Here is an 85,000-nt window from a genome sequence, read left to right as displayed (position 1 = left end):
CCGAGTTCTCACTGATATCCCCGTATCCGATGGCTACTTTAATCCGTTCCGCAACCTCGCGGCGTTTCACAGATTTCAGGTTTTCCAATTCTTCTTCCAGTCTCTTCAGACCGTCCTGGGTAAGAATAACTTCTTTATCGCTCATCTCAACCGATTCTCCTGTCATGGAAAAAATTTTCGCACGGTGCGTGCGGCACCCGAAAACCCTCCTGGAAAATGAACGCTTCCCTTTAGGAAAATGTTCCTTTGCCGTTCCACTGCCGCTTAGGTGCTTGGAAGCGCTCGCTTCCGGCAGCAATGGTCTCTAAATTCCCAACTCATTGTGTATATCATATGCATTATGTGATAAGGGTCAGACCATCCCTAGAGGAAAGCCTAACGCCCTGAGTCGAATTTATATTGTGAAATTATAGGTGAATGATTCTCAATTGTCAATGACACCCGAATTTACAAATGTAAACGTTTCATGACCTTCCCCTTCAACCTTAGGCGGATACCTCATCAGGTACGGCTACTGTCGAAATGCCCGCGACAAAACCCTCAAGAATGCGCACCATCTCGTCACGCCGAGTTTCTTCCATAATGAGATCCTTAATGGGCGCTGCGCCCTTTAGACCTTTCAAATACCAGGCCAAATGCTTGCGCATTTCGCGAACGGCCACATGCTCGCCTTTAAGAGCGGCCAAACGGTCCATGTGCAAGATCGCGATGCGAATCTTCTCCTCCGCATCCGGCTCCGGAAGCAATTCACCGGTCTTCAGGTACTCGACCGTCCGATAGAGCATCCAAGGGTTGCCGAGTGCCCCGCGTCCAATCATCACGCCGTCGCAGCCGGTCTCATCCAGCATCCGTCTGGCATCCTCCGGCGTCGCCACGTCGCCATTGCCGATCACGGGAATCGATACGGCTTCCTTCACCTGACGAATGTAACTCCAATCCGCCTGCCCGGTGTACAGCTGCTCGCGCGTCCGGCCATGCACGCTGACGGCTTTGCCACCGGCTTGTTCCACCGCTTTGGCGTTGTCCACAACGTAAATATGCTCTGCATCCCAGCCGATCCGCATTTTCACCGTTACCGGTTTACTCACCGCATCCACAACGGCCGAGACCATCTCGTAAATCTTATTCGGCTCGAGCAACCAACGTGCGCCGGCATCGCATTTCGTCACCTTCGGCACCGGACAACCCATATTAATATCAATGATGTCGGCATTCGTTTCCTGATCAACGACTTTGGCCGCCTCCACAAGCGATGCGCGGTCCCCACCGAAAATTTGCAGGCTAAGCGGCTTCTCCCGCTCGTCCACAAAAAGCATTTCTCGAGTACGCTTGTTGCCATGGATGATCGCTTTATCGCTCACCATCTCTGCGCAGACCAGCCCTGTTCCAAATTCTTTGGCAATCAAGCGAAAGGCCGGATTGCATACGCCTGCCATCGGAGCAAGCACGACTTGGTTTTTCATTTCAATATCGCCAATCTTCAGCAAGATGGTTCCCTCCATTTCGATAAGGTTAGGTTACAAGCGGCCTAGCTTATTTATCGGGCTTCAGCTCCGCTAAGGAGATGCCCAAACAATTTGCAATTTTAGTTAAAATTTGATCATCTGCCCGGCGGTTCCCCCGTTCCACCGCTCCTAATAAAGCTAGGGAAACGCCGGACTTCTCAGCCAGCTCTTGCTGGGTAAATCCTTTTAGTTTTCGGAAAGCGCGGATGCGCTGTGCCAGGTGCATGTTTTCCAAAACCGGACGCCTTCCTTTCCATCTAGGGTGTCCAAGGCACTCTGAATGCGCTCATACAGGCCGGAGAGCTCCCCTTCCGGCACAATGTCTGACAACGGGACAAGTACGAAAGCCCGCTCCATCATCCGTGGATGAGGCAATGTAAGAAGCGGCGTATTCACCACTCTGCCTCCAGTCCATAACAAATCAAGGTCCACCGTGCGCGGCCCGAAACGTATTTTGCGCTCTCGCCCTAATCGCAGCTCAATATCCAGCATAACTTCAAGCAGCGCCTCAGGATCCAGCGAGGTACGCAGCGCAACAGCCATATTCACGAAACACGGCTGATCCAGGTATCCTACCGGATCGGTTTCATATAAATTGGAGCAACGCAGGACTTCAATCGCTGGATGCTCCTGCAGCGCTGTGATCGCCTGCATGAGGGTGGCCTCGCGGTCTCCCAGATTGGCGCCTAAAGCAATATAAGCCTCTGAAAGCTCAGAGGGAGAAGTCAGGTTCATAAACGATTGGCTCACTTTCTGGAACGGTACATCTCCACCGTCACACCGTCGAAATGGATATCAAACGGAGGGTGCGGCTTGGTGACCCGAACCGTTAACGCATCTACCCTAGTATAAGTGTCCAATACCGCGGATGCAATATGCTCCGCCAACGCTTCGATCAATTGAAAGCTTTTTAGCTCGACAATATCCTTGACCAGCCCATGCAATTCGGCGTAATTTACCGTTTGAGTCAAGTCATCGTGGATTCCCGCCTGGCGCAGATCCATCTCCAGCTCCAAATCCACGTAGAAGCGCTGGCCCAGCTTGCGCTCCTCCTCGAACACGCCGTGGTACCCGTAATATTCCATGCGCCGCAGCACCATTTTGTCCATGATTTCGGCTCCTTTTCCAGCAATTTATAGAGTGTACACGACCGCATCGCACATTTGCACGGTCTGCTTGATCTCCTTCACGTCATGAACGCGGACAATCTGGCAGCCCTGCGCAACCCCTAGCGCCACAGTCGCCGCCGTACCGAACACTACTTCATCGACTGGAAGGTCTAACGCGGTACGGATAAATCGCTTGCGGGACGTCCCGAGCAGGAGCGGATAACCCAACGTTATCAAATCGTCCAGTGCACGCATGACACGGAGGTTCTCGGAATAATCCTTGGCAAAACCGATACCCGGGTCCAAAATAATATTCTCGTCCTTCACGCCAGCTTTACGAGCGATCTCCACGCATTCTCGCAAATCCGCCGCCACATCGGCAAGCAAGTCGCCGTAATTACGATCCTGACGGTTATGCATCAAAATCACCGGACAACCAAACTCCGCCGCCACTTCCGCCATCCGCGCCTCCGCCTTAAAGCCCCATACATCATTGATGATGTGGGCGCCCGCCTTCAGCGCTTCTCTCGCGACCTTTGCCTTGTACGTATCCACCGACAAGGGAACTTGCGGCAGCTCGCGTTGCATCGCCTCTACCACGGGAATGACCCGCTCCAGCTCCTCTTGTTCGCTTACAGGTTCATGACCCGGACGCGTTGATTCTCCGCCGACATCAATGATATCCGCTCCCTCCGCAATCATCTCCCGAGCGTGCTGTAAAGCGCGTTCCACGTTATTATAACGGCCTCCATCGGAAAAAGAGTCCGGTGTCACGTTCAGAATCCCCATCACCAGCGTGCGCTCACCGAGCGTAAAGGACGCCTCGCCCAGCCGGTAGCTGCGTTTATATATGATCGGCTGCATCGTCATTCCTCGCTTTCTCTCTATATTCCCCCAGCAGTCGTTCCGTAACCGGCCCGATATGGCCGGTCCCGACCTTGTGCCGCTGCATCTCCTGTCCGCCTTGTTTGCCAGACTCCGCCAATTCCGTCACAGGCACGAGCTCTTGGATCGAATTTGTCAAGAAGACCTCGTCGGCCGCCAACAGATCGTCCCAAGTGTAGCAGCCCTCCTCCGTCGGAATCCCCTTCTCGGCTGCCAGCTCCAGCACCATGGCGCGAGTAATGCCGGGGAGAATCCCCGTTTCCAGATTCGGCGTATAACATTTGCCATTCCGCACAAAAAATACATTGCTGACGATCCCCTCCGCCAACCATCCCTGGGCCGTCAGCTGCAAGCCTTCCGCAGGGACGGGAGCGACGGACTGCTGCGCCGCCGCGCGTTCCAGCCGCGCCAGCTCGCGTTTCGCCAGCACGCTATTCATGTAGTGCAGCGATTTGAAGCGCACCTCGCCCTCCGGCGTGTTCCGGAGCGTCTCCAGCCGCCACAGCGGCTTCCCGTCGGTATACAGCGTCACCCCTAGCTCCGGCAACGACTTCACGTAGATTACGACTCTCGGCTTATCGTAGTCACCGACCGGCAAGCCAAGCGGCCCCTCACCGGCCGTTACCGTATACCGGATGTAGCCTTCAGCCAATCCGTTTTGCACGAGCAACTCACTGATTTCCGACTCAACCCGGCCGGGATCGGCCTTGAAATCGATCCCTAACGCCCTGCAGCCTGCCATCAGCCGATCCAGATGCCGCTCCAGCAGAAACGGTCGACCTCCGTACGTACGGAACGTCTCAAACAAACCGATCCCGTACATAAAGCCGTGATCCATTACGGAGATCACGGCTTGATCGGTCGGGGTCGGAACTCCATCCACCCCGATGTATTTCATGCTTTGGCTTCCGCCTTCCGATTCAGGAAATTACGGAGGATCTGATGGCCATGCTGAGTAATAATCGATTCCGGATGGAACTGCACGCCTTCAACGGCATACTCTTTGTGGCGCAGTCCCATGATCTCCCCTTCCGCCGTCTCGGCGGTAATTTCCAGACAATCCGGCAGGCTCTCGCGCTCCACGATCAGAGAATGGTACCGCGTGGCCGTAAACGGCGACGGCAGGCCGGCAAACACCGATTCTCCCTGATGGTGGATCGGCGACGTCTTGCCGTGCATCAACCGCTCGGCACGAATCACGTTACCGCCAAAAGCTTGTCCGATCGCCTGATGCCCCAGGCAAACGCCGAAGATCGGGATCACCCCTTTAAAACGCTCGATCAAATCCAGCGTGATCCCAGCCTCATTTGGGGTACATGGACCGGGGGATATTAAAATATGATCCGGCTGCAAAGCCTCAATTCCCGCAAGATCAATCTCATCGTTGCGGCGGACAGTTACTTCCTCACCTAACTCACCTAAATACTGCACCAAATTGTACGTAAAAGAATCGTAGTTATCGATCACCAAAATCATCTCATCTCATCTCCTGTCCTAGACTTTGTCCAGCTGGCTCTGCTCACTCTGTTGGATCGCCAAAGCAACAGCCCTGGCCTTGTTAAAGCATTCCCTATACTCACGGTACGGGTCCGAATCAATCACGATGCCAGCCCCCGTCTGCAAGTAGCCGACGCCATCCTTCGCGACCAGCGTACGTATAATAATATTTAATTCCATATTCCCGGTATAGTCAATCCATCCCATTGCGCCGGTATAAGGTCCCCGCGTGATCGGCTCCAGCTCCTCGATGATTTCCATCGTTCGTACCTTAGGCGCCCCGGTAATCGTTCCTCCCGGAAAAACAGCAGCGATCGCATCGTACAACGTAAGATCCCCACCCAGCACCCCTTCGACCTCAGACACCAGATGCATAACGTGCGAATAGCGCTCCACAGTAAAAAGCTCGCTGACCCGTACCGTCCCATACTCCGCCACACGGCCGATGTCGTTGCGCAGAAGGTCGACCAGCATAATGTGCTCGGCCTGCTCCTTGTCGCTCGCGCGAAGCTCCGCCTCCATCTGCCGATCCTCCTCCGGTGTATGTCCCCGCCGCCGCGTTCCCGCAATCGGGCGGGTGCTGATCTTCCCTTGCTCCACCTTCACCAGCAGCTCCGGCGAAGCGGACACGAGTTGGAAATCGGGGAAGCGGAGCAAGCCCATATATGGCGACGGGTTCAACCGCCTGAGCTGCTCGTACACCTGTTCAGGTGACGCCACCAACGCAAAAGCCTGGCGCAGCGACAGGTTCACCTGAAATACGTCGCCGGCGGCGATATATTCCTGCACCCGGCGCACCGCCGCTTCGAACGCCTCCTGCGTCATCGAGATGGACAGACGGCGGCGCTCCAACTCCTCGTCGCCGAGCGGAGGAAGCGGAGTCGGGGTTTCCGCCGGGGCAGCAGCGGTCGCAGCGTAGAAGCCTGTCCAGCGCTCCGCCATGCGCAAAGCCCGCGCTTCGGCGCGACGGTAACCATCCCGCAGTTGTTCCAGAGACATCGAGGCGATCGGGACATGGACGACGCAATACACGTCGCCCTCCCCCTGATCGATAGCCCACATCTCCTCCAACCGCATCCAAACGTAGTCGTCGAGGCCAAGGTCGTCCTGCGCCAGGTTCGGCAGGCGCTCCAACGATCGCGCTACATCATAGGCGAGATAACCGACGGCTCCGCCGGTGAACTTGGGTAGCCCCGGCACCTCGGGCGACCGGAACGGAGCCATCCAGTCCCGCAACAACTCCAGCGGCTTGCCTCGGAGGACCGATGCCGTACCGGAAGCAGGATCTTGCACGATGGCTTCGCCACCCTTGCCGCGGATGACAGAAACCGGCTCTAAGCCTAGAAAGGTGTACCTTCCTCCCTTGCCACTCTCCAACACGCAAGCGTACGGTCCGGCTTCCTTCCAAGCCCGGAACCAATCCTCAGGCAAACCCGAAGCCGCCAACGGGCATTTGACCGCAAAGGGCAGCATCGTCCAGTCGCCTGTCCCCGCCCAATCTTTCCATTGCTCCCAGGTCGTCAACTTTTTCATGAACCGTGTTCGTCCTCCAAGCTTCATCTTATAGATGCACTTCTCTTATTGGAAGCTAGTATACTAGAAGTTCGCCTCATAATAAAAGACCCCGGACCGTTCGGTTAGAACGGCCGGGGGGCGTTATCGCTCTCCTAGGAGTGATTAAGCTTCGAAATTGTACAGCGGCGTGCTGAGGTAACGTTCGCCGTTGCTTGGAATGATGGCAACGACACGTTTGCCTTTGCCCAGCTCCTTAGCCACCTTCAAGGCAGCAAACACTGCAGCGCCAGAGGAAATACCGGACAGGATGCCTTCCTCTTTCGCGACCGTACGTGCTTGTTCGAACGCTTCATCGTTCTCCACATGAATGATTTCATCATAAATTTCACGATTCAAAATTTCCGGAATGAAGTTCGCGCCAAGGCCTTGGATTTTGTGCGGTCCAGGTTTGCCGCCAGACAGAATCGGCGATGCTGCCGGTTCAACCGCGTAAATCTTCAGATCCGGGAACCGTTTCTTCAATACCTCACCCGCACCGGAAATCGTACCGCCCGTACCGATCCCTGCAACGAATGCATCCAAACGGCCGTCCAGCGATTCAATCGCTTCAACGATTTCCGGTCCGGTCGTTTCGCGGTGAATTTTCACGTTCGCTTGCGTTCTGAATTGGTCTGCCAGGAAGTAATCCGGATTCGCTGCCAGCAGCTCCTCGGCTTTCTTCACCGCTCCGTTCATCCCTTCGGAACCCGGTGTCAAGACAAGCTCTGCCCCATAGGCGCGCAGTAAGTTGCGACGCTCCAAGCTCATCGTTTCCGGCATCACGATAACAGCTTTGTAGCCCTTCGCCGCAGCTACCATCGCCAAACCGATCCCCGTGTTACCGCTCGTCGCTTCGATAATCGTTCCGCCCGGCTTCAGCTTGCCCGCCTTCTCCGCTTCCTCTACGATACTGATCGCGATCCGGTCCTTTACGCTGGAGCCCGGGTTTTGGTATTCCAGCTTCACATAAATCTCCGCGCTATCCTCCGGCACGATCCGATTTAAACGGACCAGCGGCGTATCTCCGATCAAATCTGTTACACTGTTTACGACTTTTGCCATATTAAATATCCTCCCTTTGGATAAAAATTACCGTCGTCGATCTAGCTGCACAAAATGAAAGCTCAAGATATTAGGATATGCGATTTATCGGCTTTCATTTATTTCCGAGTAAATAAGTTGGTTTTCTGATTATTATCTTAACAACCCCGATCGGAGTTGTCAAGAAAAGTCACAAAAAATACTTTGCATCCGAGGTCTAAATAACCCGATCCGCAAAGTATCCTTGGTCTTATTCACTTATTTATCCGTTTGAGCTATCAACCGGTCAAGTTCCTCGGGGGTAAACAAGTACGGTTCGTTGCAGAAATCGCAAACGACCTCCGTCTCTTTGCCTTCGTCCCGCAGTTCCTCCAGCTCCTTCTTACCCAAGCTGATCAGCGTGCGCTCTACCCGCTCCCGTGAACAGTTGCAGGAGAACACGATGTCCATTTCCTCCAGCACCTGCACGTCCGGCACGATCCAGCGCAGCATTTCGTCCAGCTCCAACCCCTGATCGAGCAGCGCCGTCACCGGTGGAAGCTGACCCACCGCTTTTTCGATCGAGTCGATTTCGGAATCACTTAAGCCCGGCAGCAGCTGAATGATAAAACCGCCCGCTACGATCACCGAATTGTCCACGTCCACGAGCACGCCCAATCCAACGGCGGAAGGAGTTTGCTCCGACACGGCAAAATAATACGTAAAATCCTCGCCCAGCTCGCCGGAAATCAAAGGTACGCTGCCGCGATAAGGCTCCTTGAGCCCTAAATCCTTCGTGACGTGGATAAATCCTTCCGTTCCGACAACGCCGCGTACATCCAATTTCCCCTGACTGTTGCTCGGCAAATGGACATGCGGGTTCTTAACGTAGCCGCGCACTTCGCCCTTGGCGTTGGCATCTGCAATAATTTGTCCGATCGGCCCGTCGCCTTTAACCTGTACGGTCAGCTTCTCCTCGCCCTTGAGCATCGCGCCCATCATGGCGGCGGCGGTCAGCGTGCGCCCGAAGGCGGCTGTTGCGGTCGGGTACGTATCATGCCGGCGGCGCAGCTCCTCCACCAGCTGGGTCGTCCGCACGGCGAAAGCGCGCACTTTCCCGCCCATGGCAATCCCGCGGATCAACCGATCTTGCTTGCTGTTCTGGTCCATCATGCGAAGGACCTCCTTTCGCTTCTTACAAAGGTAGTTCAAAAAGTCATCTTTCCTGACTTTTTGAACTTGACTTGAGATTTCAACTTATCCCAGTATAACCATCGCCTGCTTTATTGATTGCGTTCGTAGATAATCCGCAGCCCTTCCAGGGTTAGCTGCGAGTTTACTTCTTCAATGGTTCGCGTTTCGCTGGCAATCAGCTCCGCAAGTCCTCCGGTCGCGATCACCTTCGGTTTCTCGCCCATCTCCTGAGCGATCCGTTCCACAATGCCATCAACCTGTCCAGCATAGCCAAAAATAATCCCGGCCTGCATCGCATTCACCGTATTGCGGCCAATAACCTTCTTCGGCTTCTCGAGTTCGATGCGCGGCAGCTTGGAAGCTCGCTGGTACAGCGCTTCCGTCGAAATCCCGATGCCCGGCACGATCGCGCCGCCAAGGTAATTGCATGCCGCATCGATGCAGTCAAACGTCGTGGCCGTGCCGAAGTCAACGACGACCAGCGGCCCTCCGTACTGCTCGATGGCGGCTACCGCGTTGACGATCCGGTCCGCTCCAACTTCGCGCGGATTTTCGTAACGCAGGTTCAGCCCGGTTTTGATCCCCGGGCCAACGACCAGCGGCTTGTGCCGCAAATATTTTTCGCTCAGCTCCTCAAGCACGTGCATTAACGGCGGTACTACCGAGGAAATGATGACGCCCTCCATCTCGGCTTCCCGGATCCCCACCATGTGGAACAGATTATGGATCAATACGCCGTACTCGTCCACCGTGGCCTGGCGATTCGTACTGATGCGGAAATGATGGAGCAACTCCTTGCCCCGGTAAATCCCCAGCACGATATTCGTATTGCCTACATCGACTACAAGGAACATGCGCTTGTTAGGCCTCCTTTTTGCCGTTCAAATCCAAACTGATATCCAGGCTTTCAAAAGAATACGTCAGACGTCCCACAGAAATGACGTCCACGCCGCTCTCGGCAATCCCACGGATCGTTTCCAGCGACACGTTGCCCGATGCTTCCACCGTCACATGCGGCGCCTTGGTCTTGATTCGGCGCACCGCTTCCTTCATCAGGTCGGGAGCCATGTTGTCGAGCATGATAATATTCGCGCCAGCTTGCAGGGCTTCCTCCACCTGTTCCAGGCTTTCCGTCTCCACTTCAATCGTCATCGTGTGCGGAATATGAGCACGAGCGCGGCTCACCGCCTGGGTGATGCCACCGGCCCCTTTAATATGATTATCCTTGATCATGACGGCGTCGTACAACCCGAAGCGGTGATTCGAACCTCCTCCGGTACGGACCGCATACTTCTCCAGCATCCGGTGGCCCGGCGTCGTCTTGCGTGTATCCACCAGCCGGGTCGGCAGCCCGCCCAATGCTTCCACAAACGTCTTCGTGCGCGTTGCGATACCAGACAAGCGTTGCAACAAGTTCAGGGCTAACCGCTCCCCGGTCAAAATGCTATGCGTGCTTCCTTCCACCTCGGCCAGAATCGCGCCTTTCTCGATACGTTCCCCGTCCTTCACGTGCGGCGTAAACGTCAGATTCGGATCCACGATCTCGAAGACAAGCTGAGCCACCGGCATTCCGGCAACAATCCCGCCCTGCTTGGCATGAATGATCCCTTTGGACTCATGACCCGCAGGGATCGTTACCGCGGTCGTCACGTCACCGGAGCCCACATCTTCCTTCAACCACCCGCGGATGGCCTCCACAAGTCCTTCATTATATCCATTAAACATCATCGCTAGTTTCCTCCAACATTCCTTTATCCCGCTGCCAAAGTAGATGCTTGCGCCACTTCTCGTCGCTGCGTTCCGGGAAGTCCTCGCGGTAATGCCCACCCCGGCTCTCCTCGCGCGCTAGCGCCGATTTGGCCAACAGCAGCGCGCAGGTCAGCATATTGGCGTATTCCCACTCTTCGCGGGTATGCAGCGCCTGGCTAAAAATCGCCTGATGCCGCTCTAGCTCCGCGATCCCCTTGGCCAATCCTTCCGCCGTTCGACGCAAACCGGCACGGCGGACCATCGTTTTCTGCAAGTCCAAGCGGCGTTCCACTAACGAAGACGGTGCCGGAGCCAGACGGCCGTCATGGTAAGCCACGGTCTCCCCGGTTCGGGTGCGCGGAGGCAGCTCCCCAATCCGCTGAATAATCCGGCGCCCGAACACGATCGCTTCTGACAACGAGTTGCTGGCCAGCCGGTTCGCGCCATGTACGCCGGTCGACGAAACTTCGCCGCAGGCGAACAACCGATGCACACTCGTCTCTCCGTGATGGCTGACACGGACGCCTCCCATCATATAATGCGCAGCCGGCGCAACGGGAATCCAGTCGGCCGTCAAATCAAGCCCATAGCCAAGGCAGGTTTCGTAAATCGTTGGGAATCGGGATCTGACTTTCTCCGGATCCTCGTGCGTGATATCGAGGTACACGATGCTTGCCCCCGTCGCTTCCATTTCGCTGACGATGGCCCGAGCCACGATATCCCGCGGCGCCAGCTCAAGCAGCTCATGGTATTTACTCATGAACCGCTCGCCTTTGATATTGCGCAACACGGCCCCTTCGCCGCGAACCGCCTCAGAGATCAGAAACCGCGGCGCGCCCGGATAACAGAGCGATGTAGGGTGAAATTGAATAAACTCCATGTCGCGAAGAATCGCTCCCGCCCGGTATGCGATAGCAACCCCATCGCCCGTGGCTACCTCGGGATTGGTCGTATAGCGGTACAACTGCCCAGCTCCGCCGGAGCACAGAATCGTCGCATTCCCGCGCAGAAACACGCGCTGCCCGTCTGGCCGCTGTACGAGCGCGCCTAGGCATTCATTCTCCTCGGTGATCAAATCGATCACATAATGATTGTCCCAAACTTCGATATTGGGATGGGCTCCCGCTTGCTCGGACAAGGCTCGCACGATCTCATATCCCGTCGCATCCCCATGGGCATGCAAGATCCGGCGATGGCTGTGCGCCCCCTCTTTCGTCAGAGCGAGCTCACCGTTCTCCAAATCGAAGGCGGTGCCTAACATCATCAGCTCTTTAACGCCTTCCGGCCCTTCGTTGACCAGGATATCCACCGCTTCAGAGGAGCATAAGCCCGCTCCGGCCAGCAGCGTATCCTGACGGTGATAAACCGGGGAATCCTCTTCGGAAATCACAGCGGCGATGCCGCCTTGAGCGTACCTGGTATTGCTTTCCAGCATCGATTTTTTCGTAATCAGGATCACGCGCTCTTTTTCACTTGCTTTGATAGCGGTAAAGAGCCCCGCAATCCCCGAACCGATCACGATGACATCCGTATCGACGACCGGCAGCTGTCCTGCCTCAAAATCAACCAAATATTGTGGAATCACCATCGTCACCTATCTTGGACAAGAGAGTAGCGCATGCTACTTAACTTGTAACATGCGCTCTAAGGATAATCTGGCTTTGTCGGCAACGACGGTCGGTACGTAGATTTGCGGCTGCATCGTTTCCAGGCATTTGACCAGTTTCTTCAAGTTATTGACTTTCATGTTCGGGCAAACCAGGAATTTGGTGGCAAAATGGAACGTTTTGTCCGGGCTGTCATTACGCAGCTGATACCCTGTTCCATCCTCCGTACCGACGATAAACTCCTTGGCGGAGGAATTTTTGCAATAATCCAAGATCGCCGTAGTGCTGCCCACGAAATCGCCCATCGCTACAACCTCCGGACGACACTCCGGATGCACGACGAACTCGGCGTTCGGGTATTTCGCTTTCATCTCAACGACGTCTTTGACCGTCAACATATCATGCGTGTTGCAGTACCCTTCCCAGATAATCAGCTTCTTGTCGGTATGCTGCTGCACGTAATGGCCAAGGTTCTTATCCGGCACCCAGATGATTTCGTCCGCATCGACAGAATTGATCACTTTCACCGCATTTGACGAGGTGCAGCAGATATCGGTCTCCGCCTTGATTTCTGCCGAGGAGTTGATGTACGTCACCACTTTGGCGTTTGGATGCTGGACCTTCAGCTTACGCAAGCCGTCGACATTCACCATGTCGGCCATCGGGCAACCCGCACGCTCATCAGGAATAAGCACCGTTTTGTTTGGCGCCAGAATCTTCGCACTTTCCCCCATAAAATGAACGCCGCAGAACACGATCGTTTCCGCATCGGTCGAAGCGGCCTTCTGAGCCAGCAAAAAAGAATCACCCCGGAAATCCGCCACCTCTTGGATCTCATCCCGCTGATAATAATGTGCCAGTATGATTGCGTTGCGTTCTTTCTTGAGCTGAACCAGCCTTTCCCGCAGTTCGCGGTTCATTTCGGCTTTACGTTCAAGCGCTAGAGCCTCCACTTGAATTCCTCCCCAATAAGCTCTTGTATCGTCTGTTGCTGTTTGGCCCCACCTAGCCTTCTATCTCTCTTCGCGTCGGTCGGGCTTCTCGCTGCTTTGTATGGCAATCCTGCGTGAAACGGCAAGAACGTATTAAATTTCACACGGTGTTTATCAACTAATTTACACAAGGTGAAAGGCACTGTCAATGCGCCGTCCGCTTGCGTATAGCGGCAATTGCCCATGATTTTGCAGGAAAAATCAGGATTAACGAGGGGATTCGAGCGTTCTTGATTATCTAAAATTTTTGGTAAAAAGAGCCGGGACTCGCTTCCCCCCATTGTAAGCGACACCTGGCGGGTACGGGGCAAACGCTCGAATTGTTCCTACACCCCTATAGAAGCGAATTATATTCGATTTTTCGCACAAAAAGTGTGACTCGTAGCATGAATCCCGGATTCTATTCGGTTTTTCATACAGATTCTAGCTCTTTCTCTTCCATTTGCGTAAACGTATGCGGAATTTCATATACATTCCGTAGAAATCGCCAAATCTAATGGTTTCTATTCGATTTTTCGCATACATTCACAAGCGGGCCCCCACATCTCAAACAAAAAATCCGGGAAACGTCACGTTTCCCGGATGAGGTCTTTGCTGATATGGTTTACACGGTTGGCGTGCTGCCACCGTTGTTTGGATCTTTGCCTTCGTCAGCCGAATCGGATTGACTCGGCGTGTCGCTGACAGTGCCTTGCGGTGCGTCGACGACCGGATCATTCGTCCGATCGCTGGCCGTGCCGCCCGGAACGTCATTTGGAATGTCCCCAACTGGGGCGGTAGGCGCCGGATCCTCGGTTTTGCCTTGGATGCGAACGCGAACATCACCAACGTTGTCGATGGTCGGTTCACCCGGTTCCGAAGAACCGTTGCCGTCGTCTTTGCCGTCCTTCTTCAAGCCGTCCAACGAGCCGGTTTCAATCAGAGACTTGATTTGCTCCAGCTCCAAAGTTTCCACTTCAAGCAGCGTTTCCGCGATGAGGTGGACTTCCTTGGCATGCTCGGTCAGCAACTGCTTGCAACGTTCATACGATTCGCTGATGAACCGGTGCATTTCCTGATCGATCTCGTAAGCGATTTGATCGCTGTAGTTCTGTTCGTGGCCGATATCGCGGCCCAGGAACACTTGGCCTTGCGACGTGCCGAACTGCATCGGTCCGAGCTTCTCGCTCATCCCGTATTCGATAATCATGCTGCGCACGATGTTGGTCGCTTGCTGGAAGTCGCTGTACGCGCCGGTCCCGATTTCGCCGATAAACAGCTCCTCGGATACGCGGCCGCCAAGTAACCCGGTTACCCGGTCCAGCAGCTCGTTCTTCGTGGCCAACATGCGGTCTTCCTTCGGCAGCATGATCACATACCCGCCGGCACGACCGCGTGGAATAATCGTTACTTTGTGTACCATATCGGCATGCTCCAAAAAGTAACCGACAATGGTATGCCCCGCTTCGTGGTAAGCTACGATCCGTTTCTCACGGTCGCTGATCACGCGGCTGCGTTTCTCAGTCCCGACAATAACGCGGTCGATCGCATCATCCACTTCCGGCATGGAGATATCTTTGCGGTTCCGACGTGCGGCGAGGAGCGCTGCTTCGTTCAGCAAGTTCTCCAGATCCGCACCGGTGAAACCGGTCGTTCTCTTCGCGATAACGTCTAGCTTGACATCCTTCGTCAGCGGCTTGTTGCGCGCATGCACTCTCAATACGGCTTCGCGCCCCTTCACATCCGGACGATCCACTGTGATTTGACGGTCAAAACGTCCCGGACGCAGCAAGGCCGGGTCCAGAATATCCGCACGGTTCGTTGCAGCGATGATGATAATGCCCTCGTTACCGCCGAAACCGTCCATTTCTACGAGCAATTGGTTCAGCGTTTGTTCGCGTTCGTCATGCCCGCCTCCAAGTCCGGCGCCGCGCTGACGGCCAACCGCGTCAATTTCGTCGATAAAGATGATACAAGGCGCGTTCTTCTTGGCATTCTCGAACAAATCCCGGACACGGGATGCCCCGACCCCAACGAACATTTCTACGAAGTCAGAACCGGAAATGCTGAAGAAAGGAACCCCCGCTTCGCCGGCTACCGCGCGAGCGAGCAAAGTTTTACCGGTACCCGGAGGGCCCACGAGCAATACGCCTTTCGGAATTCTCGCGCCAACAGCGGAGAATTTCCGCGGATCTTTCAGAAAATCAACCACTTCGACAAGCTCTTGCTTCTCTTCGTCGGCACCCGCCACGTCTTCGAACGTGACCTTCTTCTTCTCCTCATTATAGAGACGCGCTCGACTCTTGCCGAAGTTCATGACTTTGCCGCCGCCGCCCTGCGCTTGATTAAACAGGAAGAAGAACAAGATGAACATAATCGCAAGCGGAACGATCGAAGTCAGGAAGGTCAGCCAGATGCTTTCGCCCTGCATTTTCTTCCATTCCACGCTGAAACCGTTCTGGTCGCTATAAGCGATAATTTCCTTTACAACGTTCTCGTCAAAAGGAACATATAGAGAGAAATTCTTCGTCTTGTCGTTATTGACAGCTTCCTTATACTTACCGGTTACCAGATAAGCGTAACCGTCAAATTTAACGGTTAGATCAGCAACGTTATTATCCTTCAGTTCCTGACGTAAGTCCGAATACTTAGGGGTGACGGTTGCTTCTTGTCCGCCATTGAGGAATTGGACGATGCCCACCACGACTAAGAAAAGTATTAAATAAAAACCAGAATTCCGGATGAACCGATTCATCCCCAACCTCCTCTCAAGACCTTAAGTTATTTTACCATAGCCAATCTTGCCATTTCAAAATTGCGGCAAGGGTGGTCCTTCGTCCATGCGGACGACGAAATCAACTGGTGTAAATCTCCGGCTTCAGTACTCCGATGAATGGGAGGTTACGGTATTTCTCGGCATAATCCAGCCCGTATCCAACAACGAATTCGTCCGGCAGAACAAATCCCGACAAGTCGGCTTCCAATTTCACCGTACGCCGTGCGGGTTTGTCGAACAGCGTTACGACTTTTACGGATTTGACCTTGCGCCGCTCGAGAACGTCAATCAAATAGCTAAGCGTTAGCCCACTATCGATAATGTCCTCCACAATCAGAATGTCGCGACCCTCTACAGAAGTATCCAAGTCCTTGATGATCTTGACTTCCCCGGAAGAACGGGTACCCGCCCCATAACTGGAGACGGCCATGAAATCAAGCTCAATCGGTACAGTAATTTCCTTCACCAGGTCGGCCATGAAAATAAAAGCGCCTTTCAAGATACAAATCACGAGCGGATTGCGGCCTTCATATTCCGCGCTCAGTTGCTTGCCCAGCTCGACGACCTTCTCTTGAATTTGTTCCCGCGTAATCAAAATTTCCTGGATATCGTTTAGCAAAATAAGTGAACCTCCTACGTTATACTATGAATGCCGGTCTTTCGCTAATCCTCTAGGTGCGTACGGACCTCAGTCGGTACCAGAACCATATGCACGACAGAAGTCGTACGCGGGTTCACTGCGGCGACCGCGGAACGGCGAACGCCGGGAATCCATAGGATCCGGCCTGCGGCATCCGTTAGGATCGGGATGCGGGAGCGTAGGGAAGGAGGTATTTTCGCATCGATGAAAATATCTTTTACCTTTTTGCTGCCGTTTAATCCCATAACTTTCATGGCATCCCCCGGAATCCGAGAACGCACGGTAAGCGGATAAACCAGCTCATCCGCATCAAATATCGCTTCGTTATTGCCCTCTGCCTTCGCGAGAACGCCCTCCCTACCGGCACCCAGCCGCGTCATAAGCAAGCTCTGGTCCATGCCCTCGATCGGCACTTTCGCCGGAAATTGTTCCACCAAATATGTATTATGAGGAATCCGACTCTCTGCAGCCGGGGGGATAAAGCGGATCATGTCATACTCTCGTACGCATTTGACGCCGCCGCCCAGATCCAGGCTCCATGTCGTAGGCCGATCTTGAATCGTCCCTTGACGTATCGCCTCAATCTTGACAAAATCGCGATCCTCCGTGCTTAAAGGCAGATAATTTAATATTAGTTTAATCAACCTCCGTTGTAAAGCGACATGTAAAGTGGCGAAAAGCGGGATCGAAAACGAGAGAATCTCGCCTTCCTTCCGCACAAGAATATCATACGACTTTGACGCCTCGAGCTGCAGATAATCGTCCTCCGCCGCAGCCAGCTCCGCCAGCCGATTCAGCGATTCTGGCAACTGACCATTATATTGCCCCAAAAAAGGTAACACATCCAGCCGAATCGAATTTCGCGTAAACTCTTTATCTCGATTGCTGCTGTCTTCCACGAAGGGAATCCCCGACTCGCGGCACGCCAGGAGCAAATCCGTCTTGTATATACGAAGCAAGGGACGGATAAGTTCCACATTTTTTTCCCGGCGTTTGGGTCTCATTCCGGACAGCCCGGATGGGCCGCTCCCCCGCAACACCCGCATCATCACCGTCTCCGCCTGGTCATCGGCGTGATGCGCAAGCGCGATGGACGAGGCTCCGTAACGCTCAGCCACCTCATGCAAATATTCATAACGCTTCTCCCGAGCCGCCAGTTCCAGGCTTTTTCCCGTTTCCTTCATATAGCTGCGAACATCGACGTATCCCAGGTCAAAGGGAACGCCGAGACGTTCCGCCAGCCCCCGTACAAATTCCGCATCCCGGTCGGCCTCATCCCCGCGTAAACCGTGATGAAGATGAGCACAGATCAATTGCAGGCCCAATGTCTCGTCGGCAGCGATTTCCTTCATTATATGCAGAAGTACCGTCGAGTCGACCCCGCCGGACACCGCCACAACGATCCCATCCCCGGTCGACCATAACTGTTCTTGGCGGCCGATGCGCCGGACTTGCTCCGTCAAACGGTACAGTGCGGTTTCTTTCATCGGGGCATCCCCCTCCCCTAAAATCTAAAAGTCAGGTAAAGCGCGCAGGCGAGAAGCGTCACCGACACCGCAAATGCGCCTACGATCCAGCCTGGGGTGGAGGGCCGGGTCCGACGCCGCGGAGCGAAGCGGTCTGCCACCAGCTCCTTCCACAATCGGCAGGCCTCCGCCGTATCGCGGAACTCCCCGTTCAAGGCCCGCTTCAGCCAAGCGCGATATGGCGCGAGCGCCTCCAGCCCCTCGACGATAGCGAGAAGATCACTGCGGCTGCGCGTCTGCGGCAATTGAGTGGCCGCTTTCTTCAGCGGCGTCTCCGCGAGCAAGTGAATGCAGACGACGGCAAAAGAAAACCAGTCATAGGCCGGGTCCGCCGTCCGGCTTCCGGCACTCCAGAAGCCGCGGTCGTACCACTCCGTGAACTGCTTTACGCTGCGCCCTTCGCCGGTAACCCCGCCGTAGTCGATCAGTTCGACGTCACCATAGGATCCGGCGAGCACATTCTCCGGCTTGAGGTCGCCAAACACCCAGCCGGAGTTGTGCAGTCGTCCGAGTTGCTGAAGCAGTTGGAGGCCAACCACGTCCAGCCAACGAGGACCCCGCCGGGCCAAGAAGGCACGCAGCGGCTCCCCTTGTACATAGCGCATAACGTAGAAAGGAATCTCCCTCCCCTGGAAAGTGAAGTCGTCCACCTCCACCAGGTAATTGAGATCCCGTTCCGCCGCGCCCCGCCGCCTTCCTTGACGCTGCAACGCTTTTAGCACATTGATCTCCGATTGGATGTCCAGCGTATCAAAGCCCAGCTTCAGGGCGTATAATTTTCCGTTCTTCTCCCGTTTCACCAGGAATACGACGCCGTTAGCCCCTTGCCCCAGCAAGCGCTGGATGATATACCGTCCCCCGTTCCAGCGTCCGGTTATCCGCGTTCCCTGCGGCAGGTTGATTTTAGACGACGTAGTCGCCGAGGATTCCATCTTGTCCCTCCGTCTTCTCACGCCAAGACTTACCATGTTCATTCAGTGTACCATATCGCATAAAATCCATCACCTTCAAGAGCGCCGGTCCCGTTGGCGTTGCCCCTCTCATGACGAGACGCTGGAAGATCGAACGTGCAGATCCCAAATCGCCGGTCCAATCCACGTCCAGGACGGCATCCTCTCCGCTATGCGAGCCGGGAAAATGGAATACGGCCAACTGGCTCTCCCCTTTTCTCGACCCTAGGCTCAGCATCATGTCGCGGATCGCTTCTTCCACAGCCCGAAGCTTCGGCTTCATGCTGGCGCTGGCGTCAATCAGAAGCGCCACCTGCAGCGGGCTGCTCTCGCTCAGCTCGTCGATCACTTCCACGACCTGCGAACGCGTCTCCGGCGGCAAGTCCCCGACCTTCTGATCGCCAAGAATTTGCCGGATCTCCTTGTGAACCGCCTGTTGGATCGTCTGTACGACCGTTTTTCGCGTCAGCATCTGCATCGTTTGCGCCAGGTTCTCGGTTCCGGCAATTCGGCTCATGCCGCCGCCGGCTTTGGCGATTTCAGAGATTTCCAGACTCCCCAGTTCTCCGATCGTACCGTAATCCACGATACCCACCACATTCACGGTGATCCCTTCCTGTCTCGCCAGCGCCGCAGCCATCACCGGGCTTTCTCCGACATTGGAGCACCCGTCCGTAATCAACATGATCTGTTTCATCCCGTTACCCACCCTTCAATAGATAGAGTTCAACATTCTCGTATCTATCATTTCCAGCGAGGATTGAGTTCAAACCAGTTTTAGGGCAACCTCCCCTATAAAAAAAAGGAACCCAAGACGCGCGCCTTAAGTTCGATAGAATAGGATTAAGAATTAATCCCCATATTTATGCTCGATTCGCAGCTCCAGCAACCCGCGGTCCGAGTCCTTCTGATCGATCCGGATCTCCCAGTAATCAGGGGACAGCATTCGCAGGCTCCGATAGTCTGCTTCCTTCAGCTTCACGCCGGAGAAACCGTGATTATTCTCGTCATACACGTAATCCTGACCGGCCTGTAACCCAAATTTGATCTGCAGCAAGCTGCGCAAGCCTCCGATGGTCATGAATTTAAACCGGTAACCCTCAAGATAAGCCTGTTTAACCTCGTCAACATGCTCCCGGACATACTCGGCAAATCCGTCCCACTGCAGCTCCGGATTAATTCTCTCCTGCCATTCCGCCGCACTGTTCCGCTCCAGCAACTCCAAGGCCGCATTCTCTTCCATTCCCTTCGCCCGAATCGTCTCCAGGCGAAGCGCATAAGGCTGCGGTAAGCTGACGCTTGGTGCCGTCATCATTCCGAAGTCCTCCCTTCATGGCTCTACATTTATACGAAATGGCACGCGACGTAATGCCCTCCGCCAACGTCACGGAATTCCGGTACCCGCTGCTTGCACTCGGCCGTGGCGAACGGACATCGGGTATGAAACTTGCAGCCGGAAGGCGGATTGGCCGGGCTCGGAATGTCCCCTTTCAGAATAATCCGCTCCCGCTTCAGGCGAGGAATCGGCAGGGGCACAGCCGACAGCAATGCCTTGGTATAAGGATGAAGCGGATGTCCGAACAACTCGTCCCGCGAGGCCATTTCGACCATCCCGCCCAAATACATGACCCCAACCTGTGTGCAAAGATGCTCCACCACGCTCAAATCATGGGAGATAAACAGATACGTTAAACCACGTGTCTCCTGCAACTTGCGAAACAGGTTGATGATCTGCGCCTGAATGGACACATCCAATGCGGACACCGGTTCGTCAGCGATCATCAGCTCGGGATTCAGAATCAGCGCCCGCGCGATCCCAATCCGTTGGCGCTGCCCGCCGGAGAACTCGTGCGGGTAACGATCGATATGATAGGAGGATAACCCGCACGAAGCCAGCACCTCCAGCACCCGGTCACGAATCTCCCCCTTCGGCAGCAACCCATGATCAAGCAAAGCCTCGCCGATCGCGTCACCAACCCGAATCCGGGGATTCAAGGAACCATAAGGATCCTGAAAAATCATTTGCAGCTTCGGTCTCAAGCGGCGCAGTTCTTCCTCCGGTAACGTGTAAAGATCCGTACCTTTGAACAGGATGTCACCGTCCGTTTTCTCCGTCAAGCGGACGATGCTGCGGCCGACCGTACTCTTACCGCTGCCCGATTCCCCAACCAGGCCGAAGGTTTCCCCAGGCTGAATCGTGAGGCTGATGTCGTCTACCGCTTTCACCTGTCCCGTTGTCCGTTGCAAGAGCCCCGTCTTGACCGGAAAATATTTCTTCAAATGCCGTACTGTAAGCAGCGGCTCACCCATGGCGTTTCTCCTCCTCATACAACCAGCAAGCTGCTTTCTGACCGCCTCCTACCGACTTCAACGCCGGCTCATTCGTCCGGCAAATCTCCATACAATGCGCGCAGCGGTCCTGGAAATAACACGAAGGCTGCAATTCCAGCAGATTCGGCACTTGGCCCGGGATCGAGAACAATTCACCCTGACGCTGGCCCAGCACTGGCTTCGATTTCAACAAACCTTGCGTGTAAGGATGCTTCGGCGATTCGAACAACGCGGTCACTTCACCTTCTTCAACGACTTTACCGGCATACATCACCACGACGTAATCGGCCATTTCGGCGACGACGCCAAGATCATGGGTGATCAGCAGAATCGACATATCCGATTCCGCCTTGATTTGCCGCAGCATATCGAGGATCTGCGCCTGAATCGTTACGTCGAGCGCGGTGGTTGGTTCGTCCGCGATCAGCAGTTTCGGCTGGCAGGAGATCGCAATGGCGATCATAATCCGCTGCAGCATCCCGCCGCTTAGCTCGTGCGGATAACTCTTCATGATCTGCTCCGGCCGGGAGATCCCCACCTGCTCGATCAATTCTAAAGCGCGTTTGCGGGCCTCCTTCTTGCTCAACTTCAAGTGAAGCCCCATCGGCTCAATCAACTGTTCCCCGATCGTCAGCACCGGATTCAGCGAAGACATGGGTTCCTGAAAAATCATCGCGATTTCATGGCCGCGAATGGCGCGCAGATGGTTTTTATCTAAGGATAACAATTCGGTATCTCCAAATTGGATTTGCCCGCCGATCTCCACCCCAGGACCGCTTTGCAGCAATCCCATGATCGACATTGCGGTTACGCTTTTGCCGCAGCCCGACTCCCCAACGATACAAACCGTTTCCCCGGGCTTAATCCGCAGGCTCACTTCGTCAACCGCTTTGATCCGTCCCTCTTCTGTTTTGAAATGCGTGCTCAGCCGGTCTATCTCCAGCAAAGTCGACATCGTTTCTTCACCTACCTGTTCATTTTGGGGTCCAGCACGTCACGCAGGCCGTCGCCGAACAAGTTAATGGCGATAACGGTAGCGAAAATGGACAATCCCGGCGGAATCCATAACCAAGGATGCTCCTGAAAGTCGATCATATTGTTGGCGGCGTCAATCATATTGCCCCAGGTCGGCGTCGGCGGCATGACACCGAGTCCGAAGAAGCTGAGCACTGATTCACTTAAAATCGCCCCGCCAATATTCAAGGTGGCCATCACGATAATTAGAGGAACGAGGTTTGGCAGCAAGTGATGAACCAGTTTGCGCCGGTCGCGCAGTCCAAGTACCACAGCCGCCTGCATGAATTCTCGCTCCCGCAGGCTAAGCATCTGCCCGCGGATCATCCTCGCCAATCCCGGCCAGTTCACCAAGCTAAGCATGAGCATGACGATGTACATGCGGTAGTCGGTTGGTACCTTCCACTCCGACAGCAGAGCGCCGGAGATAAACAGCAGCGGCAGCCCGGGAATCGTTAATAGCAAATCGGCAAGCCGCATGATGACTTGGTCCACGATCCCACGGTAATATCCGGCGATTGCGCCAAGAAGTGTACCCAAGAAGACGGACAACACCATCGAGGCCAAGCCTACCGTCAACGAGATACGCCCCGCCTGTAGTACTCGGGTCAATACGTCACGTCCCAGCTTGTCGGTGCCTAGCCAATGCTGCCAGCTCGGCGGTTTGTTCATCAGTGACATTTGGATTTTGTTATCCGTATAGGGCGAGAACACCGGCCCCAAGAAGCAGGCAAGAAACATGAAGACCACTACTACAAATCCCAACATAGCAAGTTTATTGCGAAATAGCCGGCGCAACGACTGCCGCCAAAGCGACGGCTTCTTGGCTGCAGCCGAAGGTACGGCCGCTTGGCCCGGCTGCGACAGCTTCCCTGATATCGAAGAATTCATTTATTTCTGCCCCCTATTACAACCGGACGCGCGGGTCGGCGATTTGGTACAGCAAATCCGACAACAGCGTTCCAATCACGGTCAAGATCGCAATTAGCATCGTGAATCCCATCAACAACGGGTAATCTCGAACGGAAAAAGAGGACATATACAGCTGCCCAATCCCCGGCCAGTTGAAGATCTTCTCAATGATCAACGAACCGCCGAATAACGCGGGCAGCTCAAAGCCCACCAGCGTGATCGCCGGAAGCAACGCGTTTCGCAACGCATGGCGGTAGAGCACTTTACTCTCCTTCAGCCCCTTAGCGCGGGCCGTTCGAATATAATCCTGCTTGATCACGTCGATCATGTTGGTCCGGAAGTAACGGGTCAGCGAGCCAACGCCGAGAATGGTCATGACGATCACCGGCAAGGTCATATGGTGAATGACCTCCTTCACGTAGGCCAACCCGGTGGCGTTGCTCCCCGTTGTAATCATCCCGCCCGGCGGCAGCCATTTGAAATCAACAGCCAGGATCTTGATCAGGAACAAGCCGATGAAAAAGGACGGCAACGACATGGCAGCGAAGATCAGCACCAACACCAGCGTGTCGAACCAGGAATATTGCTTGTAGGCAGAAATTACGCCGATGATGACAGCGATAAACCAGGTGAGGAACGTCGATACCGCGGCCAGCAGGAACGAGTTCCAGATATAATCGTTGAACAAAGCTAACACCGGCTTCTGTTGAGCCAGCGAATAGCCAAAATCGCCGTGAAACGCATTTTTAATCCAAACGGCGTACCGTTCCAGCACCGGCTTATTTAAACCGTAGATCTCCCGCAGCTCGGCCTTGCGTTCCGGCGTCAGCTTGATGTTTCCACTGATGAAGTCGCCCGGCGTCAACGCGTACAAGCAGAAGATCAGGAGCGAGGCAGCTAGCAGGATCGCCGCCATATAGATCAATCGCTTGGTGATATAAGCACTCATCTCGTCGCACTCCTTAGACAAGCCGTCCCCCCGCATGCAGGGCACGCGAGGGGAACGGCTGATTTTTCGAAAATGAAGATTCTACTCTAGTGTCCAGTTCGGCAAACTGGAAGACAGGCCGGTGAACGGGCTGACTGACAGATTCTGGATGCGTCCGTTATAAGCATATACCGTCTTCTTGTAGTTGGTGAAGATGATCGGCAGTTCGTCGTTTAACAGTTGGAACAGCTCTTGATAGGTCGCCTTACGTTGTTCAATGTCGCTGGTGCTTAGCGCTTTTTCATATAGCTCCTTCACCTTCGGATTGTCGTAACCCTTGATTTCCCCGTCAACGAACTGCAATACGCCGTCCGAAGGGTCGGCCAACATCGGCGTGGAGAAGGAAGCCATATCGTAGTCGCCGCCCTCTACCTTGGAGACCAACGCGTTGAAGTCTGCGAACACCTCCGGCTGGAAGTCGACGCCGATTGCGGCGAAGTTCTCTGTGGCAACGGCGATAAAAACATCGATCTGTGCGTTTTTGGAGCCGAGGAAATGGATGGTCAACTTCTTGCCGTCCTTCTCGCGGATACCGTCCGAACCTTTAGCCCAACCGGCTTCGTCCAGTAGTTGATTGGCTTTGTCCGGATCATAGTCATATTTGTTGATTCCTACTTCCGTGTAGGCCCAGGAGATCGGCGAAGCCGGAATATTGGCGACCTCCCCGGCGCCCTGGTTCGCTTCGACATAGATGCTTTGGCGGTCCAGGCCATAAGTCAGCGCTTGGCGGACGCTCTTATCCTTAAGCGCTTCATGCTCCAAATTCAATTGCAGATAACCGTAGGTGCTTGGCGTGTAGGGCAGGATATTGACGAAGCCCATGCTTTTCAGCTTATCGATGTTCTCGGTCGTCGCGCTGAAGGAAGCGTAATCCACTTCGCCCGTCTCCAGGTACTGCCAGACGTCGCCTTCGGATGTTTTATAAATAAACTTCTCGGTTTTCGGTTTGCCTGCATAGTAATACGGATTGGCGACGTAACGCACCTCTTGCCCCGGAATGAATTTATCCAACACGTACGGTCCGTTGCCAACCGGCTTCTCGTGCAACTTCTTAATGTAGTCGAGTTGCCCGTACTTGTAATCCTTACCGTAGTATGCTTTAGACAAGACGTCACTGCCGAGCAGCACCAGCGCCGTCGCGTTCGGCCGCTCGAGCGTTACCGATACGGTCTGCGGATCTTTAACAGAGATGCCGGAGATACTGCTAGCCTTCCCTTCCTTATAAGCCTCGCCGCCAACAATATGTAGCGTTGGGATCTGAGAGTCCCCATCGTAAGCTTTGTCGTGGAGCAGCGTCCAGGTGAAAGCCACGTCGTCCGCGGTCATTGGCGAACCGTCGCTGAACTTCAAGTCCTTGCGCAAATGGTACGTATACGTCAGCTGATCCTCAGAAACCTCCCAGCTTTCGGCGAGGCCCGGCGTAGGCAACCCTTTGTCATCCACCGTCACTAGAGGGGTATACAGCAGCGACGATACGTTGCCATCATATCCACTCTGTTGGAAATAGGGCGTGAACGCGCCGCTCGGGTCGGTCAAGCCAACGATAATGGTATCCGTGCGTCCTTTAGCGACCGCTGGCAATTTAGACATATCACTGGCTGGAGTGAACTCCAGCACACTCCCTGCCGCCGAGTTGGTGTTGCTCCCCTCGGCTGTATTCTGGCCGTTCCCAGACTGTGCCGATGCCGATTCCCCTCCCTGCGAGGTGTTGTTGCCTCCGTTCCCGCCGCAGGCGGCCAATACCAAAGCCCCGGACAATAATAAAGTCATCAATGCGGTCATTCGATTTCTCTTCATTAGTTTCACTCTCTCCCTCCGATTTGCCTTTTTTTAGGCGAAACCTTACAATAGACGTTAATTCCGATGAGATAAGTTGTATTTAATGCTCCTATTATACGAAAGGGTGCCTGTTCTGTAAATAGAGAACTTATTAATCTTTCTTTAATCAGAGAATTAAATAATCATGACACCATAAAAAAAACGACCCCGCCGCCGTTCACACGGTGCGAAATCGTCTTTGCCAGACATCTCTGACGCTTATAAGTTTACGTTAACGATATAATCAACCAGTTTCCGATGCATCACGTCCAGCATTTCGGGTCGCAAGCTGTATTCGGACACCGTTTCCCCGTCGAAATGGGCTCTAAGGAAGCCCCCACTGCGGAGTTTAGACACATGATCATGTGTGATCCCCTTAGACAGCTTCAAATGACGGACGATTTCCGTGAACGTTCGGGGACCGCCGCTCAAATAACGCAGGATTTTTAACCGGCTCTGTTCAGCCAGCGCCCGGATCATACGGTATTCATGAGGAGGAAAATCCGTCTCGCCGCCCAGATAGATCCGAGCCGAATAATGGCATATCGTGATTTTACCAAAGTGATAAATGACGTTCATCGGTTGAAAATGGTATTGCGGGATCAGTAGCAGCTTCTCTAATCCCTCCTTTGGCATAAACGTCAACCCGTTCGTCGTTCGTTCAATGAATGACGCCGGTTCAACGATAGCCCGCTCGGCCTTCCGCTCCTCCGCTTCGGAACGCAAAGCGCCGATCACCCCCGGCTCTAGCTTACGGAAATACTGGTCGTGCCAGTCGGTTAACACCTTCAAAGTGCGGGAACGAAACTGCCCCATATCCTTCGGAAACTGTTGGGTGTACTCCGCAATCAACTCATACAGATCCCCCGGCGTCTTCGCTTCCAGCCAGGCCAGAAATTCCTCGGATGAAGACCCCTCCGGGGATAGATAGGAGAGCAAATATGTAGTTTTCCAATCGCCGTCAACTTCCATATCGCCAAGAACGGAGCCGAGATCTGGTGTGACCTGCTTTAGGGTGTCCTTCACCCAGGCCGGGGCCAGGTCGATCTTCTTATGCGATTTGCGGCATATCATCGTATGTAGACTACTGAGCAGCTCGTACCGGGGTTCAAATGCAATGTCCACGCGGTAATCCAAATTCTCACGCCCCTTTCTCTCCTCCTATTATAACGTGCTCCCCCCCGGTTCAGGCAAAACAAGAATTTTACGCAAAAAAAGAACCTGAGGCTCTCACCTCAAGTTCTCTACTAACTCACCGTTCGCGGTCGCTCCAGGCGGCTGATGCCGGGGATGTGCAGCGTGGACCACTCGGGACGCAGGTGGTCAACGTTGGCGACGACCACCGTCATATCGTCGTGGATGACGTTCTTCTGATACCGGATCACCGACTCCAGCAGGCAATCCGCGATTTCTTGCGGCTCCTCCGCCTGGATCTCCTGAATCAGACGCTTGATCCACAGTTCTTTGTTAACCGCGGGTCCCGGCGCATCATAAATGCCATCCGTCATCATGATGAGCGTATCCCCCGGATACAGTTGGACGGACACCAGATCAACCTCGATATCCTGGATGATGCCAATCGGCAAATTGCTGGCCGTGACCGGGATGACCTCCTGGCCTCGTTTGATGAAGCTTGGCGAAGAGCCGATCTTCATAAACGTCGTTCGCGCCGTATACTGATCGATCAGCGCCATGTCGACCGTTGCATACACCTCATCCGGCGAACGCAGCATCAATATCGAGTTAACCGATTTGATCGCAAGGGTCTCCTCCATGCCGGATTGCAGCAGTTGCTCAAGAATGTTCAGCGCCGTGCTGCTCTCGAGTCGCGCCCGCTCCCCGTTGCCCATGCCATCGCTGATCGCCACGGCAAACGTACCGTTGCCAAGCTCCTTGGCGCTGAAGCTGTCGCCCGAGAGCATGTCCCCGCCTTTGGCGGTGCCAGCGACCCCCGTCGTGATTTCAAACGCCTTGGCGGAGCCAAAGGATACGGTCGACAGGCCCTCTTTGCCGCCATGCAGCGTTTCGTTCATGACGGCGATATGCTCGCCCAAAATATCCGACAGAAGCGGGGCGATAATCTTCCGGCATTCGTCAAAACCTCGAGTGTACGCATGCACGATTTCAATCTCCACATTCCCGTGATCCAGATTGACGATGTCGATGCTATGGATGGACAAGCCCATTTTCTCTAATGCCTCGCGGATTTGTTCCTCCTGCTTGTACATGGCTTGACCTTCGCGCTGGATTTCCCGGGCCAGGTCCTCCATGACTTGCGAGACGCCTGATAGCTGTTCAGCCACCAACTGGCGGCTGTCGTAGATTTGCCGTTTCCAATGCATATCATGTTGATACAGATCGTATTCGTGCTTCATAATGTCCAGCACCTGGTCGGTTTTCGAGCATAGCTTGCCCCACCTTGCAGGGAACTCACTTACGGTGATGTCCGGCTTCTCCTCGATCGCCGTCATCATCTCCGTCATCAATTTGTACGTTTGATAGAATCGCCCATCCCAGCATGTGTTCTTACGGAAGCAGGTTGCGCAAGCGCCTTCAGTTACCGCGTTCATGAAATGGTCGATCTCCTCGCCGCGCTTAGCGATTTCCCCGGTGCTGGACACCTGTCCGAAGCTGCGCGCCAGTTGCTTGAAGACTTGGGAGAACTGCGCCACCCGACCGGCCGTAATGTCACGAACCCGTTTGGCATATTCATGTTGTGTCTTGGCATGCTCCTGCGTGCCGGGTACGTATTTGGCAATGACTTGGACCGTTTTTTTGGGAGTCAACAGAAAGAGTAGAACTGCAGCGCAGCTCTCCCAAGTGGAGGACATCACGTCCGCCGGACCCGCGATGTAGATCGACAGAATGGACGAGCCCAGCAGCATCCCGAAGCCCACTGCCCATTTGCGCCCTTCCCGAAGCATCCCGGCTAGCATCCCAGAGAACGCCAGCAAACTCATTTGGTAGAGGGCTGACGTGTCCGCCAGGCTGAGGATCAATCCGGTAATCACGCCAACCGATGCCCCCAATGGTGCACCGCCCGCTAAGGCAAACAGCAGGATCAGGTATCTCGACAGCACATGCTCAGCCGATAACCCTTGAATCTCCCACCCGACCGTTCCGGTCATAACCGAAGCCAGCAGGATAACCAGGCATAAAATTTCTTCACCGCGCAGCTGGTAATGCTTCTTCCGGTATGTAAACACCGGGACCGCTTGAATGAATACCAAGGTTAGGACAAAGCTCAGCAGCGCGTCCATGACGGTCATCGCCAACGCGTACCAAGTCAGCGAAGGGCCGATCACTGCCCCGAACATCCCAACGAAAAGCGTGCTCGTGAACACCATAATCGGAGCATAGGAGAGATCCGCCCGTTCAAACGTCTCCAGCCCCTTTTGCAGCAAATAGAAGATCAGCAGCTCCACGGCAATCTCCACGGCATGGAGATGCGCATCCGGCGTCAACATCGCTCCTGCCACCATCACCGCGCTTGCGATCCAGGCGATGTCTCGCCGCATAAACAGGATGACCGCGAAGAATGCGACCGCAAACGGGGCCAGCTCGTCCAATATTGTCGCACGCCCCAGCAGGAAGCTCATCACGAGGAGCAATCCGTTCCATTTGTTAACCGCGAACAGCCGCCCGGCCCGCCGGATGACCGGTTGGTCCAGCAATAGGCTCCGCCACGATCCCTTGTCCCATGACTTCGCCTTTCTCATCCCTGGAAACAGGGTGACATTCCACTTATTCAACATCCTGGCACCGCCTTTTCCAAATTAGTAAGGTATGTCCCATTATAGGAGGCTAGAACCGGAAAGTTTGTCAGATACCGGAGCAGGGGCCAAAGAAATTTCCGACAAATTGAGAGGGGACGCCGACAGGGCGCGAATGCATGCCCCCCATAGCGATGGGGCACGTTAGGGGTTTTTATGTTCGCATCGAAGATCACGGGCGTTGTTAGCGAAAGACGGCCGTACGGAGGCGCTCCTCGTAAAAAACCGTAAGAACCTGTCGGCAAAAAGCCCGGAGGCGACAAAAGATGCTTCAGAGAAAGTTCAAAAAGTCATCTTTTGAAGATTTCATTAACTTTTTCAGTCGCTAAACAAAACAAAAAACCGCAGGCGAGCGAACCGCCTACGGTGGGTTTGATTATTCATTTTCAGGGATTACATTCGTTTGGCTCCGCGTCCTCCGCGTTTGCCTTCCGTATTCTTCTTGAGCGAAGAAATGCGCTCCTCGCTATCCTTCAGGAAACGAGAAACTTTGTCCTCAAAAGAAGCTTTGTTGGCTGGGGGCTTGAAAGAACGTCCTCCCCGGTCTCGGTTAAATCCGCCGCCCGGACGGTCTCCGTCTCTTCCGCTTGGCCGGTCCGGTCTCGGTGCGCGAGGCGGTCTGGCTTCGGCCGGTTTGTCAACAGCCTGCTTGATGGAAAGTCCGATCTTGCCGTCCTTATCGACGTTAATTACCTTGACGGTAACCGTATCGCCGATCTTCAGATGATCGTTGACGTCTTTCACGTAATTGTCGGCGATCTCCGAAATGTGAACGAGACCCGTGACACCTCCTGACAGATCCACAAATGCTCCGAAATGCGTGATGCCTGTCACTTTTCCTTCTAACTTGGTGCCCACTTCAATTGCCATAAAATAAAATGATCCTCCCTTAAAAATATACAGCCAGGCCTCGAAATCATGACTGCGGTGATTTGATTATACCGAATGACTGATACAAGGTCAACAGACGGATGTCCCGTCAACCCGCATGGGGTCAGTCATTTCCGGCTTCAGACTCGGATACCCGGACCGGGATCTCGCCCGGTTTGTATAGACCATATTTCTTCATGGCAATTTGTCCGATGTACTCGGGGTCGTTCAGTCGGTTAATTTCATATTTGAGCTGGTTCAAGTTCTGCTCACTGGTCGTCTTGGCGGCTTGCCGTTCCGCCAGTTGCTGTGATTTGCCGCCAATGTCCCCAGCTTGGGAAATAAACGTGTACCCGGCCCAGCCTAAGAACAGGACCATGAATCCCATCCAGAGCCGCAGCCTGCGCTTCGCGAAAGCAGATCCGTTTCCGGAGGACTGACTTGGGTTCGATGTTTTCGGATTTGTGGACACTTCGCGCATCAGGGCACCTCCCAGCATTTATTCCTTGTTAAACCAGCGTAATAGACGCAAAACTCGCTCCCACCACACAGCAGCCCAGCGCCGGATCTTGTCCCATCCTTGCGGAATCCGAAGCCTTGTCCATATAGGTCTTAATGCCCATACAAACAACCTCCAAATCGGCAACAAGGTCACCCGGCCCATGAACAGCAGCACGATCCAAATGAATCCGAGCAAAATACGGACCACTTTGACCAGCCATCGTAACGGAGCGATGATAAAAATCCCGATCATACGTATGATAAAGCGATAAATAGAGTTAACTATCCTCATTAACATTAACACAAAACGCTCCGTGATAACACTGAGGAACAAAAAATAAATCCAAATGCCTAGAAACAGGCCTAAGAAAACATAGAACCGAAGTTCCCCATGGTTGCTGTGGTACAACGTGCGGAAAACGAACAAAGCAGCAGCCAACCAATAGAGCAAATCGAGGGTATGGACGCTCCAGCGGGGAAACCGGAGTTGTCCCGAGACGACACGATAGCTGTCAAAGGCGATGCCCATGATCCCCCCGGAGGCCAGCATCCAGAGCAGGGTCGCCCATTGCGTCTCCAAATTCATCGGAACAACTTGCCGAGCAGGCCCTTACCGGACGAATTCGATCCCGGATCCAAATACGAAAGCGAGTTCACTAAACCCTCAATGCTGACCAGCCCCTGCTCCAGGTTCAGGTTTTTGATATGTAAATTCTGCCCGCGTATCGTCAAATGCCCAAGCTCGGTCTGTAGCAAGAACTCCTCGCTGTCGAAACTTTCCACATTGAGAACTCCCGAAATGTCCAGCAGCTTGCGGTTTAACAGATGCAGCTCCTGATGCTTAGCTTTATTTGGTTCGACCATGGCATGTACCCCTCCTTCTTATCCCTAGCTTATGGACGAAAAATCGGCTTTAGAACAAGTTCCTTTCGGCCAATAACGTGATCTTCTTTACTGTTGTTCGGAACCGCTTTCAACTACGATGAAGTGGAAGAGATTTACATTCGTAGTTGGAGGCGAATTAGTATGAGTCCTGCATTTTCGAGAGGTCCCGATTCGCATGAAAAATTCCGCCGAGAGACCGATACGCTAGGGAGCAAGGATCTCCCGGCAGAGGTCTACTACGGCATTCATACGGCGCGGGCGATGGAGAATTTTCCGGTCAGTGGGCGTCCGACTCATCCCCGGCTGATCGAAGCGATCGCCGTAGTCAAGAAAGCCGCTGCGCGGGTCAACGGCAAGTTGGGCCTGATCCCGGCAGGGGTGGCAGGGGCGATTGGGTGGGCATGCGACGAGATTATCAGCGGCGCCTTGGCGGATCAGTTTGTCGTCGATGCCTTGCAGGGAGGTGCGGGGACTTCCACTCATATGAACGTCAACGAGGTGGTCGCCAACTTAGCGATCGAACGGCTTGGCGGGTCCAAGGGAGACTATCAGCTCGTCCATCCCCTAGACCACGTCAACCGCTGTCAATCGACCAACGACGTGTACCCCACTGCGCTGCGGATTGCGGCGATCCGGCTGCTGCGACCACTCAGCGAAGCGTATGCTTCCCTGCAGGAGGCGCTGCAGGAGAAGGAGCAGGAATTCGCTGACGTGATGAAGTTGGGGCGCACGCAGCTAATGGATGCCCTGCCGATGATGGCCGGGCAGGGGTTTGGCGCTTACGCCAAAGCGGTCGCCCGCGACCGTTGGCGGTTGTACAAAGCCGAGGAGCGGCTGCGTGAGATTCATCTCGGCGGCACAGCGATCGGCACCGGGTTGGACGCGCCCAAAGCCTACGTCTTCCAGGTGACCGACACGCTGCAGGAGTTGACCGGGCTCGGCCTGGCGCGCAGCGAATTTCCAATGGACGGGACGCAGAACATGGACGTCTTCGTCGAAGTCTCCGGGCTGCTGAAAGCGGCAGCCGTGACGCTGTTGAAGATCGCCGGCGACCTGCGGTTGCTGGCGTCCGGCCCCGCCGGGGGCATCGGCGAATACACGTTGCCCGCCGTCCAGGCCGGCTCGTCGATCATGCCGGGTAAAGTGAACCCGGTCATGGCGGAAATGGCCGGCCAGACGGCCATGCGGGTGATCGCGAACGACGCCGCGATCACTTGGGCCGCCGCCGGCGGCCAGCTCGAACTGAACGCGTTTGGCCCGCTGATCGCCGATTCCCTACTGGAATCGCTGGAGATCCTGGGGCGGGCCGTTCCGCTGTTCGAGCAACGCTGCATTCGCGGCATCGCCGTCAACGAGACGGCCTGCCGCGAGCATCTGCGGCGCTCCACCGTGCTGGCCACCGCGCTGGTTCCGCATCTCGGCTACGAGGCGGCCGCCGAGATTGCCGGGATTGCCCGGCGCGAGGGGCTGTCGGTGGAGCATGTCGCCGTCGACGGTGGCTGGCTCACCGCCGAGCGCGTCGCCGCCATCCTGAATCCGCTGCAAGTGACGAAGCCGGGCATCCCCGGCGAATAGAAGGGGGAACGCGAGATGAGCCTAAACGCAATGCCGCGCGGAGAGCGGACGCATATCGCCGTTTTCGGCCGGACGAATGTGGGGAAATCGAGCGTGGTCAACGCTTTGACCGGGCAGGAGATCGCCGTGGTCTCGCCGGTGCGGGGGACGACCACCGATCCAGTGTACAAAGCGATGGAGCTGCTACCTTTGGGGCCGGTGGTGCTGATCGACACCGCGGGTCTGGACGACGAAGGAACGCTGGGCGAGCTGCGGAAGCAAAAAACGCGGGAGCTGATCCACCGTACCGACCTAGGCTTGTTGGTGATCGACGCTATGACGGGGCCCGACGACTTTTACCGGGAGCTGCTGGCCGAGTTGAGGCAGCGGAACATCCCGGTTGTGGGCGTGCTGAACAAGGTCGATGCGCTCTTGGATGCAGACGCGGGGGCTGCGCTTGTTGATACGAAGGCGCAGCTGGGCCTGCCGGAATGCGTGGCGTTCAGCGCCCTGGACGGCCGCGGTATCCCCGAGCTGAAGCGGGCGATCGTGGCGGCCCTTCCGCACGAGGAGGAGCGCTTCCGGCTCGTCGGCGACCTTGTCGCGCCGGGCGATCTCGTCGTGCTGGTCGTGCCGATTGACAAAGCCGCGCCCAAGGGCCGGCTGATTCTGCCGCAGCAGCAGACGATCCGCGACCTGCTCGAGAGCGACGCCATCGCCGTCGTGACGAAGGAGCACGAGCTCAGGGCGACGCTGGAGCGGCTCGGAACGAGGCCGCGGCTCGTCGTCACTGACTCGCAGGTCTTCCTCAAGGTTGCCGCCGACACGCCGAGGGACGTGCCCCTGACCTCGTTCTCCATCCTGTTCGCCCGGCATAAAGGCGACTTAAATGAGCTGGTCCGGGGCGCACGGGCCATTGATCGGCTAAAGGACGGGGATCGTGTCCTGATCGCAGAGGCCTGTACGCACCATCAACAATCCGACGACATCGGCACTGTCAAAATCCCACGCTGGTTACGCCAGGCCACAGGCAAGCAGCTGCACATCGAGCATGTCTCCGGCTACTCCTACCCGCCGGACCTGGCCCGCTACGCAATGATCGTGCATTGCGGCGCCTGCATGCTCAACCGCCGCGCGATGCTGCATCGCCTAGGCGAAGCCCAAGCGGCCGGCGTCCCGATCGTCAACTACGGCGTGCTGATCGCCTACCTTCACGGCGTGTTCCCCCGTGCCATCGAGCTCTTCCCCTCCGCCATGATGGCGTGGGAGGAAGCGGCCCAGGAGGATCAGTGAGAGAACTCGGGGAAAGCAGCGAGCCGAAACTCTAACGCTTGTCAGCAACGCTATTTGTCCCAAAATAGGGGATTTCAGAATCTAGCGCTTATGAGAGAGCTTATTTGCCTGTTTCTCCTCTTAAAAGAGGCGATTCTACCCAAATAAGCTCGCTGGCAAGCGTTAGAAATGAAATCCCCTTCTTTTAGCCCTAATAAGCGTTCGGGTAAGCGTTAGCCTGCGGTTGTGGCTGTGAGTTGAATTCGATAGAGCGACAAGAATGATAGGAGAAGCAAAAGTAACGGGGTGGCTGAGGTAACAGAGAAACAAGAAGCAACAAGAGAACTTGGGTAGCAGAAATTCACAAGAGTAACTGGAGTGGTATAACAAGAGTAACATGAAGTGGCCGGATTAGCTGGAGCGGCAAGAGTAATAGTGTAATTGAGATGTTGAAGTAACCGGAGTAATTGGTGTTGTTAGAATGGTTGAAGTAACCGGAGTAATTAGAGTAATTAGAGTAATTGGTGTAGCTGGTATGCTGAACTAACTGGGTAACTAGGAGTAACATGTGCGACTGTATGAACAACAACGGCGATTCGAAACTCTAACGCTTGTCAGTAACGCTATTCGGTCCAAATCGTGGACTTTCAGAATGTAACGCTTATGAGAGAGCTTATTTGCCTAATTCTCCTCGGAAACAGGGTCATTTGGCACAAATAAGCTCGTTGGCAAGCGTTAGAAATGAAATCTCCCTTATTTAGCGCCAATAAGCGTTCTGGCAAGCGTTAGCCTGGGGTTGTGCGAATACGGTGAACTCCCCGTGCAATGGGCAAGTGGAAATGGGGTTGGCTAATGGATTAGGGTTGGCCAGCAGGCGGGATGGCAGTTGGGATGTTGGCGGGATGGCCAACGGGCGAGATGGGTTGGGATGCGGGCGAGATAGGGGTAGGATGTCAGACGACGGGTCATCCTATCGACGCCAAAAAAGCCTTCAACATCCGCCTCAATAGGCGGTGTTGAAGGCTTTTGTTATTCCATTCTGCCGATCGACTTAGAACCGCAAGTCCCGCTCGCCGTTCTGGATCCGCTGAAGGCGGTCGATCGTCACTTCGCGCGCGGAGGCTTTGGGGATGCGGCGGAGGTTGTTTTTGATCAGCGTCGCCCCCATTTCCCGGGCTTCGTCATCTCCGTAGTCCAGCAAATACTCCTGCAGGGTGAGCAAGGCGTTCGGGTGGCAGACGTTGTGGATCTGGCCCGATTTGGCCAGGCGCATAAAGCGGTCGCCCGTTCGGCCCTCGCGGTAACAAGCGGTACAATAGCTCGGAATATAGCCGTCCCGGCACAGCGACTTGATCATCTCCAGCGGTGAGCGGTGATCGCCAACCTCGAACTGCGCGGTATCGGCATGACTCTGAGCTCCGCTATCTCCGTACGCATCCATGTACCCGCCGACGCCGGTGCACGAGCCCGCGCTGATCTGGGAGATGCCCAGCTTGATCACCTCGTCGCGGAATTCCGAGTCTTCGCGGGTGGACAGGATCATGCCCGCATAAGGCACCGCCAACCGCAGCACGGCCACGATTTTCTTGAACTCGTGATCGCTCACTAGATACGGGAAGCTGTTCAGGTCGACGCCGTCCGCCGCCCGCAGGCGTGGGACGGAGACCGTGTGCGGCCCGCAGCCAAACGTTGCCTCCAGGTGCTCGGCATGCATCAGCATCGCAATCGTTTCGTATTTGTGATCATATAATCCGTACAATACCCCAACGCCGACGTCGTCAATGCCGGCCCGCATCGCCCGGTCCATCGCCGTCGTATGCCAGTCGTAATCGCGTTTTGGCCCTTTTTGGTGCATGCGGCTATAAGTGGGACGGTGGTACGTCTCCTGGAACAGGATGTACGTGCCGATCCCCACGTTCGCCAACTTGCGATAGTTCTCCACCGTCGTAGCGGCGATGTTGACGTTAATGCGGCGGATGCTCCCGTTATCGACCTTCACCGAATAGATGGTTTCGATGCATTCGAGAATGTAGTCGATCGGGCAATGCTCCGGATCCTCCCCGGCCTCCAGCGCCAGCCGCTTGTGCCCCATTTGCTGCAGCACCTCGACCTCCTGGATCAGCTCCTCCCGGTTCAAGCGCCGTCGCACCATGCTCTCGTTGGATTGTTTATAACCGCAGTACTCGCAGTTGTTCACGCAGAAGTTGCTAACGTATAAAGGGGCAAACAACACGATCCGATTCCCGTAAATCCGTTCCTTCACCTCGCGTGCCGCATGGTAAATCTCCTCCAGCAACACATCGTCCTCCACGTTCAACAGGACGGCGGCTTCCGCCGCGGTGATGCCTTTGGCGGTCCGGGCACGTTCCAGAATAGCCAGCACCTTCTTACGGTCGCGGGCCAGCTGCGACCCGTAAGCGAGCGCCGATACGATCGTTTCATCCCGGATGAAATCCGCCGGCTCCCATTGATCTGACCTGCTCATCCTAATCCCTCCCTGTAAGATGCGCCCTAATCCACTCATAAACCCCTTCGGGACTGTTTGGACAACCCCGCACACAACACCCAACGCTAACACCCTACGTTAACAACCAACGACTAACAATTAATAGCGGGAGCGCACCAAATAGTGCGTATGCAAGTATTGATGGCTCTTGTGGCTGTTCGGCTCCTCCAAAAACTCGCGATAGATCTGCTGGATATAAGGGTTCTTATGCGATTTGCGAATCGTAGAAGCCTCGTCCTCGTCGTAAATCGCCTTGGCTCGTTCCGCCTTCACATACAGCGTATCCCGCAGACTGGCACTTACAATCGGCTGCCCGCCGCCGCAAATGCAGCCGCCCGGGCAAGCCATGACCTCGATAAACTCGTATTGGCGCTGGCCGGACTGGATCATCGCCATCAGCTTCCGGGCGTTGCCGAGCCCGTGCACGACGGCGGTTCGGATCATGCGTCCGTCTGGCAGCTCAACTACCGTTTCTTTGATGCCGTCCATCCCCCGCACGGAGGTATATTCCACCGTATCCAGCTCTTCCCCGGCCACCAGCTCGAACACCGTTCGCAGCGCGGCCTCGGCCACACCGCCGGTCGCGCCGAAGATCACTCCGGCCCCCGACGCTTCCCCAAACGGATTGTCGAACGTCTCGCCGCGCAAACCGGCGAAGTCAATCCCCGCTTCCTTGATCATCCGGGCGATCTCCCGCGTCGTCAGCACGTAATCGACGTCTTGCAACGATTCGCTGGCCAGCTCCTCTCGCTGCCCCTCGAACTTCTTCGCCGTACACGGCATGATCGACACGACGACGATGTTCCCCGGATTGATCCCCATCGTTTGGGCGAAGTAGCTCTTAATCATCGCCCCCTCCATCTCGTGCGGCGACTTGCAGCTCGATAAATTCTCCAGCATATCCGGGAAGTTATGCTCCACAAACTTCACCCAACCCGGACAGCAAGACGTCATCAGCGGCAGGTTCTCCCCCGTCGCCAAGCGATGAATCAGCTCGGTACCTTCCTCCATGATCGTTAAGTCGGCGGCAAAATCAGTATCAAACACCTTATTGAAGCCAAGCCGTCGCAGCGCGGCAACCATCTTCCCCGTCACGCGCGTGCCGATCGGCATCCCGAATTCCTCGCCCAAGGCGACGCGCACCGCCGGTGCGGTTTGGACAACGACGAATTTATGCGGATCGGCGATCGCTTGCCAGACGTCGCTCACATTTTCCCGTTCCTGCAGCGCGCCAACCGGGCAAGCCATGATGCATTGCCCGCAATTGACACAGACCGATTCGCCGATCGGGCGCCCCAAGGCCGGCCCAATCACCGTGTCGAATCCCCGGTTCATAAACCCAATGGCCCCCACGGTCTGTACCTCGCTGCAGACGGCGACGCAGCGGCCGCACAACAGACATTTCGAGGTGTCGCGCACGATAGACGGTGACGAGAGGTCGACCGTCGACCGCGCTTTACTCCCTGAATAACGCACGTCGCGCACGCCAATCTGATTCGCCACCTCCTGAAGTTCGCAGGTTCCGCTGCGCAAGCAGGAGGTGCATTCCCGATTATGGTCCGACAGGATCAGCTCGACCGTTGTTTTGCGGGCTTTGCGCACCCGCGGCGAATTCGTCCGAATCCGCATCCCGTCCTCGGCCACCAGCGTACACGAAGCGATCAGGCGGGGGCCTGACTCCACCAGGCATACGCGGCAGCTGGACGGGTGGTTCATGCCCTGCAGATGGCAAAGGGTAGGAATGTGAATGCCTAATCCACGAGCCGCCTGAAGCACCGTCGTTCCCTTCGGTACTTCCGTTTCCATCTCATCTATCCATAGTTTCACGGTATCCAACATAGAGTTCTCCCCCCTTTAGCTCTTGTAAATCGCAGCGAATTTGCAGCTGTCAAAGCAGATTCCGCACTTGATGCAGACGAGCGGATCGATCGTATGCGGTTCCTTCACCTTGCCGGCAATCGCTCCCGTCGGGCATTTCCGTGCGCAGAGGCTGCAGCCTTTGCATTTCTCCGCATCGATCGTATACGTAATCAGCGAGCGGCAAACGCCGGACGGGCATTTCTTGTCGACCACATGGGCGATATACTCGTCGCGAAAATATTTCAGCGTGGACAACACCGGATTCGGCGCCGTTTGGCCGAGTCCGCAGAGCGAAGCCGCCTTGATCTGCTCGGACAACTCCTCCAGCACATCCAGGTCCTCCATCGTGCCCTTACCTTCCGTGATTTTCTCCAAAATCTCCAGCAGGCGCTTGGTACCAATTCGGCACGGCGCGCATTTGCCGCATGATTCATCGCGCGTAAAGTCGAGGTAATAGCGGGCCACGTCGACCATGCACGTCTCTTCGTCCATCACCAGCATACCGCCCGAGCCCATCATCGAACCCAAGCTCAGCAGCGTATCGTAATCGATCGGACGGTCGAGGTGCTCGCTCGTCAGGCAGCCGCCCGAAGGGCCGCCGGTCTGCACCGCTTTGAACGCCTTGCCCCCGGGAATCCCGCCGCCGATTTCGTAAATGACCTCGCGCAGCGTAATGCCCATCGGCACCTCCACCAGCCCGGTGTTGACCACCTTGCCGCCCAAGGCGAAAACCTTGGTGCCTTTGCTTTTTTCCGTCCCGATGCTCCCATACCACGAAGCGCCTTCCAGCAAAATGATCGGCACATTGGCGAGCGTCTCCACGTTATTGATCACCGTCGGCTGGCCCCATAACCCGCTGACGGCCGGGAACGGCGGTTTCGGATTCGGCATGCCGCGCTTGCCTTCGACGGAGTTCATCAGCGCTGTCTCTTCGCCGCAGACGAACGCCCCCGCTCCCAGGCGGACGCTGATGTCAAAGGAGAAACCGCTGCCGAACAAGTCCTCGCCCAGCAGCCCGTAATCGCGGGCCTGTTTAATCGCCGCCTGCACCCGTTTCACCGCGATCGGATATTCCGCCCGCAAGTAGATGAAGCCGTGGTTTGCCCCGATCGCATAGCCGGCGATCGCCATGCCTTCCAGCACGGAGTGCGGGTCGCCCTCCAAGATCGAGCGGTCCATGAACGCGCCTGGATCGCCTTCGTCGGCGTTGCAAATCATATATTTTTGCCCCGTCCGCTGCTTCGCCGCCGTCTCCCACTTGACCCCGGTCGGGAACCCGCCGCCGCCGCGCCCGCGGAGGCCTGCTTCCTTCACCTCGGCCACGACCTCCCCCGGATCCATGGTCGTCAGAACTTTATGAAGCGCCTTGTACCCATTCATGGCGATATATTCGTCGATTTCCTCCGCATCGATCGTGCCGCAGTTGCGCAAAGCGATCCGCTGCTGCTTGCGGAAGAAGTCGACTTCATGCAGCGGCTTGATTCGCCCATCCTCCAGCGACTGCTGATAGACGAGGTGTTCGACAATTTTGCCCTGAAGCAGGTGCTCATCGACGATCTCCGCCACGTCCTTCACCTTCACCCGGCTGTAGAACACCTCCTCCGGGTAAATGATCACGACCGGCCCCAGCTCGCATAACCCAAAGCAGCCGGTTCTTACGATATCGATCTTGTCCTGAATTCCTTGGCTGGTCACGGCTTGCTCAAACGCGTCCGCGATCAGCATGGAGTCCGAAGAGGTGCATCCCGTGCCGCCGCAGATCATGACGGACCGCTCCGCAACGCTCCCATCCCCGGCCCCGCTCTTACCCAGTTTTCGGCGGACCAGCCGACTTAACTGCGCCGTACGGATACTCTCGAGATCCAACAACGTTTTCATCGTTCCACCCTCCCTTCTAATGCGTCTCCGCAGGCGTGCGCATCGGCTTCAGAATCTTCGGTATTTCGTTTGGCGTCAGCCGGCCATGCACTTTCTCGCCGATCGTCATCACCGGCGCCAAACCGCAAGCCCCCAGGCAGCGGGTGGCATCTAGCGTAAATTTCCCGTCCGCCGTCGTCCCCTGCACAGGAACGTTCAGCTCCTGGCTGAGGCGATCCAGCACACCTTGGGCACCCTTAATGTAACAAGCCGTCCCCATGCAGACCCGGATCACATGCTCCCCCTTCGGCTCCAGCGAGAAAAACGAATAAAACGTCGCTACCCCGTAGATTTCAGCCATCGGCATTCCCAGCTCCCGGGAAACGATTTGCAGCGCCTCTTCCGGCAGGTAGCCGTACAAATCTTGAATTTCGTGCAGCACTGGGATCAACGCGCCTGGCAGCAAGCGGAACTGATCGACGATTTCCCCGACCCGGCGCAGCCGCTCCTGCTCTCCCTCGCAATGGCAAGTCTCTTCCATATTTGCATCCTCTCCCTTCATCATCCGGCAGTTCTTCCTAGAGCAGCGGACTTTCGTGCTTCAGTTTCAGCCGATCCCAGCGCCGATTGACTTCCTCCTCGAACGCTTCCAGCAGTTCCTCTTCCTTCAGCATGTGCTTCGTCTTGCCCATCAGCTTCAGCCATTCCTGCGGCGAAATCCGATTGTTCTTCGCTTCCGGATTGTAGGTGATATTCGTGACGCCATGCTCAATTTCATAGAGCGGGAAAAAGCAGGAATCTACCGCCGTCTTGAGGATTTTCGTGCCGAGTTGATCCTCAGACCGCCAGTTCAACGGACAAGTGCTAAGCACCTTCCCGTACACTAAGCCTTCATGTTGCGCATACCACTGTGCCTTGGCTGCCTTCGTGATCAAGTCCTGCGGGAAGGCTTCCGCCCCGGTGAACACGTAAGGAATGTTCGTCGCTGCCATGATCTGCGGCGTATCCTTGTGGTGGAACGCTTTCCCTTTCTGCGTCTTGCCTACGCCGGACGTGCTGGTCTGATGGCCCAGCGGCGTGGAGTAGGAAAGCTGGGATCCGGTATTCATATACCCTTCATTGTCGTATTCCAAAATGATCATCTTATGGTTCCGCAGCGCCGAACCGATCGCCGGCCCCATCCCGATATCCATCCCGCCGTCGCCGGTCACCATGATGAAGGTGACGTTGTCCGAGACGTCGATCTCGCCGCGCCGCTTCCGCTCCCAGAACGCCTCGACGACTCCAGCTACGGTCGCGGCTCCGTTCTGGAATAGGTTGTGGATGAACGTTTGCTTATGCGAGGTATAAGGGTACCCGGCCGTAACGACGTACGAGCATCCGGTTTGGAATAACGTGACGACATCCCCTTCAATGCCTTTGTAAAATAGCTCCAGCGAAGAAATCGCGCTGCAGCCCGGACAAGCACCGTGACCTGGAGCCAGACGCTTCGGCTTCGCCGTCAGGCTGCGAAGCGGCGGCAGCTTCACCTTCAGCTTGCCGGTCGCCTCATCCGGCGTCACCTGAATCAACCCGCTGTTAAAGGCATCCCCGTGCTGCGGGGTCAACAGCGGTCTAAGCTCGTGGATCGGATCGCCGGGCACCTGTCCGAAGTAATCGAAAGGCACTGCAGCCTTGCCTTGGTTCATCGCCTCGATAGCCAAATCAAAGAACGCTTCGGCTTCGTCTGGATAGAAGTCTTTGCCCCCCAGCCCAAACACGCGGGATAAGACGATCGTTGGGTTCGCCGGATCCAGCTTCAGCGCGGAGCGGATCTCATGCGTCATATTGCCGCCTTTGCCACCGTAGGAATCGGCGCGTTCTCCTACCAACAGCGCTTTTACACCACGCAATGCATTCCGGATTTCCTCCGCCGGGAAGGGTCGGATGACGTTCGGCCGGATGATCCCCGCCTTAACTCCCTGCGCCCGCAGCTTATCAACGATCGTTTTGGCCGTTTCCGCCGCGGAATTCAACAGGAACAAGGCGACCTCCGCATCCTCCATCCGATACAAATCGAGCACGTTGTATTCGCGCCCCGAAAGGGCCTTATATTCAGCGGCGATTTGTTGATACACTTCGCCGGCTCGCTCATGTGCCAGGTGCAACTGGTAATGATTATTCAGCAGATCGTCGCCGTTCATATGCGCGCCGACCGTTATCGGCTGCGACGGGTCAGCCACGGTATCGAAGCCGGTCGGCGGCGTTTCGCCCACAAAGGCCCGGACCGCCTTGGCGTCTTTGAAATAACTCAGTCTCCGTTTCTGATGGGACGTAAAGAACCCGTCATAGGCAACGATCACGGGCAGCCGTACCTCCGGATGCTCTGACCATTTCAGCGCCATAATGTTCATGTCGTACGCGGCTTGCGGCGTACTCGCCGTCAGAATCAGCCAACCGGTATTCAGCGCGTAATACAAATCGGAGTGGTCGCCGCGAATATCGAGCGGACCGCTGATCGCGCGCGTGACCAAGTTCAACACCATCGGGAACCGTGTCCCGGACTGCACCGGCAGCTGTTCGATCATGTACATGAACCCGTTGGCACTGGTAGCATTGACAACCCGGGCTCCGCTGAGCGCCGCCCCGTAACAGATCCCCGCCGACCCATGCTCCCCGTCCGCCGCAATCAGTTTGATGTCATGCAAGCCTTGCGCCTTCTTCTGATCCAGAATCTGCGCGATCTCCGTGGACGGCGTAATCGGAAAATACCCCATCACATGGTAATTGATCTGAGCCGCCGCCATCGCCGCCGCCTCATTGCCCGATTCGAAGGCTGTCGTTTGTTCTGCCAGCGTTATTTTTGTGACTTTCTCTTCGGTTATAGACATCGATAAAGTCCTCCTTTAGGCTCTTCTGCGAGTTCTTTAAATAAAGGTTTCAACTACCTCTATTGGAATACATGCGGCACGCGGTGGTCTTCGGCATACCCGGCTTCCTCACGGCGCACGCTAAGCGAACCCGTCGGACAGATCTCCACGCATTTCAAACAGCCTTTGCAGTACTGATAATCAATCCCGCGCAAAAACATCTGCGGCCGCCCCTTCTTGTCCTCCCCGGATTCCCATACGAAGCACAGATCCGGGCAAACCGTGTCACAGTTGGCGCAATGAATGCAGCTCTCCAGGTTCAGTTCCGGCAGGAAGCCCTGTCGAGAACCGCTCAAATCCTTCAATAGGCTGTTACCCTGCGCGCGAATCACGCCGCCAGGCGCTTGCGTCTCGTAGCCGAGCAACGGCTGCGGCCGCTCGAAGCGCATTCCCGTCGCGCCTTCGGGCGGCGCGATTGTCTGGAAACGCACCTCTTGATAGCCCCGGTCGAACGTACGCAGATTGGGCTCCACCAGGTGCGGATATTTTTTCTGGAACGTATGTCGGATCACTTCGCGCATGGAATCCGGGTCGAGAAAATCGCAAATCCGGAACAACGCCCCCAGCATCGAGGTGTTCACCTTCGTATGCTCGTCGATAGCGATGCCCGTTGCGTCGACAACAGCCAACGTCCCATATGGGAACTTCAGGTCGCGCCGAATCTCCTCGAAATCACGGGTCGAGTTTACCAACACAATCCCGTCCGGTTTCAGGCCGCTTAAGACATTCACTGTCTTATGCAACGCTTCGTGGAAGACACCGATTACGTCCGGCTCCTCAATCGGGCTGTGATCGTGAATCTCTACATCCGGTTCACATAAACGGACGAAGCTCTTCACGGGAGAACCTTTCTTCTCCGAACCATAAGACGAGAAGTTTGCCCCGTTTAAGCCGAGTCCCAGTACCCCGGATTCCGCCAGCATCTTCCCAGCCAGGTTAGCTCCGAGCCCACCGATGGATTCCAGCCGAATTTCAAAAAATCCAAGCTCGTTCGTTTTGGTCAATATGCTCATTCGCCATGTCTCCTCTACGTTTAGTTGTGAAATATTTCACGAATAATAGCGAAAGAAATCTCTTGTTCGGTCAATCCGCCCACAAATGCGCATATTATGCATGGCGGCGCGTACCTGCCGCCTTCAGGCTGTCCCCCCTTCCCATATCTACGGAGAATCCCGCGGCTCCAATCCGGAGCTCAAGGCAGTGCCTGCATTGCGCAGATTCGTCTCCCGTACAGATTTTGTTGTTGTACAGGGCATATTTCTGGCGAACGAAGACAGGGGACAGGTTAGGCATGACCACATTAGCCCCAACCTTCAGCGCCAATTCTCTGCCTTCGGGGTTTAACGTGCCGAGTGCGGTCGTTGCGGGAATTAAAGCATCGGGAATGAATAGGCGAGTTAGGGCCACCATGATCAGCGTATCCTCCAAAGATCCAGCTTTCGCCTCACCAAGCGGGGTCCGATCATGAGGAATAAACGGCCCGATGCCGATCATATCCGGATTTAACGTCTTCAGATAATTCATGTCCTCCGCTAAATCCTCCGCGGTTTGGCCGGGCAGCCCGACCATGAACCCTGCACCCACCTGATAACCGATCGACTGTAGCGTCTCTAGGCACTTGCGCCGGTGATCAAAAGACATGGATGGATGCAGAAATTGATATAGCCTTCGGGAAGCGGTTTCATGACGCATCAAAAAGCGATCCGCCCCCGCTTCATACAGCAAACGGTAGGTTTCCTCCTCCCGTTCGCCAATCGACAAGGTGATAGCCGCATCCGGAAACTCCGATTTGATCTCCCGGATTAAGGCAGCCAGCAGATCGGCCGTATACCAGGGGTCCTCGCCGCTTTGGAGCACAAATGTGCGGAAACCCAGCCCATACCCTTCCCGGCAGCATTCGAGTATTTCCTCGGGACTGAGCCGGTAACGCTCAGCGTCGCGATTGCCGGCCCGCAACCCGCAATACAAGCAGTTCTGCCGGCAGTAGCTCGAAAATTCGATCAAGCCGCGCATGTACACCTTGTTCCCGTAAGCCTCTTCCCGTCTCAGACGAGCAAATCGGAAGAGCTCCCCGCGGGTTTCGACATCCATATGCCCCAGCAAATAGACGAGCTCATCCTTGGAGAGCTCTCTCCGGGCATAGAGCTTGTGCACAAGCTGTTTCATCAGTCGATCATCCCTTTTGGATAAACTGGATTATGGACCTTTGTATACCCTATGGCTGTCATGAAAAATGATGAATGAAGTAATTGTGAATATTTTCACTTTGTAAGCGTTTTAATTAATGTTCGCGAATAAGATCACCCCGGTTTCAGGATAAAGCTGCAGTCTGAGCGAAGAAATGGGCATGTCGTTGGGTTCGTTTGTTGCTTCATACTTTGTTCCGTACAATGAATAGGATCGTTAGTTCGACTGTTGTTTGATCGATGGGTGTGATTTCGGTTCGTAGATGCGTGCTACGGTTGCAGCGTCGTTGAATTTCGACATGAGGTTGATCAGAGGTGTTTTCTAAGAAGCAAGTGTGCTTAATCGAAAACGTTAGTAAATGTGTATTTAATATATTACCACGATTTCACAGTTTAGCTAGGATATTTTTTACAACCTAGTCGGAGATAAAAAAAGCATGTCCCGAGTTAACGGAACATGCTCTGAGCTTCGCTATTTCAGGACCAGTCCAGACCGGTATCCTTCGCGATCGGCTCTTCCTTGATTAAGGTATACATGGTCGCAGCTTCATCCTTACGAGTCGTTTCGACAAGTCGTTCAACGCGCACGGTCACCAGCTTCTGGCCGAATCGAACCGTGATTTCGTCGCCAACTTTAACGGTACTGCTCGGCTTGGATTCGCGCCCATTAATGAGGACTCTGCCTTGTTCGGAGACGTCCTTGGCCACCGTGCGCCGCTTAATTAACCGCGATACCTTCAGGAATTTATCAAGACGCATTATTTTACAGCTTCTTTAAGTTTGTTACCCGCTTTGAATGCTGGAACATTGGAAGCCGGGATTTCGATCGTTTTGCCGGTTTGCGGGTTGCGGCCCGTACGACCGGAGCGTTTACGAGTTTCGAACGTACCGAAGCCGATCAATTGTACTTTGTCGCCGCCAGCAAGGGCATCGGTAATTTCGCCGAGGAAACCGTTCAATACGGATTCAACGTCTTTTTTTGTCAAACCGCTTTTGCTGGAAATGTTGTTGATCAGATCTGTCTTGTTCATTAATAATGCCTCCCAATAATAAAAGAAATAGGTGATACCTTGGCACTACAGGCACTAGGCCTGTCCAGGGCCAGATGGTTATCTTTGTATGAGTATTCTTGCTTGATTTTAAAAATCCTGCACTGCTTGGAACTTTTTTTTTGTTTTTTTCGCAAAAAAACCGAAATTTAGGCCTTTTCTCCCATCATTCCCGTTCTTTCGACTTAGCCTCATCCCATAAAACGTCCATTTCTGCTAACGTGCTGTCGCCGGGGGTTTTCCCCAGTTCGCGAAGCCGTTCCTCAACGTAATGGAAGCGCGATGTGAATTTGCGAATTGTTCGAGTTAGGGCTTGCTCCGGGTCGGCCCCGATGTAACGGGCGGCATTCACGACCGAAAACAACACGTCACCCAGCTCCAGCTCTTGCGACTCAGGATCTTGCTTTTGCGCAATGGCCTCTTTCAGCTCGCGGATTTCCTCCTCCAGCTTGGACCAGACGCCGTCGATGTCCTCCCAGTCGAAACCGGCCTTGGCCGCCTTTTTCTGTAGCTTGTATGCCTTCATCAAAGCAGGCAAATCCCGCGGTACCCCGCTGATCGCCGATTGGCGTTCGGGTTCGATGCCTTTGCGCTTCTTCTCCTCGGCTTTCATCGCTTCCCAGTTGTTCAGCGCCGCCTCGGCGTCCTCCGCGCTCAAATTTCCGAACACGTGCGGATGACGGTATATCAGCTTCTCATTCAGCTCCTGGATAACGTCATACACCGTAAAAGCGCCGGTCTCCTCCTCCATCTGGGAGTGGAGCATGATTTGCAGCAGCAGATCGCCGAGCTCCTCACGCATATGGTCGGGATCGTCGTCGTCGATCGTCTCCAGCACTTCGTAGGTTTCTTCGATGAGGTTCTTGCGGATCGATTCATGCGTCTGCTCGCGGTCCCACGGACATCCCCCCGGACTGCGCAGAATCGACACGATTTCATGAAGCCGCTGAAAGCTGCGGATGCGCAAGGATTCATCCTCGCTGGCAGGCACGTAAACGAGCGACAGATTACCGTAGCCGTCGATTCGGTCTAACTCAAATAGCGGCACCCGCTCAATTCGCTCCTGATCTGTGACGCCAAGGGCATGTCCCACGACCACCGGATAATCGTCGGGCAGCAGCTCCATCAGCCCCAGCTTCACTTCCGAAGCGGTCAACTGGTCATAAACTTGCCCGATCAACGTATGCCGTCTAGGATCAATCGCCGCCCCGCCCACCTCCGAGGCATCCAACAGCAGAAAGCCCTCGATCGGATCAAAACCAAGGCGAACGAACGCCTCGTCCAAGAAGCTCTCTCCGCCAATAATGTCGAGTGGGATGCCCCTCTCTGGGCAGCGCTCCCGCAGCAGCTTGACCGTCGCTTCGGCGACCAGCGGATGTCCGGGGACGGCGTATATAATCTTCTCCCCATCTCCGCCTGCTTCGGCCCGTGCTAAAAGCCGGGTTACAATCTCCTCGTATACGGAGGGAAAATCGTCCTTCGCTTCATATACCTCATCGAACGAAGCAAAGCCGACGCCCGTTTGCTCCAGCCAATCCACGACCGGATGATCCTTCGTTCGGACGTAACGTTCTCCCGCCTCCTGCAGCCGCTTCAGGCTGCCCAAGGTCAGCCGGTCGGGATCCCCCGAGCCGAGGCCGACCACCGTAATGGTTGCGCTCATGGTGTTGCTCACTCCCTGTCCGTTCTACTTGCCGATCGATCCGCTCACTTGTAGGCTAGCGGACCCGAAAGACCTTTGAAAGCTACCTCTTACTATATCACTGCCTGGGTCGAAATAGAAATTGAGAAGCCAATCATCGGGCCGGGCCGAGCGTGGCGGCTGCCAAGCCATGCTACGGCAGCAGCCGCAGCTTCCGAAGCAGCGCCAGCAGCTTCGGGCCCACCCGCGGCAGGGCGTCCAGCTCTGCCGCGCTAAGCAGCCGCGTGCGCAGCACGGCTGCGGCGAACACGGCTGCGCCCAGCAGCACGCCGAGCAGGCTCACGGCCGCGGCTACCCCGCGGCCTGCAGGCAGCTCGGCGGCGGCGAGGCGCAGCGCCAGCACCGCGGCGGCCATCGCCAGGGCGGCCGCCGCCGGGCGCAGCACCGCGTCCCGCAGGCGCGGACGCAGCTGGACCCGGCGCAGCAGCAGCGCGGTGTTCAGCGCCGCTGCCGCGCCGTAAGCGGCGACGCCGGCGATCGCCGCGCCGGTGATGCCAAGCTGCGGCACGAGCACCGCGTTTAACGCGGTCTTGAGCAATGCCGCAGCGAGCAGGTGCAGCGCCGGGGCGCGCACGTGGCCGAGGCCCTGCAACAGGGCGCTCGTAACGGCGACCAGCGCGCCGGGCGCAGCCGTCCAGGCCACCCAAGCCAAGGTGGCCGACCCCGCCGCATCCTCGTACAGCATCACGTTGATCGGCGTAGCCAGCAGAGCCAAGCCCAGTGAGGCCGCCAGGCCGATCAACCAGAACCAGCGCAAGGCCACCTGTACCTGACGCCGAATCGCCCCTGCGTCCCCGTTCATCTGCAGCTCAGCCATCGCCGGGATAAACAACACCGACAGCGATGTCGCCAACATCGTGACCAGCTGAACCAACGGGATACCCCGGTTGTAGATGCCTACCTGGGCCATGATTCGCAATTCCTCCCCGTGGGCGGAGAGCAGCCGCGGCAACGTGAATGTATCCACCAGGCTAATCAGCGGAACCGCCAGCGAAGCGAGGCTGATCGGAAGCGCATATTTTAACAGCGTGGACACAAGCTTTCTTCGATGTCCTAATCGCGACGACATCCGACTCCCATCGGCTAACAGCGCCCCGTCCCGTTTCGGCGATAGAGCGTCTTTGCGCAAGCCCATTACTGGGCGAGTAGAAGCCCTCCGCCAATACAGCAGCATGACCGCCAACCCGGCGGCCGCACCGGCCGAGGAGCCGATGAGCGCCCCGCCGGCCAGTTCCGGCTCTCCGGCTCCCCATCGGCTTAACCCCAACAGCAGCACGATCATGACCGTTACTCGGACGGCCTGCTCGATCACCTGGGAGGCCGCCGTCGGCGTCATATTCTGGTGGCCTTGAAAATACCCCCTCAACGCCGCAGCCACCGGGACAAGCAGCAGCGCCGGCGCCGCCCCGCGAAAGGCCGGAACAAGCAGGCGACTGCCGATCAACTGCGCCAGGATCGGCGCCCCGAAATAGAGCAACAGCGCAAAAGCGAACCCCAAAACCGCCATCATGACCGCCGCAATCCGCAGTACCTCACCTTGCTCCCTTTCCAACCCCGGGGCTTGTCGTTCCGCGACGAACTTGGCAATCGCTGCCTGAAAGCCGGATGTCGTGAGCGTAATCAATAGTGTATAAAAAGGATATACCGTATTATAAATGCCAAATACGCCGTCTCCCCCGATATTTTGCAGCGGGATCTTCTGCAGCATCCCCAGCAACTTGGTGATCAAAGCTGCCGCGCTCAATATGGCCGCTCCCCTCAGCAGCTTCGAGGGCAGATTTTCCTTCGTTTCCATCATGGCAACCTACTTTGCTTCATCAATAAGCTAACAGGTTCCATTATAAGACGAAACGGGGGGTTGCCGCCATTTCTCCCCGGGCGAAACGCAAAAAACTTACACATCCCTCGTAAGCTTCGAACGGATCAAGTCCGCCCCAAACAGCGGGTGTGTGTAAGTTCCTCCATGCGCCATAATTGATATTTATGGTTCTATTGCTCCATCTGTTTCGCCAGAAAACCAGCTGCGGTCTCGGACATTTTCGATTCCAAATCGGACATTTTGACCGCATCATCCTTGTTGACCAGAACCACCGTCCCGATCGGGTCCCCGCCGGCAATAATCGGTGCGATCACGAACGAGGAGATGTTTTCCGGATGATCCTTAATCATCTCATAAGACCCCGATTCGGTCTCCATGATGATCTTCCGCCCGTCCATGCTGCCCTCCAGCAGCATGCTGATTTGCTTCTCCAGGTATTCCTTCTTGGAAGCTCCTGCAACGGCAATGATCGTGTCCCGATCCGAAATCAAGGTAATATGACCGGTGCTCTCATACAACGACTCCGCATACTCCTTCGCAAAATCGCCCAATTCGCCGATCGGCGAGTATTTCTTCAGAATCACTTCTCCATCCCGGTCCACAAAAATTTCGAGGGGATCTCCCTCCCGAATCCGCAAGGTGCGGCGAATTTCCTTAGGAATAACAACACGGCCCAGATCATCGATACGGCGTACAATACCAGTAGCTTTCATTTCACTTGATGCCCCGCTTTCTTAGAAGTTTTAAACTACGGCTGAATTACTTTAAGCTTCACCTAATCGGACTTTATACGTAATCTGCAGCTTACACAGATGTATGCGCCATAAGCTTCGCCAAAACGAGCGGCCGAAGGTGGGGACAGGGATGGCTTGTTCTGTGATTATGACCATAGTATTCATCCCGGGCGAACACCTTATTCATCATAATGAACCATGATTTTAAACGAAGGTCCGTGTATAGGTAAAAAAGCCCGCACAAAAAAGCAACGCGATTTCCTCCGCGTTGCTTCCTTGTCTTGCTTATTTGCTCGTATTGCCGCCGTTGGTGCCAGCGTCGTTGGTAGCGCCATTGCCGCTCGTTCCGGCGTTGCCGGAACCCTCGGTACCGGCATTTTTACCAGCGTCGGTCCCTGCATTCGTTCCATTGCCCGCATTGGTTCCTGCATTCGTGCCGTTTTCACCCGTGCTGGTTTCCACTTTAGGCAATTCGATCTTCTTGATGATCTTCTTCTCCAGATCGCCCGACATGAACTCGTCCAATTTATTCGAAGCGAGTGTCGTTTGGATCATGTCCTTCTGTTCTTGGGTCAAATCCTCGTATTTCTTCTCGGTCCGAGCTTCCACGCGAATAATGTGGTAACCGTATTCGGTCTCCACCGGTTCGCCGATTTGGTTAAGTGGTTGAGTCAAGGCCGCTTGCTTAAAGGCTTCAACCCAATTGCTGACCTCCACATTTTCGTACAAACCGCCGTTGTCCTTGGAGCCTGGGTCTTCGGAATACTGTTTGGCCAAGGCCGCGAAGTCCTCACCCTTGTCCAGTTTCGCTTTGACTTCCTTCGCCAGCTTCAGCGTATCCTCGGAAGTGCGCTCTTTGCCGTCTGGATCGGTGAAATTGATCAAGATATGACGAACCGATGCCGTCGTATAATCCTGTTTCGTCGCTTCAAACTCCTTCTTCACGTCGTCTTCGGTGATCTTCTGCCGTTCGCCTTCCATCACGGTATAGATCCGTACCATGTAGTTCTTGAAATCGGCTTCGGTAATCTTCTGAGCGTCCAGCATTTGTTTGAAGCTGTCTTCGCCGTTCGATTTCTTCATCTGATCGAACTGCTCTTCCGCCTTTTTCTTGCCGGCTTCCTTGGTCTTGTCGTCGGCTTTGGTTTCGAGGTATTCATAGGCGATTTCCTGCTTAATCAAATACTGACGGAAATCCTCCATTTGCATGAATTGTTCCATTTGTGGCTGGAGCGCTAACACGATCCGCTGCTCGCGGTCAAATTCGTTCTCCGTGATTTCGCCGCCTTCGTACGTAGCGATAACCTTACTCGTATCTTTCCCTCCCGAGCTTGCTTCTTTCTTACCGCATCCTGCCATGACGGAGAGAGCCAATACCGCTACGAGAGCAATCAGCAGCATTCTCCATGAGCGCCTTTTACTTTGAAACATCCTGTAGTTCCCCTTTCGCTTTGAACGCATCCTTCAGGGCTCCGAGAAACTGCTCCAGCAAGCCCATCAACTCTTTGTCGTCCATTCCCTTGGTTTTTATCCGGATAAGCATCACGGATCCTTGACTAAATTGTACACGTCTTCCGAATAGATTGCCAACTTCCGCGAGCTTGTTCGGAACGACGACCTTTTCCCGTCCTTCGTAGAACTTGATCGTCACTTCTTCCCCCCGCAGCGTCATCGATTCGATGCCATATTGCTTACCATACAGTTTGACACGGGCGACGGCTAGGAGATTTTGCACGGCCTCCGGCAGTTCGCCGAAGCGGTCCAGCAGCTCGTCCTCCAGCTCGGACACGTCCTCAAATGAGGAAGCGGAAGCGGTTTTCTTGTAAATTTCGATCTTCTGAATACTGTCGTAAATGTAATCCGACGGCAAATACGCGTCGATACCCAGATCGATCGTCGTATTCCAGGTCGCTTCGGCTGGCACGGTCTCGCCAAGCATGGAGATTTTACGTTTCTGGATTTCCTCAGCCAACATCTGCGAATACAGATCGAAGCCGACGGAAGCAATGAAGCCGTGTTGCTCCGCGCCAAGCAAATTCCCCGCGCCGCGGATGGCCAAGTCACGCATGGCGATCTTAAAGCCGGAGCCCAGCTCGGTGAATTCCTTGATCGATTGCAGCCGCTTTTCGGCTACCTCGGTCAGGGACTTGTCGCGCTGATACGTGAAATACGCGTAGGCGATCCGGTTGGACCGACCAACACGGCCGCGCAGCTGATACAGCTGGGACAAGCCCATTTTATCGGCATCGTGAACGATTAGCGTGTTGACGTTTGGAATGTCCACGCCGGTCTCGATGATGCTGGTGCTAACCAAGACGTCGTATTCGCCGTCAAGGAAATCGAGAATGGTCTTCTCCAGCTCCTGCTCCGACATTTGGCCGTGCCCGATCCCAACCCGCGCATCAGGTACAAGCATGGAAATTTGCGAGGCCATTTCCTGAATGCCTTGAACGCGATTATACAGGTAATAGATCTGTCCCCCCCGCGCCATTTCCCGTTCGATCGCTTCACGCACCAGCGACTGGCTGTGTTCGACGACATACGTCTGCACCGGGAAGCGATTTTCCGGCGGCGTTTCAATGACCGACAGGTCCCGTACGCCCAGCATCGACATATGCAGGGTCCGCGGAATTGGCGTCGCTGTTAACGTCAACACGTCGACGTTCGTTTTCAGCTTCTTCAGCTTCTCTTTATGCGTCACGCCGAACCGCTGCTCTTCGTCGACGATCAACAGGCCCAAATCCTTAAAGACCAGATCCTGCGACAGAATCCGGTGGGTCCCGATGACGACGTCCACTGTCCCTTGGCGAACGCCTTTGATCGTTTCGTTCTGCTCTTTGCGGCTGCGGAAACGGCTTAACGTCTGAATGTTAATCGGGTATCCGGCAAAACGCTCCCGGAATGTCTCGTAATGCTGCTGCGCCAAAATCGTTGTCGGCACCAGCACCGCAACCTGCTTGCCCTCAATTGCCGACTTGAAGGCCGCACGGATCGCGACTTCCGTTTTGCCATAACCTACATCGCCGCAGAGCAGACGGTCCATCGGACGGCTCTGCTCCATATCCTTCTTGATCTCCTCGATCGCCCGCAGCTGATCCGGGGTTTCCTCGTACGGGAACATCCCCTCGAATTCCTGCTGCTCGGGAGTGTCCTTCTCGAAGGCATACCCCGGCGCGGCTTGCCGTTCGGCGTACAGCTTGATCAAATCGTCGGCAATGTCTTGTACCGAGGAACGGACCTTGTTTTTCACGCGGGTCCATTCGTTGCCGCCCAGCTTGTAAATCTTCGGCTCCTTATCCTCGGAACCGACGTATTTCTGAATCATGTCAATCTGTTCGATCGGTACCGACAGCTTATCCCCGCCGGCATATAGGATATGCATATAATCCTTGTGGATCCCGCCAACTTCCAGCGTTCCGATCCCCATGTATTTACCGATCCCGTGATTCTGGTGGACGACGTAATCGCCGACCTTCAGCTCGGTATAGCTCTTGATCCGTTCGGCATTGTCCATACTCTTGCCGACACGGCGCGCTTTACGTTGTTTCTGGGAGAACATCTCGCCTTCCGTAATGACGACAAGATGTGCGGACGGCAGTTCAAAACCGGACTGCAGGTTGCCCTGCAACAACGATGGCTCATCAATCCCGTAATCCTGCAGCACCCGCCGCATGCGATCCATGCGTTCCTCCGTGCTGGCCAGCATGATGACGTGGGCGCCGCTTTTTTTCCAACGCTCCATCTCCGCCTTCAGGACGTTCATTTGCCCATGAAAATCCTGCATCGCCCGAGTTACGAAGTTCACGATGTTCTGTGGTTGAGAATGCGGCACTTGGCGCAAGAACAACGACATAAACAACGTCTGGAACGGACGGTGGTAGATCAGATGATCCACGTCCACCGCCAGCGGCAGATCGGGGAGACTCTTCCCGTTCTGAAACAGGTGCAAATTCCACTCCGCTTCATCGCGTTCGAGTTGCTTGGCTGTCTCCAAGAGCCTCGCCGGTTCGTCGAGCAGAAGCAACGTATCCTTCGGCATGTAGTCGTATAGCGTTTTTCTCTCCGGATAAATCAAGGAAATATATTTATAGATTTCTGAAAAATAAACATGCTCGCGCAGCATTTCCATTTCTTTGAACAGCTCTTCGCGCAGCCGGTTTTTGGCCTGACGATCGGTCATCTTGTCCAGCTGAATCTCCAGCTTCTCGGACACGGCCTGCGCTGCCTGCTCCAGCCGTTCCTTGGAAGCGATCAGCTCCTTGCAAGGCGGGATGAACACTTCTTTGATCTGGTCCACGGACCGCTGATCGGCTGGATCAAAGGTCCGAATCGAATCGACTTCGTCGTCAAACAACTCCACCCGGTAAGCCGTGGAAGCGGTCAGCGGATAAAAGTCGATGATTCCTCCGCGCAGGCTCATCTCGCCGCGGGATTCCACCCGCTCGACCCGCTCGTAACCCAGCTCGACCATTTGGGTGAGGAAATGCTCCAGCTCTAGCGTGCCCCCAAGTTTCACCGTCAGTCCCGCTCCGGCCATAGCCTCCGGCGTTGGGATAAAGCGGCGAATGCCGGAATAAGGCACCACCACGACGCCCCGGAATCCCCGAGAACATTGCAGCAGCACCTCGATCCGTTGTGCCAGCGTTTCCGGACTGGATACGGCCGATTCGGCGGCAACCAATTCATTCGCCGGATACAACAGCACTTGATCCGGTGATAGCGCTTCCTGTAAATCTTCATATATTTTCTGTGCGGCAAACATATTGTGGGTCACGACGAGCAGCGGCCGGTCCGTATCTTGATGCAACGCGGCCAACATCACTTGTCTGGACGAACCCGACAAGCCGGAGATGAGCTGCTCCTTCATGCCCGAGTTCACGCCCGCTACCGTCGATGCAAAATCGGTATCGCGTGAAAAAGCTTGAATAAGTGCTTGTAGCAAATGAGGCACCTCTCTTACTGCTGATGGATAGAAGATGGATGTCTAGACGAAAAGGGTAAGTCCTCCTTACCCGAACCAAAAAGGAGCCTCAGCAAACGTGCCAAGGCTCTATAACCGTGCATTCCGGTGAATTTGTCCATTGTTGCTGGAGGCTTGTGGGCTATTGCAAAGGATTCGCAAGCAACATCAGCTCTGGGTTATGGTCGAGCGCTTCCCTGCAATAATCGCAGGTCACCCGGACCGTCATTTCGCCGTTTGAATCATACGCTATTATATCTCTCCGCTCATCGGGGGTCAAGGAATGAAAGCCTAACTGGGCTTCCGTCACTTGAGGCGATTCAATTCTACCAATCACCGTTCGGCAGTGCTTGCAAACGTAGTTTATAGCCATCTTTATGCCTCCTGAAGATTCTTTATGTCTCCAGTATGCCCCGGGCGTTTGGCTTTTAGCCTATCGGCCTTGCTATAAACCTTAGCCGTTAAACTTAGCCATCGTTTGTTCAAACGTATGATCCATGCTGTATTCCAATGCATCGCATGCCGCTTGAATGGACTGATCGAGCAGCGGCTTATCTTTCTTGGCGAAACCCGACAGTACATAATCAACCACCGCAAAACCTGGCTCCGGCCGGGAAATCCCCATCCGGATTCGGTTAAACGTCTGCGTCCCGGTATGTTGAATGATCGACTTGATGCCGTTATGTCCGCCAGCGCTACCTTGATATCTCAACCGGTTTCGCCCCAGATCGGTATCCAAGTCGTCGTACACCACGATCATGTCATCAATCGACGCCTTATAGTAATCCATATAAGCGCGCACCGCTTCGCCGGATAGATTCATGTAGGTCATCGGCTTGATCAGCACAACTTTGCCGCCCGGCAGCATCCCCTCCCCGATCAAAGCCTTGCATTTGCTCTGCTTGATCTCGATGCCATGCCGACGCGCCAATTCATCCACGGCCATAAAGCCGATATTATGCCGGGTTTTCTCATATTGGGCTCCCGGATTGCCGAGCCCTACGATCCACTTCATGGGACATGTACCTCCAAGTTATGTTTGTTACTGTGGCGTTCCTCCGCTCTGGTGTAGCTCAAAACCGCCGCTGGTGCTTGATTCTTCGTTAAACTAACTAACCTCTCAATCGGATTAACTGGAAAATGTACCGTTAATTTCGACGTGGATCCGCTGTTCGAGCACGGTAAAACCTACCGTTAAATCGCCCAACACTCCCGATTCCGCCTAAATTAACAGTAGAATTTCCATTTAATTTGTATTCCCCGACGGGGAGTGTCATCGATCCCGTCGTCCCTGCCTTCCCCCACCACTGCCGCATTAGGGGTTGCGGCCAGGATCGCCCCCGGTATGGATTTACTCATATCGCAAAAATTTGCGGAGCGGGCCTTGCTGTTGGAACTCCACCGTTGGGCGGATAAAGGTAAGAGGGTGAAATGATTCTGAAGAAGCGGAGCGTTCGCCTTTGTGAGCGGATTTCTACAATTTCTGAAATTGAGTCCAATTCAAGAAATCCGCGAGCAACAGCGATCGTAAGAATATTTCACACGGCTGCCTGCTTCCGCCCAACGTGCCACGCCAACCGCACCCGCGCAGCACTATTTTCACCAACACAGACCAATACACCGATAGGGGTTACGTTCCCCGTTTGGGGGGACGCAACCCCTGCTGTGGCAGTGACCTTTTTATTCGATTTCGAACAGCTTGCTGATCGACAGCTCCTCGTGCACGCGGATGATCGCTTCGCCCATCAGCGGAGCGACAGACAACACCTTAAGCTTGCTCGTCGGATTTGGATGCGTGATCGGAATCGTATCCGTAACGATAACTTCCTTCAGCGGAGAGTTTTCCAGCCGTTCCATCGCCGGTCCGGACAACACGGGGTGCGTACAGCAGGCATACACCTCTTGAACCCCGCCTTCCTTCAGCGCGTTAGCGCCAAGAACGATCGTGCCAGCGGTATCGATGATGTCATCCACGAGGATCGCGGTTTTTCCTTCGATATTCCCGATGATATTCATGACCTCACTGACGTTTGGCTCTGGACGGCGCTTGTCGATGATCGCCAGCGGCGCATTCAGGAAATCGGCCAGTTTACGGGCACGAACCACCCCGCCATGGTCAGGCGAGACGACAACCGGATTCGGAATATGCTTGGAACGGAAATACTGGGCCAAAATCGGCACGCCCAGCATGTGATCGACAGGAATATCGAAGAAGCCCTGGATCTGCATGGCGTGAAGGTCCATCGTAATGACCCGGTGCGCGCCGGCTTTCTCGATCAGATTGGCAACCAACTTCGCCGTGATCGGATCGCGCGAACGGGCCTTCCGGTCCTGACGGGCGTAACCGTAATACGGGATAACCACATTGATGCTCTTGGCCGAAGCTCTTTTCAAAGCATCCACCATCACGAGGAGTTCCATCAAGTTATCGTTGACGGGCGCGCAGGTCGATTGCACCACATAGACGTGGCAGCCCCGAACGCTTTCGGACAGCTTGACCTGTATTTCGCCGTCGCTAAAGCTCGTCGTCTCCGAATCCCCCATCGGGATGCCGATGTAGTCGGCGATCTGATGAGCCAATTTAGGGTTGGAGTTACAGGTGAATATCTTTAGTTTAGAATCACAATAAGTCATAAAATGTAAACCCTCCGTGCTGTGTAGATAGCGTTAGGGCGTAATGTGAATAACCCGCCTTCCCAGCTACCCCGTCTATTCAAATGGTCACTACATCCTTGATTAAGATTCCTGTTGTCTTTGCTTCTTGGCTTTGGCCCGAGCACGAATCTTCTCGGCATAACCGGTTTTGTTCTCCTGCCGGGGTCTAGCAATGGCCAGGTCGTTCTCCGGAACGGAATGCGTAATCGTAGATCCGGCAACGACATAAGCGCCTTTACCCACCTTGACCGGCGCGATCAAGTTCACGTTGCTGCCAACGAAGGCATCGTCCTCGATCTCCGTAATGGACTTATTATAACCATCATAGTTCACCGTAATCGCGCCGCAGCCGATATTCACGTTCTTACCGACTTTCGCATCACCGATGTAGCTGAGGTGCGACACTTTGGAGCCATCATCGAGCGTCGCATTTTTGATTTCCACGAAATCGCCGACTTTTACGTGCGCTCCGAGTTTCGCCCCCGGACGCAAATAAGCGAAAGGCCCTACCGTCGTTTCCCGACCGACCTCTGCCCGGCTGAGCACCGACTGTTTCACCTTCGCGCCGTCTTGTATCACACTATCTTCAATTTCTGCCGCCGGCCCAATCACACAATCTTCGCCAATCACGGTCTTCCCGGACAGAATCGTTCCCGGATAAACCACGGTATCCGCACCGATCGTTACGTCGGCTCCAATATAGGTGGACGCCGGATCGATCACCGTTACGCCATTCAACATATGGCCTCGCACGATGCGCTCACGCATGACCGCTTCTGCCTCCGCTAACGCCACCCGGTCATTGACGCCGATCGATTCCCGAACGTCCGTTACCGCGTATCCTTCCACCACTTCGTTCGCCTGTACCAAAATGCCGATGACATCAGTAAGATAGTACTCCTGCTGAGCGTTGTTGTTTGTGACTTTCTCCAGCGCGGCAAATAATTTTGCATTATCAAAACAATAAGTGCCTGTATTAATTTCCTGCACGGCGGCTTCTTCCGGCGAGCAATCCTTCTGCTCGACAATCCGTTCCACCGTTCCGTTCGCACCGCGGATCACCCGACCATATCCGTACGGCTGCTCCATCTTCGCCGTGAGCACGGTCGCCGCCGCTCCCTTACGATGATGAAGGTCGAATAGCGCTTCTAGCGTCTCTGCCGTAACCAATGGGGTATCGCCACAGATAACCAGCGTGACTCCTTCTTCTCCCGCCAATAATGACCCGGCTTGCTTGACGGCATGTCCGGTTCCCAGCTGCTGTTCCTGCAACACGTATTCCGCCGATGAACCTAAGTAGGATTTCACGGCTTCGGCTCCGTGGCCAACAACCACGATGCTGCGTTCACAACCTACCTCTTGAACCGCGTTCAACACATGCCCGACCATCGGTTTGCCGCAAACGGGGTGAAGCACTTTATAAAGCTTGGACTTCATCCGTTTCCCTTGACCCGCGGCAAGAACGATCGCTAATCTTTTCAAGTCCCCGGCCTCCTTCTCTTTTTTTAAAGAAGTAGTTCTCTCTCATTAAAACTCATTACTGAATATATCTCATTTAAGGCAAAAAGAAAAGGGAGCCATGTACGCATGGCTCCCTTTTCCTCGAACCCCAATTGGTCAAGAATTCAAATAAATGCGACTTACGCCCCTTCTTCGATCGCTTCCTCTTGGTCGGCGGCACGCTCGTATTCAGCTAGGACTGCAGCTTGAATCTTCTCGCGGGTGCCAGAGGAAATCGGATGCGCGATATCCCGGAACTCCCCGTCCGGCGTGCGCTTGCTAGGCATAGCTACAAACATCCCATTGTTCCCGTCGATGACGCGAATGTCATGAACAACAAATTCGTTATCGATGGTAATGGATGCGATTGCCTTCATTCTGCCTTCAGAGCTGACTCGGCGGAGTCTTACATCCGTAATTTGCATATGTGTTCACCACCTTTTTCCATCAGAGACTTGGTGTAATATTCCACATAGCAAACGGAAATCCTTTTTTTTTGATCAACAAAATGGCCGAAAATCACGATTTTTTTTGATAAAACGGGCTTTTCGACACGTTTCGTCGAGAATTCTTACAATTTGAGAAGATCTCGACATCGTTCTTATTGTCCAAATTTCGAAAAATAATTCCCTGGTTCTACCGAGATCTCCTTTTCCTTGGCATCGACCGCTCGAAGCGTCGCCAAGGAAACGTAATCATGCAATAGACGCTGCTCGCTGGCGACCTCGCCCGATTCCACCAGGACACCAACGCCGGCAACCTCAGCATTAAATTCGGCCAGCAGGTCTACCATCCCCTGGATCGTTCCTCCTGCCTTCATGAAGTCATCGACGATCAATACGCGGGAACGTTCCTTAAGCGCCCGACGGGACAACGTCATGGTGTGCAGACTCTTATGGGAGCCCGACACGTAATTGATACTAACGGCCGATCCTTCGGTGACCTGATGGTCGCGGCGGACCAGGACTACCGGCAGATTCAACTCTGCCCCGGTCGCATACGCAAGGGGGATCCCCTTCGTTTCCACGGTCATGATGCAGTCGATCTCCAAATCGCCGAACGCCGTAGCAAACAGCTTGCCTGCCTCGTTCATCAGTGCCGGTTGCCCCAAGAGATCGGACATATACAAGTACCCGCCCGGCAAAATACGGTCTGACTGCGCCAGCTTCTCACAAAGCTGCCGGATAAAAACCTTGGCTTGCTCCCAGCCGACCCGGGGAATATACTTCACACCACCGGCCGCTCCGGCAAGCGTCAGCAAATCCCCCATGCCTTCGCCTTCAAACACTTCTTTGATGATGCCCAGATCCTCGCTGATCGACGACTTGGCCGCTCCGTACCGCTGCGCAAAGGTGGTCAATGGGATCAAATGATGGGGTCTAGACAACAGATAGTGGGTCATCTCGACCAAACGAGCGCTTCTCTTTAATTTCTTCACGAAGTACCCCTCGCTAAATCCGAATATTTTAATGAAACTATAACATTTTTGTACGGATTTGTCCAAGCCTTGGAAATCAGCGAATGAGTACAGCAAATCAAGGTCACTTAGCCGACCTCAAGTCAACAGCCTCACGGCATAGACTTCTTTGCAGAATCCCCGCAATCCGTTGTAAATGCGCGACACTTTCGATTCCTTTGAGACGAGGCCGAAAACCGTCGGTCCGCTGCCAGACATCAGTACCCCATCCGCGCCGAGACGTAACATCGCTTCTTTCAAGTGCGCGACTTCCGGGTGAAGCGTAAGCGTCACCTGCTCCAGCACGTTCCCCAGCTGCTGGCATACCTCGTTGAACGAGCGATTCTCCAGCGCCTCCTGCATCCGGGAAGCCGACGGATGATTCGCAATCTGCTCCGCATGAAGGCGCCCGTATACCTCCGCCGTTGAGACGTTAATGGGGGGCTTCGCCAGCACTACCCAGCATTGCGGTGGATTCGGAAGCGGCGACAATACTTCACCCCGCCCTGTCGCCAACGCCGTGCCCCCTGTCACGCAAAACGGCACATCCGAGCCAAGTTCCGATCCCAGCTCCTTTAGCTCTTCTTCGGGAATGCCTAGCTCCCACAGCCGGTTTAATCCGCGCAACGTCGCTGCCGCATCGCTGCTGCCTCCGGCAAGGCCAGCGGCAACCGGAATCTTCTTGTCGAGATGAATGTATACCCCACTCCGTACGTTGTATCTTTCCTTAATCAGCTTCGCCGCCTGGAACGCTAAATTCTTCTCGTCCAGCGGAATATATCCAGCCTGGCTCGAAATAATAATCGTATCCCGCGGGAGGGCGCTCATTTCCAGACGGTCGGCTAGATCCACCATGGTCATGATCATCTCAACCTCGTGGTAACCGTCCGGACGTTTATGCAACACATCGAGCATTAAATTAATTTTGGCCGGTGCTTTTTCGTAAATTTTCATGGCGCTCCCCCACCTCAGCAATTCCGTGGAATCCTCATCCATCCGGTCATCTGGCACATTCCTATATTGTAAAAAATGATTGCCTCCACGTCTATGTACGAAAGACAAATTTTTCTCCCTCTATCTTACTTCATCCGGCGAAAAAAACGAAGCTCCCCGGACGGGAAGCTTCGCTGCGGCAGAGGTTATTGCTGTTTCGCTGCGGCCTTCTCGGCGAGCTCAATCGCCCGCTTCACCATATTGCCCGCATCTTTGGCTTTGATGCCGCCCCAGCCTTCCTGCTGGACGGTATCATAAAATCCCAAATCCTTCGCCAACTCGACCTTCAAGTTCTCCGACATCACGCTGCGTCTTCTTCGCGACATGGTCAGTGCTCCTCCTTTGGGGTCATGGATATAGGAACGATGATTAGTATACGCAGGCTCTGGCTCAAGCATACGATGGAAAGTCTGTCCACGTAAGGCGAACAAATCACGAGGAAGCCAGTCCCCTCATGCAGGCAAGAAAAAAACGGCCTCACCCACCGGGCGATAACCGTTTGCTGCTTAATTCATTTGGTTCATGATGTTCACGGTTTAATATACGAAATCCTCATCTCATCGTTGTCGTCGCAAATCATAACTTCAACGGATTCGGTCAGTATATCGGCATAACTGTAAGACACACGCTTAAAGGTTTGCTGCTCTTGATCCAGCTTCACAATGAAGACCGAAGGATAAGTCTCCTCCAAAACTCCAGTGCGTTCGACGGTCTTCCGGCGACCTCCGTTTGCCCGGAGCATAATTTTCTGTCCTACGTGGGCGTCGAGACTATGCTTAATTTCCGACAGCGCATTTTTAGCCATTGCCTGTGACCACCTTCTTTCTTTGTCCATTATACAGGAAAGTCACAACCTTGTCAAATCAAAACAAATAATTATATCAGCAGTAAAAATGATGTGTCAACGATTATTTTTCGACATTTTTTCTCTTAACCCGATGGGAGTCCTAATAAAATAACCGGAAGGTCCTGGGGCGTTCGCCTCAGATCCTTCCGGCATGGACAAATAACAAGGATGCTCTTTATTTTTATTTTGGTCTTTCACATGGACGGCACAACTTTCAGCGTCGATAAATCCTTGAGTTTGGGCAGTCCGATACGGTAGCTGCCGCGGGTCTCAATCCCACCGACGCCTTGCGCTCCGCTGATCGTGTGATTCAGCACGTCGGTGATCTGGATGGTCTCGCGGATGGAGGTGAGCGACGCCTTGGCTGCGATGTAGACCGGATCCAGGGCATGGATCAGCACGCGACCGGGCGAGCTGGCAAAATTAGCCCCCGCCTGTAGCAGCGCCTCAAAATGCGACTGGCAAGCGCCGGCCACGATCGTTAACGTATCGAAATTCCGTTCATATTGCCGGGCCGTTTGAATGGCCTCCACAAAATGCTTAGAATTTTTATAGCTGGTTAAATTGTAAAGGTCGCCGTTGGGACGCGATTTTAAAACCCCGTCATGTCCGGTCAGCACAACGATATCCGGTTTGACGGCAGGAAGCAGTCGATACAGCGCATGGGACATTTGCGACTCCGTGACGTAATAGCCTTGAGCCGGCACTCGCAGCTTCTCATACAGGCTTAAGCTTTTTTGCAAATATCGTTCGTCGCCGTCCAAATGCAGCACCTTACCCGGCACCTCGAAATAGGCCGGTTCCCCTTGCGCATAAAACTCCCGTCCAATCGCCGTCCGGTTTCGTTCTACCAAGTCCTTGCGGTCCTGGGTCAACCACTTCAGCGACTCCGTGGCCTTGATTCGGGCTCGCTGCGTCGTTTCTCCTGGGGAAGCCGGGTCTACCCTGACCAGATCGGTCAAGGGCGCATCCGCCAGCAGCCGAAATTCCGTTCCTTTGATGATAGCTTCGCTCCGTACAATCCGTTCGATCCGGAACGTGACGTCTCCACCGTATGATTTGCGGACGACCAAGTCTCCCAAATTCGTCAAGTCAATCACCTCTATCCCCATCGTATGGGCGACAAGAGGGAATGGTTACACGCGGAGTTCCTTCAACCCGGCGTCCAGTAGCGTATCGCTCAGCTTCGCAAACTCATCCAGGCTTAACGTCTCGGCCCGCCGGGAAGACTGGATACCGGCTTCCTCCAGAAGGTTCTCCAGTCGCTCGCGCCCCTCTTTGGGGAAGAAGCGGCTCTTGAGATTGTTGGATATCGTCTTCCGTCTCTGGGCAAAAGAGGCCTGCACCACCTCGAAGAAAAACGCCTCATCCTTAACGGCCACAGCCGGCGTCTTCCGTACGGTCAAGCGGATCACCGCGGACTCCACATTCGGCTGCGGAATAAATACGCTGTGCGGCACCGTGCAGATCAGCTCCGGTACGCTATAGTACTGAACGGCGATGCTAAGGCTGCCGTAATCCTTGCCGCCAGGAGCAGCAGCCATACGCTCAGCCACTTCCTTCTGGATCATCACGACAATATGCTCTAGAGGCAGCTTCTCCTCAAGGAGCTTCATCAGAATCGGCGTCGTCACGTAATACGGCAGATTAGCCACTACACTGACGCCGTTCACCCCGCCGAATTCGGCAGCGAACAGCGCTTGAAGATCCAGCTTCAGCACGTCCCCATGGATCACGTTCACGTGCGAATAGGGCTCCAGCACCTCTTCCAGGATCGGAAGCAGACGTTGATCGATCTCCACCGCCGTTACCTTACCTGCTTCCTGAGCCAGTTTTTCCGTTAACGCGCCGATACCCGGTCCGATTTCCAGCGCGCCCTTGGTATCGTCCAGGCCGGCTGCCGCGACGATCTTCCCGAGAATGTTCTGGTCGATCAGAAAATTCTGTCCCAGGCTTTTTTTAAACGAAAAACCGTGCCGTTGAATGATCTCCTTCGTTCGGCGCGGCGTGGATACCTCTTCCCTTATGCTCATGCTCCTTAAACTCCTTTGCTCTCCAACTCGGCCAGCGCGGCCGCAAACTCCTCGCGGGTGATACGGAACACCGATAACCGCTTGTACAATTGCTTCCCGTTGCAATACCCGATGCCTAGCAGCTCACCTAGCGCTTTCCGTCGCGCAGCAGCCTGCGGGTGAACGATTAACCCCGCACTCATCAAGTCTTCCCAGTCGATCGCGGCCTCTACTCCCGGCGCTTCGCTGCGGACTCGGGACAGCGCCGTGCGGATCGCCTCCGGTGAGGCGTTCTCCACGCCGATGTCGCCCCGCTTCGTGGCCTCTGCCTCGGGAAGGAACGCATGCTTGCAGCCCGGAACCCTTGCCGCCACGATTTTGCGAATCCGCTCCCCGGCATGGTCCGGATCAGTAAAAATAATGACCCCTCGGCGCTCCTGAGCCAAAGCGATCTTCTTGAGCGTCACTTCCCCGATGGCCGAACCGCCGGTCTCAATCGTATCCGCCTCCACGGCTCGCTTGATGGCCACGGTGTCATCTCGGCCCTCCACCACGATGACCTCTTTGATCATGGTATCTATTCTTCCCTTCGTGCTCTAGCTTATCTTTTTTGTTATTAATGATGTTCAAAAAGTCGACTTTTTGAACTTCCTTGCAAGAATAACAAAAAGAAGAGGATAACATCCTCTTCTAATCCACTGTCTTATTCATCATCCTAATACTATCTCATTCCCTCTGCATTGTAAAACAAAGAGAGTCGAGAGTTAATTCAATTCCGGCTTCGTCGGGCCGATGACGTAAACGGTACGCCCCTTCTTCCGGCCGAAGTTCTTCGCATCCTTCAGGGTATCGTAATAAACATCCATCTTGTTCCCATCAATAGCCCCGCCGGTATCCTCCGCCTTACGGAAGCCGATCCCCTCGATGTATACCCACCAACCGAGTGGAACGACGTCCTTATCAACCGCGATTGTTCTGCCTTCGGTCACGCGGGTACCGGAGGCCGTGCGGGTGCCAATCCCGTCTTCTTCCGCCGAATAGGCGGTCAACGTGACGTTTTTAAGTATCTTTTTATATTCAAAAGAGACGCCGCCTTTGGTCGTCAACCCGCTAATGTTCACCGCATTTGCGGTACGGTTAATGCTGGCCGACAGAACGGCGGTTGGCTTCTTCGTGCCGACGGCAACAACCTTCGGCTGGGCCTTTTTAGTGACCTCTTTGCCGAGCCATCGCTTTGTCACGAACTTTCCGTCCTCGTAAGTTTTCTCAATGTTGTGAATGACCAATCCGGCATTGCCTTGCTGAACGACCTTCGTCGTGCCTTTCAGCAGATTGGCGTCCGACGTTTTGACCACGCTAAAAGGCACGGTCTCCTTCGTCTGCACCGTTTGCTTACTCACCCGAACAATCTTGACGTCCAGGTTCGCGGTAACTTTACTGTCCAGTGTCGGTGAGACCTTGTCATCTTGGTCCAATGTGACGCCGATCTCGGACAATACGCCTTCTACTTTGCTTTGTGTTGTGAAGTGAACCTTTTTCATGCCGTCCACGCTCACGTTTACCGGCTTTGCGCGTACGATGACAATGCGGTCACCGTTCTTAAGCGAGCTGTCCAGCGGAAGCGATACGGAATCCTTCGCGCTGAGTTGAATCGATTGCTCCTCCAGCAGATGGGCTACGCTGGATTTATTCGTCTCCACCGATTGGACGCTGCCGTCCACAATCAGGGACACTTCTTTATGTGCCTGGCCAAACAGCCAGATTAGGATGATGATGAATACCGCGATGGTCAGAACGCCGACGAGCGCAATCTGACGTAAATTCTCATGCTTCCATCGCATTGCGTAAGACATGCTGGATGAGCGTGATTCATGGGTCTCCTCTTTGCGGAAAATGCCCATTTCTTCCGTCCTCCTTCATAGTCCCGCCGTCTAGGTCGATGCATGATAACGATTGACGTGACTACAGTTACTTTTTACAAAACGACTATGGTTGTCAAAAAAGTCATCTTTTGATCACGAAGTAAATCAAGAAGTTGATTCGACATCGAATCTTGAATTCACCCGGGCCTTCCGTTGCTCACGTACCCCTATGTACGCTCCGCTACTCAGTCCCTAGTTTCATCCAACCTTCTCGGTGCTGAAAACCTGACTTTTTGACTCTTATTGAAATACCAAGCCATTTTGCATCCTGATCCAGTCTTCTTGCGTACGTCACCTCCTGTTTACCAACAGTATGATGACCCTATTACTTTTATTCAAAACAAAAGAAGCCCAAAGAAAGAGTTAGAGGAACTCCTTCGTGGCTTCCTGAATGTCTTGGTGTAATAGCTGCACGAGTGACCTCTCTTATACGCTTACGAGGTTAGCTGTCGGGTTCGGGCGAAAGAGAGCCGCCCTTTCTCAGTTCATTCGCTCATGGCGCAATGACCTCGAATTCACCCCATAGACCCTGGAAAGAAATCAAATACCGACGCGAGAGGCTTGCCGCCAACCGCTGCCTGTATCGGTTCCCCCGTTCTCCGTGAAGGAGATTCAGCGAGACTGGTTCATGGAACCAAGTATCGTTCAATTTGTCCATCCAGAACGCACTAAATCGATACTGAAAAAATTCTATCCTGTTTCGATGCATGTTGTAAAGGACGAATCAACCACGTTTTTTTAAAAAAATGGTTAAAAAAATGTAATGATCTCGGTTTTAACGGTTAAAAAGCATTAATCTTTCCGAAATCCTCTTTTTTTCATCCGATTTACTCTTAAATCCTCGAGATTCCAAATCGTTCCATTGCATTTCGGGTCGTAATTTCGGCGATTTCCTCAAAAGTAACCCCTTTGAGCTCGGCAGCCATTTCCGCAACCAGGCGGACATGCGCAGACTCATTTCTCTTTCCACGATATGGGTGTGGTGTTAAATAAGGGGAATCCGTTTCGATTAATAAACGATCCATTGGCGTCTTGGTCAGCACTTCTTTGGGCTGTTTTGCATTTTTAAACGTAATTGGTCCGCCAAACGACAAATGAAATCCCAAATCCAGACACATTTTGGCAATTTCCCAACTACCAGAGAACGAGTGCATGACACCCCCAACCTCGTTTGCTTTCTCCTCGCGGAGAATGCGGACCACATCCTCATGGGCATCGCGATTATGGATGGAAATCGGCATCCCCAGACTGCGAGCTAGTCCAATTTGTTTGCGGAATACGTCATGCTGCACTTCTTTTGGGGACGTGTCCCAGTAATAGTCCAGCCCGATTTCACCGATCGCTACGACTTTGTCATGTTTACATAATTCAGCGATCCAGTCCAAATCCCCTTCTTGCATCGTAATGGCATCCTGCGGATGCCAGCCAACAGCCGCATAAATGAAGTCATACGACTCCGCCAATTTCATGGTCGACGGGATGGTTTCCCGGTTAAATCCGATGTTGATCATCCTTGTGACCTCTTGCTCCACGGCGCGTGCAATCACTTCCTCGCGATCCTCGTCAAATTGGGGATTATCCAAATGCGTATGCGTATCAAATAACATCTCGAATCGTCATCCTCCTAATTCCGTTGCTCGAATATGCGGGCTACCTTCTGGGGCAACCGATCCATTACAGCACACAATTTATTATCCGGATAGTACAAATGCGTTTTGCCTCGATGTAATCCGCTAATCGACCGAACGATATCCGACACTTCAGAAATTTCCCGTACCCGTTCCTGACGGTCCAAGAGCAAGATTTGCTTCTGACGGAACCCCTCGTCCGGACGGAACACATCATACGGCAGATCGGTCGGAAAATCAATTTCCATGTCATATTCGGGATGCAGTCCGACGCGCGTAAAGGACTCCCGAATCTCCTCCAGCATTTCCAGCTCTGGTGTGTCCAATTCTACATATTTATACAATTTGCGATTCAAAAACCGGGAGCACAAATCGCGTAATAACTCATCTGACTCCCTCGTCCACTGCATGAACGCCGTTTGCATCAAAGCTTCGTCCAACTGCAAATAGTCAGCGACCCCGATGTTACCTTCAAATAGATCCGGAAGCGGATGCGGCAGGAAACCAAAGGAATAACCGTTCTGGTACAATTCCTTAGCTCGGCGCAAAATTTGCCGGAGAATAATCTCCGAGCTCCGCGTTACCGGGTGAAAATAAATCTGCCAATACATCTGATACCTGGACATCAAATAGTCTTCCACCGCGTGCATGCCTGATTCCTTTACGACCACCCGCCCCTGAAAAGGTCGAAGCATCCGCAGAATCCGGTCCATATCAATCGTACCGTAGTTCACACCGGTAAAATACGCATCCCTCAGCAAATAATCCATTCGATCCGCATCGAGGGGGCTCGAGACTAAATTGACCACAATCGGATTCTCGTAATCCTTGCGGATCACGGCAGCCACTTTCTCCGGAAAATCCGGGGCAACCTCGCGCAAAATGGCACTAACTTCCGTATCGCCCAGCAAAATTTTACATGTCCAATCTTCGTGATGCATCTGGAATGCTTCTTCTATAGAATGGGAGAACGGCCCGTGTCCCAAATCGTGAAGCAACGCCGCGCACAATGCCACCAATTTATCTCCTTGAGGCCAATCGGCGTACCCGCTCCGTTCAAACTGCGAAATGATTCGGCGGGTAATCTCATAAACGCCAAGCGAATGCGAGAATCGGCTGTGCTCGGCGCCATGAAACGTCAAATAAGACGTGCCTAGCTGACGGATCCGACGAAGGCGTTGAAACTCCGGCGTATTTATGAGCGACCAGATCACTTCGTCCTGTACATGAATATAATTATGTACGGGATCTTTGAACACTTTCTCTTCGCTAAGCCGACGATGCATGGGTCAACACTCCTTTTTTTTCATAAATGCGAGACCAAAAGCGGAATTCTGACTGATGACGACGGGTTATGTCGAATAATGTCGATGTTTGTCAAATTAACGATTTCCAAAATGTCGAATCATAAAGTATTAGTAACTTGCTAGACTTCATAACGGTTCTCGGAGTTATGTATCCCTGTAATTTAGAAATAATATTGAACTATACCATAAATAGGTTGACTAATCTGGCAATGGTTGGTATTATAAAAATCATAAAAGATAGAATCATGTCGAATAATGACAATTCCAATTTATAGTGAGAGGGGCAATCATCAATATGATGAAATCCACAGGTATCGTAAGAAAAGTAGACGAATTGGGTCGTGTCGTAATCCCGATCGAATTGCGCCGCACTCTGGGGATCGGTGAAAAAGACGCGCTCGAAATTTATGTAGACGGTGAACGGATCATGCTCAAGAAATATGAGCCAGCTTGCATCTTCTGCGGTAATGCTGAGAACGTGACCTACTTCAAAGGCAAAATTGTTTGTCACGAATGCATTACTGAGCTTCCTACCCCTGTGACAAATTAAGAATTATAGTATATAATAGATTTACTGAAACTGTTAATTCTAACCTTTTTCATATCTCCTTGGCGCCTTCCTAGGCTTGAACCCAGCCTAGCGAAGGCCCCTTTTTTTTCGGCATTTTGGTTAATAATGTCTATTTTCGGAGAGATGTGGAGATCTAGATCAGTTGATTATAAATATCTCGCTTCGCCACGCCCCGATCTGCGGCCGTTTTCTTCATCGCATCCTTTCGCGTCATCCCTCCTTCCGTTTCGTAATGCCGGACATGCTCCTCCACCGTAAGCGGTTGCCACCAGGCGTCACGTTTCTCCTTCACCTGGTCGGGATGTGCCCCCTCGACGACAAGGCAATATTCGCCTAGCGGCGGATATTCCTGCAGCCAAACCAGGCAATCCTGAATCGTCCCCCGTGCCATTTCCTCATAACGCTTGGTCAGTTCTCTCGCTAAGACGATTCGACGATTCCCCCAAACCTCGAGCAGGGACTCCATCGTTTTGATCAGCCGATGCGGCGACTCGTACATCAGCATCGTCCCTTCCTGATCTTCCAACGACTTCAGTAACAGATCTCGCTCCTTGTGGTCTCTAGGCAAAAAGCCGAAAAACGTAAATCGTTCGGTCGGCAGACCGGAAACGATGAGTGCCGATAAAGCCGCATTGGCTCCCGGCACCGGTACGACGGAAATTCCCGCCGCCAACGCAAGCTTCACCAGATCGCTTCCGGGATCGGAAATGGCCGGCAAACCGGCGTCGCTCACAAGCGCCAAATTTTTTCCTTCTATTATAAAGCGTATCAGTTCTGGGCCACTAGCAACCTTATTATGCTCATGATAGCTTAGCAATTTTCCCGGGGAGATTTCGAAATGAGTTAACAGCTTTCGCGTCTGCCTTGTATCCTCCGCTGCGATGATGTCCGCCTCTTGCAGGGTACGGACAGCTCGGTAGGTCATATCCTCTAAATTCCCGATCGGGGTGCCTACAAGGAACAACTTGCCGCTGCCCGCTTCGCCCCTTCCGCCCGGTGATGTTTCAAAGCTCTTCTGTACTTGAACGTTCATACTCTACCCTCTTTTGGCCCGTAATAGATATTCATGATTTCTTCGCAGTATGCCCCATTTTCATTATAAACGATCAACGGCGGCAGCACCCGCAGGTCCGGTTTCCCGTCCCGCAGTGCTTCAATCAGTACCATATTCGCTTCCGCTCCGGCCCTTGGATGTACAAAACGGATCACCTTCGGTTCTAGTCGGTACTGGCGCAACACCGTGACAATTTCGCCCAAGCGCTGGGGTTTGTGCACCATCGACACCTTGCCGCCGGGCCGTACCAAGCGCATCGCAGCCGCAGCCACTTCTTCCAGACTGCAGTGAATCTCATGCCGGGCGATTGCTTGATGAGCATTGAGCTTTACCTCGCCCGTCGTCACTGGCATATACGGCGGGTTCACGGTAATAGCATCGTAAACTCCATGACCCGTCACCTTTACCAGCTCGCGCAAATCTCCTTCACGAATGAGGATCCGTTGCGAGAGCCCGTTCATTTCCACGCTGCGACGTGCCATATCTGCAAGCCGCGGCTGAATCTCAATCCCTTCGATCTCCGCTTCTGTCCGGGTGGAGAGCAGCAGCGGGATGACCCCGTTGCCGGTACACAGATCGAGAATTTTGCCAACCTTCGGCACCGGGGCAAACCGGGCTAACAATACGGCATCCATGGAGAAGCTAAACACTTCATCGCTTTGAATGATATGTAGCTCATGCGTCAGCAAGTCGTCTACACGTTCCTGCTCATAAATCGGTACTTGGTTCATGGACTTCGATACCCATCCTTTTTCAACACAAATTTAAAAAAACCGTAGGGACACCCCCACGGTTCATTATTTATTCAAAAACGACAAGCAGAACAGGCAATCGCCTTCCGTGCGCAGATGCCCATAATAAACATTGCAAATATGGAAGCCCTCATGATAAAGACGCGCCAAATTGTCGTAGCCTTCGCCCACGACATCCATTGCTTCCTTGCCGGTCAGAGCCGGAATATCGGCTCTCTCCGCCACGGGTATGGACAATGGCCCTTCCGCGCTTTCTCGCTTTAAGATTTTGCGCAGTTGTTCATTTTCGAGGCGTAGCCGCTGGTTCTCTTCCACCAGCTTCTTGACCTCCAGCTTGAGGCTGCCCAAATCGCCGTGAACTTTTCCCATTTGCGTTTCCAACGCCTGCATACTTGTGAATATGTCCTTGTTCTCCAAGTTCCCACCCCAGAGTCATCTCTAGAATCTATCGTAAAAGAAACTCCTTATTTCAGGACGACATCGTCCAGCGGAAGCTCCTTCACTTTCCCGATTTCAAACAGCTGTACATGCACGGTGCGGGTGCCGGCGTTGAGTCCGACGACCTTGCCGTCTCCCAGCGAAGTGACGACGATTTTACCTACGGATGGAAGCTCTTCTTTGGTGCTTTCGTAGTTATCATGCTCAAACTTCAGGCAACACATCAATCGACCGCATAATCCGGAGATTTTGGTTGGATTCAGCGACAAGCTCTGATCCTTGGCCATCTTGATCGATACCGGTTCAAAGTCGCCTAGCCAGGAAGAACAGCAGAGAACACGTCCGCAAGGACCGATACCGCCAAGCATCTTGGCTTCGTCCCGTACACCGATCTGTCTTAGCTCGATCCGGGTCCGGAAGATGCTGGCCAAATCCTTAACCAATTCGCGAAAATCCACGCGGCCTTCCGCCGTGAAGTAAAAAATGATTTTATTGCGGTCAAAAGTAAATTCAACGTCGACCAGCTTCATTTTCAAATCATGATCTTTAATTTTATTTAAACATGTGGCAAAGGCATTCTTTGCCGCAAATTTGTTCTCTTCGACAACACGGGCATCGGAATCATCGGCGATCCGAATGACCTTCTTCAGCGGAAGGACGACATCGGATTCTCCGACCTTCTTCTTGCCGACCACCACTTTCCCATATTCGATTCCCCGCGCGGTTTCGACAATCACGCTCTGGTCCTTCTCCACAGGGAGCTCCAGCGGATCGAAATAATAGATTTTGCCCGCTTTCTTAAAGCGGACACCCACTACTGTATACAAAAACTAACCCCCTCGTATAGCTCTAAAAACTGGTGAACCGCTTTCCCATTGAAGCGCGCGTTCAGAAGAAACTACTAGAAATCCCTGCTCTTTCAGGGGAGAAAGTTTCATGCGAAAGTACATCTTGTCTGTCTTGTCCCTTGCGGCTAGTGCTATCGTTGCCCATCCACCGCGATCAGAAATTGCTCTACGCAGAGGCTGGCATTCATATGCTGCCGCAGCTTCTTCTTGCTCTCCGCGGCCTGCGCCATGGCATCAATCCACTGTTCGGCGCTGCAACTGGCGGCATGCTGATTGATAAACGGAAGCTCATCTATGAAAACGATTTGATCATGTTTATGATAGAGCGCATGGATCATATCTTTGAACCACAAATGGAAAAGGCTGAACAACATGTCCAAATGATCGATCAAGCCGGATTTGAACAACGTTTGCTGCGCCGTTATTAAAGGAGAACCGCCACGGCCTGCGATTTCCTTCCCTAATTGTAACACTACGTTTCTAATTTCTGCAAACCAATTCTGTTGGATTAAATCACGGCACGGACCCAGTCCCGCCGCGAGGTGAACGGCACTTCGAGCCAAGATTGACGGAAATCCCTCGTTCGCCAATATTTGGAGCATCATCTCCGGATCCACCGCTGAAAAAGGAACCCATTGTGCCCGCGACTGAATCGTGGGGAGCAAGGCCCGTCCATTGTCCGACAGCAAGATCGCAACGGCCGGAGATGGCGGCTCTTCCAGAAACTTTAGCAGGCTGTTCGCCGCTTGTACCGTCATTTTTTCGGACTCGTCAATAATGTAAGCTTTGGGATTTCCGCTCTCCGATCGATAAGAGAAAATCCGTTGCAGATCACGAATTTGTTCAATTTTGATGGATGCCCCGTCGGGCTTGATCGTAAACAAATCGGGATGATTGCCGTGCAGCACCTTGCGGCACTCCAGACATTCCCCGCAAGCCTCGTCGCCGCCCCGGGTGCAGAACAACGCCTGGACGAAGGCCATGGCCATTTCCATCTGCCCGCTTCCAGGCGGTCCGCTAAATATATAGGCATGGGATATTTCCTGGCGTCTCAGGCTGCTCTGCAACAACTGTTTGGCCGTATCCTGCCCGATGATCTCTTGAAATGACATCGCGTTTGCCCTCGTCCTTTCGAAGCTAGAAGCACAGATTGATCAGCATACCGCGGATTTCGCCGATTTTTTGCAGCAGGTCGATTTTGCCCTGCTCCGTCTCCAGCAGTTCATCTGCCATCGCGAGCAGCGCAGCGTCCACTTCATCCAGCAGCTTGTAGCGTTTACCTCGGCCCCGGCGGTCCCATCCTTTCGCATCTTTGATGGTAACGCCCCGCCGTACCGTATCTTCCAGAAACCGCTTGACCATCATTCGGTAAGCCTTCAGCTCTCGAACGGTCATGGACCGGGCGAGCCGGTCCCCTTGCATTTGAATTTCTTTAAATCTCCGGTTCAGTTCCTCTTGAGTTGCTTGCTGGCCATGCTGCTGCATCACATCGGAGAAGCTTTTGGATTGCACCGGCTTGGCAGGGCTGTCGCTAACTCCCAAACCGCTTTTGAGCGGCCGGTATCCCGGATCAATTTTCAAAGCGTTCACCGCCTATGGTTGATTAGATAGTTGAATATTTAAAACCTAGTTCAGTACAGGGACTGAGTAGCGCAGCGTAGGCGAACCTACGTGAGCAACTCAAATGTTTCCGTAGGAAACATGCTTCGAAAGCATATGCTTAAGCCCGGCTGAATTCAAGATTCGATGTCGAGTTAGCTTCATTGATTCTCTTCGTGTTGGGAAGATCACTTTTTTGATAACATCTTCAGATGAAGATTAAAAAGTCGGCTTTTCAGCACCGAGAAGGTTGGACGAAACTAGGGACTGAGTAGCGCAGCGTAGGCGAACCTACGTGAGCAACGGAAGTCCCGGTTGAGTTCAAGATTCGATGTCGAATACTCTTCTCGAGACACCTCGTGATCAAAAGCTGGCTTTTTAATAACAACTATATTTAGAAGTGTTCGAAACGGTCTACTGGGAGTACAAACACCGTCGCCCCACCCACCTGCACTTCCACGGGCAACGGCAAATACGAATCGGTTGTACCGCTCATCGGCGTAACCGGGGTAACGAGCTGCTCACGCACTTTACAGCTGGTACGGATGACGTTCAAAACGGAATCCACCTGATGGTCGTCAACACCGATCATAAACGTCGTGTTCCCCGCCCGAAGAAACCCTCCGGTACTCGCCAGCTTGGTGGCCCGATAGTTTTCCTTCACGAGCGCGCTGGATAGCCGGTTGCTGTCTTTATCTTGGATAATCGCAACAATCAGTTTCATATGCAGTACCTCCTTGTTTTATAAAAAATGTACCATACTAACCTATTTGACGGCTAGGCCATGAATTCCTTTATTGCCGCGGAAAGATACCCTCGGATCTCCGCAGCGACTTCTTCCTTGCTGCGCGAAGCATCGATTGTCTTGATACGCTCCGGATACATCCCGCCGATTATCCGATATCCTTCCCGGACCTTCTGGTGAAATTGCAGACTTTCCATATCCAAGCGATTCACTTCGCGCCCCGCTCCAGCAGCGATACGGGCCAAACCCTCTTCCGGCTCGATATCGAGATAAAAGGTGAGATCCGGAAACCGCCCCTTGGTGGCAAAAAGATTAATCTCCAACACCTCATCAATGCCAAGCCCACGTGCGTAGCCCTGATAAGCCAGACTGCTATCCAGAAACCGGTCGCAGAGAACGGTAATTCCCCGCTCCAAGGAGGGCTCCACCTTCTCAGCCAAATGCTGCCGCCGGGAAGCTGCGTATAACAGCGCCTCTGTCCGCGCATCCATCGCCGTATGCTGCGGATTAAGAATCACCTCGCGGATCTTTTCTGCGATCTCAATGCCTCCGGGTTCCCGGGTAGAAATAAACGCCACGCCATGCTCCTCTAACGCCTGTTCCAATTCCCGCATCACCGTCGTTTTGCCGGAGCCATCCCCCCCTTCGAGCGTAATAAATAATCCTTTGGCTTGATGGTTCATCTAGTTCGTTCCCTGCTTTCTTCTCAAAAATCATGTACAAGTATATGCTTGGCTTTCCCTTTTCTTGACTTGAATCGTCCGCAGCTGCGGGTCGGCCGGCCCCTGGCATTTGGCTCCGGAATCCCGTAGCTTCATCAGCTGCTGCCCAACCGCCTCGGTGATGATTTCTCCGGGATAAAGCAGCGGAATGCCCGGAGGATACGGAATGATCATTTCCGCCGCTTGCCGGCCGATACTTTCCTGAGTGGAGATCGCCTCAATCTCTGTCGGACGCAGCGGTGTAAGGCCAAACGGCACGGGCTCGGACACTTCCGACAGATCGGCCTCGTCAGCCGTAATGTTCCACGTGGAAAGTTCATCGGCCAGTACCGGATCAGGGCTGAGGCCCGCTGCATTTCCCATTTGTTCGGCATCGGCGGCGATGCGTACCAGCGCCTGCAGCAAACGATCCGCATCCTCCATCGTTGAGCCGGGGCCAAGCGCCAGAACTACATGGCGGTCATCGCTCATCTCCGGCACGCATCCCTCGGCTTCGAGCCGCTCCTGCAATTTATACCCGGTGAGGGCTGCGGATGCATCGTATATGACAAGTTTCAAAGGATCTTGGATAGTATATGCAGCAGCCCTTCCACTGGCGCCCGGCGGTGCAACGACGCCGAAGCGCGGCAGCTTGGCCAGGCCGCGCCGCAGGTGCGCGGCCGCGGCGAGCCCGCCCTCGAAGAAGGCGGGGCCCTGCGTCCCCAGCAGGCTTCGGCTCAAGTCGAGCGAAGCCATGATGGGGTAGGACGGGCTGGAGCTCTGCAGCATCGCCAGCCGCTGGCGCAGCAGCGCGCGGTCGAGCAGCCCGCCCTGTACGTGCAGCATCGCGCCCATCGTGAGCGCGGTCAGCATCTTGTGCGTCGACTGCACGACGCCATCGGCCCCCGCGGCCAGCGCACTCTCCGGCAGCGCCGGGTGCTGGCCGAAGTGGGCGCCATGCGCCTCGTCGACGAGAAGCGGCACGCCGTGCGCATGGCACAGCTCGGCCAGCGGCCGCAGCGGCGCGCCCATCCCGTAGTAGCTCGGGTGCGTGAGCAGCAGCCCCTTTGCGCCGGGATACCGGCGTAGGGCTTCTCGCACCGCAGCTTCGCTCGGGATGGTCGCCAGCCCGCTGCCGGCATCCTGCTGCGGCGCCAAAAACACCGCGTGCGCGCCTGCCAGCATCAATCCGTGAATCACGGATTTGTGCACGTTTCGCTGCACGAGCAGCACATCTCCTGGCGCGGTGCACACGCTCAGGATCAACGCCAGGTTCCCGGCCGTGCTGCCGCCAACCAGAAAAAACGTCTCCTCCGCCCCAAACTGGGCGGCGGCCAACCCTTGCGCCTCACGGATGACACCCTCCGGATGATGGAGATCATCCGTCCCGGTGATTTCCGTAACGTCGATTTCCATCACGCGCGCCAGATCAAGGATCGCACGCTCGTCGCCACGTAATGCTTGTCCGTTTTTATGACCCGGCACATGAAACGAAGCGTCCTTTTTCTCCCGATATCGCCTTAAAGCCTCATACAATGGGGCTACTTGGTTTAATTCCTCTTCCATTACTTTGCTTAATCCTTCCGACTTAAGGTTGATCTTTTGAATTGCTCTTCCATCGGTATGGCAACCTTTGCTTCATTTTACCGCTATTCTACCCGGTAGAGCAATATAAAAGGACCCGCTCCCCAAAATGAACAGGTCCTTTTATCCGGCGTTGTTATGCATTTTTTTGCACCCAGATCTGCTTCATTTGATGAATGAAGAAATGGTATTTCTCCTCCTGCACGTCGGTGTGCACCATCTCTGATTCGCAAGCGTCGCAGATAAATTCCGATACGATATGAATGCCTTCGGTTTTTGGCTCCCCGCAAATAATGCAAGTTCTGACGCCCAGCTCATCCATGCCCGATCCCACCTTGTCTGTTTTTACTATCAGTATGACACAGATTCTACTATTTTAAACCTTTTCATAGTCCGTTTCCTACTTTATCTTATGCCGCAGGCCAGTACCCGGTGTTTGTACGCGGCGTCTTAATTATTCTTTGTTTTGTCCGATATATTAAGAAGAGCTTGCCCGCTTCTTGCGGGAACCGATGTGAAGGAGGATCGAACGCTTGAATTCCGCCGAAACCGAAACCGAAACCCATGCGACGTTTTATCATTATACGCTGCTCAAAAAGAAGGTTTTGCCAAAGTCGCTCATCCACAGCTTAGTGATACTCCCCGTCATATGGCTGGCTGCCGAGACGGTTTTTATATCCTGGACCAGCCTCTTTTTCTTCCTACTGGCCATACCAGTCATATTGTGGATTCAATACGTGATTTCCCGCTCCGTGTTAATGATCGTTAGTCACTCCTACCGCAAGCGTTGGAAATTTTCCCGTCAGATGCCATGGATCGGTTATATGCCTGATCAATACATCGCTTACCCTGTGTATCGACGGGTCCATCTTCATTCAGCCTGGATTGGTTGTTGCATTATAGGCATTCTTATTCCTTGGTCGCCAGTTTCTTTTGTTCTCTCTTTATTTTTCTGGCACCTTTGGCTAATGATCCCGCGTTTTATTGTACTGGCCACCCTGAGAGGACAACGCAAAGACGGAATGATCAAAATCACCGGTTTAGAAATTGCCTATTACATGCAATAAGCTAACGATAGGCATAGACACAAGCAAAAAGGCCTGCCCCCTGCAACAATCGCAGAGTTCAGGCTTTTTTGCTTGTTATCGCGTTTTGTACCGGCTTGTCCGGTAACGGGCGTTGCCTTCTTATCCGAATCCTGAAATTTAAGGACTGCTTTCTAAACCTTGAATGACCGTTTTCTCTTCCTTTTTGGGAACCAGAACCGTAAAAGAGTCGTCGTGAATTGTTAACTGCACAATTTGCTTCCCTTTCTCGTACACTCGGGTTGTGCCGGTGCTCTCTTCTTTTTTCTCTTTCCATCCCCATTCCGCGATTACCTTCTGATAGGCTTCGGGAATTTCGTTACTCTCTTTGAGTCCAGTTAGCTTATAATGCACATAGTCCATCTTAGAGTTATTAAGAGCCGTTTCCGTTTGACTGGCCTCTTTGGGGACGGGAAAATTCTTCTCAACCGTTGATCCCACAAAATCCGTCCACGAAGGCTCGGAAGATGCACAGCCTGCGATGACTACGATCATCATCAAGACTCCCCACATGAAGCATAAGGATATTCTTATCCCTCTTCGCCGCATGATCCATTCCTCCTTACCCTGCCTATATACTGAAAAAACTTCCTTGTTGTCATTCTGATATAGATTCCGGATAGGCTAAATGCCCTAGATGCTAACATACCAGTTTAATTATAACGGGTGTCGTATCCATGTCGGTAACAATTTGGTTACATTCCATTTGGTAGAAACTGAAAATAACTCAGTATTCTTTCAGAAAACTAAAAAATATATGTCAGTTTTAAGTTACTTTATTTAACATCATGGAGATCAAATATGAAATTTTATTAATGAAAGCAATCCAGAGAAATACCTCAATTCTCCTCAATAACTTAGAATGTATGCGTTTTATTAAGGAAACCCGACCTTTGTCACTATATCTAACATGAAATTATGATAGGTCACATAAACTTCAAACATTTCATAAGGGAGAGGGGATTGCACATGAACCGATATGGACAACGTTGGAAAAAGGGAAGCAGGTATTTGCTAGCTTCTGTACTCATCTCCGGATTATGGATCGGACAGATCCCGCAAGCCCAAGCCGCTTCAGGCCCATTGTCAGCTACAGTAGCTAAACCATCGCTGGTCACCGGCGAACAATTTCGTCAGTCGATGAAACAAGCCGCTTCCGAAGCGGGAGGCTCTTTTACAATGCCGGAGATCTCCGGTAATCGCGTGCTCCGTAGTCAGGTCGCTGTCTTGCTTCAAGAATGGCTGGGGTTAGAGAAGTCTGCTGAATCCTTCCGCGACATTCCGGACCAGGCAGCTTACGCCGGGGCTGTTGGGGCGGTCGTTAAGGCCGGGCTCATGAAGGGGTATTCCGACACCTCATTTCTGCCCGCGGAGCCGCTCACGGCAAATGATCTTAATCGCCTTCATGACCGAGTCCTCGGTTATTTGAAACCCTTTGTGCTCCCTGAAGCCACGATATCCGAGATTCAACGGGCGATGGAACAAGGCAAACTTACTTCAAAACAACTGGTTCAGATGTATCTTGACCGCATTGCCAAATACGACGATCAAGGGATCTCCCTGCAGGCGGTCTTAACGATCAACCCCGAGGCACTCAGGATCGCGGAAGCGTTGGATCAAGAACGGGCGGCCAAAGGTCCACGCGGGCCTTTACACGGGATTCCGATCTTAGTGAAAGACAACTTTGATACCTCAGATATGCCTACCACTGCCGGTTGCCTATGTCTGAAAGACTCTATACCCGATCAGGATGCCGATCAAATTGCCAAGCTCAAAGAAGCGGGGGCGATCATCCTAGGCAAAACCAACCTGCACGAGTTCGCGTTTGGGATTACGACCTCCAGCTCGTTAGGCGGCCAAACCAAGAATCCCTATGCCCTGGACCGTTATCCCGGTGGATCTAGCGGTGGTACTGGAGCGGCTATTGCTGCTAACTTAGCTGTCGCCGGACTGGGCACGGATACCGGGGGCTCCATCCGCATACCGTCTAGCTTCAACAGTCTCGTAGGTATTCGCCCAACGATCGGCTTATCCAGTCGGGATGGTATCATTCCTCTGGCCCTGACCCAGGACGTTGGCGGTCCGATCGCCCGAACGGTTGAAGATGCAGCAATTCTGCTCGACGCTACGGCCGGTTATGATCCTGACGATGTTGCTACCGCCTACAGCGTTGGCCGTATCCCGGAAAGCTATACTCGTTTCCTAGATGCGAATGGATTAAAAGGCGCTCGTATCGGTGTAGCCACAGAACTGTTCTTGGAAGGCAACGATCAAGAAAAAGCCGTCTCCAACGTAGTAACTAATGCCGTAAATGAGCTAAGTTCCCTTGGCGCAACGGTCGTTAATATCAAGATTCCCCATTTAGCAGAGATCAATAAGTACCCGAGCTTAAGCGGCTACGAGTTCAAATTTCAGTTGAACGACTACCTAAAAGAATTAGGGGACGACGCCCCTTACCACAGCCTGGCTGAAATCATCGCCTCGGGAGAGTATGATAAAACCCAGGAGTCCTCCATGAAAGCCCGTGAGGCCCGTGAATCCCTGGATACCCAGGAGTACAAGGATATCGTGTTAAAGCGCACCAGCTTGACCCGAGAATCCCTCCTGAAGGTCATGGCGGACTACAATCTCGATGCCATCGTCTACCCGACAAGCACCCAACCACCGGCGTTAATCGGCGAGAGTCAATCATCTGGTAACAACAATCGCTTGAGTCCGTTTTCCGGCTTCCCGGCCATCACGGTCCCGGCTGGCTTTACCGCTGAAGGCTTACCCGTTGGGATCGAATTTCTGGGCCGCGCCTTTGACGAAGGCACGCTAATCAAATACGCTTATAGCTTTGAGCAAGGTACGCATCACCGCCATGCCCCTAAATGGACGCCTTAACTCTTCTATATATTCAAAAAGAGCACTACCGAATGAACGGTAGTGCTCTTTCCCTTTGCTTGGCGGCGTCCTACTCTCCCAGGACCCTTCGGTCCAAGTACCATCGGCGCTGGAGGGCTTAACGGTCGTGTTCGGGATGGGTACGTGTGGAACCCCTCCGCCATCGCCACCAAACGATTCAAGGTTTAATCCTTGAAAACTGGATACGAAACGTATTTGCTGTTTTAGATATTTGGATAAGCCCTCGACCGATTAGTACCTGTCAGCTCCATACATTGCTGCACTTCCACCTCAGGCCTATCAACCTCGTCGTCTTCAAGGGGTCTTACTAATTGGGAAATCTCATCTTGAGGGGGGCTTCACGCTTAGATGCTTTCAGCGCTTATCCCGTCCGCACTTAGCTACCCAGCTATGCTCCTGGCGGAACAACTGGTGCACCAGCGGTGCGTCCATCCCGGTCCTCTCGTACTAAGGACAGCTCCTCTCAAATTTCCTGCGCCCACGACAGATAGGGACCGAACTGTCTCACGACGTTCTGAACCCAGCTCGCGTACCGCTTTAATGGGCGAACAGCCCAACCCTTGGGACCTACTTCAGCCCCAGGATGCGATGAGCCGACATCGAGGTGCCAAACCTCCCCGTCGATGTGGACTCTTGGGGGAGATAAGCCTGTTATCCCCAGGGTAGCTTTTATCCGTTGAGCGATGGCCCTTCCATGCGGTACCACCGGATCACTAAGCCCGACTTTCGTCCCTGCTCGACTTGTCAGTCTCGCAGTCAAGCTCCCTTTTGCCTTTGCACTCTTCGAATGATTTCCAACCATTCTGAGGGAACCTTGGGGCGCCTCCGTTACTCTTTAGGAGGCGACCGCCCCAGTCAAACTGCCCACCTGACACTGTCCCCGTACCGGATCACGGTACCAGGTTAGAACTCCGATACGATCAGGGTGGTATCCCAACGGCGCCTCCACCGAAGCTGGCGCTCCGGCTTCCTAGGCTCCCACCTATCCTGTACAAATCGTATCAAAGTCCAATATCAAGCTGCAGTAAAGCTCCATGGGGTCTTTCCGTCTTGTCGCGGGTAACCTGCATCTTCACAGGTATTAAAATTTCACCGGATCTCTCGTTGAGACAGCGCCCAAGTCGTTACGCCATTCGTGCGGGTCAGAATTTACCTGACAAGGAATTTCGCTACCTTAGGACCGTTATAGTTACGGCCGCCGTTTACTGGGGCTTCGGTTCATAGCTTCGGGTTTAACCCCTAACCACTCCCCTTAACCTTCCAGCACCGGGCAGGCGTCAGCCCGTATACTTCGCCTTGCGGCTTCGCACAGACCTGTGTTTTTGCTAAACAGTCGCTTGGGCCTTTTCACTGCGGCCCCCTCGAGCTATTCACTCTACCGGGGCACCCCTTCTCCCGAAGTTACGGGGTCATTTTGCCGAGTTCCTTAACGAGAGTTCTTCCGCGCGCCTTAGAATTCTCTTCTCGCCTACCTGTGTCGGTTTGCGGTACGGGCACCTTCTCCTGACTAGAGGCTTTTCTTGGCAGTGTGAGATCATGACCTTCGGTACTATAATTTTCCCTCCCCATCACAGCCCAGCCTTACGGTGTGCGGATTTGCCTACACACCAGCCTCACTGCTTGGACGAGCATCCATCAGCTCGCGTCACTACCCTACTGCGTCACCCCATCGCTCATAACGGATTACGGTGGTACAGGAATTTCAACCTGTTGTCCTTCGACTACGCCTTTCGGCCTCGCCTTAGGTCCCGACTTACCCTGAGCGGACGAACCTTCCTCAGGAACCCTTAGGCTTTCGGCGGATCAGATTCTCACTGATCTTTTCGTTACTCATACCGGCATTCTCACTTGTATGCTGTCCAGCGCTCCTTACGGTACACCTTCAACCTACATACAACGCTCCCCTACCCCTG

Annotated in this window: 78 protein-coding genes, 2 rRNA genes and 1 riboswitch (2 of these 81 running past the window's edge); of the genes, 5 read left to right on the top strand and 75 right to left on the bottom strand. The window is 54.0% G+C overall.

Annotation, left to right across the window (positions count from 1 at the left end):
- The 33 genes from greA to yabP all read right to left on the bottom strand — a co-directional run.
- A protein-coding gene (gene greA, locus MKZ15_RS00450) for a transcription elongation factor GreA (RefSeq protein ID WP_068784380.1) crosses the window boundary here: on the bottom strand, positions 1-145 show its 5' portion. 332 nt of this gene lie to the left of the window's left edge; the window shows 145 of its 477 coding nt (coding positions 1-145); its start codon is at positions 143-145; its stop codon lies off the left edge, out of view.
- Between the two features lie 340 nt (positions 146-485).
- The gene (gene dusB, locus MKZ15_RS00445) at positions 486-1,487 is read right to left on the bottom strand and encodes a tRNA dihydrouridine synthase DusB (protein WP_155608108.1); all 1,002 of its coding nucleotides are present in this window, start codon (positions 1,485-1,487) and stop codon (positions 486-488) included.
- 46 nt (positions 1,488-1,533) lie between these two features.
- Positions 1,534-1,740 (bottom strand): helix-turn-helix transcriptional regulator, encoded by a 207-nt coding sequence (locus MKZ15_RS00440; protein WP_155608107.1) that lies wholly within the window; start codon positions 1,738-1,740, stop codon positions 1,534-1,536.
- Entirely contained in the window at positions 1,692-2,240 is a 549-nt protein-coding gene (gene folK, locus MKZ15_RS00435; RefSeq protein WP_193419013.1) for a 2-amino-4-hydroxy-6-hydroxymethyldihydropteridine diphosphokinase, read from the bottom strand. Before folK ends, MKZ15_RS00440 begins: the two co-directional genes overlap by 49 nt.
- A gap of 11 nt (positions 2,241-2,251) precedes the next feature.
- A complete protein-coding gene (folB, locus tag MKZ15_RS00430; protein ID WP_155608105.1) occupies positions 2,252-2,614 on the bottom strand; it encodes a dihydroneopterin aldolase in 363 nt (120 codons plus the stop codon).
- A gap of 24 nt (positions 2,615-2,638) precedes the next feature.
- Entirely contained in the window at positions 2,639-3,484 is an 846-nt protein-coding gene (folP, locus tag MKZ15_RS00425) for a dihydropteroate synthase (protein WP_339818996.1), read from the bottom strand.
- The gene (locus tag MKZ15_RS00420; protein ID WP_193419007.1) at positions 3,459-4,397 is read right to left on the bottom strand and encodes an aminotransferase class IV; all 939 of its coding nucleotides are present in this window, start codon (positions 4,395-4,397) and stop codon (positions 3,459-3,461) included. The genes folP and MKZ15_RS00420 overlap by 26 nt, the downstream gene beginning before the upstream one ends.
- Positions 4,394-4,975: an aminodeoxychorismate/anthranilate synthase component II gene (gene pabA / locus MKZ15_RS00415; RefSeq protein WP_178020492.1), complete on the bottom strand. Its 582-nt coding sequence runs from the start codon at positions 4,973-4,975 to the stop codon at positions 4,394-4,396. Before pabA ends, MKZ15_RS00420 begins: the two co-directional genes overlap by 4 nt.
- An 18-nt stretch (positions 4,976-4,993) precedes the next feature.
- Positions 4,994-6,529, bottom strand: coding sequence for an anthranilate synthase component I family protein (locus tag MKZ15_RS00410; protein ID WP_339818990.1), 1,536 nt, complete (start codon positions 6,527-6,529; stop codon positions 4,994-4,996).
- Positions 6,530-6,673: 144 nt separating this feature from the next.
- Complete coding sequence (gene cysK, locus MKZ15_RS00405) at positions 6,674-7,612, bottom strand: cysteine synthase A (RefSeq protein WP_155608100.1); 939 nt, start codon at positions 7,610-7,612, stop codon at positions 6,674-6,676.
- Between the two features lie 237 nt (positions 7,613-7,849).
- The gene (gene hslO / locus MKZ15_RS00400; protein WP_155608116.1) at positions 7,850-8,740 is read right to left on the bottom strand and encodes an Hsp33 family molecular chaperone HslO; all 891 of its coding nucleotides are present in this window, start codon (positions 8,738-8,740) and stop codon (positions 7,850-7,852) included.
- A 113-nt stretch (positions 8,741-8,853) separates the two neighbouring features.
- The gene (locus tag MKZ15_RS00395) at positions 8,854-9,618 is read right to left on the bottom strand and encodes a type III pantothenate kinase (protein ID WP_155608099.1); all 765 of its coding nucleotides are present in this window, start codon (positions 9,616-9,618) and stop codon (positions 8,854-8,856) included.
- Between the two features lie 7 nt (positions 9,619-9,625).
- Positions 9,626-10,492: a carboxylating nicotinate-nucleotide diphosphorylase gene (gene nadC / locus MKZ15_RS00390; protein ID WP_339818986.1), complete on the bottom strand. Its 867-nt coding sequence runs from the start codon at positions 10,490-10,492 to the stop codon at positions 9,626-9,628.
- Positions 10,482-12,098 carry an L-aspartate oxidase gene (gene nadB, locus MKZ15_RS00385; RefSeq protein ID WP_339822235.1) on the bottom strand — a complete coding sequence of 539 codons (1,617 nt, stop codon included), beginning with the start codon at positions 12,096-12,098 and terminating at the stop codon, positions 10,482-10,484. The genes nadC and nadB overlap by 11 nt, the downstream gene beginning before the upstream one ends.
- Positions 12,099-12,134: 36 nt before the next feature.
- Positions 12,135-13,073, bottom strand: coding sequence for a quinolinate synthase NadA (gene nadA, locus MKZ15_RS00380; RefSeq protein ID WP_339818984.1), 939 nt, complete (start codon positions 13,071-13,073; stop codon positions 12,135-12,137).
- The gene (locus tag MKZ15_RS00375; protein ID WP_339818981.1) at positions 13,061-13,393 is read right to left on the bottom strand and encodes a hypothetical protein; all 333 of its coding nucleotides are present in this window, start codon (positions 13,391-13,393) and stop codon (positions 13,061-13,063) included. Before MKZ15_RS00375 ends, nadA begins: the two co-directional genes overlap by 13 nt.
- A gap of 323 nt (positions 13,394-13,716) precedes the next feature.
- Positions 13,717-15,846: an ATP-dependent zinc metalloprotease FtsH gene (gene ftsH / locus MKZ15_RS00370; RefSeq protein ID WP_193418996.1), complete on the bottom strand. Its 2,130-nt coding sequence runs from the start codon at positions 15,844-15,846 to the stop codon at positions 13,717-13,719.
- A 100-nt stretch (positions 15,847-15,946) separates the two neighbouring features.
- The gene (gene hpt / locus MKZ15_RS00365; protein ID WP_155608095.1) at positions 15,947-16,486 is read right to left on the bottom strand and encodes a hypoxanthine phosphoribosyltransferase; all 540 of its coding nucleotides are present in this window, start codon (positions 16,484-16,486) and stop codon (positions 15,947-15,949) included.
- Between the two features lie 44 nt (positions 16,487-16,530).
- Positions 16,531-17,994, bottom strand: a complete 1,464-nt coding sequence (gene tilS, locus MKZ15_RS00360) for a tRNA lysidine(34) synthetase TilS (protein ID WP_339818976.1) — start codon at positions 17,992-17,994, stop codon at positions 16,531-16,533.
- Positions 17,995-18,011: 17 nt separating this feature from the next.
- The gene (locus MKZ15_RS00355) at positions 18,012-18,965 is read right to left on the bottom strand and encodes a serine/threonine protein kinase (protein WP_213624127.1); all 954 of its coding nucleotides are present in this window, start codon (positions 18,963-18,965) and stop codon (positions 18,012-18,014) included.
- The gene (locus MKZ15_RS00350; protein ID WP_155608092.1) at positions 18,937-19,680 is read right to left on the bottom strand and encodes a VWA domain-containing protein; all 744 of its coding nucleotides are present in this window, start codon (positions 19,678-19,680) and stop codon (positions 18,937-18,939) included. Before MKZ15_RS00350 ends, MKZ15_RS00355 begins: the two co-directional genes overlap by 29 nt.
- 153 nt (positions 19,681-19,833) lie before the next feature.
- Positions 19,834-20,298 (bottom strand): hypothetical protein, encoded by a 465-nt coding sequence (locus MKZ15_RS00345; protein ID WP_339818973.1) that lies wholly within the window; start codon positions 20,296-20,298, stop codon positions 19,834-19,836.
- Between the two features lie 29 nt (positions 20,299-20,327).
- Positions 20,328-21,293 carry an oligopeptide/dipeptide ABC transporter ATP-binding protein gene (locus tag MKZ15_RS00340; protein ID WP_155608090.1) on the bottom strand — a complete coding sequence of 322 codons (966 nt, stop codon included), beginning with the start codon at positions 21,291-21,293 and terminating at the stop codon, positions 20,328-20,330.
- Entirely contained in the window at positions 21,286-22,269 is a 984-nt protein-coding gene (locus MKZ15_RS00335; RefSeq protein ID WP_155608089.1) for an ABC transporter ATP-binding protein, read from the bottom strand. Before MKZ15_RS00335 ends, MKZ15_RS00340 begins: the two co-directional genes overlap by 8 nt.
- A gap of 11 nt (positions 22,270-22,280) precedes the next feature.
- A complete protein-coding gene (gene opp4C / locus MKZ15_RS00330) occupies positions 22,281-23,219 on the bottom strand; it encodes an oligopeptide ABC transporter permease (protein ID WP_239484126.1) in 939 nt (312 codons plus the stop codon).
- Positions 23,220-23,235: 16 nt separating this feature from the next.
- The gene (locus tag MKZ15_RS00325) at positions 23,236-24,189 is read right to left on the bottom strand and encodes an ABC transporter permease (protein ID WP_193418987.1); all 954 of its coding nucleotides are present in this window, start codon (positions 24,187-24,189) and stop codon (positions 23,236-23,238) included.
- Between the two features lie 81 nt (positions 24,190-24,270).
- Positions 24,271-26,025 carry an ABC transporter substrate-binding protein gene (locus tag MKZ15_RS00320; protein WP_339818971.1) on the bottom strand — a complete coding sequence of 585 codons (1,755 nt, stop codon included), beginning with the start codon at positions 26,023-26,025 and terminating at the stop codon, positions 24,271-24,273.
- A 240-nt stretch (positions 26,026-26,265) separates the two neighbouring features.
- Positions 26,266-27,183, bottom strand: a complete 918-nt coding sequence (locus tag MKZ15_RS00315; RefSeq protein WP_339818969.1) for a winged helix-turn-helix domain-containing protein — start codon at positions 27,181-27,183, stop codon at positions 26,266-26,268.
- 110 nt (positions 27,184-27,293) lie between these two features.
- The gene (gene spoIIE, locus MKZ15_RS00310; protein ID WP_339818967.1) at positions 27,294-29,801 is read right to left on the bottom strand and encodes a stage II sporulation protein E; all 2,508 of its coding nucleotides are present in this window, start codon (positions 29,799-29,801) and stop codon (positions 27,294-27,296) included.
- Positions 29,802-30,212: 411 nt separating this feature from the next.
- Positions 30,213-30,689: a S1 domain-containing RNA-binding protein gene (locus tag MKZ15_RS00305; RefSeq protein ID WP_059040379.1), complete on the bottom strand. Its 477-nt coding sequence runs from the start codon at positions 30,687-30,689 to the stop codon at positions 30,213-30,215.
- Positions 30,690-30,813: 124 nt separating this feature from the next.
- Positions 30,814-31,170 carry a septum formation initiator family protein gene (locus MKZ15_RS00300; protein ID WP_193418984.1) on the bottom strand — a complete coding sequence of 119 codons (357 nt, stop codon included), beginning with the start codon at positions 31,168-31,170 and terminating at the stop codon, positions 30,814-30,816.
- An 18-nt stretch (positions 31,171-31,188) separates the two neighbouring features.
- Entirely contained in the window at positions 31,189-31,776 is a 588-nt protein-coding gene (gene yabQ, locus MKZ15_RS00295) for a spore cortex biosynthesis protein YabQ (protein WP_155608083.1), read from the bottom strand.
- Complete coding sequence (gene yabP / locus MKZ15_RS00290; RefSeq protein WP_155608082.1) at positions 31,773-32,054, bottom strand: sporulation protein YabP; 282 nt, start codon at positions 32,052-32,054, stop codon at positions 31,773-31,775. Before yabP ends, yabQ begins: the two co-directional genes overlap by 4 nt.
- Before the next feature lie 162 nt (positions 32,055-32,216).
- Between yabP and MKZ15_RS00285 the strand changes: the two genes are divergently transcribed.
- Positions 32,217-33,650: an aspartate ammonia-lyase gene (locus MKZ15_RS00285; protein ID WP_339818961.1), complete on the top strand. Its 1,434-nt coding sequence runs from the start codon at positions 32,217-32,219 to the stop codon at positions 33,648-33,650.
- Positions 33,651-33,665: 15 nt separating this feature from the next.
- Entirely contained in the window at positions 33,666-34,922 is a 1,257-nt protein-coding gene (gene hydF / locus MKZ15_RS00280; RefSeq protein WP_339818959.1) for a [FeFe] hydrogenase H-cluster maturation GTPase HydF, read from the top strand.
- Between the two features lie 1,030 nt (positions 34,923-35,952).
- Here the strand turns inward: hydF and hydG are convergent.
- The 29 genes from hydG to MKZ15_RS00135 all read right to left on the bottom strand — a co-directional run bounded on the left by hydG (position 35,953) and on the right by MKZ15_RS00135 (position 70,782).
- On the bottom strand, positions 35,953-37,386 hold the full coding sequence (gene hydG, locus MKZ15_RS00275) for a [FeFe] hydrogenase H-cluster radical SAM maturase HydG (RefSeq protein WP_339818957.1): 1,434 nt from the start codon (positions 37,384-37,386) through the stop codon (positions 35,953-35,955).
- Between the two features lie 120 nt (positions 37,387-37,506).
- Positions 37,507-39,246, bottom strand: coding sequence for an NADH-dependent [FeFe] hydrogenase, group A6 (locus MKZ15_RS00270; protein ID WP_339818954.1), 1,740 nt, complete (start codon positions 39,244-39,246; stop codon positions 37,507-37,509).
- 15 nt (positions 39,247-39,261) lie between these two features.
- Complete coding sequence (gene nuoF / locus MKZ15_RS00265) at positions 39,262-41,145, bottom strand: NADH-quinone oxidoreductase subunit NuoF (protein WP_339818952.1); 1,884 nt, start codon at positions 41,143-41,145, stop codon at positions 39,262-39,264.
- Positions 41,146-41,161: 16 nt separating this feature from the next.
- Positions 41,162-41,689, bottom strand: a complete 528-nt coding sequence (nuoE, locus tag MKZ15_RS00260) for an NADH-quinone oxidoreductase subunit NuoE (RefSeq protein ID WP_239484104.1) — start codon at positions 41,687-41,689, stop codon at positions 41,162-41,164.
- Positions 41,690-41,702: 13 nt separating this feature from the next.
- The gene (locus MKZ15_RS00255; RefSeq protein ID WP_339818947.1) at positions 41,703-43,994 is read right to left on the bottom strand and encodes a thiamine pyrophosphate-dependent enzyme; all 2,292 of its coding nucleotides are present in this window, start codon (positions 43,992-43,994) and stop codon (positions 41,703-41,705) included.
- A 59-nt stretch (positions 43,995-44,053) separates the two neighbouring features.
- Entirely contained in the window at positions 44,054-45,046 is a 993-nt protein-coding gene (locus MKZ15_RS00250) for a 2-oxoacid:acceptor oxidoreductase family protein (protein ID WP_339818944.1), read from the bottom strand.
- Positions 45,047-45,140: 94 nt separating this feature from the next.
- Entirely contained in the window at positions 45,141-46,199 is a 1,059-nt protein-coding gene (gene hydE / locus MKZ15_RS00245; protein ID WP_155608076.1) for a [FeFe] hydrogenase H-cluster radical SAM maturase HydE, read from the bottom strand.
- A gap of 497 nt (positions 46,200-46,696) precedes the next feature.
- Positions 46,697-46,978 (bottom strand): RNA-binding S4 domain-containing protein, encoded by a 282-nt coding sequence (locus tag MKZ15_RS00240; protein ID WP_339818942.1) that lies wholly within the window; start codon positions 46,976-46,978, stop codon positions 46,697-46,699.
- Positions 46,978-47,250 (bottom strand): HU family DNA-binding protein, encoded by a 273-nt coding sequence (locus tag MKZ15_RS00235; RefSeq protein ID WP_068784357.1) that lies wholly within the window; start codon positions 47,248-47,250, stop codon positions 46,978-46,980. The genes MKZ15_RS00240 and MKZ15_RS00235 overlap by 1 nt, the downstream gene beginning before the upstream one ends.
- A gap of 184 nt (positions 47,251-47,434) precedes the next feature.
- Entirely contained in the window at positions 47,435-48,931 is a 1,497-nt protein-coding gene (mazG, locus tag MKZ15_RS00230) for a nucleoside triphosphate pyrophosphohydrolase (RefSeq protein ID WP_339818938.1), read from the bottom strand.
- Positions 48,932-49,103: 172 nt separating this feature from the next.
- Entirely contained in the window at positions 49,104-50,768 is a 1,665-nt protein-coding gene (locus MKZ15_RS00225) for a polysaccharide biosynthesis protein (protein WP_339818935.1), read from the bottom strand.
- 191 nt (positions 50,769-50,959) lie between these two features.
- Positions 50,960-51,502 carry a stage V sporulation protein T gene (gene spoVT / locus MKZ15_RS00220; RefSeq protein WP_155608073.1) on the bottom strand — a complete coding sequence of 181 codons (543 nt, stop codon included), beginning with the start codon at positions 51,500-51,502 and terminating at the stop codon, positions 50,960-50,962.
- Between the two features lie 306 nt (positions 51,503-51,808).
- Positions 51,809-52,954 carry a peptidylprolyl isomerase gene (locus MKZ15_RS00215; protein ID WP_155608072.1) on the bottom strand — a complete coding sequence of 382 codons (1,146 nt, stop codon included), beginning with the start codon at positions 52,952-52,954 and terminating at the stop codon, positions 51,809-51,811.
- The gene (gene mfd / locus MKZ15_RS00210) at positions 52,941-56,465 is read right to left on the bottom strand and encodes a transcription-repair coupling factor (protein WP_193418848.1); all 3,525 of its coding nucleotides are present in this window, start codon (positions 56,463-56,465) and stop codon (positions 52,941-52,943) included. The genes MKZ15_RS00215 and mfd overlap by 14 nt, the downstream gene beginning before the upstream one ends.
- Before the next feature lie 160 nt (positions 56,466-56,625).
- Positions 56,626-56,856 (bottom strand): anti-sigma-F factor Fin family protein, encoded by a 231-nt coding sequence (locus MKZ15_RS00205; protein WP_155608070.1) that lies wholly within the window; start codon positions 56,854-56,856, stop codon positions 56,626-56,628.
- A gap of 81 nt (positions 56,857-56,937) precedes the next feature.
- Positions 56,938-57,498, bottom strand: a complete 561-nt coding sequence (gene pth, locus MKZ15_RS00200) for an aminoacyl-tRNA hydrolase (RefSeq protein WP_155608069.1) — start codon at positions 57,496-57,498, stop codon at positions 56,938-56,940.
- Between the two features lie 665 nt (positions 57,499-58,163).
- A complete protein-coding gene (locus MKZ15_RS00195; RefSeq protein WP_155608068.1) occupies positions 58,164-59,117 on the bottom strand; it encodes a ribose-phosphate diphosphokinase in 954 nt (317 codons plus the stop codon).
- Positions 59,118-59,219: 102 nt separating this feature from the next.
- The gene (gene glmU / locus MKZ15_RS00190) at positions 59,220-60,620 is read right to left on the bottom strand and encodes a bifunctional UDP-N-acetylglucosamine diphosphorylase/glucosamine-1-phosphate N-acetyltransferase GlmU (protein WP_339818930.1); all 1,401 of its coding nucleotides are present in this window, start codon (positions 60,618-60,620) and stop codon (positions 59,220-59,222) included.
- Positions 60,621-60,778: 158 nt separating this feature from the next.
- Positions 60,779-61,063, bottom strand: coding sequence for a septation regulator SpoVG (gene spoVG / locus MKZ15_RS00185; protein WP_036618134.1), 285 nt, complete (start codon positions 61,061-61,063; stop codon positions 60,779-60,781).
- 176 nt (positions 61,064-61,239) lie between these two features.
- Positions 61,240-62,076: a pur operon repressor gene (gene purR, locus MKZ15_RS00180; protein ID WP_193418845.1), complete on the bottom strand. Its 837-nt coding sequence runs from the start codon at positions 62,074-62,076 to the stop codon at positions 61,240-61,242.
- 117 nt (positions 62,077-62,193) lie between these two features.
- Complete coding sequence (ispE, locus tag MKZ15_RS00175; protein ID WP_213624119.1) at positions 62,194-63,048, bottom strand: 4-(cytidine 5'-diphospho)-2-C-methyl-D-erythritol kinase; 855 nt, start codon at positions 63,046-63,048, stop codon at positions 62,194-62,196.
- 185 nt (positions 63,049-63,233) lie between these two features.
- Entirely contained in the window at positions 63,234-63,413 is a 180-nt protein-coding gene (locus MKZ15_RS00170) for a small, acid-soluble spore protein, alpha/beta type (RefSeq protein ID WP_016314706.1), read from the bottom strand.
- Positions 63,414-63,616: 203 nt separating this feature from the next.
- Complete coding sequence (locus MKZ15_RS00165; RefSeq protein ID WP_155608065.1) at positions 63,617-63,892, bottom strand: Veg family protein; 276 nt, start codon at positions 63,890-63,892, stop codon at positions 63,617-63,619.
- A gap of 236 nt (positions 63,893-64,128) precedes the next feature.
- The gene (yabG, locus tag MKZ15_RS00160) at positions 64,129-65,046 is read right to left on the bottom strand and encodes a sporulation peptidase YabG (protein WP_213624118.1); all 918 of its coding nucleotides are present in this window, start codon (positions 65,044-65,046) and stop codon (positions 64,129-64,131) included.
- A 24-nt stretch (positions 65,047-65,070) separates the two neighbouring features.
- Positions 65,071-65,967, bottom strand: a complete 897-nt coding sequence (gene rsmA, locus MKZ15_RS00155) for a 16S rRNA (adenine(1518)-N(6)/adenine(1519)-N(6))-dimethyltransferase RsmA (RefSeq protein ID WP_193418843.1) — start codon at positions 65,965-65,967, stop codon at positions 65,071-65,073.
- Between the two features lie 5 nt (positions 65,968-65,972).
- Complete coding sequence (rnmV, locus tag MKZ15_RS00150; protein WP_155608062.1) at positions 65,973-66,518, bottom strand: ribonuclease M5; 546 nt, start codon at positions 66,516-66,518, stop codon at positions 65,973-65,975.
- 192 nt (positions 66,519-66,710) lie between these two features.
- Positions 66,711-67,847, bottom strand: a complete 1,137-nt coding sequence (locus tag MKZ15_RS00145) for a 3D domain-containing protein (RefSeq protein WP_155608061.1) — start codon at positions 67,845-67,847, stop codon at positions 66,711-66,713.
- A 437-nt stretch (positions 67,848-68,284) separates the two neighbouring features.
- Positions 68,285-68,496, bottom strand: a riboswitch (cyclic di-AMP (ydaO/yuaA leader).
- Between the two features lie 205 nt (positions 68,497-68,701).
- The gene (locus tag MKZ15_RS00140; RefSeq protein ID WP_339818922.1) at positions 68,702-69,475 is read right to left on the bottom strand and encodes a TatD family hydrolase; all 774 of its coding nucleotides are present in this window, start codon (positions 69,473-69,475) and stop codon (positions 68,702-68,704) included.
- A gap of 17 nt (positions 69,476-69,492) precedes the next feature.
- On the bottom strand, positions 69,493-70,782 hold the full coding sequence (locus MKZ15_RS00135) for an HD domain-containing protein (protein ID WP_155608059.1): 1,290 nt from the start codon (positions 70,780-70,782) through the stop codon (positions 69,493-69,495).
- A gap of 316 nt (positions 70,783-71,098) precedes the next feature.
- Between MKZ15_RS00135 and MKZ15_RS00130 the strand changes: the two genes are divergently transcribed.
- Positions 71,099-71,353 carry an AbrB/MazE/SpoVT family DNA-binding domain-containing protein gene (locus MKZ15_RS00130; protein WP_009226360.1) on the top strand — a complete coding sequence of 85 codons (255 nt, stop codon included), beginning with the start codon at positions 71,099-71,101 and terminating at the stop codon, positions 71,351-71,353.
- Positions 71,354-71,507: 154 nt separating this feature from the next.
- Here the strand turns inward: MKZ15_RS00130 and rsmI are convergent, their stop codons facing one another.
- The 10 genes from rsmI to MKZ15_RS00080 all read right to left on the bottom strand — a co-directional run bounded on the left by rsmI (position 71,508) and on the right by MKZ15_RS00080 (position 79,417).
- Positions 71,508-72,407, bottom strand: coding sequence for a 16S rRNA (cytidine(1402)-2'-O)-methyltransferase (rsmI, locus tag MKZ15_RS00125; RefSeq protein ID WP_339818918.1), 900 nt, complete (start codon positions 72,405-72,407; stop codon positions 71,508-71,510).
- Positions 72,404-73,159, bottom strand: a complete 756-nt coding sequence (locus tag MKZ15_RS00120; protein WP_193418839.1) for a tRNA1(Val) (adenine(37)-N6)-methyltransferase — start codon at positions 73,157-73,159, stop codon at positions 72,404-72,406. Before MKZ15_RS00120 ends, rsmI begins: the two co-directional genes overlap by 4 nt.
- A 66-nt stretch (positions 73,160-73,225) precedes the next feature.
- Positions 73,226-73,597 carry a DNA replication initiation control protein YabA gene (gene yabA, locus MKZ15_RS00115; RefSeq protein ID WP_155608056.1) on the bottom strand — a complete coding sequence of 124 codons (372 nt, stop codon included), beginning with the start codon at positions 73,595-73,597 and terminating at the stop codon, positions 73,226-73,228.
- Between the two features lie 47 nt (positions 73,598-73,644).
- Positions 73,645-74,445 carry a stage 0 sporulation family protein gene (locus tag MKZ15_RS00110; protein ID WP_155608055.1) on the bottom strand — a complete coding sequence of 267 codons (801 nt, stop codon included), beginning with the start codon at positions 74,443-74,445 and terminating at the stop codon, positions 73,645-73,647.
- Between the two features lie 152 nt (positions 74,446-74,597).
- Entirely contained in the window at positions 74,598-75,578 is a 981-nt protein-coding gene (gene holB, locus MKZ15_RS00105) for a DNA polymerase III subunit delta' (protein WP_339818913.1), read from the bottom strand.
- 25 nt (positions 75,579-75,603) lie between these two features.
- Positions 75,604-76,047 (bottom strand): YaaR family protein, encoded by a 444-nt coding sequence (locus MKZ15_RS00100; RefSeq protein WP_155608053.1) that lies wholly within the window; start codon positions 76,045-76,047, stop codon positions 75,604-75,606.
- 412 nt (positions 76,048-76,459) lie between these two features.
- Entirely contained in the window at positions 76,460-76,789 is a 330-nt protein-coding gene (locus MKZ15_RS00095; protein ID WP_059048766.1) for a cyclic-di-AMP receptor, read from the bottom strand.
- A gap of 53 nt (positions 76,790-76,842) precedes the next feature.
- Complete coding sequence (gene tmk, locus MKZ15_RS00090) at positions 76,843-77,493, bottom strand: dTMP kinase (protein WP_193418834.1); 651 nt, start codon at positions 77,491-77,493, stop codon at positions 76,843-76,845.
- Between the two features lie 30 nt (positions 77,494-77,523).
- On the bottom strand, positions 77,524-79,077 hold the full coding sequence (locus tag MKZ15_RS00085; RefSeq protein WP_339818905.1) for an aminotransferase class I/II-fold pyridoxal phosphate-dependent enzyme: 1,554 nt from the start codon (positions 79,075-79,077) through the stop codon (positions 77,524-77,526).
- A gap of 154 nt (positions 79,078-79,231) precedes the next feature.
- Positions 79,232-79,417, bottom strand: a complete 186-nt coding sequence (locus tag MKZ15_RS00080) for a sigma factor G inhibitor Gin (protein ID WP_155608050.1) — start codon at positions 79,415-79,417, stop codon at positions 79,232-79,234.
- A gap of 211 nt (positions 79,418-79,628) precedes the next feature.
- On the opposite strand from MKZ15_RS00080, the gene MKZ15_RS00075 reads away from it, so the two are divergent.
- Positions 79,629-80,162, top strand: a complete 534-nt coding sequence (locus MKZ15_RS00075) for a hypothetical protein (RefSeq protein WP_339818901.1) — start codon at positions 79,629-79,631, stop codon at positions 80,160-80,162.
- Between the two features lie 138 nt (positions 80,163-80,300).
- Here the strand turns inward: MKZ15_RS00075 and MKZ15_RS00070 are convergent, their stop codons facing one another.
- Entirely contained in the window at positions 80,301-80,675 is a 375-nt protein-coding gene (locus MKZ15_RS00070; RefSeq protein WP_339818897.1) for a hypothetical protein, read from the bottom strand.
- Positions 80,676-81,149: 474 nt separating this feature from the next.
- On the opposite strand from MKZ15_RS00070, the gene MKZ15_RS00065 reads away from it, so the two are divergent.
- Entirely contained in the window at positions 81,150-83,066 is a 1,917-nt protein-coding gene (locus MKZ15_RS00065; RefSeq protein ID WP_339818895.1) for an amidase family protein, read from the top strand.
- A gap of 57 nt (positions 83,067-83,123) precedes the next feature.
- On the opposite strand, the gene rrf is transcribed toward MKZ15_RS00065, so the two are convergent.
- Together rrf and MKZ15_RS00055 are read right to left on the bottom strand one after the other, a co-directional pair.
- Positions 83,124-83,240: ribosomal RNA gene (gene rrf / locus MKZ15_RS00060) — 5S ribosomal RNA — on the bottom strand.
- Positions 83,241-83,298: 58 nt separating this feature from the next.
- Positions 83,299-85,000, bottom strand: a 23S ribosomal RNA gene (locus MKZ15_RS00055) (it continues 1,354 nt past the right edge of the window).

This window comes from Paenibacillus sp. FSL R7-0216, from assembly GCF_037969915.1.
Classification (GTDB): domain Bacteria; phylum Bacillota; class Bacilli; order Paenibacillales; family Paenibacillaceae; genus Fontibacillus; species Fontibacillus rhizolycopersici.
This window is presented reverse-complemented; position numbering and strand designations above follow the sequence as displayed.

What these genes read in the sequence shown, in the direction of transcription:
- folK (WP_193419013.1), bottom strand. Translation starts at nt 2,240, where the DNA reads ATGAACCTGACTTCTCCCTCTGAGCTTTCAGAGGCTTATATTGCTTTA.
- folB (WP_155608105.1), bottom strand. Translation starts at nt 2,614, where the DNA reads ATGGACAAAATGGTGCTGCGGCGCATGGAATATTACGGGTACCACGGC.
- folP (WP_339818996.1), bottom strand. Translation starts at nt 3,484, where the DNA reads ATGACGATGCAGCCGATCATATATAAACGCAGCTACCGGCTGGGCGAG.
- MKZ15_RS00420 (WP_193419007.1), bottom strand. Translation starts at nt 4,397, where the DNA reads ATGAAATACATCGGGGTGGATGGAGTTCCGACCCCGACCGATCAAGCC.
- pabA (WP_178020492.1), bottom strand. Translation starts at nt 4,975, where the DNA reads ATGATTTTGGTGATCGATAACTACGATTCTTTTACGTACAATTTGGTG.
- MKZ15_RS00410 (WP_339818990.1), bottom strand. Translation starts at nt 6,529, where the DNA reads ATGAAAAAGTTGACGACCTGGGAGCAATGGAAAGATTGGGCGGGGACA.
- cysK (WP_155608100.1), bottom strand. Translation starts at nt 7,612, where the DNA reads ATGGCAAAAGTCGTAAACAGTGTAACAGATTTGATCGGAGATACGCCG.
- hslO (WP_155608116.1), bottom strand. Translation starts at nt 8,740, where the DNA reads ATGGACCAGAACAGCAAGCAAGATCGGTTGATCCGCGGGATTGCCATG.
- MKZ15_RS00395 (WP_155608099.1), bottom strand. Translation starts at nt 9,618, where the DNA reads ATGTTCCTTGTAGTCGATGTAGGCAATACGAATATCGTGCTGGGGATT.
- nadC (WP_339818986.1), bottom strand. Translation starts at nt 10,492, where the DNA reads ATGATGTTTAATGGATATAATGAAGGACTTGTGGAGGCCATCCGCGGG.
- MKZ15_RS00375 (WP_339818981.1), bottom strand. Translation starts at nt 13,393, where the DNA reads ATGGGGGGAAGCGAGTCCCGGCTCTTTTTACCAAAAATTTTAGATAAT.
- ftsH (WP_193418996.1), bottom strand. Translation starts at nt 15,846, where the DNA reads ATGAATCGGTTCATCCGGAATTCTGGTTTTTATTTAATACTTTTCTTA.
- tilS (WP_339818976.1), bottom strand. Translation starts at nt 17,994, where the DNA reads ATGAAAGAAACCGCACTGTACCGTTTGACGGAGCAAGTCCGGCGCATC.
- MKZ15_RS00355 (WP_213624127.1), bottom strand. Translation starts at nt 18,965, where the DNA reads ATGGAATCCTCGGCGACTACGTCGTCTAAAATCAACCTGCCGCAGGGA.
- MKZ15_RS00350 (WP_155608092.1), bottom strand. Translation starts at nt 19,680, where the DNA reads ATGAAACAGATCATGTTGATTACGGACGGGTGCTCCAATGTCGGAGAA.
- MKZ15_RS00345 (WP_339818973.1), bottom strand. Translation starts at nt 20,298, where the DNA reads ATGATGACGGCACCAAGCGTCAGCTTACCGCAGCCTTATGCGCTTCGC.
- MKZ15_RS00340 (WP_155608090.1), bottom strand. Translation starts at nt 21,293, where the DNA reads ATGGGTGAGCCGCTGCTTACAGTACGGCATTTGAAGAAATATTTTCCG.
- MKZ15_RS00335 (WP_155608089.1), bottom strand. Translation starts at nt 22,269, where the DNA reads ATGTCGACTTTGCTGGAGATAGACCGGCTGAGCACGCATTTCAAAACA.
- opp4C (WP_239484126.1), bottom strand. Translation starts at nt 23,219, where the DNA reads ATGAATTCTTCGATATCAGGGAAGCTGTCGCAGCCGGGCCAAGCGGCC.
- MKZ15_RS00325 (WP_193418987.1), bottom strand. Translation starts at nt 24,189, where the DNA reads ATGAGTGCTTATATCACCAAGCGATTGATCTATATGGCGGCGATCCTG.
- MKZ15_RS00320 (WP_339818971.1), bottom strand. Translation starts at nt 26,025, where the DNA reads ATGAAGAGAAATCGAATGACCGCATTGATGACTTTATTATTGTCCGGG.
- spoIIE (WP_339818967.1), bottom strand. Translation starts at nt 29,801, where the DNA reads ATGTTGAATAAGTGGAATGTCACCCTGTTTCCAGGGATGAGAAAGGCG.
- MKZ15_RS00305 (WP_059040379.1), bottom strand. Translation starts at nt 30,689, where the DNA reads ATGGCAATTGAAGTGGGCACCAAGTTAGAAGGAAAAGTGACAGGCATC.
- MKZ15_RS00300 (WP_193418984.1), bottom strand. Translation starts at nt 31,170, where the DNA reads ATGCGCGAAGTGTCCACAAATCCGAAAACATCGAACCCAAGTCAGTCC.
- yabQ (WP_155608083.1), bottom strand. Translation starts at nt 31,776, where the DNA reads ATGAATTTGGAGACGCAATGGGCGACCCTGCTCTGGATGCTGGCCTCC.
- yabP (WP_155608082.1), bottom strand. Translation starts at nt 32,054, where the DNA reads ATGGTCGAACCAAATAAAGCTAAGCATCAGGAGCTGCATCTGTTAAAC.
- MKZ15_RS00285 (WP_339818961.1), top strand. Translation starts at nt 32,217, where the DNA reads ATGAGTCCTGCATTTTCGAGAGGTCCCGATTCGCATGAAAAATTCCGC.
- hydF (WP_339818959.1), top strand. Translation starts at nt 33,666, where the DNA reads ATGAGCCTAAACGCAATGCCGCGCGGAGAGCGGACGCATATCGCCGTT.
- hydG (WP_339818957.1), bottom strand. Translation starts at nt 37,386, where the DNA reads ATGAGCAGGTCAGATCAATGGGAGCCGGCGGATTTCATCCGGGATGAA.
- MKZ15_RS00270 (WP_339818954.1), bottom strand. Translation starts at nt 39,246, where the DNA reads ATGTTGGATACCGTGAAACTATGGATAGATGAGATGGAAACGGAAGTA.
- nuoF (WP_339818952.1), bottom strand. Translation starts at nt 41,145, where the DNA reads ATGAAAACGTTGTTGGATCTCGAGAGTATCCGTACGGCGCAGTTAAGT.
- nuoE (WP_239484104.1), bottom strand. Translation starts at nt 41,689, where the DNA reads ATGATGAAGGGAGAGGATGCAAATATGGAAGAGACTTGCCATTGCGAG.
- MKZ15_RS00255 (WP_339818947.1), bottom strand. Translation starts at nt 43,994, where the DNA reads ATGTCTATAACCGAAGAGAAAGTCACAAAAATAACGCTGGCAGAACAA.
- MKZ15_RS00250 (WP_339818944.1), bottom strand. Translation starts at nt 45,046, where the DNA reads ATGAGCATATTGACCAAAACGAACGAGCTTGGATTTTTTGAAATTCGG.
- hydE (WP_155608076.1), bottom strand. Translation starts at nt 46,199, where the DNA reads ATGAAACAGCTTGTGCACAAGCTCTATGCCCGGAGAGAGCTCTCCAAG.
- MKZ15_RS00240 (WP_339818942.1), bottom strand. Translation starts at nt 46,978, where the DNA reads ATGCGTCTTGATAAATTCCTGAAGGTATCGCGGTTAATTAAGCGGCGC.
- MKZ15_RS00235 (WP_068784357.1), bottom strand. Translation starts at nt 47,250, where the DNA reads ATGAACAAGACAGATCTGATCAACAACATTTCCAGCAAAAGCGGTTTG.
- mazG (WP_339818938.1), bottom strand. Translation starts at nt 48,931, where the DNA reads ATGAGCGCAACCATTACGGTGGTCGGCCTCGGCTCGGGGGATCCCGAC.
- MKZ15_RS00225 (WP_339818935.1), bottom strand. Translation starts at nt 50,768, where the DNA reads ATGATGGAAACGAAGGAAAATCTGCCCTCGAAGCTGCTGAGGGGAGCG.
- spoVT (WP_155608073.1), bottom strand. Translation starts at nt 51,502, where the DNA reads ATGAAAGCTACTGGTATTGTACGCCGTATCGATGATCTGGGCCGTGTT.
- MKZ15_RS00215 (WP_155608072.1), bottom strand. Translation starts at nt 52,954, where the DNA reads ATGTTTCAAAGTAAAAGGCGCTCATGGAGAATGCTGCTGATTGCTCTC.
- MKZ15_RS00205 (WP_155608070.1), bottom strand. Translation starts at nt 56,856, where the DNA reads ATGGCTATAAACTACGTTTGCAAGCACTGCCGAACGGTGATTGGTAGA.
- pth (WP_155608069.1), bottom strand. Translation starts at nt 57,498, where the DNA reads ATGAAGTGGATCGTAGGGCTCGGCAATCCGGGAGCCCAATATGAGAAA.
- MKZ15_RS00195 (WP_155608068.1), bottom strand. Translation starts at nt 59,117, where the DNA reads ATGACTTATTGTGATTCTAAACTAAAGATATTCACCTGTAACTCCAAC.
- spoVG (WP_036618134.1), bottom strand. Translation starts at nt 61,063, where the DNA reads ATGCAAATTACGGATGTAAGACTCCGCCGAGTCAGCTCTGAAGGCAGA.
- ispE (WP_213624119.1), bottom strand. Translation starts at nt 63,048, where the DNA reads ATGAAAATTTACGAAAAAGCACCGGCCAAAATTAATTTAATGCTCGAT.
- MKZ15_RS00170 (WP_016314706.1), bottom strand. Translation starts at nt 63,413, where the DNA reads ATGTCGCGAAGAAGACGCAGCGTGATGTCGGAGAACTTGAAGGTCGAG.
- MKZ15_RS00165 (WP_155608065.1), bottom strand. Translation starts at nt 63,892, where the DNA reads ATGGCTAAAAATGCGCTGTCGGAAATTAAGCATAGTCTCGACGCCCAC.
- yabG (WP_213624118.1), bottom strand. Translation starts at nt 65,046, where the DNA reads ATGGGGATAGAGGTGATTGACTTGACGAATTTGGGAGACTTGGTCGTC.
- rsmA (WP_193418843.1), bottom strand. Translation starts at nt 65,967, where the DNA reads ATGAGCATAAGGGAAGAGGTATCCACGCCGCGCCGAACGAAGGAGATC.
- rnmV (WP_155608062.1), bottom strand. Translation starts at nt 66,518, where the DNA reads ATGATCAAAGAGGTCATCGTGGTGGAGGGCCGAGATGACACCGTGGCC.
- MKZ15_RS00145 (WP_155608061.1), bottom strand. Translation starts at nt 67,847, where the DNA reads ATGGGCATTTTCCGCAAAGAGGAGACCCATGAATCACGCTCATCCAGC.
- MKZ15_RS00140 (WP_339818922.1), bottom strand. Translation starts at nt 69,475, where the DNA reads ATGTTATTTGATACGCATACGCATTTGGATAATCCCCAATTTGACGAG.
- MKZ15_RS00135 (WP_155608059.1), bottom strand. Translation starts at nt 70,782, where the DNA reads ATGCATCGTCGGCTTAGCGAAGAGAAAGTGTTCAAAGATCCCGTACAT.
- MKZ15_RS00130 (WP_009226360.1), top strand. Translation starts at nt 71,099, where the DNA reads ATGATGAAATCCACAGGTATCGTAAGAAAAGTAGACGAATTGGGTCGT.
- rsmI (WP_339818918.1), bottom strand. Translation starts at nt 72,407, where the DNA reads ATGAACGTTCAAGTACAGAAGAGCTTTGAAACATCACCGGGCGGAAGG.
- MKZ15_RS00120 (WP_193418839.1), bottom strand. Translation starts at nt 73,159, where the DNA reads ATGAACCAAGTACCGATTTATGAGCAGGAACGTGTAGACGACTTGCTG.
- holB (WP_339818913.1), bottom strand. Translation starts at nt 75,578, where the DNA reads ATGTCATTTCAAGAGATCATCGGGCAGGATACGGCCAAACAGTTGTTG.
- MKZ15_RS00095 (WP_059048766.1), bottom strand. Translation starts at nt 76,789, where the DNA reads ATGAAACTGATTGTTGCGATTATCCAAGATAAAGACAGCAACCGGCTA.
- tmk (WP_193418834.1), bottom strand. Translation starts at nt 77,493, where the DNA reads ATGAACCATCAAGCCAAAGGATTATTTATTACGCTCGAAGGGGGGGAT.
- MKZ15_RS00085 (WP_339818905.1), bottom strand. Translation starts at nt 79,077, where the DNA reads ATGGAAGAGGAATTAAACCAAGTAGCCCCATTGTATGAGGCTTTAAGG.
- MKZ15_RS00080 (WP_155608050.1), bottom strand. Translation starts at nt 79,417, where the DNA reads ATGGATGAGCTGGGCGTCAGAACTTGCATTATTTGCGGGGAGCCAAAA.
- MKZ15_RS00070 (WP_339818897.1), bottom strand. Translation starts at nt 80,675, where the DNA reads ATGATCGTAGTCATCGCAGGCTGTGCATCTTCCGAGCCTTCGTGGACG.
- MKZ15_RS00065 (WP_339818895.1), top strand. Translation starts at nt 81,150, where the DNA reads ATGAACCGATATGGACAACGTTGGAAAAAGGGAAGCAGGTATTTGCTA.